This is a genomic window from Actinopolyspora biskrensis (assembly GCF_013408175.1).
GTDB lineage: Bacteria > Actinomycetota > Actinomycetes > Mycobacteriales > Pseudonocardiaceae > Actinopolyspora > Actinopolyspora biskrensis.
Genome location: NZ_JACBYW010000007.1, coordinates 114,051 through 229,393, shown reverse-complemented (window position 1 = coordinate 229,393; position 115,343 = coordinate 114,051). Strand labels below are relative to the sequence as shown.

Genomic DNA, 115,343 nt, shown 5'->3' with positions numbered 1-115,343 from the left:
CGGGCCGGTGAACAACCACGCGTGGGTCATCGCACCGCCCGTGGTGCTCTCCCCTCGAAGACGGGCCCGCGCGGCACGCACGGCGCTCGTCAGCGTGCGTACGGCCTCGGGCTGTCCGACGACCTCGGCCCAGATCCCCTCACCGGAGGAGTCCGGCCCCTCCCGTTCGGGGGAGGAACCCGGCACAGCACCTCCCGCGGCGGGGGACGAGTCGGTCTCCGCAGCCATTCACGACACCTCACCACAGCTCCGACGACGTTCCGGAACGCACGGGCCCGCGGCGGACCCCGGCCCCGGCGTCAACTCTTCGAGCGGCTCGCGGCACGTTGCTTGCCACTGTTCCCGGTGGAACCGCCCGTTCGCGAACTCCCGGAGGAGCCACCGTTCGTGCCGCTCTTCGACGTGCCGCTCTTGGCCGTGGAGCTCTTCGACGTGCCGCTCTTGGCGGTGGAACCCTTGCTCCCGGAGGAAGTCCCCGAACTCTTGCCGGACGACTTCTTGCCGGACGAGCCCGTGGAGGAACCGGTCCCGTTCGTCCCGGAGGACGAGTCCGCGGACCCGCTGTCCTTGGCCTTGGCACCACTCCTGGTCCCGCCGCCCGAACTCGTGCTCTTCGACTTCTTGGTCCCCTTCTTCTTGGCCGGGGCCTTGGCCCGCCGCTCGGCGACCAGCTCGATCGCGCGGTCCTTGCTCAGCTCCTCGACCGTGTCACCCTTGCGCAACGAGGCGTTCGTCTCCCCGTCGGTCACGTAGGGCCCGAACCGACCGTCCTTGACGACCAGGTTCTTGCCGGTGTCGGGCTCTTCGCCCAACTCCCGCAGCGGAGGGGCGGCCGCCCTGCGAGCACGCTGCTTGGGCTGCTCGTAGATCCGGCGGGCCTCCTCAAGGGTGACCGTGAAGATCTGTTCCTCGTTGTCCAGGGAACGCGAGTCACTCCCCCGCTTGAGGTACGGACCGTAACGACCGTTCTGCGCGGTGATCTCCTCACCCGTGTCGGGGTCGGTGCCGACCGTGCGCGGCAGCGAGAGCAGCCGCAGCGCGTCCTCCAGGGTGACGGTGTCCAACGACATGGACTTGAACAGGCTGGCGGTACGCGGCTTGCCCTTGGTCCCCTCCGGCAGGACCTCGGTCACGTAGGGTCCGAACCGACCGTCCTTGGCCACGACCTCGTTGCCGCTGTCCGGGTCCGTTCCGAGCGTGCGGCCCTCCATCGGAGTGGCGAACAGCTTCTCCGCGATCTGGGGCGTCAGCTCGTCGGGCGCGAGCGCGTCCGGAAGGTTGGCGCGCTGCGACTCCCCGCCGCCGTTCTCGGTGGCGTGCGCCGGACGTTCCAGGTACGGGCCGTAGCGACCGACACGCACGTACACCGTGCGACCCTCGTCGTCGCTGAACATCGGGATCGAGTTGACCTGGCGGGCGTCGATGTCCTCCACACCGGAGCCGACGAGCTTCTTCAGGCCGCCCGCCCGGCCGATGGAGTCCTGCGGACCCACCTCACCGCCGAAGTAGAAGCCGTGGAGCCATCTGGTGCGCTGCTGCGCACCCTCGGCTATGCGGTCGAGCTCGTCCTCCAGCGCGGCGGTGAAGTCGTAGTCGACCAGCCTGCCGAAGTGCTGCTCCAGCAGACCGATCACGGCGAAGGCGATCCAGGACGGCACGAGCGCCGACCCCTTCCGCCAGACGTAGCCGCGTTCCTGGATGGTGCTGATGATCGAGGCGTAGGTGGACGGACGGCCGATGCCCAGGTCCTCGAGCGCCTTGACCAGGCTGGCCTCGGTGTAGCGGGCCGGTGGGTTCGTCGAGTGCTCGTCCGGCTCGAGCTCGCCCGCCCTGAGGTGCTGGCCCTCGACCAGCCGCGGCAGCCGCGACTCCGCGTCGTCGGCGACGCCGCCCGCCTCCGAGTCCACCGACTCGACGTAGGCCTTGAGGAACCCGGGGAAGGTGATCGTCCTGCCCGAGGCGGCGAAAACGCACTCCTCCCCGGTCCCGGCGGTTCCGGACACCCGGACCGACATCGTGGTCCCCTTGGCGTCGGCCATCTGGGAGGAGATCGTGCGCTGCCAGATCAGCTCGTAGAGCTTGTACCCGTCGGCGTCCAGCTCCGAGCCCACATCCCTCGGGGTGCGGAAGTTCTCCCCCGCCGGTCGGATGGCCTCGTGGGCCTCCTGGGCGTTCTTGACCTTGCGCGTGTACTGCCGGGCCTGCCCGGAGATGTAGCTGTCGCCGTAGAGCTCCACGGCCTGCTGCCGCGCGGCGTTGATCGCCGTGTCGGACAGCGTCGTGGAGTCCGTGCGCATGTAGGTGATGTAACCGTTCTCGTACAACCGCTGCGCGGTGCGCATCGTGCGGTCCGCCGAGAAGCGCAGCTTGCGTCCGGCCTCCTGCTGCAGCGTGGAGGTCATGAACGGCGCGTAGGGCTTCCGCGTGTAGGGCTTCTCCTCGACGCTGGACACGCTCAGGTCGGCCGTGTCCAACCCCGCGGCGAGCGAGCGGGCGCGCTGCTCGTCCAGCACGAGCGCCTCGCCGGTCAGCTCCCCGTCCGGGCCGAAGTCCCTCCCGGTGGCCAGCTTCGCGCCGTCGACGCTGACCAGGCGTGCGCCGAAGCCGGAACCCTGCTCCTCGGGAACGCGCAGCGTGGCGGCGATGTCCCAGTAGGAGGCCGGGACGAAACGGATGCGCTCCCGCTCGCGCTGCACCACGATCCGGGTGGCCACCGACTGCACCCTGCCCGCCGAGAGCTTCGGCATGACCTTCTTCCACAGCACGGGACTGACCTCGTAGCCGTAGAGCCGGTCCAGGATGCGCCTGGTCTCCTGCGCGTCGACGAGGTTGTGGTCCAGCTCCCTCGGGTTGGCCGCCGCCGCCTGAATGGCCGACTCGGTGATCTCGTGGAAGACCATGCGCCGGACGGGCACCGACGGCTGCAGCGTCTCCAGCAGGTGCCAGGCGATGGCCTCGCCCTCGCGGTCGCCGTCCGTGGCCAGATACAACTCGTCGACCCCGGACAGCGCTTCCCGCAGCTCGTCGACCGTGTCCTGCTTGTCGTCGGTCACCAGATAGAGCGGTTCGAAGTCGTTCTCCACGTCCACACCGAGACGGGCCCACGAATGCCCCTTGTAGGCGGCGGGGATGTCCGCCGCTCCGCGCGGCAGGTCCCTGATGTGTCCGCGGGACGACTCGACCTGGTAGCCCGAGCCGAGAAAGGAAGCGATCTTGCGCGCCTTGGCCGGGGACTCGACGATCACCAACCGCCGACCGCCGGAGCCCCCGGTGGAAGTCTGAGAAGCGCGCCCCTCGGCGCTGTCCTTCTTCGTCCGTGTCGAGCCAGCCACGCCTACCCTGCTCTCGTCTGGAGGTGTCCGATTCGTCAGTGTGCACCGTGCACGGCCCGGTGCGCCGTGCCGGGGAACGCACAGCGTGACACACGTCGACCCCGCTCCGCTCGTTTCACCGGGGCAAACGCCTCCGAACCCGGCGATGTTCCTCCGGGACAACCGGTGTGACCTGTGGCGAATGACTCACGGCTGGAACGGCCACACTCCCCCAGCGGCACCCTCGGGCACCGGCCCGACGAGCTCGGCCAACCGCATCAGACGGCGTCTGCCCACGATCCGCAGAGCGGGGTCGTTCCCCGTTGAGCCAACCATCCTCGCGGGAAGGCCGGCCCGGCCGAGTGATGTAGCCAACGGCCCGTGCGTTTCCGGCACGCCCGGATCCAGCCCGAGAAGATAGCCCCCAGCGGTAGGGGTGCCCGAGGTGAGCGCCCAAACTCTGAGCGCCCAACCGTCCGGGATGAATCCGTTCGGCACCGACTTTACCGCGCCGTGTAACCAGCACGCCGCCAGCTGGGTCAGATCGGCGCGGAAAGCGGTGCGGATCAGGGGCTCCCCGAGCTCGGTGCGCTCCAGCTCGGCTGTCACTCCTCGCTCCGCGCACACCGCGACCAGCGCGTGTGCTCTCCAGGACTCGGCGACCACCGCGGAGAGACGCGCGGCGGTTCCACGGCCGAAGGTGGTCGCCTGGCCCGGCCCGCACAGCAATCCGGCCAGATCGGCGATACGGGCGGGCCGCGCCTCGGCCGAGAAGAACGACAGCTGGCCCACGTCGGTGATCGTAGAACTCCCCGTTCGAACGGCACCAGGGTCCGTGTCGTCCGACCGCGGCGCGGCCGGGGCGTCACCCGACTAACTCGTTGTTCCCCGAGGGGGAGCCGGCTATGGCGGTGCTCCTGCGCTTGGACACGATCACCGCCGAGGCGATCACGATCACGCAGGCCGCCGCTATCGTCACCCGCAGGGCGATCGAAGCGTTGATTCCCGCAGTCACGGTGACCACGGCCGGGGCGACCAGCACCGAAACCAGGTTCATCACCTTGAGCAGCGGGTTGATGGCCGGACCGGCGGTGTCCTTGAACGGGTCCCCGACGGTGTCGCCGATGACGGTGGCCTCGTGGGCCTCGGAGCCCTTGCCGCCGTGGTGGCCGTCCTCGACCAGTTTCTTGGAGTTGTCCCAGGCGCCACCCGAGTTGGCCAGGAATATCGCCATCAGTGCTCCGACCGCGATGGCCCCGGCGAGGTAACCGGCCAACGGCCCGACGCCGAGCCCGAACCCGACGGCTATGGGGGCGAGCACCGCGAGCAGTCCCGGAGTCGCCAGCTCCCGGAGCGAATCCCTGGTGCAGATGTCGACCACCCGCCCGTACTCGGGACGTTCGGATCCGTCCATGATTCCGGGCTTGGCGGAGAACTGCCTGCGCACCTCGTACACGACCGCACCGGCGGCCCTGGAGACGGCGTTGATGGCCAAGCCCGCGAACAGGAACACCACGGACGCCCCGACGATCACCCCGACGAGCACGTTCGGGGCGTAGACCAGGAACTCGCCCACCGTGAGCTCGGTTTCCATCTCGGCCAGGGTGGTGGCGATCGCGTCCCGGTAGGAGCCGAACAGGGCCGTGGCGGCCAGCACGGCGGTGGCGATCGCGATGCCTTTGGTTATGGCCTTGGTCGTGTTGCCCACCGCGTCGAGCTCGGTGAGCACATCGGCGCCCTCTCCTTCGAACTCCCCGGACATCTCTGCTATGCCCTGGGCGTTGTCCGCGACGGGGCCGAAGGTGTCCATCGCCACGATCACGCCGACGGTGGTCAGCAGCCCGCACCCGGCCAGCGCCACCGCGAACAGAGCCACCGAGATGGATCCGGAGAGCAGGAAGGCGCCGAACACGGCGGCCGCGATCACGAGCACGGTGTAAACGGCCGATTCGAACCCGACGGAGAAGCCGGTGAGGATCACCGTCGCGGGTCCGGTGGTGGAGGACTCGCCGACATCGCGTACCGGTTTGCGCTCGGTGGACGTGAAGTAGCCGGTGAGTTTCAGGATCACCACGGCCAGGGCGATGCCGATCAGCACCGACACGAGGGCGACCACGGCCGGGTTACCGGGCAGCCCGCCTATCTCGGGCGCCACCCCGGACAGCTCCGCGTACGAGCCGGGCAGGTAGATCAGCGCGGCCACGGAGCAGGCCAGTCCCGCTATGCCCGCCGAGATGTAGAAGGAGCGGTTGATCGAGGTCAGCGCGCTCTCCCCGCTGCGGGCCCTGGTCATGTAGACGCCTATCACCGCGGTGATCACACCTATGGCGGGCACGATCAGCGGGAAGAGCAGGCCCTTCGTCCCGAAGGCCGCCGTTCCCAGGATCAACGAGGCGACCAGGGTCACCGCGTAGGACTCGAACAGGTCGGCGGCCATCCCCGCGCAGTCACCGACGTTGTCCCCCACGTTGTCCGCGATGGTGGCCGCGTTGCGCGGGTCGTCCTCCGGGATGTTGTGCTCCACCTTGCCCACGAGGTCCGCGCCTACGTCGGCGGCTTTGGTGAAGATTCCGCCGCCCACACGCATGAACATGGCCAGCAGTGCCGCGCCGAAGCCGAAGCCCTCCAGCACCCGCGGGGCCTGTCCCGCGTAGACGAGCACGACCAGCGCGGTCCCGAACAGACCCAGGCCTATCGTGGTCATGCCGACCACACCGCCCGTGCGGAACGCGATCCGCATGGCGGTGCTCCTGCCCGCGGCCGGGTCGTTCGCCGCCGCGGCCACGCGCAGATTGGCCCTCGTGGACAGCCACATGCCGAGGTAGCCGATCGCCGCGGAGAAAGCGGCTCCGAACAGGAAGAACACGGACCTGCCTATCCGCTGCTCGGCGGTTTCCGCGGGCAACGCGAAAAGCACGAGGAACACGATCACGGCGAAAACGGCCAGCGTCCGGAACTGCCTGTTGAGATACGCCGAGGCCCCCTCCTGGACGGCCCTGGCGATCTCGCGCATCCGCGCCGAGCCCTCCCCGGCCGCCATGACCTCCCTGATGAGCACGTAGCCGAACACCAGCGCGGCGAGCGCGATCACCAGCACCACGCCGACGATGGTGTAGTCGGCCGTGTCGAGCCGGAGCTGGTGCAGCTGTGTTTCCTGAGCCAGTGGGCGGCCGATGTGCGTCACGTGCTCGGGGTCCGCGCTCGTTCCGCCGTCTCCCGGCGGCTCCGGTCTCGGTCGGCTGTTCCCGTCCCAACCGGACCGGGCAACGCTGAGCAGGGACATCCGTCCTCCTCGGTTGTGCTGGTCGTGTCCGGAGAGCCCGCTGCCTCCGGTTCCGGGCACCGGTGACGCCGCACGGCCGTCCCACGGCCACCGACGGCGCCGGGCCGCCGCCCCATTCGCGATGACGTGCTTCAGCTCACTTTGTGATCTTTCACTCCTGTCGAGATGCGGATTGTTCCACGGTGGATCGATCAAGGCATCCGCGTGATCACCCGTTCAGGGGGGAATTCATCGATTGAGAGCCGCGGTCGCTTCGAACGCGTGCGGGACCGGTTCGGCAGCGGGCCCGCGCGGACACACGTGCGGTGCCCCGGATCCGCCTGTGCGAGGCTCGCCCCGTGACCCCGATCGAACCCGGAACCGGAGCGGAACGTTCCCGGGAGGAGAGTGGCAGACGACTACTCGAAAGAGTGCTGGCCGGAACACCGCCCGAGGAATCCCCGCTGCGTCATGCCGAACAGCTGGCGGGGCGGGAGGCCCGGTACGACGACTGGCCGGAGTGGGTCCCGGAACGAGTGCTGCACGCACTACACGAACAGGGGACCACTCGCCCGTGGACCCACCAGGCGCAAGCCGCCGAAGCCGCTTACGCGGGCAACCACGTCGTCGTCGCCACCGGAACCGCCTCGGGCAAATCCCTCGCGTACCAGCTGCCCGTGCTGGCCGCTCTGGACTCCGACCCGCGGGCCACCGCGCTGTACCTCTCCCCCACCAAGGCACTGGGCGCCGACCAGCTCCGTTCCGTCCGGGAACTGGACCTCCCCGGGATCCGCCCCGCCGTCCACGACGGCGACACACCGTACGCGGAACGCGACTGGACCAGGGCGCACGCCAGGTGGGTGTTCACCAACCCGGACATGCTGCACCACGGCATCCTGCCGCGGCACTCCCGCTGGGCGAGGTTCTTCCGAAGCCTGAGATACGTCGTGGTCGACGAGTGCCACACCTACCGCGGGGTGTTCGGCTCGCACATCGCCCTGCTGCTGCGCAGACTGCACCGCGTGGCCCGGCACTACGGCGCCGCCCCCGTCTTCGTGCTCGCCTCGGCCACGATCGCCGAGCCGGAGGCGCTCGGTGAGCGGCTCACCGGCCGACGCTGCCTGGCGATCACCGAGGACGGCTCCCCGCGGGGCGGACGCACGGTCGCGCTGTGGGAACCACCGCTGCTGGAGGAGATCTCCGGGGAGAACGGTGCTCCGGTACGGCGCTCCGCGGGCGCGGAAACCGCGCGGATCATCGCCGATCTCGTGGTCGAGTCGGCCCGCTGCCTCGCTTTCGTCCGTTCCAGGAGCGGTACGGAACTGGCCTCGCTCGGAGCCAAACGAGCGCTGCGCGAGGTGGCCCCCGAACTGGTGGACGGGGTCGCCGCCTACCGGGGAGGCTATCTTCCCGAACAACGCAGGGAACTCGAACGCGAACTCGTCTCCGGGGAGCTGCGTGCGCTGGCCACCACCAACGCCCTCGAACTCGGTGTGGACATATCCGGGCTGGACGCCGTGGTGATAGCGGGATACCCGGGCACGCTCGCCTCCTTCTGGCAGCAGGCGGGCCGGGCCGGACGTGCCGGGGAAAGCGCGCTGGTGGTGTTCGTCGCCAGGGACGACCCGCTGGACACCTACCTCGCGCACCACCCACCGGCCGTGTTCGACAGGCCCGTGGAGACCACGGTGCTCGATCCGAACAACCCCCACGTGCTGCGTCCGCACCTGACCTGCGCCGCCGCGGAACTGCCGCTGAGCAGCGGCGCTCTCGAGGAGTTCGGCGGCGCGGTGGCCGAAGAGGCCGTGGAACGTCTCCGGGAAGCCGGAGCCCTCCGCGCCCGCCCGAACGGCTGGTACTGGACCTCCCGACGGCTTCCGCACCGGGAGGTGGAACTGCGTGGCTCCGGGGGGAGCCAGGTGGCCGTCGTGGAAGGGGACTCGGGAAGACTGCTGGGAACCGTGGATCCGGAGTCCGCGCACGGAACCGTTCACCCCGGAGCGGTCTACCTGCACCAGGGGGAGTCCTTCGTCGTCGACGAGCTGGACACGGACTCGGGGATCGCCCTGGTGCACGAGCAGGACCCGGAGTGGCACACCACCCCGCGCGAGGAAACCGACATCACGGTGCTGCGCACCGGACACCACGATCGACCCCACCCCTGGCTGTCGATCAACCTCGGCGAGGTCGAGGTCACTTCGCGGGTGGTCGGATACCTCCGGCGACTGCCGAACGGCGAGATCCTCGACCAGACACCGCTCGACCTGCCCGCGCGGACACTGACCACGGTGGCCGTCTGGTACACCCTCGACGACGAGTCGCTGACCGGTAGCGCACCGGGGAGCGCCGGGCTGGATCCGGCGCGCATCCCCGGTGCGCTACACGCTGCCGAGCACGCGGCGATCGGCCTGCTACCGCTGTTCGCGACCTGCGACCGTTGGGACATCGGCGGGGTGTCCACCGAGCTGCACTCGGACACCGGGGAGGCGACGGTGTTCGTGCACGATGGTCACCCTGGCGGTGCCGGATTCGCCGAGCGCGGGTTCGCCGCGCTGTTCCCGTGGTTGGCCGCCACGCGGGAGGCGATCGTTGCCTGCGACTGCCCGGCCGGATGCCCGTCCTGCGTTCAGTCACCGAAGTGCGGTAACGGCAACGAACCGCTGGACAAGGCTGGTGCTGTGGCCGTGTTGGACCTGGTGCTCGAAGCGTCGGAGGACTCGGCGGGCTCGGAGCGGTAGACCCGGTGGTGCTCTGTCAGGTGCCCGGTGCGCTCGTCTCGCCCACCGGGCAGTGGTCTTCCTTCCGGGGCTACCGGCGCCGAAAACACCACCCGAGCTGACGGCGCCGTCACACGAACCGAGCCGGCGAAGTTCTCCCGTCCTACACCGCGACGAGCGGTCGAGAACCCACACCACTGCGCTCGGCCAGATCGTGCAGCCCCGTGAGCAGCGCCTCCTGCACGTGTTCCGGCTCGGGCAGTCGCCAGCCGCACACCTGCGGTTTGACTCTCCAGTGCAGAACTCCCTGCGGGAAGGTCGACGGCGGGAGCGGAATCCAGCTGCCCTCCGAGTGCAGCACCACCCCCTCGTCCGCGAGCTCACCGTCCAACCGCTGTCCTCCGGTGGTCAGGAAGTACCACCGGCCGTGCGGGGTGGCGGCTATCGGAACCGGGCTCCCCGAAGCCCGCAGTGCGCGGGCGGTGCGCCGGCCGTGGTCGGCGTCGACCTCGATCGCCTCGATGTCCGTCCCGGTGGCCAGCAGAACGCTGTACGGACGCTCCGACCACCACGCGGCGATGTTGTCCGTCCCCACGAGTTCGTTCGACCAGTCCCGTCGAACCGGCAGCGGTCCCTCCGTGACGTCTTCCCGTCCGGAGAGAACGCCCGTGCTCTCGTGACCGTCCCAGCCACCGACGACCGGATACGTTCCGGGGAAAACCGGCCAGCCACGCGAAGCCAGTTCGAGGACCTGCACGCGCAGCTCGATTCGGAAGGCGCTGTGCCAACCTTCCGCCGCCAAATCCATTCCGTTTCGCCTCCTTGGTTCGGGCTCGTACCCCCAAGAAACGTCAAGGGGCGGGGCCGAGTACACCCCCGCGTCGACGACCGGTAGGCGGAAGGCGACGAGCGTGATCGAGGCAACAGCACGACCGAAGAATTCAGCGTGACGAGTGGTCCGAGTGATGCCGCTCACCGTGTGCCGGACCGGCCAGCGCCCGTCCCGTCACACGGCGGGACCCCGGAATACCGCTCTCGCGGACCGCTTCGGTGCGCACCCGAAAGCGCGCCCCGTTCCGCTCGCAGGAAAGCAGTGTCGCGTCCATACCGCGCACCACCCATTCGGCACGATCACAAGCAGCGCGCTCACCCCGGGAAGCGTACGAGGCCGCGGCCAGTGCGGCGAGGTCCGCCGCTGCCCGGACCCGGTGCCCGGCCACCACTGTCGCTCCGAACTGGACCCCTGTCCAGAACAGAGTCAACAGCGCCACGACCAGCACGGCTCCCACGACAGTGCCGGATCCCCGGTCTCCATCGGGGCCCTGCTCTCCATCGGGGCCCCGGTCTTCGGCGGGGAGCTGCCCGGCGCTTCGGCGGCCCCCGCTCGCCCACTTCCCGAACACCGCGCACGGATCCAGGGACGGTTTCCGTCGACCACTCCACCCCCCGTTCATCCGGGGTGCTCCCGACCGGTGTCCCGCCGCACGACGGAACCGCTCACCCCCGGTTCGAGCACCGCGTACGCTTCGGCACTCAGCCTCCCCGGCACCAGCCTCCCGACCGGCGGAGCCGAAACCGAGACCGAGACCCGCCCCTCGCTTTCGGTGACCTCGAAATCGGCTCCTTCCGGAAGGCTCCCCCCGACCCGCTCCGCGATCCCGTCCGTGTCCCCTCGCGCGGTGAGACGGGCGATTTCCGCGGCGGCACCGGTGCACCGCAGTTGAGTGATCACGGTGGCGAGCCCGCCCGCTGCCAGGGCGAACACGATCACCACCGAACAGATCCCCAGCGCCGCTTCCACGGTGACCGTCCCCTCGTCGGAGCCGGTGCCCGCACATCCCGGGTCCGGTTGCCACGCTCCCGCGTACCCGGTGTCCGCGTCCTCGAGTTCCGCACCTACACCGCTCCGGAGGCGCGTTCCCCCTCCCGCGATCACCCGGCCTCCCCGGAGAGGGCGCTGCGCAACAACGAGGTCAACGCCTCGGTGACCGCGTCACTCGTGACGACCGTGTAGAGCAATCCGGCGAAAGCGGCCGCCGCGATCGTTCCGACGGCGTATTCGGCCGTGCTCATCCCCTCGTCACCACCGCGAATCCTGCGGGTCACCGATGTCTTCCGCTCTCCCCCGCCCCAGCTCGCCGGTCGGCGGAGCCCACCGCGGTCTCGTGAGCGGGTCACCCCGACATCGGGTAGCCACGTTCGGGCCACGGCCGTACACCACCACGCCCGGAGAACCCCACTGATCAGCATCATCGTCGTCCCCTCTCACCGATCGATCACGAACGAACCATTCCGAAAAGCTCCCCTCCGACGAGTCGGGCCCGTCCGACTCGGGGAACCGGAGGAGTCGACGCCGACTCCACGAGGGCGTCACCCGAAAACGCCCCCTCCGAGCGCTCGGCTCCGAGAACTCCGCTCACCAGTGCGGACCGAGACGCTGCAGCATCCCCAGCACGACGGGCAGCACTCCCAGGCAGAAAAACGCGGGCAGAAAGCACAGCCCCAGCGGCGCCGAAACCCACACCTCCACACGTCCGGCCCGAGCCGCGGCGTCCTCCCGCACCTCTTCACGGGCTCGTACGATCAACTCGTCGGCCACTCTCGCCAACCCGCTGCCACTGCGCGCGCTGCGCCGTGCCGCCCGCGCCAGCTCAGCCGTCTCGGAGTGTCGCAGCGCGGGTTCCCAAGCGGACACGGAATCGGTCCCCAGTTCGAGGGCACAGGCCACTTCGCGTAGCCCCTCCGCGGCCGCCCCCTCGAACTCCTCGGCCACCTCGCGCAGCAACACCGTCGTCGACAGACCGGCTCGGAGTCCCACTGCCAGCAGGTTCCAACCGGAGGCCACTCCGAGCGGGTGGGTCGTGCTCCGGGCCCCGCTCCGACCGAGCACTCTGGAAACCGACCACCCGACACCGGTACCAGCGAGCACGGCGATCCCCGGACCAACCAGCAGAAAACCCATCAGGGCGGTGAGCACGGCCGCACCACACGAGACGAGCGTTCCGCGCGGAAGCCGCGAAACCACCTTCGGCGGCGCACTCCGCTCGCCGCGCCTCGCGGTGAACGGGCCGGGCAGGAAACCCACCGGCGAAACTCCGAGCGCACCCAGGCGACTCCGCGCGGTCCCGCACCCGGACAGTGCGATCGCGCAAGCCAAAGTCGCCGCTACCAGAGCAGCGGGGAGGTAGATCGTTCGGATCACGGCCGCATCGCCACCTCGGTCAACCGCTGGATCCACAGCACCCCGGCACACAGCAACACCGTTCCGGCCAGCAGCAGAAACTGCCCCGCCGGCCCGGAGACGAGCACACCGAGCGGATCGGCTCCGCCCGCTTCGCCCAGCAGCAGCCCGAGCAGCGGCAGTCCGCTCAACACCGCTGCCGTGGCACGTGGCCCGGCCAGTTTGGAGTCGATGTCCCGGACGACGCGTACCCGGTGCTCGACGTCCTCCCGCACCGTCTCCAGCAGTCGTCCCAGAGCGACACCGTGTTGTTCGGACATTCGCCAGCACCGCGTGAAACGGGCCATCGCCGGGAGCAGCTCCTCCGGCGGGCGTTTCGCCCCCAGGCTCTCGGCCGGAGTACCGCCCAGTCTGGAAGTCACCGCGAGATCGCCGAACAGTTCGGAAACCGCCCCTTCCGTGTCGGCGGAGGCACTCGCGGCCGCGGCGCTCGGATGAGCCCCGGTTCCCAGTTCTCCGATCAGCACCCGTAGTCCCGCGGCCAGTTCGGCCAGCGAACGCAGCCCGCGGGTGGTCCGCACCCTCCGATCGCGATGCCGCACCGCCAGCGCCGCCAGCAGCGCTCCCGAGGCGGAGCCGGCCGGTCCCAGCGCCAGGCCCCCGAGCAGGGTCGTACCGCCGAGGACGGCCGTACGGACGAGCGCGGGACTCGGTCCGGCACGCCGAGTCGCGGGGTCACCTCCGTGGTTCAGCCTGCGGGCGGCACCGGGCAGAGGCCAGACCGCCGAGGCGATCGCGAGCAGCGCGGGCAGCAGAACCTGCCCCGAAAAGACCTGTCGCATCCCGTCGAAGTCCGTCATACGACCTCCGAACCGTGCTCGGGAAGCATGGCCAGCAGTTCGTCCCGGGCCGGTCCCCAGCCGCCGTCGAGTTCCCAGGCCGGAACCACGCCGGTGTGTGCTCCGTCGCGACGGAGCACCCCTATCCCGGAAAGATGCCTGCCCCTGGAGGCATCGCGGTGCATGTGCAGCACCACCCGGACGGCGGCCGAAAGCTGGCTGTGCAGCGCGTCCCGCCCCATCCCGCCGTGCACCCCGAGCGCCTCCATCCGTGCCGGGACCTCCTCCGGGGAATTGGCGTGCACGGTCCCCGCGCCACCCTCGTGTCCGGTGTTCAGCGCGGCCAGCAGGTCGCACACCTCGGCACCCCGTGCCTCACCGACCACCAGTCGGTCCGGTCTCATCCGCAATGCCTGCCGCACCAGATCACGGGTGTGGATCTCTCCGGTGCCCTCGATGTTCGGCGGCCTGGTCACGAGCCGAACCACGTGCGGATGCGCGGGGTGCAGTTCCCCGGCCTCCTCCACGCACACGATCCTTTCGCTCCCGGAAACCTCACCGAGCATCGCCGCCAGCAGGGTGGTTTTCCCCGCTCCGGTACTGCCGGAGACCAGGAAGGCCGAGCGGGCGGACACGAGCGAGCGCAGCAGGCAGGCCGTGGTCGAGTCGAAGGTTCCCAGTCTTCGCAGGCTTTCCAGGTCGTGCGTCGCCGGACGCAGCACGCGCAGTGAGACGCAGGTTCCCTTCGCGGAGACCGGAGCCAGCACGGCGTGCAAGCGCACGGCGGCCCCTTCCGCCGTTTCGGGCAACCACCCGTCCACCCACGGTCGTGCGTCATCGAGTCTGCGTCCGGTGGCCGCGGCCAACCGCTGGGCCAGGCGGCGAACCTCCTGTTCATCGGCGAAGCCGATGTGCGAGCGCTCCAGTCCCCGTCCACGATCGACCCACACCTCGTGCGGCCCGGTCACCAGGACATCGGTCACACCGGGTTCGTTCAGCAACTCCTCCAGCGCACCCGCCCCGAGGAACTCCCTCCGCAACTGCCGAATCGCGGCCAGCACCTCACCGTCCCCGAGCGGAGTCTCCGCTTCCTCCCGTACCGCCGTCGCCATCGCCCGCGCCGTGACATCCCCTCCTGCCGCCACCAGCCGTCCCCGGACCCGGGAGACGAGTTCCTCCGTCACACGGCCCGACGTAGCCTGGGCCGTTTTCCCCGCGCCTCCTTCGGGATCCACGAACATCGGAGCTCCTCGCTTTCTCTCGGAGGTCGGAAGCCGTCCTTTCGGGCTCAGCAACCACACTGATCCGCTTCGACGACGTTTCCAATACGAGATTCCGCGAGCTGTGGAGACCTCCGTTTCCTGTGGACAACTCGCACGACGAGCTCCGCCCAAACGCGAAGAGTAACCAACTCCCTGACACCATCGGGCGAGATGCAGGGGAGTTCAATCACGCACGGAAACGTTTCGATCACTCGATCGATTCAAGTGGGCAACACCACCGCCACTTGAAACCCGAAACACCACAAAAACACCCGACAGTGGGAGTACAAAAACGGGGCGGCGTTGTGATTCAACGGCCGACGGCGTGTTGTCATACCGCCACTCGGGTAAGCAGGGAGCCGGAAAACACGCGGAAGAACGGAGACCGACGTGAACGAGCAGAGGTGGGAACCGCCCTCCGGAGACTTCGCCACGCTGCTGACCCGCTACGGAGAACTGGCCGCCGAGCTGGAGGAGAGCACCGACCTCGAAAGGTCGGAAGAACTGCGAAAACGACTCGCGGAACTGGACTCCCTCATCGACCACGTCAATTCGCCGTTCAGCCTGCCCGGGCCGTGAGACGCGAAACCGGGCCGGGAGCGGCGGTCGTCCACACCCCGCCGTACAGGTCGCGCCCCGTGTTCAGCGGGGCCCGCTCACAGCAGCGCGTCTTCACCGGCTTGGCCGATCCGGGTCCAGCCGAACTAACTCGAATTTTTTTCACAAAAAGTTCAGGGGTGCACACCCAGCATCGTGGCGGCCGTGCGGGACGAGGAGCGGGAACTCGTTTCACAGGTCTCGACGGCCGGCTGCTTCCGCGGACTCGGAGCGACCGGGTGCCGCTCCTCCCGGACAGCGGTGTCCAGAACACGTTGGATCTCCCGCTCGGTCGCGGCGTGAGCACGCGCGCTGACCTCCGTCACCTCCTCCGCCGAAAGCAGTCCCCGCCCCGCGCTGTCGGCCAGTTCGGAGCTGAACGCGGAGTGGCGGTACAGGACCAGGGCGATCTCGTCGACCAAGTCGGAATCGGTGGAACCGGTAGCCGTCCGAACGACACTCTCGGCAATCGTGATATCCATCGGCCGTGGGACGATCTGGGAAGACTCGGACACCGCGAACCTCCTACCAGTACGGTGCGAATTAACCGCGGATCCAAAACGGATCCATTCGGGTGACCTCGAAAGAGGGCCTCATTCGTCAAAACAGCGGCCACCCCGAAGAACGCCGTGGCAAGTTTACCGGCATCCTCCGCGCTTCGCCGGATCGAATTCGGCCCCACCCGCGGAACCCTCCGGATGATCGGAACCGATCGGGTTTCCACGTGGCGCACCTCTCCAAGGCACCGTGCGCACAACCGCTCGGTCGGTTACCCTCCACCCGAAATCTTTCCGCGAACGAGATCAACGACCCGGGATAAACGCCGAACGGTTCCGCCGGAAACGCCGAATTCCTCTCCCGGCGGGGTGCTGCCCGGAACCGTCCACAGCAGGCGAAACGCTCGCCGCGTGACACCCGAGAGCTCTTTCGGCGCGATCACCCCCGAAGGAGCCGCGCCACCCCGCGGATCCGCTCGCACCACTGTGTCACACCACCGCGGCCGACCCGCTCCGGAACGACCCGCACATTCATTACTCATACCACACTCAACAGGTTCCGCCGGATCATTTATCGATCAGGTGCTCGAATCGAAATCATCGTGACATCGAAATTCGATCTCCCCGCTCGAATTGCTCTCCGGACGCGGCACGACTCCCGTGATCGGCGCCGAGTACCGGCACCGCGAGCACGGCGTTCACCGGAAGTCCGAGTCACCCGTTTCCCGCCTTGTCTCGGCCAGGGCCCCGAGCACCTTCCGGGCAGCCCGCACCGAGGGGCCACGCGTTCCCGACCCCAGCGCGTACAGTCCGAATCGGTCCACGAGCCCGGCCATGCGCGGATCCGCGCGCATGGTGGCCAGTATCTCCACATCGACCGAACGCCGGACGTCGGAGACTTCCAGTCCACCGGGCGCCGGACCGCGCACGACGGCTCGCACGGCGTCGGTCCGCTCCCGCAGCGAGGTCAACAGCCTCCCGGCCGCCGCGCAGGCGCGGACTTCGGCCGGGATCACGACAGCGGTCAGATCCGCCCGGCGCAGCACCTCCGCGGACGGTTCGTCGAGCGTCCGCGGCAGGTCGCAAACCACGGTCTCACCCGCTCGCGCCCCGGCCTCGACGACGGCTTCGACCGAGCTCTTCGTGATCCCTTCCCCCCGTCCCGACCGCCCCGGGCACAGCAGGGAAAGCACTCCGGAGCCGAACCGCCTGGTCGGCAGCGCCTCCCGCAGGGCGTCCGCGGTCACCCTGCCCGTGCCGATGGACAGCTCCGACCACCGCACCCCGTCCGCACGCTCCTCCCCGAGCGCGAAGTCCAAACCGCCACCGAGCGGATCGCAGTCGAGCAGCATGCAGCGGCGGCCCTCCCCGGCGGCCAGCACCGCCGTCAACGCGGCGAACACCGAGGCGCCCGCTCCACCGCAGCCACCCAGCACAGCCAACACGCTGCCCGCACCGGAGACCGGCTCCTCGGTGAGACCGGCCAACAGCTCGACCAACCACTGCTCGTCCTCGGGAAGCCCCACCGCGTGTCGTGCTCCGTGCCGGAACGCCTCGCGCCAGAAGTCCGGCTCGGGATCTCTGCTCACCAGGACCGTCCCCGTCCTGCGGGGCAGTCCGGCAGCCGTGCACTCCGCGGCGGCGCAGGGATCGAGCAGTACCGGCCGAGCCGTTCTCCACCCCTCCCCGACGTCCTCCGGTGCGGCCCGGCGCGGTTCACGTCCGGCCGCCGCCGCGATCCGGGAAAGCTCCTCGGCCAGTCCGACGTCCCTGGTGACGATCAACGGATCTCGCGCTGTCACCCGCACCTCCCCGTGTGGTCCCACTACCGTCCCCGCGCACCGCCGTACGACCCGACGCGGCACGAAGAGCCCCGACCGCGACCACCGGTCACGGCTACGGGCACGGGCCCGTCCCGCTCCGGAACGGGCACCACGAGGCCGTCGAGGGCAGACGACGGATGCTGTCGGCTCCACGATCCCGAGCGGCCGTTCCGTCGCAAAGCGGGAGAACCGCGAGTTGTGGACGACTCAGAAGACCGGGGACAACTCGGGGCATCTCGCCGGTACGGCAGCTGACGGGGCTCTGCCGCGTCTTGACTGCCCTTCGACCGGTGACAGCTCGCTGGTCTTCCTCGGCGCGGCGGCGTCACGCGAACCGGGACAGCAAAGTCCTGCCAGTCGTTTGGGGGATGGCCCCCGCCAGGGGGGAGGGACGGGGGCCATCCTGGGTTCAGCCCCGGGGGGTCGGGCTGAACTGTCCGGTGCACCGGACCTCCCCACTGTATCGCTCCCTCTCTAGTGGACGCGTTGCGTCCATTAGGAGGAATAACTCTCGCTCAAACGAAGCCCTCGATCGTCCGAACAGGTGAGGCACGACCACACACCGCACTCACTCCGGAGCGGGGATCACCGCGCAGGAATCCTCCGGGCCCCTTCCGGGCTTCCCCGGATCCGAACAGTGCCCCACCCCGCTGCCGGACGAGCCGCCCCGCGAACGAACGGAGCCGGCGGTCGGAAAGACTCCTATGCTGGGACTCGTGACCGAGTCCGAGACCCCTCCCCGCGAAACGACAGCCGGCACAGCGGCCTACTTCGAGCTGGACAGGACGGTTGCCGCGCGGTCGAGCACGCTCGCCTTCAGCAGACCGTTCTTCCAGGAAGGCCTCATCAACCGCCGAGCCGTGCTCAAAAGCACCTACGCGCAGTTCGTGTTCATGCTGGCCGGCGCGGACACCGACCAGATCGAGCGGATGCGCGCGCATCTGACCTCGCTGTGCGCGGGATGGGACGTGGAGCAGGTCGACGCGATCGTCGAGGAGACCCTGCACGACATCGTCGATCCGCTCGTCTACAAGGAGGCCACCCAGCTCATCTCCGAGCACCAGGAGCGCGGCGACGACGTGGTGCTGGTCTCCTCCTCCGGGGAGGAGTTCGTGGCCCCCATGGCGAGGATGCTGGGGGCCACGGACTGGGTCGGAAGCCGGATGCGCGTCGAGGACGGGCGCTACACGGGTGAGCTGGAGTTCTACTGCTCGGGCGACGCCAAGGCCCGCGCGGTCGAGGAGACGGCCCGGCGCCACGGCCACGAGCTGTCCCGCTGCCACGCTTACTCTGACTCGACAGCCGACCTTCCACTGCTGGAGCTGGTGGGGCATCCGACGGTGATCAACCCCGACCGCGAGCTGCGCAAGGAAGCCGTGCAGCGCGGCTGGCCCTCGCTGGCCTTCGAGCACCCGGTCTCGCTGCGGGCCCGGTTCCCCACCCCCTCGGCCACCACGGTCACGGCCGCCGCGGTGGGCGTCGGCGCCGCGGCGGCCGGAGCGGCCTGGTACGGGTTGTGGCACCGCCAGCGCAAACACCGCTACAGGTGATCGGCCGGAGGCGTTCGGGCACCCGGCGGAGTCGACGCCGACCCGAACGGCTCACACCGCCGCGTGACCACCCGAGCGAACCGATCCGCCGAGCCTCCGAAAACAATCGGGGGAAATCCCCGCCAGGCCTTGCGGTGACGCGCATCACGGCCTACAAAGGAAGTACGGACCCCTGAACAGGGACGTTGTGGAGGAGAAACAACGTCCTCCACAGGGCTCCGTGCGCGATGGCGGGAACCCACGCGCAGCCGCTGAATAAAGGCAAGGTCGTTCTCAGGGTTGCGTACCGGGACGCCGGACGCCGAGCCCGCAGGATACGACGATGAGAACGCGCTTGGTACCCCGCAAGTTCGCGCCAGGGGGCGGCGCTCGTCGGTCGAACCGGCGGGCGCCGTCGTTCGTGCGCGCCCTCCCCGCTGCCCCCGGTTGAGCTCCCACTCCGGTTGAACCCCCGTGTTCTCGTTCCGCCACCGCGCTTCGAAACCCCGGGTAACTGTTCCGGCGCGTAACGTTGACCGCCCGATCGTCCGTGGGTAGCTTACGAGTTCGACCGGGTATCCGGTGGAACAGTTGCGGCCGGGGCCACACGCCGAGATCGGCCACGGTGGTGCGGCGCGAGGCCGCTCGCGGTAACCGGGAGGTCACCGTGCCCTGGATGTTAGGCAGACGCCACCTGATGGCAGCGGCACTCGGAACCGTGACGCTGGGGGCCGTGCGATCGACGAACAGCACCGATCCCTCCTCGCCCCACGCAGACCGGGCCTCCCCCGGGAAGACTTCCGCGCCGACGGATCACTCCGCGGAAGGGCCCGTCCCCGACCGGGTGAGCAGCATCCTCGCGGCCATGTCGTTGCGCCAGAAGGTGGGCCAGCTTTTCGTCACGGTCGCCCACGGCTCCACCGCCGACTCACCTCACCCGGGCAACCGGGAGGACTACGGAGTCGACACCCCGGCCGAGGTGGTGCGCGAGTTCCAGCTCGGTGGAATCATCCACTTCTCCTGGACCGACAGCCTGCGGGAACCGCGACAGATCGCGGAGCTGTCCAACGACCTCCAGCGGACCGCGCTGGATTCGGGTGCGGGGATTCCGCTGACCATCGCGACCGACCAGGAGCAGGGAGCGGTCACACGCATCGGCGAACCGGCGACCGCGCTGCCGGGCAACATGGCTCTCGGCGCCGCGCGCGATCCGCACCGGGCCGCACGGGCCGCGGGCATAACCGGACGGGAACTGCGTGCCATGGGGATCACCCAGAACTTCGCTCCCGTGGGGGACGTCAACGTCAACCCGGAGAACCCGGTGATCGGGGTCCGCTCGTTCGGCTCCGACCCGGAACTCGTCGCCAGGCTGACCCGCGCCCAGGTACACGGTCACCAGGACTTCGGATCCGCGGTGGACACCGTCTCCGCGACCGTCAAGCACTTCCCCGGCCACGGCGACACCTCCGTGGACAGCCACACCTCGCTGCCCGTGATCGACCACACCGCGGAGCAGTGGAGACGGCTGGACGCCCCGCCCTTCCGGACCGCCATCGACGCGGGAACGGACTCGGTGATGACGGCCCACATCAAGTTCCCCCGGCTCGACGACTCGGGAGAACCGGCCACCCTCTCCCGGGAGATCCTCACCGGCATGCTCCGCGAGGAACTCGGCTTCGAGGGCGTGGTGATCACCGATTCGCTGCGCATGGAAGGGGTGCTCGAACTGCACCCGAACGAACCGGTGTCGGTACTGGCGTTCCGCGCCGGGGCGGACCAGCTGTTGATGCCACGTGACCTGTCGGCCGCCATCGAGTCCGTCATCGCGGCGGTGCGCTCGGGCGAGTTGTCCGAGCGGGACATCGACCGCAGCGTGACGCGGATCCTGCGGATGAAGGACCGGCGCGGGCTGTTCGACGACCCGCTGGTGGACCCGGGTGCGGTCGGACGTGCGGTCGGCAGCGAGCGGAACGCGCGCCGGGCGCGGCGGATCACCGACTCCACCGTCACCGTGCTGCGCAACGACTCCGGACTGCTCCCGATGCGGGAACGACCGGGCGACGTGCTGGTCACCGGCTGGGGCGCGGACACGGTGGCGGAACTCGCCCGGCTGGTGCGGGAGCGCGGTCCCCGCGCGGAAGCCCTTCCGACGGGGTCCTCGCCCGACGGCGAAACCGTCGAGAGGGTGACGGCACGGGCTCGGCAGCACGAAGCGGTGATCGTGTTGACCAGCGCGGCCTGGAAGGAGGCCAACTCGGCGCAACGCGACCTCGTGCGTTCGCTGGGCGAGACGAACACCCCGGTGATCGCCGTGGCCGTGCGCGATCCCTACGACGCCGCCCACGCCGAACAGGTACGCACGTGGTTGACCACCTACTCGCACCGCACCGTGTCCGTGGAATCGCTGGCACGAGTCCTGTTCGGCGAGGTCTCGCCCGTCGGCAAACTGCCCGTGCCGGTTCCCGACCCGCGGCATCCCGGCAGGGATCGTTACCCGTTCGGTCACGGAGTGACCTGGTGAGGTGTTCAGCAGCATGAGCGAGTTGAACCGCAGGCGGTTTCTGCTCTCCTCCGCGGTCACCGCACCGATGCTCGGAGTGGGCGGGGCCTCGAGCGCCGCTGCCGAGCGCAGGCGCGCACCGGGCGAGCGGGTGCGCACCGGCGCCGACGTGCTGGCCGCCGAGGGGTGGCGCCGGCTGCGCGGAACCCCGGTCGGGGTGATCGCGAATCCCACCGCCGTGCTCTCGGACCCGGAGGCGGGACTTCCGCACATCGTCGACGACATGCACTCCGCGGACGGGGTCACCACGACCGCGGTGTTCGGCCCCGAACACGGGTTCAGGGGAACCGCGCAGGCCGGGGGGTCGGAGGGCGACCACACCGACCCGCGCACCGGGATCCCGGTCTACGACACCTACGGTGCCGACGTCGGTGAACTGGCCGGCATGCTGCGCGACTCCGGGGTGCGGCACCTGGTCTTCGACATAGCCGACGTGGGAGCGCGCTTCTACACCTACATCTGGACCATGTACACGGCGATGCGGGCCGCCGTACGCACCGACGTGTCCTTCACCGTGCTGGACAGACCGAACCCGCTCGGCGGATCCGCGTCCGGCCCGGTGCTGCGCCCGGAGTTCACCTCCGGGGTCGGCGAGCTTCCCGTGGCCCAGCAGCACGGCATGACCGTCGGGGAACTCGCCCGCATGTTCGACGCGGAGTTCCTGCCGAAGGACGAGAACGCGAGCCTGCCGCGACTGGACGTGGTCGAAGCACGCGGCTGGTCGCGGGGGCTGCGCTTCGCCGACACGGGGCTGCCCTGGATCGCCCCCAGCCCCAACGTGCCCACCCCGGACACGGCGGCGGTGTATCCGGGCGCGGGGATGTTCGAGGGAACGGTGTTCTCGGAGGGCAGGGGGACGACCCGCCCCTTCGAGACGATCGGTGCCCCCGGGGTCGACTGGCGGTGGGCCGAGCGACTCAACGCCGCGGGACTTCCCGGCGTGTTCTTCCGCGAGACCTACTTCGTCCCGACCTTCTCCAAGCACGAGGGCTCCACGTGCGGTGGGGTGCGGATCCACCGCACCGGCGACGGGGACTTCGACGCGATCCGCACGGCGGTGGCCATGATCGTGCACGCCAGGCAGCTCTACCCGGACGCGTTCGGGTGGCGCCCGGACAACTGGATAGATCTGCTCACCGGCTCGGCCCGGCTGCGGAACATGGTCGACAGGGGCGCGGACACCGCCGAGATCGTGGGGGCCTGGCGCGCCGAGCTCGCCGGGTTCCGACGTGCACGCGACCCGTACCTGCTGTACCGCTGATTGGAGTTTTCCGTTCGGGTGACCCGCTTCGGGGCCTGCAGCGCCGGAGAACACGAGAAACCCGGTCATCGATTCGAGCGAGAACCTCGGTGAAACGAGATCCTGCGAGGTGGGGATGCGCAAACCGATGTTGGCAACGGTGCTGGTTTCGATGCTGGCCGTCACCACCTGCGCGGCTTCCTCCACCACGCGCGGAGAAGGCAGGTTCGACCTGCCGAAGGAGGGGTTCGCCCCGGCCGACACCCGGCTGCGCGACTCGTCGCCGCGGGAGGCGGGCCTGGCCCCGTGGCCGCTCGTCACGGCCACCCGGAAGATCGCCGACTGGACCGAGGAGGTCCCCGGACGGCAGCACCCGATGTACGGCGGGGCCGTGAGCCTGGTGGCGCACAACGGCCGGGTGGTCAGCCACGAGGCGGCGGGCTACGAGTTGCGCTACTCCGACGACGCGGGCACCGAACTCCCCCCGGCGGAACGCGAGAAGGCCGAGACCTCGACCATCTTCGACATCGCCTCGATGACGAAGCTGTTCACCTCGGTCGCCGTTCTCCAGCAGGTCGAACGGGGCCGGGTGGAGCTGGAGGAGCCCGCGGCGCGGTATCTGCCCGAGTTCGGCAACCACGGAAAGTCCGGGATAACCGTGCGCCAACTGCTGACCCACACCTCGGGGCTGCAGTCCGTGGTGCGCCTGTGGGAGCTGCCCGCCGAGGAACGCGTCCCCCACGTGATGGGGCTGGAGCCGGTGAACGAACCGGGCAGCAGCTACAACTACTCGGACCCGAACATGATCGTGCTCGGTGAGCTGGTCGAGCGGGTCTCCGGAAAGTCGCTGGACCGGATGGTACGGGAACGGATAACGGAGCCGCTGGGCATGCGGGACACCGGCTATCTCCCTCCCCGGTCCGAAGCGGACCGGATCGCGGCCACGGAGTACCAGCGACAGCCCTCGCGCGGGATGCTGCGCGGCAGGGTGCACGACGAGAACGCGTGGTCGCTCGGGGGTGTGGCCGGGCACGCGGGGATCTTCTCCACCGCACGGGACCTGGCCGTGCTCGGGCAGGCCGTCCTCAACGGGGGCAGCTACGGGGGAGCGCGGATACTGCGGGAGCGCAGCGTCGAACTGATGCTGACCGACTACAACAGCGAGTTCCCCGAGCACTCCCACGGTCTCGGGTTCGAGCTGGGGCAGCGCTGGTACATGGCCGGGTTGACCGGGCCACGTACGGCGGGACACACCGGGTACACGGGGACTTCGATGGTGCTGGACCCCGCCTCGCGTTCGATGGCCGTACTGCTCACCAACCGGGTGCATCCCTCGCGGGAGTGGGGGTCGAACAATCCGGCCCGCGTCGAGCTGGCCGAAGGGCTGGCCCGTTCGATGTCCGTGGAACCACGTCACGGCCCGACCGCCTGGTTCACCGGTGGCGGCAGCACGGAAACCGAGGCCACGCTCACCACCGACCGGGTGCGGGCCGACGGACGGGTGCGGGTCTCCTTCGACGCCTTCGTGGACACCCAGCGCGACCCGGACGGAGCGGATCCGCTCCGGCTCGAGTACAGCCGGGACGGCGGGGACAGCTGGCAGCCCGTTCCCCTGCACGTGCGCGGCCGCGGAGCCCCGCGCGGCCCGGTCACCGAACTGGCAGGCTCCGGGCACCGCTCCTGGTGGAGAGTGCGCGGCACGGTCCCCGGCGGCGAGTCGGACTCGCTGCTGGTGCGTTGGCGCTTCTCCCCGGACGAGCGCTACGTCGGGCGCGGCGTGTACCTGGACGGGATAAAGCTGACCTCCGGAGGGGAGAAGCTGCTCGACGGGGAAGCCGACCCGAGCGGTCTGACCGGTTCCGGATTCCTGGTCGCCCAACGCTGAGCGGGAGAGCTCCCCGTTCCGGTTGACAGGACACTCACCTGGTGGAACCTCCCGCGGTCTCGCGAGCGGGTGTCCCGACATCGGGTGGCGACCCACCGGCGATTTCCTTGCGGGCACAAGCGACTACTTCGGGTAATCTCGGGGTCGATTCCAGGCGTTGGCACAACGGAGGGGAGAACACCGTGCCCGTGGTTCCGCAGGATCTCGAGGACATTCTGAACAAGCGCTCGTTCGCCCACATCGCGACGACCGGTCCGAAGGGGGAACCGCAGTCGAGTCCGGTGTGGATCGACTGGGACGGCCGGTACGTCAAGTTCAGCCAGACCACCACCCGCCAGAAGTACCGCAACCTGCAGCGGGAGCCGCGGCTGGCTCTTTCCGCACTGGACCCCGAACAGCCCTACCGCTACATCGAGATCCGCGGAAAGGTCGCCCGGGTGGAGGACGATCCGGACAACACCTTCATCAACAAGCTGGCGAAGAAGTACATGGACGCGGACGAGTACCCGTACCACCAGCCGGGCGACCACCGGGTGATCGTCTACGTCGAGCCGGAGCACTCCACACGGATGTGAGCCCCCATCGCACAGCGGCGTGGGGACGGCGGCACCGGATACGATCACCGCATGGACCCGGACCTCGACGCGGTCGTCGCGCACGAGCTCGAACTGCTGGATCCGGCCGTGCGCGGCGACCCCGAGGCAGTGCGGAGACTGCTGCACGAGGACTTCTCCGAGATCGGGGCTTCGGGAAAGCGGTGGGACCCGACCACGGTCACCGAAGCCACGTCGGCCACGGCCGAGGGGATCACCGCCGATGACTTCCGTCCGGCGCGGCTGTCCCCGGACGTGGCACTGCTGACCTACACCGCGAGCCGGGGCGGGGTGACCACCCTGCGCAGTTCGGTGTGGGTCCGCACCCGCGCGGGGTGGCGCCTGCGGCACCACCAGGGAACACCCCGCTGAGCGCGAGCCACCGAAAACCGGTTGGCCGCACTGCTACTCTGCACGGTGTGTTCGCACATCACCTGAGCTGCTTCTACATCAGGCCCCGCCGCTGACGGCGGCGGGCTGATCCCTTCTTCTCTCGGCTCCGCCGCTTTTCGGAGCAATCGCCGGTCCGGTCGCTTTTCCCGGCCGACCGGCTCCGAAACGTCTTCAGCGGAGTTTCTCCATGTCCAAGCGACGTTCTCGCTCGTACACTGCTGTCGCCGCACACCCGGGCGGACCACACGAACTGGGTCAGAACCTCCTCGTCGACGGGGCGACGATCGACACCATCACGCGACTGACCGGGCAGGCACCGGATCCGATAGTGGAACTGTGCCCCGGCAGTGGAGCGGTCACCGTTCCACTGGGTGAGGCGGGAAGGCCGATAACCGCCGTGGAGCTGGATTCCCGGCACGCGGACAGGCTCGAACAGCGCACACCGGACAACGTGCGCGTCGTCCGGGATGACGTCCTGCGCTTCCGGTTCCCCCGGCACCCCCACACGCTGGTGGGAAATCTGCCGTTCCACCTGACCACCCCCATACTGCGGCGGGTCCTCGCCGCGGAGCACTGGCGGACGGCCGTGCTGCTGGTCCAGTGGGAGGTCGCTCGCCGGCGCGCCGGTGTAGGCGGTGCCAGCATGCTCACCGCGAGCTGGTGGCCGTGGTACGAGTTCGAACTCCACGCCCGCGTCCCCGCGCGATCCTTCCGCCCGGTCCCCTCCGTGGACGCCGGTCTGATCACGATCCACCGCCGCCCGAGTCCGCTGGTCACCGAACGGGAGGCGTACCAACGCTTCGTCAAGCGGGTGTTCACCGGCCCAGGACGCGGACTACTACGGATCCTGGTGCGCACCGGGCAGCTGAACGGCGCCGGTGCCGCGCACCGGCTGCGTGATCGGGAGCTCCCGACCGACGCGTTGCCGAAGGACCTGACGGCCGAGCAGTGGGCACGGTTGTGGCGACTGTGCTCGGAGCCCGCGCGGAAAAACCGCAGGTCCCGGGACTGACCCCCTGAGCGGGGGACGTGGCTCGCCGGGGCGGGTGGCTCCCGCCCCGGCGGCGCCGGTTCCGAGCGGGGAGGTTGGGCACGGCGTTTGACCGCTCAACAGTGATGTTAGTAACTTTCCCACATGGCCACACTCGATGAAGCGGGTTCCGAGACCGGCGAGCACAGCCCGCTCGTGCGGATCCGATCCCTGCTGCCCGGCCTGGCGCGCGCCGAGCAACGTGTGGCACGGATCGTACTCGCGGACCCGTCCTCGATCGCCCACCGCAGCATCACCGAGGTGGCCGAAGCGGCCGAGACCAGCGAAACGACGGTGACCCGCTTCTGCAAGGCGGTCGGGGTGACCGGTTATCCCGAGCTGCGGATAGCGCTCGCGGCCGACACGGCACGCACCACCAGCCGGGACCGGGACCTGGGCAGCGACATCTCCGAGGAGGACGATCTCACCCAGATAGTCGACAAGATCGGCTACGCGGACGCGCGAGCGGTCGAGGAAACCACCGGACAGCTCGACACGAACGCGCTGGCTCCGCTGATCGACGCCGTCTCGGGGGCCGGACGCATCGATGTCTACGGCGTCGGAGCCAGCGGATTCGTCGCGCTCGACCTGCAGCAGAAACTGCACCGCATAGGTCTGACGTGTTTCGCGTGGCCCGACACGCACAACGCGCTGACCTCGGCGGCGCTGCTGCGCGACGGGGACGTGGCCATCGGCGTCTCGCACACGGGGGCCACCACGGAAACGGTCGAGATCCTGCGGGAGGCCCGCACCCGCGGGGCGACCACGGCCGCCATCACGAACTTCGAGCGCTCCCCCATCACCGAGATAGCCGATCTGGTGCTCACGACGGCGGCCAGGGAGACCACCTACCGTTCGGGGGCGATGGCCAGCAGGATCGCCCAGCTCACCGTGATCGACTGCCTGTTCGTCGGGGTGGCCCAGCGCCACCTGGACGACGCCAAAGAAGCCCTGCAGGCCACCTCCAAAGCGGTCGGCGGACACCGCCTGCAGGTACGTCCCGACAGGCGCAGACAACGGGAGGAGCACCGGTGAACCACCACGAGGCACGACACTCGTCGGCCGGTGGGGAGGGCTCCGTGGACGACGACACGTCGGAACGGCCACCGACCGAGCTCGGCAATCCGCGAACCACCGACATAGACCGGCTGGACACGCTGGACCTGCTGCACCGGCTCAACTCCGAGGACCGTTCCGTGCCGGAGGCCGTGGGAGGGGCTCTTCAGGAGCTCGCGCACGCGGTGGACCTGGCCGTGGACGCGCTGCGTTCCGGTGGCAGGGTGCACTACGTCGGTGCGGGCACTTCGGGGCGGCTCGCCGTGTTGGACGCGGCCGAGCTGGTGCCGACCTACAACGTGCCGCCGGAGTGGTTCGTGGTGCATCTGGCCGGTGGCAGCTCGGCCGTGTGGAACGCCGTGGAGAACGCCGAGGACGACTCCGCGGCCGGAGCGGCCTCCGTGGAGCGAGCGGCGACCGGCGCGGACATCGTGATCGGTCTGGCCGCCTCCGGCAACACCCCCTACGTGCTGGGGGCGCTGGAGGCCGCGCACGGCCTGGGGGCCTCGACGGCCCTGGTCTCGTCAAACCCGAACCGTGCCCGCGGTCCCGCCGTCGACGCGGCCGTCACCGTGGACACCGGACCGGAACCGATCACCGGCTCCACGAGGATGAAGGCGGGCACCGCCCAGAAGCTGGTGCTGACCTCCTTCTCCACCGCCGTGATGGTCCGGCTGGGACGCACCTACTCCAATCTGATGGTCAGCATGGTGGCCACGAACGCGAAGCTGCGCACGCGCACCGTGCGGATCCTGCGGGAGGCGACCGGGGCCACGTGGCAGGAGTGCGAGTCGGCGCTGCACGAGGCGGACGGTGATCTCAAGACGGCTCTGGTGCACATGCTCGGCGGGGTGGACGTGGCCGGAGCGGCCGCGGCCCTGGCCCGGTCCGAGGGGCACGTGCGGGAGGCCCTGCGCACGCTGGGCTCGTGAGGGACTCCCGCGGAAGCATCCGACGCGCTCCTCCGGAGCGGTGCGCTGTCTCCGGGCTCAGTCCGCGGCCGCCCCCGAGCGGACGGGCAGGTCGTAGGTCCTGCGCACGCTGGTTCCCAGCTCGCCGATGTCGGCTCCGTAGACGTGCAGCGAGATCGCGGTGTCCTGCCCGCAGTTGCGCACGAGGTGGATGTCACCGGGCGGGGCGAAACCGCAGGCCTCTCCCTCGTGGTTGGTCACCAGCGCGCCCGGGACCAGGTGGGGGCCGTCCTCCGGCGAGTTCCGCAGCTCGTAGTGCTGTTCGCTTTCCGCGCCCTGGTAGACGCCGGTGACGCACCAGGCGACGTGGTCGTGGATCGGTGTCTGCTGGCCGGGCAGCCAGACCAGCGCGACCACGGAGAAGCTCGCGTCCGGTTCCACGTGCAGCACGTGCTGCAGGTACCGCTCCGGGTCTCCCCTGCGCTGCTCCTCCCGGAGCAGCCCCGGGACTCCGAGGAACGGGCGCAGCGCTTCCCTGACCAGTTCGGCGGTGTGTGCCTGGCCGTGCCCGGGGCGCACGCAGTCACGAATCGCGTCGGCCAGCTCGGTCAGGCGCTGATTCCGGTGTCCGGTCCGCATGGTGGTCATACTCGAACCATGCACAGCGGCTCGTGGTCCCGTCGACCACCGGATTCTTGGGTGGGGGCCAACTCCGGCTTATAGCCGCACGACGCGCGGGGGTCTCACCTCGGTCCCTCCGCTTTCCGATTTTGCCTATAACTGGGAGTCGTCCCCAAGGCTCATCTCCGCTCCCACCTCGCCGAAGGTGTCCAGCATCGAGGCGGTGGCCGGGATCCGGTGCTGCTCCCGCAGCGCGTAGGCGGTCACTCGCCGGTGCTCGAGCCCGGCGACCCTCCTGCCCACCACGTTCGGGTGCCGCAGGAACGACAGCACCAGCGCGGGCATCAGGGCTATTCCCACCCCCGCCGCGACCAGCCCCTGCACCGCGAGGTTGTCATCGGTGGTGAAGGCGATGTCCGGTTCGAACCCGGCAGCGGAACAGGCCCGGGTGAAGTGCTCCCGGCACCGGGGGCAGCCCGCGATCCAGCGTTGCCCCGCCAGCTCGGCCAGTTCGACCGACTCGCTTCCGGCGAGTTCGTGCCCGGTGGGCAGCACCGCGACCAGCGGATCGTCCAGCACGGCCCTGCCCACGATCTCCTCGCCGCACGGTTCCGCGGTGTCCGGATAGCTGAACGCCAGGGCCATGTCGCAGTCGCCCCGGCGGAGGGCCTCCAACGAGTCGGGGGGTTCGGCCTCGCTGAGCCGGATGCGCAGGTCCGGATGCCGCTCGGTGGCCCGGGCCACCGCCCTGGGAACCAGGGTCGCGCTCGCGCTGGGGAAGGCGCAGATCCGGATGCTGCCGCTGCGGAGTTCGCGCACCGCGGCGATCTTGTTGCCCGCGGCGGTCAGGTCGCCGACGACCGACTCGGCGTGCGCCGCGAGGATCCGTCCCGCCTCGGTGAGCTCCAGCCCGCCTCCGGCGCGGAGGAACAACGGAGTGTCCAGACTCCGCTCCAGCGCCCGCATCTGCTGGCTGACGGCGGGCTGGCTGTAACCGAGACTGCGCGCGGCCGCCGTGTAGGAGCCGGTGCGCACGACGGCGTGGAACACGCCGATATAACGGGGATCGACCATCCTCGCAGGATACGAGCCGGTTCACCCGGACGGCACCCACCGGAGGCGGAGCGGGACGCGCGCCCGGGCTCCGGGGACTCCGGTGGACGGTCCTCGCGGGGAGCGCTCAGACCAGCCCCACTGCACGGCGCGCGAAGTGGATCTCGGTGGCGACCTGGCGCAGGGTTTCCGCGATCACGAGGGAACCATGACCGGCGTCGTAGCGGTAGAACTCGAACGACCGATCGCGCTGCTGCAGCCGGTCCAGGTAGTTCAACACCTGCTGTATCGGGCACCGCGGATCGTTGTCCCCGGCCAGCACCAGCACGGGGGCGCGCACCTCGTCCACGTAGGTGATCGGGGAGCAGTCCCGGTATACCTGGGGCACCTCCTCGGGGGAGCCGCCGAACAGCGCCCGGTCGTAGGCCCGGAGGGGTTCCATCTCGTCCGCGAAGGCGGAGACGTAATCGGCCACCGGCACTCCGGCGACACCGCCCGCCCAACGGTCCGGCTGGGTGCCCAGGGCCAGCAGTGCCAGGTACCCGCCCCAGGACGCGCCGGAGACCACGCTGAGCTCCGGAGTGGTCAGCCCGTCCTTGACGGCCCAGTCCTGCACCCGGGCGACGTCCTCCAGCTCGGTGAGGCCGGGCCTGCCCTCGATGGAGTCGCGCCAGGCCGAGCCGTACCCGGTCGAACCGCGGTAGTTGACCTCGACCACGGCGAAACCAGCCTCCAGCCACGCCGCGCGGTAGGACGAGAAGCGGTCCTCGTCGGCGGCGTGCGGACCACCGTGCAGATTGAAAACCGTGGGCATCGGCCCCTCTCCCGCGCCCTCCGGGCGCGCCACCAGGGCGTGCACGGTGTCGTTGGGCCCGTAGGGAACCTCCACGAACACGTCCTCGACGGGCCTCGACTCCGGAGCGCGCTCGCCCCCCGGAGTGAGCAGCACGCTGTCGGTGCCCTCCGAGGAGAGCACACGCACCCGGCCGGGAACGGCGGCCGAGGACCAGGTGTACTCCACCGCGAAGTCCGGCCGGACGGAGGCACCGCCCACGGTCCCCTGCGAGGTGGGCAGCGGGGTGAGCGCGCCGTCGGAGAGCTCGTAGCGGTGGAGCGTCGTGCGTGCCTGGTGGGTGTGCGCGATCAGCAGCGCCGAGCCGTCCGGATACCAGTCGGCGGAAACCTCGCCGGGCAGGCCGAGGTCGAGCTCGGTCTCCGCGTCCGTGGCCACGTCCCAGACGAGCAGCTCCTCGCGTCCGCGCCGCTCGTGCGAGACCAGCAGCCGCGTGTCCCCCGTCACGGGGGCGAAGTCCAGGGCGGCCAGCCCCAGTCCCGAACCGTCCCACTTCTCGGCGAGCTTCGACCCGTCCGAAGTACGCAGCACCCGCAGCGCGGGGTGGCGGCTGTCGCCGTGCTCGGAGTGGGAGAGCACCAGCAGGCTCTCGTCCCAGGACAGCGTCGCCAGACCGCCGTCCTGCTCGTGCTGGTACACCACTCGCGGGGTCTCGTCGTCGCGGGAGACCCACACGGTCACCCCGTCGTCGGTGGACATCCCCAGCGCGATCACCCGCGAGCCGAGCTCCAGACCCGCCGGATAGCCTGCGTGCGTCGTGGGCAGGGGGTTCTCGGCGCCTGCCGCGTCCGACTCGTCGAACGGCTCGCTCTTCCAGGTCCCGAACTCGTCGCCGTCGGTGTCGTCGAACCACCAGACGCGGGTGCCGTCGGCGGAGAGAGTGCCGTGAAAGGTGCCGTTCGGCCGATCGGTGACCTGACGGTGCGTGTCCGCGGAACGGTCCCAGGCGTAGAGCTCCCAGGTGCCGCTCACGTTCGACACGTACAGACTCCGCCGGGGGGCGTCCCTGGCCCAGTCCGGCAGCGACACGCGCGGAGCGCTGAACCGGGCGCGCCAGCGCGCCTCCTTGTCCGGATCGTCGAACAGTTTTTCCGGAATGTTGGCGCCTGGATACGTGCTCACGCCACCGATCCTGCCCGATCGGACCAACGAGGTGGGCACTGGGTACGCGTTGTCGCTCGACCAGGCGAGGGAAAGCAATCCGGTCGGTTGATTGTCCCGGGCATCTCCCTCGGGAGATGATCGAACGGCTGCATGCTCACGCGGGCGTACCGAACGGATGCCGGCCGTCGTACCCGCCCGCCAGGGCAGAGCGACAGCACGAGGGGGCCGCAGCGCTCGCGGATCCGCACCGCGAACACACGTGGAGTGACAATGATCTACGGGATCGACGTTTCGCATCACCAGGGACCGTTCGACATGCACCGCGCTCGGGCCGAGTCGTTCGAGTTCGTGTTCATCAAGGCCACCGAAGGGGACGGCTTCGTCGACCCCCGGTTCCGGGACAACCTGTCCGCGGCACGATCGGCCGGACTGCTGCCCGCCGCCTACCACTACCAGCGCGAAGGAGCCTCCGCGGCGGCACAGGCCGATCACGTCGCCGCGACCGTGCCCACCGACGTCCCCGTCATCCTCGATGTCGAGGAAGGCGGCGGCGGCACCGGGCTCACCGGGGCGCTGACCCAGGAACTGCACGGACGCGGTTTCCGAACCCCCCTGCTCTACCTGCCGGAGTGGTACTGGCAGCGACTCGGCAACCCCGACCTGTCCGGCTTTCCACCCCTGTGGAAGTCCCGGTACCCCGACAACCGCGGCGGCTACGCCAGTGAGATCTACCAGCGCGTACCCGAGCACTTCTGGAACGGATACGGAGGCAACCAGGTCGCAGTTCTGCAGTTCACCAGTTCGGCGACGGTGGCGGGGCAGAGTCCCGTCGACGCCAACGCCTACCTGGGAACCCGCCAGGACATGGAAAACCTGCTCGACCCGGAGGGAGAAGACATGCGCGACGACGAACGGCACGCCCTGTTCGACATACTGCAACAACTCACGGCCAGCCGCACTCCCGGCGAATTCACGGGGTGGCCGTCTTATGTGGATGGATCCAAGCGCTTCACCCTCGTGGACTTCACGCGCTGGATCGACAAGCACACCTTCGAACTCCACCGGCAGTTCGCCCAGGGAAAGAACGCGGCCGAGCTCGCAGCGGGCGGAGACGGTCAGCAGACGGAGAACGAACAGGCTCTCCGCTCCGTGATCGCCGAAGCGGTGAGCTCGGTACTGGACGCGGAGGATCCCCGGCGCGGGGAGGTCGTCGACGCGGTCACGGCACGCCTCACCTCCGCGACCCCACCGCACAAGGCCGAGCAGAGCTCAGAAGGCTCCGGGGAGTAGTCGACGAGGAGTCGTCGTCGCTCGAGCGCCCCGCCGCGGCAAGGTGCCGACTCGCGTGCAGGCACCCGACAGACCAAGCGAACCGTACCGTGAGGAAACCAAAAAAATCCGGTTACCGAATGCCGTGGCACTCGGTAACCGGATCACTCACCGTCGGGGTGGCGGGATTTGAACCCACGACCTCCTCGACCCGAACGAGGCGCGCTCCCAAACTGCGCTACACCCCGGCTCGCCCCATCGGGGCTCACCGTCGGCTCCGACAGATCGCCGCCGACCGACAGCTCAAAGTCTATCTGATCCCGACACGGTCCTCGACGGGGGCCCCTTCCACGCTCGGAACCGTCCCCGGACCGCCGCCTTCCGAGCGCGGAACGAGCGTCAGCAGCGAAGCCTCCGGCGGGCAGGCGAACCGGACGGGAGCGTACGGAGAGGTCCCCAGACCGGCCGAAACGTGCAACCGCATGTGCGCCCCCCAGCCGGAAGGACCCTTGGCCCGCGCACGATCCAGCTCGCAGTTGGTCACTATCGCCCCGAAACCGGGCAGGCAGAGCTGCCCCCCGTGGGTGTGGCCCGCGAGCACCAGGTCGTAGCCGTCGCCGTCGAACGAGTCCAGCACCCGCGGCTCCGGGGAGTGCGTGACGCCCAGCCCCAGCCGCACATCCTCCGGGGTCCTTCCCGCGATCTCCGCGTAGCGGTCCCGCTTGAGATGCGGATCGTCCAGACCCGCCGCGTGCACGCTCACCCCGCCCACGTTCAGGTGCCTGCGCCGGTGCGTCAGGTCCACCCAACCGCGCTCCGTCATGGCCGCGCGCAGATCCCGCCACGGCAGCGGCTCACCCCGGATGCGCTTCTTCTTCCCCGAGGGGACCAGGTAGCGAGCCGGATTCTTGGGTTTCGGCGCGTAGTAGTCGTTGCTGCCGAAAACGAACACGCCGGGACGGTCCAACAACGGCCCCAGAGCGCGCAGCACCCCCGGGACCGCCTGCGGATGGGCCAGGTTGTCACCGGTGTTGACGACCAGGTCCGGTTCGAGCTCGTCCAGCCCGGCCACCCAGCGCTGCTTGGACAGCTGGTTCGGCGTCATGTGCAGGTCGGAGACGTGCAGCACGCGAAGTCTGGGACTTCCCTCGGCCAGCACCGGCAGCGTGGCCTTCCGCAGGGTCCAGTGCCTGCGTTCGATCCCCGCCGCATAACCGAGCGTGGAGGCGCCCAGCGCCCCCGTGGCAAGCAGAATCCGACCGAGCGTGTTCACACCGTCCACCCTACGGCGCTTTTCGCCGCCCTGTGCGACGGCCTGCGAAGGCCTCGGGGCTTGTTCGACGACTCGTCCCGGTGACTCGTCCCGGTGACTCGTCCCGGCTACCGGGAACCTCGGCGACCGCCGAACGAGCCGGCGCCTCGACAGCGCCGCAGGACAGCTCGAGCGGCCCCGGCAGGAGGGGCGCCGGGCGCACTGCTGTGCCGATCCGCGGGGCGGCGCGGGACAATCGCGGGTATGTCCGAGTTGAAGGAACGCCTGCGAACCGATCTGACCGCGGCGATCAAACAGCGGGAAACCACACGTACCGGTGTGCTGCGAATGGCCCTTTCGGCCATCGGAGCCGAGGAGGTGTCGGGCAAGGAGGCCCGTGAACTCTCCGACGAGGAAGTCAGGGCGGTGCTGTCCAAGGAGGTCAAAAAGCGCGACGAGTCCGCCGCGGCGTTCGACTCGGCCGAGCGCCCCGACCAGGCCGCGTCCGAACGCGCCGAGGGCGAGATCCTGCGGGAGTACCTCCCCGCCCAGCTCGACGACGCGGAGCTGACCCGCCTCGCCCGGGAAGCCGTCTCGGAGGTCGCCGAGGAGCTCGGGGAGGCCCCGGGGCCGAAGCAGATGGGTCAGGTCATGAAGGCGGCGAACGCCAAGGTCGAGGGCCGTGCCGAAGGTGGCAGGGTCGCTGCCGCGGTGAAAGCCGAGCTCGGCGTCTGACGAAGGAGTTCCCGGTTCGGTTCGCGCGGAGGTGTGGGTGGCGGAACCTCCCGCGGCGGCGCCGCCTGCCCGGGTGATGTGTTTCGGCGCCGCCCGCGCCGGGGAGGCCCGGGCCAACCGTCAACGGCCGCCGGAAAGCCTCGGTGAACTCCCGGCCACCGCACCGGACGGGCCGGCTCCGCAGGAGAGGCACGCCCGGAGGGCGGACTCACCGTTCGGCCCGGTTCGACCGCCAGTAGGCCAACGCGTACAGCCGGGAACGCCCCAGTGCGAGTTCCGTTTCGCAGAATCGCCGGACGCGGTGCACGACATCGGCCTCGGCACCCACCCACACGTGAGGGTTCGGCCCCAGGTTCGCCCCGCTCATCGCGTCCGGAAGCGAATCGGGGCCGCCTGCGGACGCGGCGTCGCGGAACAACCAGGTCCACTCCCCCCGCGCCGTCGCTGGCACGTACTCGCGCTCGGCGGAGTCGGCCACCTCGACGAACACCCGCACCGGAATCGTGGCGGGCAGCTCCTCCAGAATCGCGGTGATCGCGGGCAGGGCGCTCTCGTCCCCGACGAGCACCAGCGGGTCCGCCTCGGGAGCAGGCCGGTAGGAGGGACTGGGCCCCACCGTGACCACCCTGTCCCCGACCCGGACGTTCGCCGCCCAGGAGGCCCCCGGCGCCTCGTGGTCGTGCAGCACGAAATCGACGGCGAGCTCACGCCGCTGGGGGGCGAACCAGCGAACGGTGTAGGTACGTTGCTTGGGCTGCTGGTCGCGGCGCGCGGCGAACACCTCCTCCCGGCTGTCGCCCAACGGCGTGGGCAGCCCGGGCCGGGGCAGACACAGCTTGATGCGCTGGTCGCTACCGCTGCTGACGAAGTCGACGAGCTCCTCGCCCCCGAGAACCACACGCACCATTCTCGGCGTGAGCCGCTCGACCGCCCTGACCTCGAGCTGCCTGTAGCGGGACCGCACCGGCGTCTTCCCTGGTTGTGTACTCGCCACGGCTGACCAGTGTAGAACCTTCGAGCCCACGGGCGCCCCGACCGGCGACGCGACCAAGAACCTCCGGCAGAAGACTTCTTCCGGAACGAGCGCTCGGTCCGCGCAGCCCGAGCAGCCACGCGAAGTCCCGTTCGACTGCGGCAGCTCTCCGGTGCTCCTCGGCGCGACGGCGCCGAAGAGCTCATCCGAGCAATCGACACCGCCGCGGGTTCCCCCGTGGTGCTCTCACGAGGACGGTCCCGAGGTCGCGTGGATGGTTACCCGATCCCGGGGAACCCGCAGCGAGAGCCCGCGAGAGGTTCCGCTCAGCGAGCACCTACGACGAGCTGCGCAGAAAGCCTCGTGAGAACAGGCCGTCAACCTCCCGACCCCTCTCCGGAACCGTTTCCGCCACCCCCGCCGTCGGCCTCGGGGCGCTGGGTTCCGGTTCGCGGTGGCGGGACGTAGCCGGTACTCACCGACAGGTTGATCGACTTCCCCTCGGAGACCACACCGCGCGGGGACTGGCCGATCACCGTCCCCTGGGGGTCCCTGCTGCTGACCTTACGGCGCTCCACCTCGTAACCGGCATCGCGCAGCTTCTTCGCCGCCTTGTCGAACTTCATCTCCACGACTTCGGGAACCTGCTTGCCCGAGCCGCCGCTGCGGTAGCGATCGGTGGTGCTCGGCAGCTGGGCGACGGGCAGTCCTTCGTGGGCGCTCTTCATCGCTCTCATCCAGGTCTTGGCCGGGATGGTGCCGCCGTAGATGTTCCCGCTGCCGCAGACCGAGGGGGTTCCTCCCAGGCAGATCCCGGCGCCCGACCAGGACGGCGGACGATCGATGAACGTGAGCGCCGCCCCCGCGAACTGCGGGGTCGCCCCGATGAACGCCGCGGAGGCGAACGTCTCGGTGGTTCCCGTCTTGGCCGCCGTGGGGCGGTCCCATCCCGTCGAGCTGGCCGCTCTGGCCGCGGTTCCGGAGATGGTGTCGTCCGACATGCCCTCGGCCATCGCGTCCGCCAGCTCGCGGTCCACGGCCTGCTCACAGGGCGGTTCGGTGATCGAGACGGGGTTACCGTTCCGGTCGGTGATCTGCTTGATCGGTGTCGGCGGGCACCACTTCCCACCGCTCATGATCGTGGCGGAGGCGTTGGACAGCTCGAGCGGGCTGGTCGGGCTGAACCCGAGCGTGAACGCTCCGATCTTGCGCTGCTTGATCTCCTCGGCCTGAGTGCGTTCGCGCGCTCGCTCGGACGCCATCGGCACCCCGGCCAGATCGTGGTGCTTGAGCGTGCGGCGCATCCCCAGTCGCGCGGCCATGTCGACGGTGTCGTCCAGCCCCGCGCGTTCCTCGAGAATCACGAAAGCGGTGTTCGGGGAGGTGGCCAGCGCCTCCTTGATCGAACGCGGTCCCGCTCCGACCCCTTCGGCGTTTCCGACCGTGTAGGGGTTGGTCCCGTTGCTGAACTTGGCCGAGGTGTAGGAGGAGGGTGCCGGGACAACGTCGTTTATCCCCATCCCGTTCTCCAGCGCGGCCGCGGCCGTGAACGTCTTGTACACCGAGCCCGCGCCCTTCTGCACCATCGTGGTGGGCAACGCGTAGGCGCTCTCCCCCTCCGCCTTGTCGAACCCGAAGTCGCGGTTCGCCACCAGCGCCCGGACGCGGTGCTTGTCCTGGCCCGGCTCCACCACGGACAGCGCGTTCGCTATCCGCTCGCTGTCCTTGGGCACCCCCTGCTCCGCCGAGTCCTTCGCCGCCGCCGTTATCCGCTGGTCCAGTGTGGTGCGTATCGTGTAGCCGCCGCGGCGCACCTGCTCGAGGGAGAAACCCGCCCGTTGCAGGTAGTTCTCGACGTACTTGCAGAAGAAGCCGTTCTCGGCTCCCGCGCCCACACAGCCGTTCGGCAACTTGGACAGCGGCTCCTCGACCCCGAGCGGAGCCTGCTTGGCCTCGCGAGCCCTCTCCGGGGAGATCCGGTTCTGCTGGGCCATGGCGTCGATCACCAGATCGCGCCGGTACTTGGCCTCGTCCGGTTGAGTGACGGGGTTCAGGGACCCCGGCCGGTTGACCACTCCGGCGAGCAGCGCGGCCTGGGGAACGGTGAGCTGGTCCGGAGTGGTGCCGAAGTAGGCCTGCGAAGCCGCCGCGACCCCGTAGATCCGGTTGCCGTAGGGGACCACGTTCAGGTAACGCGTGAGGATCTCGTCCTTGCTCAGGCGCTTCTCCAGCTGCAGGGCGATGCGGATCTCCCGCAGCTTGCGCGCCACCGTCTGCTCGCTGGCCTCGGCCTGCTCGACCGGTTCACCGGCCGCGTCGACGTGCACCAGGTAGTTCTTCACGTACTGCTGGGTGATCGTCGAAGCCCCCTGGGTGATCTCCCCCGCCACCTGGTTGCTGACGAAAGCACGCACCGTTCCCGGCCAGTCCACGCCCTCGTGCTCGTAGTAGCGCTGGTCCTCGATCGCGACCATGGCCGCCTTCATCGTGTTCGCGATCTGATCGGAGCCCGCGGGCGTGCGGTACTGCTCGTAGAGGTGGGCGATCGGATTGCCCGCCCGGTCCGTGACGGTGCTCACGAGGGGTGGCTGCTCGGTGAGCAGTTCCGTCGAGATCCTGTTCACCGCGTCGCTGGCGCGGTTCGACACCACTCCCAGTGATCCCACGGCGGGGAACAGCATGCCGGCGACCAGGACACCGGCCAGCACACAGAGACCGAACAGCTTGAGTACGCCGTTGCGAATCCGCACAGCACTCACGGTAGGACGCGTGCGGGGAGGCCACTCGCTGTCGCGGTCAATAACGCCCGATGTGATGAGTGCGAAAGAAAAATCCCACGAAAGTCGGTTGGCCTTGGAACCGAGATCTTCTAATGTGCGTCCACGTCTAGCGACGAGATGTCGTAGCGGGCTGTGAGCGCGCCACGACAGCCGGTGCCGGGGGGCCCGGAGGTTGCACGGTCGCCGACGATCCAGTGAGGAGCTGGGGGCTTTGATGCTCGAACAGGGGGACTGGCGGGTTAACGCGGCATGCCGCGACAAGAACCCGGACCAGCTATTCGTACGGGGAGCGGAGCAGCGCAAAGCGCGCACGATCTGCTTCGGATGCCCCGTCCGCACCGAGTGCCTCGCCGAGGCACTGGACAAGAAAATCGAATTCGGAGTCTGGGGCGGAATGACCGAACGCGAACGCCGGGCACTGCTGCGCAGGCGCCCGGACGTAGGCAACTGGCGTGAGCTGCTCGAAGCCGCGCGCGAGGACTACACCCGGCCCGACGCCTACCAACTCGGCTGACCCGTCACCAGGGTTTTCCGCTCGGTTCGCGCAGGGGGTTCCGCAGCGGAACCTCGGGCGGCGGGCGGCGCGAGTCGCTCGGGTGGATTTCTCGGTGCTGCCGCGCCGAAACAACTCCGCCCGATCGGCTCGGCAGAGCCGAGGAGGTCGGGATTCCGAACACCCACGTGGATCGGGTAAACGCTCGCTCGGCCTGCTCGAACAGCGCACAAGTGGCTGAGCCGCCTTCCGCCACCTGCGCGATCGGCACCGCCGGGGGTTCTCGGTCACGGGTCTCGCGAGGACGGCCCCGACGTCGTGTAGGCCGCTACCCGATGTCGGGGCACCCGCAGCGAGACCCCGACCGGGGTTCCCCCACGGAACCACCCGAGCAAACCGAGCCACCGATTCCCCGAGGAGGGGTTCGCCGGTTCACCCGGCCAGCCTCTCCCCGATCTCGGTGAGTCCGGCCAGGTCGTGCACGTCGTGCGGCATGGCCGGAACGCCGACGAGTTCCACTTCCGGGTGCGCGCGGGTGAACCTGGCCAGCAGCCTTTTCTCGCGCTCGGCCACGGCGACCCGGTCCGCGTGCAGCCGGAGCACCGAGGCGGCCAACGGCGAGTTCCCCTCCGACTCGAGCTCCTCCGCCGCGGAGACCGCACGCGCGGCGGGCAAGTCGGCCAGCACCGGATGCGTGCGGTTGGCGACCAACCCGGCCGGCGGCATCGACTCCGCGGAGAGCCGTTCGACGAAGTAGGAGGCCTCGCGCAACGCGTCCGGCTCGGGGGCCGCCACCACGAGAAACCTGGTCCCCGGGGAACGCAGCAGCCGGTAGGTGTGCGCGGCGCGTTCCCGGAAACCGCCGAAGGTCGAGTCGAAGGCCTGCACGAAAGCGGCCGCGTCGGCCAGCAGCTGGTGGCCGACGACCGTCGAAACGGCCTTGGCGAACACGCCGAACCCCGCACCGACTATCTTGCGGAGTCCCTTTCCGCCAGCTCGCGCCGGACTGGCCAGCATCCTGATCAGCTTTCCGTCCAGGATCGTGGACAGCCGCTGGGGCGCGTCCAGGAAGTCCAGTGCGGACCTGCTCGGCGGAGTGTCCACCACGATCAGGTCCCACTCCTCCTCCGCGGTCAGCTGACCGAGTTTCTCCATGGCCATGTACTCCTGCGTTCCGGAGAACGAGGTGGACACGGTCTGGTAGAAGGGATTGTCCAGGATCTGCCTGGCCCGCTCGCGCCCGGCGTGTGCCAGGACCATGTCGTCGAAGGTCCTGCGCATGTCGAGCATCATGGCGTGCAGCTCCCCGGGCACCTCGGGGCCCAGCTCCACGCGCCGCGGGCGGTTGTCCAACTCGGCCAGCCCCAGCGCCTGAGCCAGCCTGCGGGCCGGGTCTATCGTGAGCACCACGACCTTGCGGCCACGCGCGGCCGCCCGGAGACCGAGAGCCGCGGCCGTCGTGGTCTTTCCGACCCCTCCCGAGCCGCAGCACACGACGATCCCGGTTTCCGGGTCGTCGACGAGCGCGTCGACGTCGAGTCTTTCGGGACCGGGCCGGTCGTTCATCCGTTTCCTCCGACACCGCGGGCGACGAGCTCCTCGGCCAACTCGTACAGCGCGGCCACATCGATCCCGTCCACGTACTCCGCCAGATCGAGCGAGGGAAGACCGGTGCCGTGGAGTTGTTCCCGTGCCGAGAGTTCCGCGCTCGCCCTGGTCGCGTGCTCGACGGTCTCGGCGACCAGCCCGTCGAGCACTTCGTCGTCCCAGTCCAGCCCGGCCGACTCCAGCCCGCCCCGGATCCGGCTCGCGTCCACTCTGCCATCCGCAGCGGCCGACACCGAGCGGGTAGCCAGCCGGGCCGGGCGGGCGCGGTTGAGCAGCACGGCCCCCGGGCGCAGGTCGGCCGCGGCCAGCTCGTCCACCGTCTCCAGGGTCTCTCTGACCGGTAGCTGCTCCGGCAGGGTCACCAGGTGCACCACGGTGTCCGAGGAGTGCAGCAGCGCGACCACGTCCTCGCTCTGCCCGTGGATCGGCCCCATCCGCGCCAGATCCGCCATCGCACGGGTGACGTCCAGGAACTTGACGATCCTGCCGGTCGGGGGCGCGTCGACCACCACGGCGTCGTAGCTGTACCGCCCGTTGGAGTCGGTCCGCCGGACGCACTCCTTGATCTTGCCCGTGAACAGGACGTCTCGCAGCCCCGGGGCCAGCGTCGTCGCGAACTCGATGGCCCCCATCTTGCGCAGGGTGCGACCGGCGAAGCCGAGGCTGTAGTACATGGCGAGGTACTCGAGCAGGGCGGCCTCCGCCTCGATCGCCAGCGCCTTCACCTCACCGCCGCCGGGGGCGGCGGCCAACCGGCGCTCCGAGTACTCCAGCGGAGGAGTGTCGAAGAGCTGCGCCAGCCCCTGTCTGCCCTCCACCTCGACCAGCAGCACCCTGCGGCCTCCGGTGGCGAGCGCCAAGGCGAGTGAGGCCGCCGCGGTCGTCTTGCCCGCGCCGCCCTTGCCGCTGACGAAGTGCAGCCTGGCGTGGTCCAGTTGGCGGTCCCATTCAGAACTCACGCGATCAGCCTAGGCCCGGCGGAGGGTTCGTGTCCGCCCGCGGCGGAAAAACACCGTTCGGCGGGCCCCCGGTCCGACAGCGGCCCGGAGCGGTGCTCTCCCACTCCGCGCGCCGACGCGGCCGCCCACGCGAGTCACCCGGCGCGGACTCCGGTTAGTAGGGTGGCGCCATGACCAAGTGGGAGTACTCGACAGTACCGCTGCTCAGCCACGCGACCAAGCAGATACTCGACCAGTGGGGCGAGGACGGCTGGGAGCTCGTCGCCGTTCTGCCCGGTCCGACCGGTGAACAGATGGTCGCCTACATGAAGCGCGCCAAGGAATGATCACGCACCCGCACGGCGGGTCCGCTCGGCGTGCGGGTTTCCCTCCGTAGTCTTCCGAGGGCTTTGTAGTCTTCCGAGGGCTTTCCGGGATCGCGCCGAGAAGTCCCGTCCCCGGCCCCGGCAGGGCACGTCGAACCGCGGAGCACCGGCCGGGGGCGGCCCGCGGGGCAGGAGATTGGGGTTGCCGAATGCACAAGTGGACACAGCGACTGGCCGAGATCGGAGTGGAGCTGCCCGAGGTGGCACGCCCCGTTGCCTCCTACGCTCCGGCCGTACGCAGCGGAGATCACGTGTATACGGCGGGTCAGCTTCCGATCGTGGGCGGTGAGCTGGTCACGACGGGCAAGCTCGGCGCGGAGGTGGACCAGGACGAGGGACGACGACTCGCGCGTATCTGCACGTTGAACGCCCTCGCGGCCGTGCACGGTCTGGTGGGGTTGGACTCGCTGGCCGGTGTGGTCAAGGTCGTCGGTTTCGTCGCCTCGGCCGAGGGGTTCAGCGCGCAGCCCGCCGTGCTCAACGGCGCCTCGGAACTGCTCGGGGAGGTCTTCGGGGACGCGGGCACCCACGCTCGCTCCGCCGTGGGAGTGGCGGAGCTCCCCCTCGGTGCTCCGGTGGAAGTCGAACTGATCGCGGAGATCGACACCACCGCGTGAACCGCGGGCGGCGCCGGACGCCACGAAGAGGTGGCGAACCGCTTCCCTCCGGCGGACGAGCTCCCGTGCCGCCGGCCCGCTGAACACGCTGCCGGGGGCAGCGGGTGCGGCACTTCGTGTCGCGGGGAGGACTCCTCGTGAGGTGCCTCCCCCGCGAACACTCGGTCAAGCCTGCTTACAGTGAACCGTGCGTGATCCTCCCGCGCGTGTCGCGGGTTGATCGCCGAGATTTCCAGAGGAAAATCACCCATACGGATGCACGGCGAGGGTGATCGTTCAACGCAGCGTGCTGGGGAGAGCCCCAGGAGGGGATGACAAGAGGTGACCGACCGCGAAACCGGCCTGTTGTGTCACGAGCTGCTGCTCCACCTCGCCGACCGGATCCCGAACGATTCGCTGTGGCGTTACCGCGACTGGTTGGCCGGTGGCGCCGAGGAAGTCCTCGCCGTTTCCCTGCCCAAGCACCTGCTGCGCGAGCGCATCGGGCTCACCGACGAGGAGCACCGCCTGCTCTCCGACGCGCTGCTGCCCCTCGGGGCCGATCCGGCGGTGGTGGGCGCGATACTGCCCGCCGAACCGTCGACCGAGGGGCCCCGCACGGGGCGGTACTCGTTCACCGCAACGGGGCCCACCGACGACAAGGGGGACTCGGAAGCCCTCGTGCTCGGCGCCTCCCTGAGAGGACGCCCCGGGGTCCACGAGGTGCGCGGCAGCTGGCGTCGGGACACCGCGAGTGATGACTCACCGGTCCGGGTGGTGCTGATAACCACCTCCGGGGACCCGGTCGAACTCACGGGGGAGATCCAACGGATCCTCCGCGCCCTCGGAAACCACGCCCCGCTGGTCGAGGTGCTTCCCGCCGGCGTCGAGCTCCCCGATTACCACGGTCGAGCGCACACCGCGTCGAACCTGATCTGCACAGGCAGCGGCGAACTCGTCGGCCAGAACTGACCGCGCGGAACAGGACAGGACACGCCCGCAGAAATAAGGAGAACCCCGTGGTGGACGTGGCAGACGGCGCCGGGCCGGCCGAGCGGCTGCACGACCTGCTGCTGGCCCTCACCGGCCGGTTGGACGACGACGCGGTCAACACTGCACGCGAGCTCGCGGGAGCGGGTCAGACCGATGTCGCCGCCGAGCTCGTCACCGGCTCGCTGCTGGCAGGCGGAATCGCGGTGAGCCGCGCGGAACAGCGCGAGCTCTCGACGGTCCTCGGGCAGGCCAACTCGCGCAGCGGGCTGGCCGAGCGGCTCGTACCGGGCGAACCCGGCACCTCGGAACCGCACAGGTTCACCGAGCCGGAACGGGTCGACGACCTCGCCGCGGCACTGCGCGCGGTCGCTCCCCGGCTGCCGAACCTGCGTTCGCTGTGGTGCGCGGCACGGACCACGGCGGCCGGAGTCGCGGCCGAAGCGGTTCCCCGCAGAGTACTGCTGGCCGAAGTGGACGGATCGACCGCCGTCGGACCGACCGGGTACCAGCTCGTGCAGGCACTGCGGCGGTCCGGCATAGGCTGCTCGGTCGAGGCCTTCGAAACCGGCGGCGAACTGCCCGACTACCACCGCGACGCGCTGACCGTCTCCCACGAGGTGGAGCTGGACCGCACCTCCTCGCCCCGGCCCGAGTCCACGAGACAGGAAGTGCGCGGGAACCACTCCTTCGAGGACCTCGCGAAGCAGGCGCACCACCAGGAGACGTTTCCCGAACCACCGCCGACGCGAGCACGGCAGCAGCACGACTCCCTCGCGATGAGGGAGGAGCCCGACCTCGATCCGCCTGCGGTGGGCACGACGGCCGAGTGGCCCGCTGCCGAGTACGGTGAAAGCGACCGGTCCGACTTCCCCCCGCAGGGGCTTCCTCCCATCGAGGACCTGCCCGCTTACGCCCCTTACCGGGGAGAGCGGCACTCGTCGAGCGAACCGGACCCGGAGGAAACCGGCTTCATCGTGGGCGACCGCCCTGCCGCTGACATCTCCGGAGCGGCACCTCGGGAGTTTCCCGACCGTGAGTTTCCCGAACCCGAGGACCACCCGGATCCGATGAGTTTCCCGGCCTCCGCCGGGATCCCCGCCTTCACGGAGGAACCCGCTCCCGCCACGGACGGCGGCTCGGAGCTCTCGCCCTCCGCTCCGTCCGAGCAGGAGGAGCCCGCGTCCAATCCGAACGTTCCCGCGGCCGTGGACGCCAAACTCACCGACCGGGAGCGCAACCTGCTGCGGAAGCTGCACGAGGAGCTGGCGCAGCGGGAGCAGGACAGGGAACCGGACCAGGCGGAGTCCCAGGACGCGTTCTCGGAGCCGGTCACCCGGACGGGCGGCGAGACTCAGCAGGACCCGCGCACCACGACCGTGCCGGGGACCGGGAACTTCCCGCCGATCGGTTCGGTCGGACCGCAGCAGCCGTGAGGCTCGCCGCGGGCGAGCGCCCGCACGCGGCACGGCACCGGAACCGGCCCGCGACCGGCCCTCCGGACGAGTCGCTCCGCGCGAACCCCTGACGGGGCTTTCCGCCCGGGCCGTTGGCCGGGTCGGGGTTCCTCTTCCGGCACGGGCAGCGCCGAAACGACCACGCCTGCAGTCGAGCAGCCCAGTCCGCGCACTCTCCGGGGCCGAACCGGTGGGCCTGGCCCCGGACGGCCACTAGGCTTGCGTTCATGCGCTTGCCTGCAGAACTGACCCTGCCGGACGGGATGGTGCCCGAACGACCACCCGACCCGCCCGCCACTCCGCGCGACGCGGCCACTGTGGTCCTGTTGCGGGACGGTCCGGGAGGTCCCGAGGTGTTCCTGCAACGGCGGGTCAGGGGCATGCCCTTCGCCGGTGGCATGACGGCCTTCCCCGGCGGGGGTGTAGACGAGCGCGACAGCGACACGAGCATCGCGTGGGCGGGCCCCTCCCCCGGCTGGTGGGCCACTCGCTTCGGTTGTGACGAGCAACGAGCCCGCTCGCTGGTTTGCGCGGCCGTGCGCGAGACCTTCGAGGAATCGGGCGTCCTGCTCGCCGGGGAGACCCACGAGAGCGTGGTCAGCGAGGCGACGCGCTACGCGGAGGAGCGAAGGGCCCTGGTGGCCAAGGAACTCTCCCTGGCGGGAATGCTCGCCGAGCACGGGTTGGTGCTGCGGGCCGATCTGCTGCGTCCCTGGTCGAACTGGGTGACCCCGGCCGTGGAACCACGCCGGTACGACACCCGGTTCTTTCTCACCAGCGTTCCCGAGGGGCAGCGCGCGGACGGGTTCACCGGGGAGGCCGCCGAGGCTTACTGGCGCCTCCCCGCGGAGGCGCTGGACGACTGGCGTTCCGGGGAGTGCGGCCTCCTCCCGCCCACCTGGGTGACGTTGACCGAACTGGCGGGCTGCTCCGACGTCGCGGGGGCCTTGACCGCCGACCGGGAGCTCGACAAGATCATTCCGAAGGTCGTCCACCGCGACGGAGCCTGGCGCGTGGTTCTTCCCCGGGAGGACCAGTAGGTTGATCGGCCTGCCCGGGTGGCGTTTCGGCGGTGCCGACTGCTCGGGTGGGGACGAGCGGCCGCGCCCTTCGAAAGACACCGGAACTTTCGACCGTTCCGCGTGAAACGTTCCCGGCCAGAGCACTGCCGGTCGCCGTCGGCTCGCCGTCGTCCCCTCGGCGGCACGCGACGCGACCCCCGGAAAGGAGCGACGAGTGAGTACGCGGTCTCCGGCACACCCCGCCTACGGGGTGCTGCGTCCCGTCCTCGAGTACGCCGCCGTACGGCTGGCGCAGAACCCCGGACCGATGACCCTGGACGGGACCAACACCTGGATCGTGGGCACCCCCGGAGCGGGCGAGTGCGTGGTGGTCGATCCGGGCCCGGCCGACGCTGAGCACCTGCGCTCCGTCGGTGAGCACCTGCCCGTCGCCGGAATACTGCTGACGCACCACCACCCGGACCACGCGGACGGTCTGGAAGAGCTCGCGGAACTGACCGGGGCACCGGTGCGCGCGGTGGACCCCGCGTGGTGCACGAGCGCCTCGAAGAACGTCTCCGGGGACTTCGGTTCCGGACCGCTGGAGGACGGCGAGGTCGTCGAGGCGGCCGGCCTGGAGTTGCGGGTGCTGGTCACTCCCGGGCACACGGCGGACTCGATGTGCCTGCACACCGAGCACGGCGGGGTCCCAGCCCTGTTCGCGGGCGACAGCCTCCTCGGACGTGGAACCACCGTGGTGATGGCCGACGACGGCCATCTCGGTTCGTACCTGAGCTCGCTGCGCAGGCTGAGCGACCTCGCCCCGGGCACCCGGTTGTTGCCGGGGCACGGTCCCGAGTCCCCCGATGCCCGTGAGGTCGCCGAGCACTACCTCGAACACCGCGGGCAACGGCTCGACCAGGTACGCACCGCGATCGCCGGGATGGACGGGGAGGTCAGTGCTCGGCGGGTCGTGGACGTCGTCTACACCGATGTAGCCCCCTCCGTGCGGCCCGCCGCCGAGAGCACGGTGCTGGCCCAGCTGGAGTACCTCCGCGAGCGGGGAGAGCTCTGACCGCTCGGCCCCGCGCACCTCGCGGGCTCCCCGAGCCCGCGAGGGCCCGTCAGATCATCGCCTGCTGCGGGGCCTCGGCTCGCGCGGGCAGCAGCGTGCGGCGACGTGCCCAGAGCAGCCCGCCGAGGACCAGACCGATGGCGCCCGCTGTCGCGAAGGACAACGGCGGGTCCTGCAGCTCCACGAGCTGGCCGCTGAGCGACTGCCCCGCGGCGGCCCCCAGGGTCACGGAGGTGATGACCCATCCGAACGCTTCCGTGGCCGTCCCTTCCGGGGCGACCGCTTCGAGGGCGACCGAGTGCGCCGTGGACTGCGGTGTGATCAGGCTGCCCGCGATCAGCAGCGCCGCCGTGAGCCCCAGCAGGGTTCCGGGCAGGGCCAGCAGCATGACCAGCGCCCCGAAGGCGAACAGCAGCGCGGGCAGCCGGAGGTGCATCGGGCGTGGCCACGGGCGCATCCCGTACAGCACTCCGACGACCACGGAACTCACCGACAGCACGCTGAGCAGCAGTCCGCCCACGGCGGCGTGCCCGGTGCGTTCGGCGGCCGCGGGCACCGCGACCTCGATCATCCCCAGCACCGTCCCGAAACCGAAGGCCGCCAGCGCGACACTGCGCATCCCCGGTGTGGCCAGCGCTCCGAGCACCGACCCGGCGGGTGCGGAGGAGTCCGTTCGGGGGCGTTGAGCGCGGGCCGCCGGGGTCAGCGCGAACCCGACGCTTCCCAGGACCATGCACACCGCTCCGGCTACCAGGCCGGTTCCCGCCCAGGGCATGGTCACGAGCAGCCCGGCGAGCCCGGGCCCCAGGATGAAGAACACCTCCATGCTGATGGCCTCGTAGGAGTAGGCCGCGTCCCGCACGCGCCCCTCGGGCAGCAGCAGCGTCCACAGCGCCCTGGATGCGGGCCCCGTCATGGGCTCACTCGTTCCCACCGCCACGGCCAGCGGCACCATCGCGAGCGCCGGTCCGCCCGACTCGATGACGGCGATCTCGATGGCCACGAGCACGACGAAGATTCCGGACACCACCAGCAGGGGGCGGGTGGGGCCGACCCGGTCCATGATCCGCCCCTGGAACACCGAGCCGAAGGCCACCCCGGCGAGGTTGCCCGCCGAGACCAGGCCGGCCACTCCGAAGGAGTCGGTGGTGCGCTGGATGTAGAGCAGCAGGGCCAGGCCGATCATGGCCACGGGGAGCCGCGCCAGTATCGAGGTCACCACCGGCGCTGCGGCGCCGCGGGTGCGCAATGCCGCTCGGTAGTCGGTGAGGGTTACGGAGTTGGACACGCGTACCAGTATCACGAAAATGGTACGGCAGTACCACTGAATTTCGGGGTTACCCGGATCACCACCCCGGGGCGACGAGCCGCGACCGCGACCGCGGCCCCGGGCACGAAGGAGCCCCGCGGCCCGAAATTCCCCGAAGAAATTTCCACGAACACGCAACCCCAACTCTTCCCGGTACGTCTTCACGGGTGAAAGGGCTTGGCAAGGCCGCTTCAAAGGGCGCAAGCTAAAGGTGAGCAACGTACGGGTGTCGCTGAGTCACTCGGCGTGGCCACCGGTATCCAGTCAGCTGGACCGGCGCCAGGACCTTCCGTCGCCGCACGGGAGTTCGGCGGCGGAACAACCGGGAAAACAAGCCTTCGATGTGCTGGTTCGGGGCCGACACATCGAGGGATCGGGGAAAAGCGTGGTTGGTCGGGGGACGGACCACGCGGTGAGAAGGGACCGGAGCGCCGCGTCGGGGGTGGCGCCCGGCCCCTTCTTTTTTCGGAACCCGGCGTCGCACCGCTCTCCCGGCGGACTCCAGCTCGCCACGGCAGGCTCCGCGAGCCCCGCACCGAACCATCCGATTCGCCAGCGGGGCCCGCCGCACGGCCTCCCGTACTTCACACGGGACGTACCCGCGTCACTTCCGTTCGCCCGCGCCCCGAACCGGCTCCGGAGGAGCCGCACCCGGCGCCGGACGACAACCGCCGTCACCCAAGGCGAACCTAAGCGGAGGAACCTCACGCGGACACGAAAAACCGCACCGCCCGTTCCCGTCGGAGATCTCCGGACGCGGTGAACGGTCGGCGCGCTGCGACCACGCTCGAGGGAGCGTCGGAAGTACGGTCGTGTCTGTTCGCGGAGCGCGGATCAGCGGGCCCGGCGAGCCAGCCGCTCCGGGTCGAGAATCAGCACACTCTTGCCTTCGAGTCGAAGCCAACCGCGGTGTGCGAAATCGGCGAGCGCCTTGTTCACCGTTTCCCGCGAAGCCCCGACGTACTGTGCGATCTCCTCCTGGGTCAGGTCGTGCGTCACCCGCAGCAGACCGGACTCCTGGCTACCGAAGCGTTGCGCGAGCTGCAACAACGCCTTGGCCACCCGACCGGGGACATCCGTGAAGATGAGGTCGGCCAGCATGCCGTTCGTCCTGCGCAGCCTACGGGCGACCACGCGGAGCAACTGCTCGGCGATCTCCGGGCGCGTTCCGATCCACTGGCGTAGCGCGCTCCGATCCATCGTCAGCGCACGCACGTCGGTGACCGTCGTGGCTGTCGACGTCCGCGGCCCCGGATCGAAGATCGACAATTCGCCGAACATGTCCGAAGGGCCCATGATCGCAAGCAGGTTCTCCCTGCCGTCGGGAGATTTCCGACCGAGCTTGACCTTGCCGGACTGGATGATGTACAGGCGATCCCCCGGCTCACCCTCGGCGAAAATCACGTGGCCACGCGGGAACTCCGCCGGTTCCAGCGATTGCGTCAGTGCCTCCGCGGCTGCCGGCTCCACTCCCTGGAAGATGCCGGCCCGCGACAGGGTCTCGTCCACCTCGTCCCTCCATGTTGAGACGCGGCGGCTGCTCTCGACGCCGATACCGCCATAGAGCGGCTACCGGCGTGTGCCGCCTATCACCACAACCAGTCTACGACCGATCGCGTGAACGGCGGGTACGTAGTCTGCCGGCGCGTCCCACCCTGCGAAGCTGGAACAGCTCCAGCGCACGTCCAATTCCCTGCCGGAACAGCGCCCGAACCTCGTCGGGACGGGCGTTCTCCAGCAGCTCCTCCACCTCGTTCTCCTGCACCGCACCATGCCGAAGCCGAGCCTCGACACGCTCCATGAAGAGCGTGAAAAACATGATCACAAGCGGTACGACGATCACGAACCAGGCAGTCATTGTGACCCAATCTTCGCTCATACCTCGGTGGCACTCGCAACCGGGGTACGTCAACAGCGCTCCGACCTCGCTCCGCACGGGGCCGCGAAGCGCACGACCACGGAAGGCGCCGCGAGCGACGCCCCGCTGCCCGGTCCCGGCCCCACCGGACGAGCGTGAAGCGCACCGCATCACTCGCGAATGTGATACGAATCACACAACAGTGCCGGGGCGTCCCCCCGCACATCCCTCGGACGGAGGACCACGCGCCCTCCCGGGCCGTAGGCTAGTGGAGTGCCCGACCCAGCTCCAAGCAACACGCAACGCAAACGCTCGTCCGAGACCAGGCTCGGACTGGTACGACGCGCACGCAGGATAATGCGCACGCTCACCGAGGCGTACCCCGACGCGCACTGCGAGCTGAACTTCGACAACCCGTTGCAGCTGGCGGTGGCCACGATCCTCTCCGCCCAGTGCACGGACAAGCGCGTCAACGAGGTGACGCCGAAGCTGTTCGCCCGCTACCCCACTGCGGCCGACTACGCGGCGGCCGACCGCACCGAACTGGAGGAGCTGATCCGCTCGACCGGCTTCTACCGGAACAAGACGAACTCCCTGATGGGGATGGGGGCCGCTCTCGTCGAACGACACGGCGGGGAGGTGCCGGCGACACTGGAGGAACTGGTCAAACTGCCCGGGATCGGCCGCAAGACGGCCAACGTGATCCTGGGGAACGCCTTCGACGTGCCGGGCCTGACCGTGGACACGCACTTCGGGCGCCTCGTCGGGCGCTGGGGCTGGACCGAGGCCACGGACCCGGTCCGGATCGAGCACGCCGTCGGCGAGCTCATCCCGCGCGCGGAGTGGACGACGCTCTCGCACCGGGTGATCTTTCACGGTCGCCGGGTCTGCCACGCCCGCAAACCGGCGTGCGGGGCCTGCCCGCTGAGCAAGGACTGCCCGTCCTACGGGATCGGCCCGACCGATCCGGGTGAGGCGGCCGAACTGGTACGCGGTCCGGAGTCCGAGAGGTTGCTCGAACTCGCCGGGGTGCGCACCGAGGCCGGTGGAAGCGAGGCACGCACGGCGGAATCCGGGGAGTCGACGACGCGATGAGTTCCGAGCAGCCGGATCGGCGCGGCTTCGGCAGGGAGATCCGCTGGACGCTGATCGTGGTGGTGGTCGCCGTGCTCGGCGCCGTGGCGCTGTGGCCGCGCGGCGAGGACCCCTCTTCCGGGACGGGGGCCCCGCCCGGAGCGGCCGAGCGCTCCCGCCCCGACGTGGAGACCCTGCGGCAGCGCGCCGACCTCGCGGGGTGCGCTCCCGCATCCGGGGCCGACACCTCCGCTGCGGCGCACGAGACCCCGCTCAGCGGGGTCACGGGGACCTGCCTCGGCGACGGCTCCCCGACCGACCTCGCCGAGGCGCTGGCTGGACGGACCACCCTGGTCAACGTGTGGGCCACCTGGTGCCCGCCCTGCCGCAAGGAACTGCCCGCCCTGCAGGAGTACTCCGAACAGCCCGATTCGGCGCGCGTGGTCGGCCTGCAGGTTCAGAGCGACGCGAAGTCGGGCCTCGAACTGCTGGACAGCCTGAACGTGCGGCTGCCGGTGCTGCACGCGGAGCGGGAACGCGTCGCCGAGGCGCTGCCCGCTCCCAGACCGCTGCCCGCGAGCTACCTCGTCACCCCCGAGGGCCGGGTCGAACGGTTGCCTCCCGAGGTGTTCGAGACTCCCGAACAGATCCGCCGGGCGGTGGACGACAAGCTGGAGGCACGGTGAACGAGGAACACGGCCCGTTGGTGGATCCGAAGCTGGTTCCCCGCTGGCTGCGGCCGCTGGTCGAGCGAACGGCCGAGGTCGACACGAAGGAGCTCGGCTGGCCGCACACCCCCTGCGGGGCGGACGTGCGCCCGGCAGCGGTGCTGATCCTGCTCGGCGAGGACGCCGAACGTACCGGTCCGGACGTGCTGCTGCTGCGCCGCGCGGACGGGTTGAACTCGCATCCGGGGCAGGTCGCCTTCCCCGGAGGAGCCGTGGACCGCGGCGACGCGGGGCCCGTCGACGCAGCGCTCCGTGAGGCGATCGAGGAGGTCGGCGTGCTGCCCTCGGGGATCACCCCGGTGGCGACGCTGCCCGAGCTCCACCTCGCCCACAGCGCGTTCCGGGTGACACCGGTGCTCGCCCACTGGCACGAACCCGCCCCGGTGCAACCGGTGGATCCGGACGAGACGGCAGCCGTGGCCAGAGTTCCCATCGCGACGCTGTCCGACCCGGCCAACCGGTTCGAGGTGCGTCTGGGCGGCAGGACCTCACCGGCCTTCCTGGTGCCGGGAATGCTCGTCTGGGGATTCACCGGTGGCCTGCTCTCCGGGTTGCTCGACCTCGCGGGCTGGTCACGTGAGTGGAACCGTGGAGACGTGCGGGAACTGGACGAGGCGTGGAGAGCCGCGGTGGAGGCGGCGGATCCCGGTTGCGAACGTTGACACCGGATCCGTTGGAATGAGAACGAACCGTTCGGGAGGTGGTCGCCTTCGGTCGGCCCACGTGCACGACTCGGCCCGGACCGGACAATCACCGCTCGAAGCCCCCGAACGTCTGCAGCCGAAGCCGAGGTGATCGGTGAACTGGGTCGACTTACTGGTGGTGCTGCTGGCGCTGCTGGCAGCGGTCTCGGGCGCGCACAACGGGCTGGTCACCGCCTCGCTCTCCTTCGTCGGGGTGATCGCGGGGGCGATCATCGGTGTGCGCTCGGCCCCACTGCTGCTGGAACGACTGGACAGTCCGGCCGCCAGAATCGGTTTCGGCGTGGGGATCGTCGTGCTGCTCGTCGCTCTCGGCGAGACCCTCGGCATGTGGGCCGGAAGACAGCTCCGGGACCGCATAACCGGGCACCGCAGGCTCATCGGCGTCGACAACGCGCTGGGGGCGCTGCTGCAGGGAATCGCCGTGTTCGTCGTGGCGTGGCTGGTGGCGCTCCCGTTCACCGCGGCCTCGGCGCTTCCGAGCCTGGCCTCGGCCGTGAGCGACTCCAGAGTGCTGCGCACCGTCGATTCGATGATGCCCGAATCGGCGCGGTCCCTTCCCTCCGACCTGCGGAGCATGCTGGGGATCAGCGGGTTTCCCGAGACCCTGGAGCCGTTCTCGCGGACCCCGGTCGCCAGCATCGACCCTCCGGATCCCGCGCTGGCGCACAGCGAGGTCGTCCGCCAGGTCCGGCCCAGCATCGTCAAGGTGCGCGGCCGTGCGCCCGACTGCGGGCGCTCGCTGGAGGGAACCGGATTCGTCGTCTCCCCGAACAGGGTGTTGACCAACGCGCACGTGGTGGCCGGAACCGACAGCGTCTTCGTCGAGATCGGACGCGGGCAGTTCGCGGCCAAAGTGGTCTCGTTCGATCCGGAGGAGGACGTCGCGGTCCTCTCCGTGCCCTCGCTGGACGCCGAAGCGCTCGACCTGAACGCCGAGCAGGCCGCGTCCGGAACCGACGTGATCGTGCTCGGGTATCCGCTGGACGGGCCGTACACCGCTTCCGCCGGAAGGGTCCGGGAGCGGATCGACCTGCGCGGACCGGACATCTACGGCGACTCGACCGTGGTGCGCGACGTCTACACGGTGCGGGCCCAGGTGCAGAGCGGCAACTCCGGGGGCCCGCTGGTGAACGGCCGCGGCGAGGTCGTGGGGCTCGTCTTCGGCGCCGCCGTGGACGACCGCAACACCGGATTCGCCCTCACTGCCGAGGAGGTCTCCGACGAGGTGGCCTCCGCGCCCTCGCTGACCGCCGAGGTGCCCACCGGCCCGTGCACGGAGTGAGCTCGTGGGGAGTCCCCGGACGCGTCGACGACCGGGCGGGGCTTCCCCTCGGCGCGGGCAGCGCCGGAACCCCCACCTCAGCAGTCGGCACCGCCGCGGGAAGGCCTCACGAGGTCTCCTGGTTCTGCTCCGTACCGCCCGAGTGCCGGTGCCGCAGCTGAGCGGTGTCCCTCAGGGTGTCGATCGTCCGCCGTGGAGCCCGCACCTTGCGCACACGCAGGTAGCCGAGCAGCGCCAGCACGATCGCGACAACCAGCATCAGCAGGAACACGATCCCGAACGCCGCCCACCGCCACAGGCCGACGGCCGCCAGCCCCTCGGCGAGGGTGAAGAACAGGAAGAAGCTGCTGAAGGCGAGCACGGTCAGCGCGAGGATGAAGAAGACACTGCCCTTGAGCGCCTTGCGCACCTCACCGGCCACTTCGGCCTTGGCCAGTTCGAGCTCCCCGCGCACCAGCGCCGAGAGGTGGGTCGCGACGTCCCGCGCGAGAGTTCCGATCGACTGCTCACCCCCGGCCCCGGTGTCCTCTTCGGACAGGGGGATCGACGTGGCCGTCGAAGCCGTGGTGGCGTCGGAGTCTTCGTGTCGTTCGTTCTGGGCACTGTTCACGATCGTCATCGTGCCACGAAGCCGTGATCGCGACTCAGTGACGCGCCCGATCGCGGGGTCGCGGCGCCCGTCCCGCGCCGCGCGGGTCAGCTCGGCCGCCGGAGACCGACCTCAGCCAGGCAGGCGAGCACGCACAGGTGGAGCGCTCCCCGCACCCGGCGTCCCCACGATCCGCGCCCCCTTCCGGCGGCGGGCCCGGCCGCGTCGACGTGCTCACCCGAGCGTTCCGCGTCCGCGGCGGGTGGTGGGGTGGTCTCCGGGAACTGGTCACCCCCGCCCGCTCTGTGCCTGGACCTGCGCCTGGGAACTGTCGTGCTTCCTGCGCAGCACCAGCATCACCGTGGCGACCACGGAGGCGACCGCGGAGGCGATCAGCACGGCCGCCTTGGCGCGGTCCGCGGCGGCCCCGCTCAACGAGAGGTCCGCGATCAGCAGGCTGACCGTGAAGCCGACCCCGCCGAGCATCGCCAGCGCGAACAGGTCACGCCACGCCACGCCCTTGGGGGGCGATCCGAAGCCGAGTTTGACCGCTATGAAGGAAGTGCCGAAGATGCCCAGCATCTTGCCGAACACCAGCCCCACCATGACCGCGATGGCGATCCGGTCGTGGAAGACGGCACCCAGCGCGTCCGCTCCCACCGGCACGCCGGCCGCGAACAGGGCGAAGATCGGCACCACCAGGGCGGCCGACCACGGCTGGAGCCGGTGTTCCAGCCGCATGGAGGGCGAGGCCCGCTCGTACGGGTCGGTGCGCACCCTGGTCAGCAGGCCGAGCGCCACTCCGGCGATGGTGGCGTGGACACCGCTGCTGTGCACAGCCACCCACGTGGCCACTGCCAGCGGCACGTACAGCCACGAGGTCCGGATGCGCTTGCGCTGGGCGTACCAGTAGCCGACGCACAGCACCACGGCGATGAGCAGGGCGAGCAGGTTCAGCCCCGAGGTGAACAGCACCGCGATGACGATGATCGCACCGAGGTCGTCGACCACGGCCAGACTGAGCAGGAACACCCGCGCGGTGGTCGGCATGGCCGAGGAGGTCAGCGAGAGCACGCCCAGGGCGAAGGCGATGTCGGTGGCCACCGGAATGGCCCAGGCCTGCGCCGCCCCCGGCGCTCCGAATCCGATGGCGGCGGCCACCACGGCGGGCACGATCATGCCACCGAGCGCGGCCAGCACCGGAAGCGTCGCCGTCTTGCGGTCGGAGAGGTCCCCGAGGACCAGCTCCCGCTTGAGCTCCAGGCCCGCGACGAAGAAGAAGATCGCCAGCAGGCCGTCCTTGGCCCACTCCCCGATAGTCAGGTCGAGGTGCAGGGCGTGCGGTCCGACGGTGAACTCGCGGGCGGCTTCGTAGAAGCCGGAGGCCGGCGAGTTGGCCGCGATCAACGCGACAACGGTGGCGGCGAGCATGAGCATGCCGCCGACGGTTTCGTTTCGCAGGTAGGAACCGAAGTCAAACCCCCGGGCCTCCTCCGGGGCGGCGGACCGTTTTGATCGGTTGCGCTGCGATTTCGCCACGGAGTTGCTCCCGAGATTGATTACGCCACGTACTCCACAATGACCAGTTTTCCGGCTCGCCCCGCGGATGAGCTTAACACGGCAGAACCCGCCTCATGCCGTTTCGCGGCCAGCACGGCGTGCGTTCGCCCGCGTTGGCCGGACAGGGGTTGTCAACGTTCGACCGAGTTGCTAATGGGCACGCAGGAACCGGCTGCGCTGGTGTTTCGGTGAGGATCGGTCGACCGCTGATCGGACTCGTCCGGTCGGGCGAAGCGGCGTCCGGGGCTGCCGTGTGAGAAAAATCGAGGGGGCGGCACTCCTCGTGCCGCCCCTCGGTCACGCGTTCACGCGAACACGCTCAGTCGTCACCACCTCCGGACTGCATGCCCGCCGTGATCTGGTCCATGACGCTGGAATCGGCGAGTGTGGACACATCGCCGACCTCGCGGTTCTCCGCGACGTCCCGCAGCAACCTGCGCATGATCTTGCCGCTGCGGGTCTTGGGCAGTTCGGAGACGACCATGATCTGACGCGGCTTGGCGATGGGGCCGATCGCCTGGGCGACGTGATCGCGCAGGGAGCTGATCGTCGTGTCCCCGGCGTGGTCCCCACGGGTGATCACGAAGGCGACGATTCCCTGACCGGTGGTCGCGTCGGAGGCCCCGACCACGGCCGCCTCGGCCACGGTCGGGTGCGAGACCAGCGCCGACTCGACCTCGGTGGTGGAGATGCGGTGCCCGGAGACGTTCATGACGTCGTCCACCCGGCCGAGCAGCCAGATGTCGCCGTCGTTGTCGTACTTGGCTCCGTCCCCGGCGAAGTAGTAGCCCTGCTCCGCGAAGCGGGACCAGTAGGTGTCCACGAAACGCTGCTGGTCGCCCCAGATGCCGCGCAGCATGGCCGGCCAGGGCTTGTCCAGCACGAGCAGTCCGCCCTCACCGTTGCCGACCTGGCTCCCGTTCTCGTCGACCACGGTCGCGGACACACCGGGCAGCGGCTGCTGCGCCGAGCCGGGCTTGGCCGCCGTCACCCCGGGAAGCGGGGAGATCATGATGGCACCGGTCTCGGTCTGCCACCAGGTGTCGACGATGGGGGCGGTACCGCCGCCGATCTGATCGCGGTACCACATCCACGCCTCCGGGTTGATGGGCTCGCCCACCGTGCCGAGCACCCGCAGGGTGGACAGATCGTACTGAGCCGGGATGTCGGCTCCCCACTTCATGAAGGTGCGGATCGTGGTCGGGGCCGTGTAGTACAGCGTCACCCCGTACTTCTGCACGATCTCCCAGTGCCTGCCCTCGTGGGGGGTGTTCGGCGTGCCCTCGTAGATGACCTGGCTCGCCCCGTTGGCCAGGGGCCCGTAGACGATGTAGGTGTGGCCGGTCACCCAGCCGATGTCGGCCGTGCACCAGTACACGTCCGAGTCCGGTTTGAGGTCGAACACCGCGTTGTGGGTGTAGGCGGCCTGGGTGAGGTAGCCGCCCGAGGTGTGCAGGATGCCCTTGGGCTTACCCGTGGTGCCCGAGGTGTAGAGGATGTACAGCGGGTGCTCGGAGTCGAAGGACTCGGCCGTGTGCTGCTCGGGCTGGCGGTCGACGACGTCGTGCCACCACTTGTCCCTGTCCGAGTTCCACTCCACATCGGCCTCGGTGCGCTGCACCACCAGCACGTGCTCGACGCTCGGCGTCCCCGTGACCGCCTCGTCCACGTTGGCCTTGAGCGGCATGGCCTGACCGCGCCGGAACTGGCCGTCGCAGGTGATGACCACTGTGGCTTCGGCGTCGTTGATCCTGCTGCGCAGCGCCTCGGAGGAGAAGCCCCCGAAGACCACGCTGTGCAGCGCGCCCAGGCGGGCGCAGGCCAGCATCGAGAAGACGGCTTCGGGCAGCATCGGCAGGTAGATCGCCACCCGGTCGCCCGATCCGACCCCGAGCTCGGTCAGCGCGTTGGCGGTCTTGGAGACCTCGCGCTGCAGCTCGGAGTAGGTGATCCTCCGGGAGTCACCGGGTTCGCCCTCCCAGAAGATGGCGACCCGGTCGCCGTTGCCCGCCTCGACGTGCCGGTCGACGCAGTTGTGCGCGACGTTCAGCCGGCCCCCGACGAACCACTCGGCGAAGGGGGGGTTCGACCAGTCCAGAACCTGATCCCACTCGGTGTCCCACTGTAAGCGCCGTGCCTGCTCGGCCCAGAAGCCCAGGCGGTCCTCGGCGGCTTTTCCGTACAGCTCGGCCGTCGCGTTCGCGTTCGCCGCGAAATCCGCAGTGGGAGGGAACGTTCTGTTCTCCTCGAGCAAATTGTCCAACGTGTTGCTCTGCCCCTCGGGCTGACTCATCGCTGTCGAACCTCCGTCGCTGCTGGCACAGCTCTTTCCGTGACGAACGGTAGTGCGATCCGACTCACTTCGATAGAGGCAAACGGAGTGAAGGTCGAGACCAATTCCCCCGTTCGGTGCTGCACATCACTGACAAGTCACAATGAGTGTAATACTTCTCACTTCGTTACGCCCGTCCGAAGGATCCACTTTGCCCCGTATGGCGGAGGGTGCAGCGTTTTTCCATCACTAACGGGTAGCGTCTCGTGACGTGAACGCGCAGGATTCGCTACGCCCGCTTGTCCGACTTCCGGGCGTCCCCGAAGCGGTCGAAACCGCCAGGGCGGCAATCGACGAGGTGCACGAGCACCCGGCGAACCGACGAGGCTGGCCCACCACCGCGGCCGAGGCGTCGGTGCGCGCCGCGCGGGCCTCCGCGGCGGTCGCGGGCGGAGCCGCGGAAATCCCGGAGGGGGGCGAGGTGAGCGATCCGCTGCTCGCCGGCTCCCTGCGGGTCGCCGAGGCGATCGGTCCCCTGCTGCCGACCTGGCAACGAGCCCCGCTGCAGGCCCTGGCCAGGCTGCACGTGCTGGCCGCGGCCGACCTCGTCGGCGAGCACGAGCAGGAACGCCTCGGGCGCCCCCGTGCGGACGAGGAGGTCTCCTCGCGGCTGGACCTGCTGGCCCGCATGGTCACCGAGGTCAGTGGGAACGCCCAGGGCACGATCCCCGGACCGGTGCAGGCGGCCGTGGTGCACGGGGAGCTGCTCGCGCTGGCCCCGTTCGGCGAGGTCGACGGGATCATCGCCCGCGCGGCCTCCCGGATGACCGTGATCGCCAGCGGCCTGGACCCCAAGGGGCTCGTGGTTCCCGAGGTGGCCCACTTCCGCCGTCAGGAGGAGTACGCCTCGGCGGCCCGGGGGTTCGCCTCCGGCGGCTCCGAAGGTGTCTCCTCCTGGATCGAGTACTGCTGCAAGGCACTGGAAACCGGCTCCCGCGAGGCGAAGTCGATCGCGGACTCCGTGCAGGGGTGACCGTCCGCCGGACGGCGGACCGACCGAGGAAACAGGGGCTCGGAGCACGAACCGGGCGCACGGGGCGACCGGTTCGCGAGCAGCCCCGGAGAAACACAGAAGGCGACACCGTGAAACGAATTCTGCTCGACTGCGACCCCGGAATCGACGACGCGCTGGCGATCGCTCTCGCCCACGGCAGCCCCGAAGTGGAAGTGACGGGCATAACCACCGTGGCGGGAAACGTGGGGCTCGAACACACCACGCCGAACGCCCTGGCGCTCGCCGAGTTCTACGGCATGGACGTTCCGGTCGCGCGCGGAGCGGCACGCCCGCTCGTGCGGCCGGGCAGCGCCGCGTCCGACGTGCACGGCAACACCGGGCTCGGCGACGTGGTCCTCCCGGCGGCCAAGGCCGAGCCGGTGTCCGAACACGCGGTGGACCACATCGTGAACACGATCGCCGCCTCCCCCGGCGAGATCAGCCTCGTCGCGGTCGGGCCACTGACCAACATCGCGCTGGCGCTGCGCAAGGAACCGCGCATCACCGAGTGGGTGCGGGAGTTCGTGATCATGGGCGGCTCCTACACCCGCGGCAACTTCAGCCCGGCGGCCGAGTTCAACATCGCGGCCGACCCGGAAGCGGCAGGCGTGGTGTTCGAGGCCCCGTGGCGCACGGTCATGTTCGGTCTGGACCTGACCCACCAGGCCAGGGCCACGGCCGCGGTGCGGCAGCGCTTCACCGGGCTGGGACGCCTGCAGGACGAGCTGCTGAGCCCCTGCCTGGACTTCTACGGGAACAATCGGCAGTACCGCGAGCACGGGCCCGCGATCCACGACGCCTGCGCGGTGGCCTACGTGATCGCTCCCGAGCTGTTCACCCTCACCGAGGCACGAGTGGACGTGGAGACCTCCGGCCGGTTCAGCTCCGGGATGACCGTGACCGACTTCGCCCCGGAGGCCGAGAGCAACGCGGCCGTGGCGATCACCCTCGACCAGGAGGGTTTCTGGGACCTGGTCACCGACGCGTTCGAGCGGGTGTCGAGCGCGATGGGCTGAACGGGCGTTCGGGAGTGACGTAGGGAACGCAGCGGAATATTCCGCTCCGCAGCGGAGTCCCAGCGGGTGTGAGTCAACTGTTCGAACCCGTCAAGTTCCGCGACGTAGACATCCGCAACCGCGCCTGGGTCTCGCCGATGTGCCAGTACTCGGCCACCGACGGCGTCCCGGACGACTGGCACCTGGTGCACCTGGGGCAGTTCGCCACCGGCGGAGCCGGGCTGGTGATCAGCGAGGCCAGCGCCGTGACCCCGGAAGGCAGGATCAGCCCCGGTGACACGGGGCTGTACAACGACGAGCAGGTGGCCGCCTGGAAGCGGATCACCGCCTTCATCCGCGCCCAGGGCGCCGCGAGCGGCGTGCAGCTCGCCCACGCGGGCCGCAAGGCCTCCACATCGGCCCCGTGGGAAGGCGGGCACAGCCTCTCGGCGGAGGACGGCGGCTGGACCACCGTGAGCTCCACCGGCGAGGCGTTCGGCCAGCTGACAGCGCCCCGCGCGCTGAGCACGGAGGAGGTCGCCGCGCTGCCGGGGCGGTTCGCCGGGGCGGCCCGCCGCGCCGACGAGGCGGGCTTCGACGTGGTGGAACTGCACTTCGCGCACGGCTACCTGGCCCACCAGTTCTACTCCCCGCTGGTCAACGACCGCACCGATGAGTACGGCGGCGACTTCGACGGCCGCGTGCGGCTGCTGCTGGAGATCACCGAAGCGGTGCGCGAGGTGTGGCCGGCGGGCAAACCGCTGTTCGCGCGGATCTCGGCGACCGACTGGACCGAGGACGGCTGGAGCGGTGCGGACTCGGCACGCCTGGCCGGGCTGCTGTCCGCGCGCGGTGTCGACCTGGTCGACGCGTCGACCGGCGGAGCGCTCCCCGGCGTTTCCATCCCGGTCGGGGCCGGCTACCAGGTTCCCTACGCGCGGCGGATCAAGCAGGAGTCGGGGGTGCCCACCGGCGCCGTCGGCATGATCACCTCACCCGAGCAGGCCGAGGAGATCGTGGCCTCCGGGTCGGCCGACTCGGTGCTGCTGGCCAGGGAGCTGCTGCGCGACCCGCACTGGCCGCTGCACGCGGCCGACCGGCTGCGCGCGGACTCGCTGTGGCCCCGTCAGTACGAGCGGGCCGCCCGCTGAGCGTCCGCCTCTTCGGACGACCCGATCCCGGCGGGGGCGGGCGCTGCCCGCCCCCTGTCGAGGAATCGTCCCGGGTCCCCGGCAACCGTTCCACGGAGGCGGGGACCCGGGGCGACCGAATCACCACCGAAAACCGATCGCGTGGTCGGAACGGATCACCCGGTGGTTCTTCGTTCCCGATCCGCGCGGACGCCACCCGGAGGTCCACATGGGACGGTCGTCGTCCCCGGGTGCGACCGCTGCGGGCCGGGAGGTTCGGATCTTTCTTCGGCGCAGGCCGCTCACCACCACCTCAGCGCTCGCACCGCCGAACTCCCACTGGAACCTCCAACAGAAGGGCTCCGTCCAACGCAGGCGCTCTGAGCCTGGGCAGGACGAGAAGCTCCGGCGCGTGAGTCGGATGCATCGCCAGGCCGGGCCGCCCGCCGCGTAGGTGGCTACTCAAGAGCGGCCCAACGCAGCAAGGCGCCGACTCACGGGACGGCTACCCAGCCACCCACGCAAGCGGTGCCGTGAACCCTACGAAGCTTTGGCCTGCCACATCCAGTGAGCTTCCTCCAGCTTGGCCGCCACGGATATGAGCAGGTCCTGGGTCACCCGATCGGTCTTGTCCGTCTCGTCGATCCGGGCCCGCAACCTCTTGATCAGCTTGTCCAGCACCTCCACCATCGCCGCGATCACGTCGCTGTCGCGGCGCCAGCCGGACTCGAACTCGGGCACCCCCGAACTCTCGGAGACCGTGCCCGCCCGCGCGTCCGGGGAGGCGCCGATGGCGGCGGCGCGTTCGGCGACGCTGTCCGCGAACTCGCGCGCGCTGCTGACCAGCTCGTCCAGTTGCAGGTGGACGCTGCGGAAATCACTGCCCACCACGTTCCAGTGGGCCTGTTTGGCAACCAGGTGCAGGTCGACGAGGTCGACCAGAGTGCCCTGCAGAGACTTGGCCGTTATGTCCCGTTCGGCGTCGCCCAGCGGGCTGGTGATCGGACCCTTCTCGGCCATTTCGTCGCACCTCCTCGCAGCCCCCGCTACGACATTGGAATCCGGGGGGCCTACCTGGAATACCCGAGCGATCGAACCGTGAAACCCGGTCCCACCGTCACCGCGGACACCCCGCACCGGTTCCTCCGGCCCCGGGCTCCGGCACCGAGCCACCTCCTCGGAAACGGGCCTTCAGCGTCCGAGCGCGAAATCGGCCACCTGCCCGCCGATGGTGTGCAACGTCGAGGTGACCTTCTCGTCGGCGCACTCCCCACCGGGGCCCAACCGGGTCTCGGCCGAGTTGACCGCCGCCCCCAGGGGGGTGGGCCAGCCGCGCAGCGCGTGGGCAACCGAGCGCAGCGCCTGCATGGTGTTCACGGTCGCCTGCCACCCGTAGGCGATACCCACGCATCCGACCGCTCTGCCGTGCAGGTAGGGACGACGGTCGTCCCGCAGGTCCTCCACGTGGTCCAGGGCGTTCTTCACCAGCCCGGACACCGTCCCGTGGTATCCGGGGGAGGCGAGCACCACCCCGTCCGCCTCCCGGAGGGCGTCCACGAGTTCGCGAGCGTTCGTGACACGTTCGGTGACCGCCGGGTCGTAGAAGGGCATGACCAGCCCGTTCCCGGTTATCGCGTGGACCTTCGCTCCGCTGTCCCGCGCACCGGCCAGCGCCGCGTGCAGGGCACGTTCGGACTGCGAATCGGCTCGAATCGAACCGCCGATCCCCACTACGGTCACCGCCATGGAAAAAATCCTTCCCGAATCCGCGTGTTCACCGGACACCGGCCGGTGAACCGCATTTCACTACAAGGTGTAACCACTCATCGAGGCCACCACCATTCGATCGGTTGGACCGACCGAGCCACGGTATGGGTTCGACCGCGCTCCAAGTCAATCGCCGCCCACGTGTCTCGCACCACGCACTACCGAGCGGTAGCCTCAGCGTAGTGCGCCTCACACGGCGAGAACCAACCGAGATCGTCATCCAGGCGGTTCGAGCCGGGTGATCCGCTCCGGCGTCCTGGTCCGGCTCACCGCGAGACCGCGGGGCACGTGGCACGGGTCGCCACGGGGGACGCCTCGCGACGTGCCCGAGGCGGAACCGGGACGACGCCCCACCGAAGTACGCAGTTCCGAAACAGGCACCGAGCCACCCCGGCGGGGCGGAAGTCACCGCCCACCACCCTCGGTTCCGATCGTGGAAAGGTCCCAGCCGTGTCCAAAGCTCTCGACGTCATCCCGCACTCGCTGCAGAAGCACGCCCAGTCCGCCGTGCTGCACGGGCTGCTGAAACTTCCGCGTCCGCTGCTCCGCCGCATCGCGGGAGCCCCCGTCCGGCTCGACGGCCAGGAGCTCGCCCTGGAGGTGCAGGCGTTGCTGCGTCTCCAGGCACTCACGGGTCAGGAGCGCATGGCCGCCGAGACACCGGAGGGGGCACGGGCCGGGATGCTCCGGGGACTGGAGGTCACACGCGGCGCCGAGATCTCCGGGGTGCACGTCAGCAAGCGCTCGGTCCGGACCCGTTCCGGCGAGCTCGACGCCCGGTTGTACCGCCCCGAGGGGTTGACCGAGCCCGGCAGCCTGCTCGTGTTCTACCACGGCGGGGGCTGGGTGGTCGGTGACCTCGAAACGCACGACGAGCTGTGCCGCTTCCTGGCCAAGTACGCCGACCTCCGGGTGCTGTCGGTGGACTACAGGCTCGCTCCCGAGCACGCCTTCCCCGCCGCCGCCGAAGACGCCGTGGACGCCTACCAGCACGTGCTGGACAACGCCGCCGACCTCGGTTCCAGCCCCGACTCCATCGCGGTCGGCGGCGACAGCGCGGGCGGGAACCTGGCCGCGGTGGTCGCCCAGCACGCCGTCGCGAACGGGCTCAAGAGCCCGGTGCTGCAGTTCCTGCTCTACCCCGCCGTGGACGCCAGCACCCGCAGGCGCTCCCGCGAACTGTTCGGCAACGGTTTCCTGCTCACCGACGGGGACATGGACTGGTTCATGGACATGTACCAGCCGGACGTCTCCGAACGCGCCGATCCGCGGCTCTCGGTGCTGCTGAACGAGGAGTTGGAGGGCCTGGCTCCGACCGTGCTGATCACGGCCGGCTTCGATCCGCTGCGGGACGAGGGCGAGGAGTACGCGCGCCGGTTGTCCGCGGCGGGAGTCCCGGTGATCTCCCGGCGTTTCCCCGACCTCATCCACGGGTTCGCCAACCTGCTCGGCGCGAGCACCAGGCTGCGGGAGGCCATGTTCGAGACCGTGGGTCAGCTGCGCGCCGGTCTCGCGCTGCACTCCGAGTAGAGCCGCCTCGCCCCGCTCGCGGACGCCGCGCCGGGATCCGCGCGGTTTCGCGCGAAACGTCCCACCGCGCGGCGTCCGGCCGCCCGCACGAGCGGGCGGCGCCGGTCACCGCAGGCGTCGCGCCCGCAGCACGACGTCGTGAACGTGGTGCGTGCCCTCGGGGGGCGGGGCGGTCCGCGGGCGGGTTTCGTCGACCAGCACGGTCCAGTCCTCGTCGAGGAGCCCGGCGATGTCGGCGGGCCGGTAGTAGTCGCCGGGATCGAACTCGCGGTCCTGCCCCGGGGGGAGGTCTGCGAGGTCGTGGCTGCCGACGAGCAGGGTGCCTCCGGGGGCGACCGCGGCCAGCAGACCGCGCAGCGCGGCGTGGTCCGGCTGGTGCGGGAGCGGGAAGTACTGCACGGACACCAGGTCGAACGCGCCCTCCGGAGGTGGCGTGCCGGTCGGGTCGCCCCGGGTCCAGGCCACGCGCTCGGCGAGCTCGGTGTCCGTGGCAGCGGCGGCGCGTCGCAGGGCGACCCGGGAGATGTCGACCGCGGTGACCCGCCAGCCGCGTCGAGCCAGCCAGAGCGCGTCGGCGCCTTCGCCGCATCCCACGTCGAGCGCCTGCCCGGGCGGCAGGTCGGCGACCTCGGTGGCGAGCACCCCGTTGACGTCGCCGCTGAAGAGCCGCTCGCTGCCGCCGTACTTGTCGTCCCAGAACTGTGCGTCCACGTCGTCCTCGCCTTCGGTCGCCGGGGCCCCGTGGCCGACGGCCCCTCGGGGCGCCGTGGCCACTTCCGGCACCAAGCTGCCCTCACCGAGCCCCGGATGACAAAATCATTTGCCAAAACAGCAAAATGAGGTCGCGAGCCGCGGCGGAAACGGCGCACCTGCCGCGGTCCTCCCGGACGATCAGCGCCCCAGCAACGAGCGCAGCCGCGTGAGCAGCTCCTCGCGGGTCGAGCAGTCCAACCGCTGCTTGATCCTGCCCACGTGGTGCTCGACGGTCTTGGCCGAGATGAACAGGCGCTGCCCCACCTGCTTGTAGGTCATCCCGCCCAGCACGAGCTCGGCCACCTCGCGCTCCCGGCCGCTCAACAACTCCCCCTCGCCGCCCGAGGGCCCCACACCGCTCGTGCCGTCGGCCGGGTGCCGGTACGGACGGGGACTTTTGCCCTGCAGGGACCGGGCGCACTCGAGCAGGGAGAGCATCGCGCGCCGGTCGGTCGTGCGGAGGGCGGCCTGCCCGGCCAGTCCGGCGCCGTCCCACACCAGCCCCACCCCGCACAGCCCGCGAGCGGTTCGCCGGACCAGCTCGTCGTCCACGTCCCCGTCCAGCAGCCGCAGCCACACCTCGGCCGCCTCGGACAGCGCGGTGACGAACTGGCCGCGCCCGGACACCCGGGCGAGCGCGGCCGCGTGCTCGGCGGCCCGCTCGCGCTCCTCGAGCACGATCGCCGCCTGCAGCTCCCTCCAGTACAGCGGAGCCGCCCACAGCGGGGGCTCGTCGAGCTTGTTCAACAGCTCGTGCGCCTCGCGCAGCTGCGGCAGCAACCAGTCCCGGTCGCGCAGCCGCGCCCCCGCGACGACCAGTTCACTCAGCGGCAGCAGGGCGAACAGGTCGGCCGGGTGCTCGGCGACGGCCTTGCGCGCCCGGAGCACCGCGCGCTCCAGAGCCGACATGTCGTTGTCCCTGCTGGCGATCCCCGCCTCCAGCGCGATCGCCACGAGCCGGTCCCTGGCCGGCAGCGCGGCCGGATCGTCGACCACCCGGTCCAGTTCGCGTCGTGCCGTCGTGGTGTCGCCCTTCAGCAGCGGCAACCACACCGCGAGAAGCCGGTGCCGCTCCCGCGCCAGCGGGCCTCCCGTGTCGGCGGCGAGCGCCCTGCCCAGCACGGAGTCGGCCACGTCGAACTCGCCGCAGTGGGTGGCGACCGTGGCCGCCACGGCGGCGGGCGTGTCCGGCGCCAGCAGTTCCTCACCGACGGGCTCGGCCAGCGAGGCCGAGCGCACCAGCGTCGAGAGCGCCTCGGAGTCCGAGCCGGTGACCGAGTCGTACAACCCGCGAGCGAGCTGCTCCCCCGCCCCGGAGACCGAAGTCGGAGGTCCCGTGTCCGGCCAGTCGCGCAGCAGCTCCCCCGCCTCGGCGATCCGCCCGGTGTCGACCAGCCCCAGCACGGCGAAAGCCGTATCCCCCGCCCAGGGGACGTGACGCGCCGACCAGCGACACAGCTCCGCGGAGCGCTCGGGCAGCCCCCGGTGGGCCAGGACCGTCGCCGAGACCCGGATGGCCAGGTCCCGCTCCGGTGCGGACTCGTCCACGATGACCCGGTCGGCGGTGCGCACCGCCTCGTCGAGCCCTCCCCGCATGGCCACCGCCCTTGCCCTGCGCGCGGCGACCGAGACGGCGGGCGAACCGGTCGCCACGGCCGAGTCGAACATGCGCACGGCCAGCTCGGGCGAGTCGAACAGCACCTCGCGGCCGGCCGCCTCGAACCCGGAGGCGAGGACCGGATCGGTGGGCAGCGCGGAATCGGTGCCGAGCAGCGGGCACATCAACCGCGAAACGGGCCCCGCCCGATCGAGCTGGTTGCGCACGAGCACGCGCAGCACGGCCAGCCGCTTCTCCCAGGAGGTGAGCGCGAGCACGGCGTTTCGCACGAACGGGTGAGGAGCGTCCGACTCGTCCAGCAGACCCGCCGCGCGCAGTTCCTCCATCGCGGGCGCGATCTCGGTGGACTCCACGCCGAGCACGGTGCCGAGCAGCACCGGGTGCGTGGTCCCACCGACGGCGAGGGCGGTCAGGCAGCGGCGCGCGAGCTCGTTCAGCGCGTCCAGCTCCTCCCCGAACCGGTCGAGCACCAGCCGCGGCAGCCGCACCTCCTCCGGATCGGCGAGCTCACGCGGATCGCACGCCTCCAGGGTGTGCCTCACCAGCGCCGGGACTCCTCCGCTGAACGCGCGGATCCGCTCGACGGTTCCGGGGTCGTACGAGACCCCGGACATCCGCCGCAACTGCTCACCGACCTCGCCGGAGTTCAGCTCACCGAGGGAGACCACGGGGCGGTTGCGGCCAAAACCCGAGATCAGCTCGGACAACGGTTCGGGGCACGGCCACGGGCGGCAGGCCAGGACCACCCGAAGCGGCCCACCGGACACCAGCGGAAGCAACTCGCGCAGCGTGCTCTCGCTCAGCAGGTGGGCGTCGTCGAGCAACAGCGCCGTCCCCCCGGGCTCCGGCTCCGCGAGCACTGCCTCCACCGAATCGTGCACCGCAACGCCCGCGTCCCGGTAGAGCCGGGCCAGCCGGGTCAGCAGCGTCGTCTTTCCGCTTCCACCGGCGCCGCGCACGACGGCGGTGACAGGCTTGGACGGATTGGCGGCTATCTCTTCCCGAAGTCCTTCCGCCGCGCGCGGTTGGACGACCTCCCACGGGTGGTGTGCGGACCCCGCGTCCGGCGCGGGCCGTGTGGCGCTGGGGTGGTTCACGAACGGTCCCAATCGGTGAGCGGTGTTCGGTGTTCGGGCTTCGCGTTCCGTCTCCGCGTCGCCCGTACGTCGGGGATCACTTGCCGACCTGTTGCATTACTCCCGGAAGTGCGGGTTGTTGGCTTCCGCCGAAGCCCTGCATGACTGTCATCACCAGCCCGAAAATGATCAGCAGTGCCGCCAGCGACAACTTGACGACCTTGAGAGCTTTCCGCTGCGGAGGGGATTCGATGTGCATCGGCTCGACTTCCACCGGCGGGCGCGGTGGCTCGGCGGTGGGATCCGAGGACACATCGTCGATCACCGCCTCCGCTCCGTCCACATCGTACTCACCGGAGGACGCGGAAGGGGAGTTGTCCTCCCCGGCGCCCACGCGCATCAGCACACTCGTCTCCGCGCCCGCCACGGCACGATCCGTTTCCGCCGACAGCGCCTCCGCCGCCCAGCACGCCGCACCGCGCGCGGCCACGAGTTCGGGCGAACCGTCCACCCGCACCGGTGACTCGATTGTTTCCAGCCCGGGCAGTGTCCCGTAAAGACGCTGCTGGACAAGATTCCGCAACAACGGGGTCCGGGCGGGACCGCCGGCCAGCACGACCGCCTCGAGGTCCTCCGGGCTCAACGAGGCCGACTGGATCGCCTGGACCAGCATCTCGGGGAGCCACTCCAGGTACGGGCGCGCGAGCCGCTCGTAGTGGGCACGGGCCAGCGGCACCTCCCCCGAACTCGCGGGAAGCAGCACGTTCACCCTGCTCGACTCCCGGTGGGAGAGCTCCTCCTTGGCCTTGGAGCACTCCGCCCGCAGCCGGATCGCGGCGCCGCGGTCGCGCGGTTCGGCCGGATCGAGGCGACTCACGGAGTCCCCGAAATCGGCGCGGACGCGCTCGAGCACCAGGTCGTCCAGATCGGACCCGGCGGGTTCACCCGATTCCACGGGAGTTCCGAGGAACTCCAGCCCCGAACCCGGCCCCCGCGCGGCGCCCGGGACGCCGTCCGAGTCGTGCGGCTCGTCCTTGCGCAGCACGGCGGCACTGGAACCACTGCCTCCGAGGTTTCCGACGGCGATCGACCCGCCGTTCGGAACGCGTTGTCTGGTCACGTAGTCCACGGCCACGGCCAACGGCTCCGACAGGAGGGTGACGTCGGTCAGTCCCAGTTCGGCGAGCGCCAGGTACAGCAGGTGCGTCCGGTGGGCTCCCCAGGACGAGCTGTGCGTGACGGCGATGTGCTCGGCCGGATGTCCGTGCCGGTGCGCCACCTGATCGGCCACCCACTCGATCATCGTGGCCGCCAGCCGGTGCGCGTGCACGAATTCGCCACCGAGGAGCAGCGGCGCGTCCTCGCCCAGGGCGGAGACGAAGCCGGAACAGCCCCATTCGTGTGACTCGGCCTGTTTCGCGGCGGCGGCCTCTCCCGCCAAGTACCCACCGTCCGGTGACCGAGCCACGACGCTCGGCACGTCGGGACGCGTGGCCCCGAGCGGAAACGGTGTCGCCGGCGTCCAGCGTCCGCCGTTTCTGCCCATCACAGCGGCCGAGGTCGTGCTCGTACCCAGATGAACCCCGAGAACGTAAGGCATGCCATCCCTTCCGGCCTACCCGGCCACACTTCCTGTCACAGGACGATCACACGGGGTTCGCCCGGAAAGCCCGCCGGTCCAACCTAGCGCGGACTCGATTACGCAAAGATGTGACCCGTCCCATTGATCCCCTAACGAGTGAAACATCAAAGTCCCCTAACAGGTTCACCAATAACTAGGAGTGGCTCCCGATGGGCGACCCCCATCCCCCGCCGTAACTTGTTGGGCAAGGAACAAGGGGATCGGTCAACTCGCCCTACCAGCGGACCACCTACGGCTTGAGTTCAGGAGAACGCCAGCGATGCCGAACGCACAGCCGGAGCAGGCCACTGGGCGAGACGATTCCGAGTTCCCCACCCCAGAACCGGTCGCCTCGCAGGCAGCCGCCCCGGGACAACCGACGCTCCAGGAATTCCTGACCCGCCTCGTCGGCAACCCGGAGACGCGTTCGGCGTTCGACGCCGATCCACGCGGCACGCTGGACAACGCCGGCCTGGGGGACTTGAACGCGGCGCAGGTGCTGCACGCCTCGTCACTCATGCTGGACTACGCGCCGGCCGACGTCGTGACCGAACACGGCCGGACCGCACAGCCCAGCATCGACACGTTCACGGCGAGTACGCAGCACGTCGCGATCAACCAGCTCGAACCCGGACAGAACAACGAGCAACAGGAAGCGACGGAAACCATGAGCGTGGACAACTCCCCCGCACCCGACTTCTCCTCCGACGGCGACGTCGACCAGGAGATGGAGCAGAACCAGCAGCAGGGTCAGGAGACCAACGTCGACGTCGACAGCAGCGTCGAGAACCAGGACTCCCACAACCTGATCAGCGTGCACGACGTCGCCAGCGGTAACGACGTCGCCAACAACGCCGTCGGCGTCGTGGGCAACACGGTCGGCGGCACGGTGGACACGGCCGGTGACACCGTCGGCAACACGGTCGACAGCGCCCTGGGCACGGTCGACGGCACGGTGGACACCGCCGGGGACGTCGCCGTCGGCGCGGGCGGCGCCGCGCTCGGCACCGTGAACAGCACGCTGGACGACGCGACCAGCACCGTGGACACCACCGCGAGCAACGTCACGGACGGCTCCACGCTGGACGGTGCCACCGGCGCGGTCGGCAACACGCTGGACGGTGCCACCGGCACGCTGGACGGCGTCGCCGGCGGCGCGGTCGGCGGCGTGGTCAACGAGGCCGAGGGCGTCGTCGGGGGCGTCACCTCGGACCTGCCGCTGGACGCGCTCTGATCCACCCGGAGACCGAGCGGTCACCGCGAACGGTTTCCGAAATCACGGCACCGCCGTGAGTGTGCTCTGACCTGAGCGGGCAGAACCGCCGGGTTCCGTGTGCCCCCTCTCTCCACGGAACCCGGCGGTCACCGGGCGAAGCCGCGGTGCCCCGCTCGGAACCCCCGGAGAGAGACGAGAACCGCCCCCGGCGGCACCACCGCACCGAGCGCACGAGTCCCGGACAGCGCGGTCCCGGGCACTCGTGCTCCGGTTGCTCGAGTTGAACTTCTCACCCAACACTCCGTAGCTCCGGCTGGCCGATTTTTCCTCCGATCGTGTAGCCGTGCACAATCCCAACGTGATCGAAACGGCACTCGTGGAACTCATCGACCGCGCGGAGGCCGAGTGTGCCGAGGCACAGCGGACGGATCTGGGGAACCGATTACGGCAGATTCGCAGTCGGGTGCTCGATCCCGCCCAGCTCGTGCTCGTCGTCGGCGAACCCGAGCAGGGCAAGAGCGAGCTGATCAACTCGCTGGTCAACGCGCCCGTCTGCGCCACGGGTGAGAACGTGAGCACCACCGTTCCCACCGTCGTGCGACACTCCTCCGAACCTTCGGCACAGCTCGTCGAGCAGGAGACCACGCAGAGCGCCGTCGGAGGCGACAGACTTCCCGTGCCCATCGACCGGTTGCACGACGAACTGGACAGGGCCGTGCACAACGGCCGTTCCGTCAGCCGGAGCGAGGTCGGGCTCCCCCGCGCCCTGCTGGAGAACGGGCTCGCCCTCATGGACACCCCGGCCGTCGGCGGGGCGGTCAGCTCGCTGGGAGCGATCACCGAAGCCGCCGTGGCGGAGGCCGACGCGCTGCTCATGGTCTCGGACGCGACCCAGGAACTGACGACCAACGAGCTGAACTTCCTGCGCAGAGTGACCTCGATGTGCCCGAACATCGCACTCGTGCAACCCAAGACGGACTTCGTGCCCGACTGGCGCCGGATCGTCGAGCTCAACCGCAAGCACCTCACCAACGCGGGCATCGCCTGCAAGATATTCGCGGTCTCCTCCAAGATCCGCTCCCGCGCCATGCGCGACAAGAACCAGGACCTCAACGCGGAGTCCGGTTTCCCGCCGCTGCTGGACTACCTCCGCAAGGAGATGGCCAGCGCCCACGAACAGCTCACCCGCAAGCTCGTGGCGCACAACGTGACCGAGGCGATCGACCAGATCACCAACTCCCTCCGCGAGGAGCTCAACAACCAGAGTCCCCGGACGGCCACCGAGACGCTGCTGGAGCTGGAGGCGGCGCAGCGCCGGGCCGAGGACCTCAAACGGTTGTCCGGACGCTGGCAGAAGACCCTCTCCGACGCGGTGCAGGAGCTGTACTCCGACATCGAGTACGACTTCAGGGAACGCAGCTGGGCCGTGCTGCACCAGGCCAACGAGACACTGGACGAGGCGGACCCCGGAACCACGTGGGACGACTTCGAGGACTGGCTGCAGGAGAGCCTGTCCGATGCGATCGCGGAAACCTTCGGCTGGCTGGACCGGCGCAGGGAGCGGATAACCGAACAGGTCTCCGACGAGCTGCTCCGGGAGCACGTGCGGACCCTGCCCAGCAGCGATCCGATCCCCGTTCCCGACCCGCTGCAACGGGTCCCCGAACCCAAGGCCCCGAAGAACGCGGGCTTCCCGCGCAAGGACCAGATCCTGACCGGGCTGCGCGGGTCCTACGGGGGTGTGCTGATGTTCGGCCTGATGACCAGGATGGCTGGACTGCCGCTGATGAACGTGGTCTCCATATCCGCGGGGCTGCTGCTGGGCAGCAAGAGCCTCAACGAGGAGAAGGACAGCAGGCTGAAGCGCCGCCAGGCCGAAGCCCGCGCGGCGGTGCAGCGCTACGTCGAGCACGTGGTGTTCCAGGTCAACAAGGACGCACGCGACTCCATCCGCCACATGCACCAGACCCTGCACGACCACTGCAACCGGATCACCGAGCAGGCCCAGATCAGAATCAGCCGATCCATTCAGGACACCAAGCGCATGGCAGAGCAGAACGCCGTGGACAGGGACGCGCGAGCCAGGGAGATCAAGAAGAAGCTCGAGGAGCTCAACGTGCTGCGCAAGCGGGCCAGTACGCTGACGTCCAACCGCATCGCAGCAGCATGAGCGCACCGAACGACGGCGAGAACTCCCCGACGGGACTGCTGGGGCAGGCCAGGGCGCTGCTGCTGCGGACGATGACCTTCTACCGCGACGACCCGCGCACCGCGGGCTGGTTGCGCACCCGGTTGGAGAGGCTGTCCGAACCACTGCGCATGGCCGTGACCGGCCGGGTGAAGTCGGGCAAGTCGACTCTGGTCAACGCGCTGGTCGGATCCGAGCTGGCCCCGAGCGACCCCGAGGAGCGCACCCAGGTCAACACCGTGTTCCGCTACGGGACCGAACCCAGGATCACCGTGCACACCCCGCACGGGACCCAGCAGACCATGTCCACGGGCAAGCTGGACCCGGCCACCATCCGCGACCTGCAGCGTTGGCGCCCCGACGAGGTGGCCAGCCTGGTGATCGAGTCCCCCTCGCCGGGGCTGCAGGCGATCACGCTGATCGAAACCCCCGGTGTCGCCTCCACGGCCGTGCAGGAAACCGGCAGGTCCGCGTTGGCGCAGATACTCTCCGAGGCCGACGCGGTCCTGTACCTGACCCGCCATCCACAGCAGACCGACATCCAGTTCCTGCACTCGGTGCACGAGCTGCGGGTCGCGCGCAGGGCCCCGATCAACACCGTTCTCGCGCTGTCCAGGGCCGACGAAGCGGCCACCGGCAGCGACGACTCGGTGGACACCGCGGAGCGAATGGCCGCCCACCACCGGCGGGACCCGAAGGTGCGTTCCTTCGCGCAGTACGTCGTCCCCGTCGCCGGGTTGCTCGCCCAGGCCGGGGCCACGCTGGACCAGCGGCGCTTCGACGCCCTGCTCGGCCTCGCCGCGCTGCCCCGGCAACGGCTCGAGGAACAGCTGCTGTCGGCGGACAGGTTCTCGAAGGCGAGCGAGCCGGAGGACCTCGACGCCGATACCAGGCAGACCCTGCTGCGCGAGTTCGGCCTGTTCGGGTTGCAACGGGCCCTGGCACTGCTCGGGCAGGGCACGAGCGACTTCGCCAGGCTCCGCACGGCGCTGCTGGACGAAAGCCGGATCGGCGCCCTGCAGGAAGCGGTGCACCTGCAGTTCGTGGAACGCCAGGAGGCGCTGCGCGCGCGTTCGGTGCTGATGGCCGTGGACATGGTTCTGCGGGCCAACCCCCGTCCGGGCAGCAGGCAGCTCCAGGGGGAGCTGGACAGGTTGCTGTCCAACGCCCACGAGTGGGACGAACTGCGCACGCTCTCCGGGCTGTGGTCGCGGCAGCTGCGCCTGCCCCCGGGACTGCGCGAGGAGGCCGAAAGACTGCTGGGCGCCCACGGCCCCCAGCCGCAGGCCCGGCTCGGTGTCCCGGCGCAGACCCAGCCGCGGGAGCTGGCCGAACGTGCGGGGGCGGTCACCCGGCGCTGGCGGGCGCTGGCCTCCGATCCGCTCTTCGACCGGGCGCACCGCGAAGCCGTCCGCACCGTCCAGCGCAGCTGCGAACGGATGCTGGCCGCGCTGTGCAACGCTCAGTGACCGATCGAAGTTTTCTGTTCGGACTGGCGTGGGTGGTTCCGTGGCGGAGCCTCCCGCGGCGGCCGTATGGCACCACCGATCCGCGCCGGTCGTGCGAGCCCTCCCGCCGTGGCGGAGGTGTCCGAACGAGTACGGGGTCGCCACGGCACGTTGCCCGCGGACACGTCGCGCCCCAGCAGCGTCACCAGCAGCGCGAGAACCAGTCCCACCCCCAGGAGCACGTAGGAGGCGGCGCTCAACTGGGCCAGCGGCCCGAGCTCGACCATGCTGCTCCGCCCGGCCGGGAGATCGGTGTACGGCGCCGCCCTGGTGACGACGATCGCCGCCGCGGCGGCGAACAGCCACGGGAAACCGCGGTTCAGCACTCCGTGCAGGATCATCAGCAGTATGGCCGGGGCGATCCACACCCAGTGGTTCGACCAGGCGGTCGGTGAGACGAGCAGGGAGAACACGCCGATGGTCGTCACGGCCAGCGGCGCACTGCCGCGGTGCGCGCAGTAGGCGGTCACCGCGGCCAGCAGCAGGCAGAGCGCGATCCAGCCGACGAAACGTGCCGTCGGGGCGAGATCCGTCCGGGACAGCACGGCCAGCACCGACTGGTTGCCGCGCAGCGGTGATCCGAACGCCGCGGCCGCGGGACCCCGGCCGAACCAGTACTCCACCGAGGCCCCGAAGTCCACCAAGAAACCGACCAGAGTGGCGGCGACAAAAGTCGCCACGACCGAAAAGACCGCGCGGAAATCCCTGCGTAGCAGAAAAAGGAGCACGAAAGCGGCCGGGACCAGCTTCACCGCGGCCGCTGTTCCGATCAACATTCCTCGCGGCCAACGCGGCGCGGAAACCAGACAGTCGAAAGCGACGAGCCCCATAAGAACTATATTGATCTGACCCTGCCAGAACGAGTTCGCCACCGGGTCGATCAGCAGGGAGGCCTGCGTCGCCACGACGGCGGTCGCCAACGCCGTCCTGGCTCCCGCCCGGGGAACCACACGCCGCAGCACCAGGTACAACGTCCCCACGAGCGCGGCCACGTTGACCAGGTACAGCAACGCGATGTCCAGTTTGAGCGGCAGCACGGCCAGCGGGGTCAACGGCAGAAGGGCGAACGGCGGATAAACCCAGGGAAGCGGACCGTCATTGCTGACCGGAGAATGCGAGGAAAGTATGTTCCCACCGGAGAGCCAAGTGTGGACCGCTCTGCGGTAAACCTCGTGGTCGGGCCAGTTCTCCTGACTCATCACCCCGGAAAGCAGTGTCCACAAAAGCGCCCCCGCCGACACCGCCGCCACCAGGGGAGCGTATTTCTCGAGGAACCGGTGTAACTTGGCCCGCGAATCGGATCCCTCTTCACCCGGCGGGAGTTCCGAACTCCTGACCAGGACAGCACGACCTTCGAACATCTCCAACAAGCTACATCAGCAACACCCGTTCACACCCCGATCTCGATCCGATAACTAGATTTTTCCCACTTCGCTCGCGCCCCACCACTCGCGATCCCGGTGGGCGGCGGACCACGCGACAGCCCCACGACAGCGATCGGGCCCGGCAGTGCGCGCACTACCGGGCCCGATCACGTGGTGGGAAGCGACAGTCAGCGGGAGCCCGGCCGACCCGGGCTCTCACCCGGTGGCCACGGGGCGGACGACCCCGTGGCCACCGCGACGCCTCACGCGAATCCGCGAAGCGTCAGTTCTGGACCTTCTCGGCGATCTTGTCGCCGGTGTCCTTGTCCACGTTGCGCCAGTACTGCAGCGCACGCTCCAGGATCGGCTGGCTGACGCCCTTGGAGAGGTGGCCCGCGACGTTGTTCACGAAGCGCTGCCGCTCCTCGTCGCTGAAGACCTCACGGACCATGGCCCCCGCCTGGCCGAAGTCGTCGTCCTCGGCGTGCTGCTGGTAGGCGGCGCGGACGACCTCCTGCTCGATACCGTGCGCGGAGTCCTCGCTGCCGTTGCGCGTGTCGGCGTGCGCCCCCCCGTAGGAGTTCGGCGCGTACACCGGGTCCTGCCCGTAGCTGTACCGCATCGGGCCGTCCTTGGAGTAGGAGTTCACCTGGGAGGTGGGCCGGTTGACCGGCAGGTCCATGTAGTTCGGGCCGATGCGGTAGCGGTGGGCGTCCGGGTAGGAGAACAGCCGACCCTGCAGCATCTTGTCCGGCGAGGTTCCGATGCCCGGGACCAGGTTGGACGGCTCGAAGGCGGACTGCTCGATCTGCGCGAAGTAGTTGTCCGGGTTGCGGTCGAGGACGAACCGGCCGACCTTGATCAGCGGGTAGTCGCCGTGCGGCCACACCTTGGTCAGGTCGAACGGGTTGAACCGGTACTCCGCGGCGTCCTCGAGCGGCATGACCTGCACGTACAGCGTCCAGCTCGGGTTGTTGCCGGACTTGATGCTGGACCAGAGGTCGCGGATGTGGGCGTCGCCGTCCTCACCGGCCAGCCGGTCGGCCTCCTCCTGGGTGAGGAAGTCGTGCCCCTGGTCGGTCTTGAAGTGGTACTTGACCCAGAACTTCTCGCCCTTGGCGTTCTCCCACATGTAGGTGTGCGAACCGTAGAGGTTCATGTTCCGCCAGGTCTTCGGGATGCCCCGATCACCCATCAGCCAGGTGACCTGGTGGGCCGACTCGGGGCACTGGGTCCAGAAGTCCCACTGCATGTCGTGGTCGCGCAGGTGGTTGTCCGCGCGGCGCTTCTGGGAGCGGATGAAGTCGGGGAACTTGATCGCGTCCCTGATGAAGAACACCGGGGTGTTGTTACCCACGAGGTCGTAGTTGCCCTCGGAGGTGTAGAACTTGATGGCCGTACCGCGCGGGTCGCGCCAGGTGTCGGGGGACCCCAGCTCACCCGCGACCGAGGAGAACCGGATCAGCGTCTCGGTCTTGACGCCGGGCTGGAACAACGCGGCCTTGGTGTACTGGCTCACGTCCTCGGTGGTCTCGAAGAAGCCGAACGCGCCACCGCCCTTGGCGTGCACCACGCGTTCGGGCACACGCTCACGGTTGAACTGCGCGTTCTTCTCGATCATGTAGTGGTCCTGCAGCAGCACAGGACCGTTGGGGCCTGCCGTCAGCGAGTGGTCGTCGCTGGCTACCGGAATGCCGGCATTGGTCGTCGTGGGCCGTGGCGAACTCACGATCATTCCTCCTCGTGGTGGTTTGGTGTCCGTGGACTACTCCGCTGCGGACTTGCAATCGGGGCATTGGCCCCAGAACACGATCTCCGCTTCGTCGATGGAGTACCCGGATGTCGACGAAGGCGTCAGACACGGCGCCGAACCCTGGACGCAGTCCACGTCCTCGGTCCGGCCGCAGGCGCGACACACCAGGTGGTGGTGGTTGTCGGCGATGCGGGACTCGAAACGTGCCGGATGACCGGCCGGTTCGATCCTGCGCAACAACCCGGCGGAGGTGCATGCGTGCAGCACGTCGTAAACGGCCTGGGTGGACACCGACCCGAGGTCCTGCCGCACGGCACCGGCCACCTGGTCGGCGGTCGAGTGCGGATTGTTCGACAGCCAGTCGAGCACGGCCGTGCGCGGCGCGGTCGCACGCAGCCCGGCAGCACGCAATCTCTCGCGCGTGCTGCCCACTGCGGGATGACCACCGGATGCCGTACTGGATGCCATAGCTCTGCCAGTATGGCACGCATAGATTGGAATAAGTCAAGAAAACACGCGAGGAGTCCACTCGGACGAGATCAAGACTTCGCGCGGGACGCCCCGCGGAGTGGGCCATTTCACCCGAAAGCCGGGAGCGGCCTGAGTGAACTCCGACATTCGACCTCGCCGCTCACGAATGCGGCGACGCGCGTGCCGGGGCACCGCGTCTTCGGATCACGTGATTTCCGACCTCGTGACGCGGTGATCGCGCTAGGCTCCCGCCCGAGTGCGATCACGCTTGCGAGTGAGCGGAAGCAGTGCCGATCATCCAACGTCGAAACGATGGAGCGAGGAGCAGCCGTGGCCGAGGACAGCGACACGCGGCCGGGTGGAGACGAACCTCCCGAGATGGACGCGGCGGACCGGGCCGCGCTGGAGGACACGGTCAACGAGCTGCCCGGTTCGTTCCTGACCGGCAACGCGGCGCAGAAGATGGCCGAGATCGCGCGGATCCAGGAACGGGCCAACACCAAGGCCGAGCTCGCCGAGACCCGCGGCGACGGCACCCGCATGGTCGTCGACCCCGAGGAGGTCGACGGCCTCGCGAGCTTCTTCGAGGACGAAGCGGAAGAGCTACGGGGGCGCGTTTCTGACGTGCAACAACTGGCAAGTGTCCCCCCGCCGGGCACCGATCCGGTGAGCGTGGGGGCCGCCGAGCAGCACGGCCGGGTCGGCGCGGGCGACGATCAAGCCTACCTGGAGAATTACCTCGAACTCATCAAGGTGTTCCAGGACACCGCCGCCAGCCTGCGCTCCAGCGCCGAGCAGACCCGCACCGACGACGCCGACGCCGCCGCCGGCCTCGAACGAGGAGGGAACGACCTTGCGTAACACCGTCGCAGGCGGGATCGCCGCACTGGCGAGCCTGCTGCTGGCCGGATGCGGCGGCCCCGCTGCCGAGGAGAGCCCGGACTCCGGAACTTCCACACAGGACAGGCAAACCACCTCGGACAGCGCCGACAGCCCCCTGCCCGAGCGCACCGCACCGGCCAAGTCCTTCGACCTCGCCGAGGTCTGCGACATCGTCCCCGAAGCACGCTGGCGCGCACTCGGAGCCAACCAGCCGCCCGAACCACGCGACTCCAACGGCAATAGCGTCTGCCAGTACCAGAAGGGCGATGCAGGCGGCGAGTGGGCAGTCGATCTCGGCGCCGAGAGACAGCGCGATCTCGCCGAAATCACCATGACGCATCGGGGAGGTGAAGAGCTCACCATCGCGGGATATCCGGCCTACAAGTCCGAGACCAGTGCAGGATGCCTCTACTACGTCGATGTATCCGACGAAGCTCCTCTGCTGGTGAGCGGCACCTCCAGCATCACCGATGACGGCTCGATCCCCACCAAGTGCGGGCTGTTCAAGAAATTCGCCGCGGCGGCGGTCGAGAACCTGCCCAACGCGTAGAGCCCGCCTCCGACCGCGCCGCGCCCGACGGACCGGCGAGTCCGCGTTCGGCGCGGTCGGAGAAGTCCGGGCGGACGCCTCAGCCCCGTTCGAGCATCGCGAGGGAGTCACTCCACCGCCGAGGGGCGACCGCCAGTGCGCCGCCCTCGCGTTCCTTGGTGTCCCGCACCACCGACCACCTCTGCGGTCACCGCCACCTCGACGCAGGACGAGTTCGTCGTACTGTAGCTCGACTTGCGCCAAGTGTTTCCGACACGTGGCGACACTCCGCTCTTCAGATCATCGCTCTAACGCCCGACGAACCTCGGAAATCAGCTTCAGCGAGTCCTCGTGACCGAACTCCACCGGAAAGTCCGCACCACACCACCGGTCTTCCCGCGGGCCGACCACTCGCCGACCCCGGCCGAGTCCCGCGGCAGCGCCGAGGTCGATGAGAACTTCCCACGGTGGTCGCGGTGATCCGGCGAACGCCGCTACTCGGCAAGCTCGGATCGAACCGCGAAGTCCTCGAGACCGGCCACATCGGACGACATCGGACCGGGAGCACGCTGCCACCCGGCACCGAACACAACGGGCGCGCCGCGGTGAGCACCGCGACGCGCCCGTGAAGTGGTCCGTCCGGCCCGTGCCCCTGATCCCCGGGAAGTGAGGGGCACCGAAACCGGACGAGCCTCACAGCACCAGGGACAACCCCCAGGAGATCAGGAAGCCGACCACACCGATCAACGTCTCCATGACGGTCCAGGTCTTGAGCGTCGTCGGCACGTCCATGCCGAGCAGCCTGCCCACCAACCAGAATCCGGAGTCGTTGACGTGCGACAGCACCGTCGCACCCGAAGCGATCGCGATGACGATCAGGCAGAGGTCCGCGGACGAGAGCCCTGGAGCAGCCGCGACGGCGGGAGCGATGAACCCGGCCGCCGTGGTCAGCGCGACGGTCGCCGAACCCTGCGCCACGCGCATCACCACGGCGATCAGGAAGGCGGCGACGATCAGCGGAATCCCCGCGTTGTTGAGCCCCTCGGCCAGCGCGTTGCCCACGCCGGCCTCCCCCAGCACGGCGCCGAACATGCCACCGGCTCCGGTGATCAGGATGACGGCGGCGATCGTCGAGAGGCTGGACGTGAGCTCGCTTTCGATCTCCTTGCCGCTCATGCCGCGCTTGAGGCCGAGCGCGACCGAGGCGACCAGCACCGCGATGGCCAGGGCCACCGGGCTCTGCCCGAGGAGGATCGCGGCCTGCACCGCCTGGGACCCGGAATCGACCATATCCTCGGAGACCAGCGTGTTGAGGCCGGTGCGCAGGAAGATCAGCACCAGCGGCAGCAGGAGCAGGCCGATGACGGCCCCCATGCTCGGCCTGGGCTTGTCCGATGCGGCGTCCTGCCCCGATGCGGTGGAGTTCTCCGGGATGGACAGGAAGACCCGATTGCCGTTCCAGACACCGAAGAGGTAACCGGAGATGAACCAGGTCGGGATCCCGACGACGAGTCCGACCAGCAGCAGCAGACCGGTGTTGGCCCCGATGAGCCCCGCGGCCGAGACCGGGCCGGGGTGCGGCGGAACGAAGGCGTGCATGACGGCGAAGGCACCGACCACCGGCAGCGCGTAGCGCAGCACCGAACCGCCGAGCCTGCGGGCCACCGTGAACACGATCGGCAGGAAGATGACCACGCCCGCGTCGAGGAAGATCGGGAAGCCGAACAGCAGCGCGGCGATCCCGAGCGCGAGCGGTGCCCGCCGTTCACCGAACCGGCGCACCAGCGAATCGGCCAGCACCGAGGCACCGCCGGATATCTCCAGCATCCGACCGAGCATCGCGCCGAAGCCGACTATCAGGGCGACTTCGGCGAGCGTGCCCCCGAGCCCGTCGTTGAGGGTGCTCATCACCTGGTCGAGCGGTATCCCCAGCACCAGCGCCGTCGTGATGCTGACAGCCAGCAACGCGATCATCGGCTGCATCTTGAGGAAGACGATCATCAGCAACAACACCGCGACGGCCCCGGCCGCCACGGCGAGCGTGACTCCCGCCCCCAACGCGGACTCGGCGGCCGGTTCGGCCGCCGCGATCACTCCTTGCAAGAATCTGCCCCTCTATCACCACCGGGCATCACCCAAATGGATGCCGAACACGGGGGATCCTCACAAGGCACACCCATTGACCGCCAGAGCTCTGTATCGCTTCAGTCATACTTTTTTTCATTGACGTTCACATTGTTGACACAGCACACTGTCGGTTGCTACCCGAGAGTAATCACGTACCCGCCAACCGTGCTCGCCGACGCCGCTCTCGGGGTGACGGGGTGAGCGCCCGGGCGGGGGGTTCGGCGCGAAGACGCCGAACCCCCGCCCCCGGAGCAACTCCTCCGGGAAAACAACTCCTCCGGGAAAACAACTCGTCCGGGAGAACTCAGTCGGCGCGCGGGGCCAACTCGCTCACCGCCCGGTGCAGCCGCTCGAGCCCACCGCGCTGCTTCCGCAGCATCCGCGCCGCCTCGTGATCCGGCGGAACGGTCCGACTGGGGCGCACCAGATCGGCCGCCTCCTCCAACGAGTCCAACTCACCGAGAGCACGCCAGGCGACCAGCACCGCTCCCAACGCGGAGCCCCCGCTGTCGTCCGCCAGCTCGAGCTCGAGCCCCAGTGAGGCGGCTATGGCCTCGGCCCAGACCCGGCTGCGGAAACCACCACCGGTGGCCCGCACCGCGCGAACCTCGGCCCCGGTGTCGACCACCGCGTCCCGCACGAGCGCGAGCTGCTGCGCCACCCCCTCCAGCAGAGCGCGGGTGATCTCGGCACGGCCGTGTACACGGCGCAGCCCGATCAACGAACCGGTCAACCCCGGCTCCCACCACGGAGCCCGCTCCCCCATCAGATAGGGCAACGCCACCAGGCCGCGCGCCCCGGCCGGCACTTCGAGGGCCTCGTCCAGCAGGTCGGGCACGTCCACGCCGAACACCTCGGAGGCCCACTGGCCGACGACGGCACCATTGCTCACGGCACCTCCCGAGACCCACAAACCGTCCGCCAGGTAGTAGCAGAACGTGCGGCAGCGCTCGTCCACCCCGGGGGAGTCCCGCACCACGCGCAACGCCCCGCTGGTCCCGAGGGACAAACCGGCGACCCCGGTGTTGACCGCGCCGACCCCGAGGTTGCCCAGCGGGCCGTCCCCCGCGCCGAGCACCACCGGCAGTCCCTCCGGCAGGCCCGTGGCGCGGGCTGCCTCGTCCGCCAGGGGCAGGACATCGGTCGGAGCCTTGATCTCCGGGAGCTGCTGCCTGCTCACCCCCGCCGTGGACAACGCCTCGTCGTGCCAGTCCAGCGTGGCCATCTCCTGCAACCCGCTGCCCGAGGCCAGGGACTGGTCCGTGACGAACTCACCGGTGAACGCCGTGAACACGAAGTCCTTCAGCGCACACCAGCGCTCCACCGAATCGACGAGGTCACGACGCTGCTGCGTCAACCACGCCAGTTTGACCATGACCGACTGGGTATGAACCGGAGTGCCGGTGGCGTGATGCAGCCGGGCGGCACGTTCCCAGTCCCCGCGCAGCTTCTCGGCGACGTCCGCGCACCGACTGTCGGACAGGTGAAAAGCCGGAGTCACCGGCCCACCTTCCGCGTCGAGCCCGACGAGCGAGTGCATGGCGGTGCTGAACGACAACGCCCGCACTCGACAACCGGCCCGCCGTGTCCAGCTCACACACTCGGTCAACGCGGCGAACGCGGAATCCCGCACCGCCGCGGCGTCCTGGACGGCCTCCCCCGGCTCCTCGGTGCGCATTCCGTTCTCGCGTTCGGTCAGATGCAGCACCGTTCCGGCCCGATCGGCGGCGACGGCCTTGGTGGCCGTCGAACCGAGATCCAGACCGAGGACGACCTCCTGAGTTCCGGATGCGCTCATGCCCCTAACCTATCCGTCAGCGCGCGCTGGTCCCGACGGACGAGACACATGCCATCCGCACGGCGGACGCGCACCGGACGAACCGCGCCCTCGGCCGCCGCCGTCCCGGACCGCGCGGCGCGCCCCCACAGCAGACGGGAGCGCACCGCGGAGCCGATCACCGCGATGCGCCCGACGAGCACCCGAGCGAGCCGCTCGGCCCCACGACGGGGAGAACGGGAAACATCCAGTCAGGAGGAAGCGCCGACCAGGGTCTCCGCGATCTCGTAGGTGTTCAGCGCGGCGCCCTTGCGCAGGTTGTCCCCGCAGACGAAGAAGTCGAGGGTCTCCGGGAAGTCCAGCGCCTGCCGGAGCCTGCCGACGTAGGTCGGCTCCGCGCCGACCACCCCGGCCGGTGTCGGAAAGTCCGGCCCGTCCGGATCGTCCTGCAGCACGATCGACGGGGCCTCCTCGAAGGAACGCCGGGCCTGCTCCACGCTGACCGCGCGCTCGAACTTCGCGTGCACCGCGAGCGAGTGGGTGGTCATCACCGGGACCCGCACGCAGGTGGCCGAGACCCTCAGGTCCGGCAGCCCCAGGATCTTGCGCGACTCGTTGCGGACCTTCAGCTCCTCGGAGGTCCAGCCGTCCTCCTTGCGGGAGCCGCACCACGGCACGGCGTTCAGCGCCAGCGGCGCCTTGAACAGGGACTGCTCCGAGAGCCCGGCGGCCGTGATCGCCTCGGCCACGTCACCGGCACGCTCCCCCACCTGCTTGCCCGCGACCGCGTCGATCTCGGCACGCAGCCGGTCGACGCCTTCCTGGCCGGAGCCGGACGCGGCCTGGTAGGAGGAAACCACCAGCTCGCGGAGCCCGAACTCCTCGTTCAGCCTCCCCAGCGCGGCCATCATGGAAAGGGTGGTGCAGTTGGGGTTGGCGACGATGCCCTTGGGGCGCCGGGTCACCTCGGATCCGTTCACCTCGGGAACGACCAGCGGCACCTCGGGATCCATCCGGAAGGCTCCGGAGTTGTCCACCGCGATCGCCCCGCGCTCGACGGCGACCGGCGCCCACTCCGCGGACAGCTCGTCGGGCACGTCGAACATGGCGATGTCGACGCCGTCGAAGGCCTCCGGCGAAAGGGCGACCACGGTGTGCTCGACCCCGCGGACCGTGATGGTGCTCCCCGCGGACCGCGGCGAGGCGATGAGCCTGATCTCACCCCACGGGACGGACTCCCTGGCGTTCATGATCTCGATCATGACCGACCCCACCGCACCGGTGGCTCCGACGATGGCGACCGTGGGACCGTTTTCCGGTTCTCCCGAAGACATTCAGCGACCACTCCCCGCGTAAACCACGGCGTCTTCCTCCCCGCCGAGTTCGAACGCGGAGTGCAGCGTGCTGACCGCGTCCTCGAGCTGGGACTCCCGTACCAGTACCGAGATCCGGATCTCGGAAGTATTGATGATCTCGATGTTCACCCCGGCCTCGGAGAGCGCCTCGCAGAAGGCCGCCGTCACACCCGGGTGGGAACGCATACCCGCGCCGACCAGCGAGACCTTGCCGACGTCGTCGTCGTAGACGACCTCCTGGAAACCGACCTCGGCCTTGATCTTCTCCAGCTCGGCCACCGCCTCGGCGCCGTTGCTCTTCGCCACGGTGAACGTCACGTCGGTACGCCCGGAGGCCACTCCGGAGACGTTCTGCAGCACCATGTCGATGTCGATCTCTGCATCGGCGACGGCGCGGAAGATCCTGCCCGCGACCCCCCTGCTGTCCGGGACGCCGCGCACGGTCACCTTGGCTTCCGACCGGTCGTGCGCCACGCCGGTAATCATGGCCTGTTCCACGGAAAGGTCCTCCACTGATCCGGACACGATCGTTCCGGGCTTGGACGAGTACGACGAGCGGACGTGCAGCGGAACCGCGTACCGGCGGGCGTACTCCACGGCGCGCAGGTGCAGCACCTTGGCCCCCGTGGCCGCGAGTTCGAGCATCTCCTCGTAGGTGACGCGGTCCAGGTGCCTCGCGTCCTTCGCGATGCGCGGATCGGCCGTGTAGACACCGTCGACGTCGGTGTAGATCTCGCACACGTCCGCGTTCATCGCGGCCGCGACCGCCACGGCCGTGGTGTCCGAGCCACCGCGCCCCAGAGTCGTGATGTCCTTGCTCTCCTGGCTGACGCCCTGGAACCCGGCGACCATCACGACCTGGCCCTCGTCCAGAGCCTCACGGACCCTGTCCGGGGTGACGTCCATGATCCGCGCGTTCTGGTGCGCCGACGTGGTGATCACACCGGCCTGGGATCCCGAGAGCGAACGCGCCTGCTCCCCGAGGGACTCGATGGCCATGGCCACGAGCGCGTTCGAGATCCGCTCACCCGCGGTCAGCAGCATGTCGAGCTCGCGCTCGGGGGGGTCCGGGTTCACCTGCTGAGCCATGTCGAGCAGCTCGTCGGTGGTGTCCCCCATGGCCGAGCAGACCACCACGACATCGTTCCCGGCCCTGCGGGTCTCGACGATCCGCTCGGCGACCCGCTTGATCCGATCGGCACTCTCGAGCGAGGAACCGCCGTACTTCTGGACGACGAGCGCCACCTGAAACAAACCTCCTCGCGCCGCGCGGACGCCCCGCGTGCGAGACGCCTCGCACTGACACCGGGTTGACGAAGCCGCCGGCCGGAGGCCTCTCCGCCGGGAACGGGGCACGCACCGACGACCGAGGACCGCACCGACGGACTCCGCGGCCGGGTGACCGAGCAGCGTCGCCCCGGACCGCTCCGCTGTCAGCCCAGCCTACCGAACGAGCACCGTTTTCGAGGACACCCGTTTGTCGTGGCTAGCCTGGTCGCGCGTGCCGAGCACGCTCAACCGCCACCGAGGAGGGAAGGCTCTCAAGGTTGTCCGCGACCGGCGAAACGCTCGGCCCCGCCTCGCCCCCCTCCGGGGAAACCGCCGGTGCCCAGCGGAGAAACCCGTCCCCGGCGCGGCGCTCCCCCGGGACGCGGCTTCCGGACGGACCGCCGGAACGACTCCGGGCAGCCGCACCGGCGGTGCTGTACATCACCGTCCGCATCCTGGGATTGCTGGTGCTCGCCATCATCTCGGCGGGCCAGAAAGAGCACTTCACGAACCAGCTGTTCTCTTGGGACTCCGACTGGTACCTGGAGATCGCGGCGAACGGGTACGCCGGTGTCGATCCCACGATGTTGGACGGCAACGGGAACCGGTCCGCGGAGACCCCGCTGGCGTTCTTCCCCGGTTTCCCCCTGGTGATCCGCCTGTTCGCGACGCTGCCCGGGCTCGGTGCGCCCCTGGCGGCGATCGTCGCGAACCTGGCTGCCGGAATCGTGTGCGCCTACGGTCTGGCCAGGCTGGGGCGCCTGGTCGGCGGTTCGGAACGCGTCGGGCTGCTGCTGGTCGCCCTGTTCGCCGCCGCGCCGATGTCGATCGTGCTGTCCATGCCCTACACCGAGGCCCTGTTCTGCTGCGCGGCGGTGTGGTCCCTGCTCGGCGTGCTGGAGCGTCGTTGGCCGCTGGCGGGGCTGTGCTGCTTGGCGGCCGGACTGATCCGCCCCACCGGGGCGGTCCTGATCGGCGTCGTCGTGCTCGCCGCGCTGGTGGCGCTCGCGCGGGGACGGGACGGCCGGAGACCGTGGGCGGCCTTGCTGCTGGCTCCTCCCGGGATGCTCGGATACCTCGCCTGGGTGGGGGTGCGGACCGGTGAGCCGGGCGGCTACTTCGAGGTGCAGCGAGACGGCTGGTCCTCCTCCTTCGACGGGGGTGTGGCGACCTCGCGGTTCATCGTCGAAACGCTGACCACGAACGAGAGCGCCTTCATCACGTTCACTGCTTGGCTCGTGCTCTGCGCGGTGCTGCTGCTGATCCTGTGCCTGCGCATCCGGATGGCCTGGCCGCTCGTGCTGTTCGCCGCCCTCGTGCTGGTGCTCGACCTCGGCTCGGACGGGCTGATGTTCTCCAAGGTCAGGTTGATGCTGCCCGCCTTCCCGCTGCTGCTGCCCATCGCGACCGGGCTGGCCGGGCGGCGCACTTCCACGGCGGCGGTCTCGCTGGCGCTGTTCCTCGGCTTCGGCTCGTGGTTCAGCGCCTACGCGCTGGCCGTCTGGCCCTACGCGATCTGATAGAGCTCCGGCAGGACCCGCGCCGAAACCGCCACCCGCTCACCGGTACCGCCGCGGGTTCTCAGCCGAGTGCCCGGCGAGCACGGCCCCGACGTCGTGTAGGCCGCTACCCGACGTCGGGGCACCCGCAGCCGGGCGCAGGCTGAGGTTCCGCCAAGCGAGCACCCACGACAAAGGAGAACGGAAAATTTCCATGAAGCCCGCTGATTCGTCCGTCCCGCTGCACCCGCTGCTCGCCGAGCGGTGGAGCCCGCGTGCGCTGGACCCCGGCACGGAACTGACCGACAAGCAGTTCCTCGCGCTGTTCGAGGCCGCGCGGTGGGCCCCCTCCTGGGGAAACACGCAACCCGCGCGTTTCGTGGCGGGCCGCCGGGGCGACGAGACCTTCGAAAAGCTGCGCGGCACCCTCTCCCGGGGCAACCACGGTTGGGCCGGCAACGCGGGCGCCCTGGTCCTCGGAGTCGCCAGGCGCACCAACGACGAGGGCGAGGAGCTGCCCTACGGTGAGTACGGACTGGGGCTCGCCGTCGAGAACCTGGTGCTGCAGGCCGGGGCCGAAGGACTCGTGGCCCACCAGATGGCCGGGTTCGACGGCCGGTCCGCCCGGGAAGCGTTCGACATCCCGGGCGACTACGAACCACTGGTCGTGATCGCGGTGGGGGCGCAGGGCGACGCCGCGGAACTCCCCGACCGGCTGGTCGAGAAGGAGAACGCTCCGCGCTCCCGGATGGAACTCGACCGGATCGTGTTCAGCGGATCCTGGAACGACCCCACGTTCTGAGGGCGGGCCCGCGCCCCGTTCACCTCGCGAGGCGTCCACCGGCTCACCGGAGTCCGGTGGACGCGCGAGAGCCCGGTCACGGGGAAGCACCGACCGTCCGGCCGGGTCAGCCGGATCGGCCTCCCAGCGCGTGGAGGATCCGTACCGATGCTCCGGAGACGAACAGCCAGAAAAGCGCCGCCGCGCCGTAGTTCAACAGCACTTCGAGCTCGGGCTCGGCCGGTTTGAGGAAAAGGTCCTGAAAGCCGAAGGCGACCGCTCGCGCCCACTCGGCCACGAAGCGGGTGAGCGCGTTGTCCGGGTTCGCCCCGCCCAGGGTGAACACCACGTGCGCGGCCGAGAGCGCGGCGGCCAGGGTGCACACCCAGCGCACGACGGTGGCGAGCACCCCGAAGAAGCGCGCGCGAGCCGCCCCGAAGTCGAACCCCCCGCGACGGCGGTGCCCACCGGGGGAACTCCCCGCACCCCCACCACGTGTCGAACTCGCCACCTCTTCGGACATACCGGCAGTGTGACACGAAACACGATCATCTTACCAGTGGGTAGCCCCGTGCTCTTCCTCTCACCGGGACACCGCCGCAGGCGGACCAATGCTCCAGCCCCCGCCCAGGAACCCCCGATCAAAGGGCTGCCCCACGCAAGCGCTCTGAGCCCGAGCAATCGGCACCGCCGAACTCCATCACCCGAAGACGCGTCCGAGCAGTCCTCCGAGCAACATCCAGAACAGCGCGGCGAGGCCGTAGTCCAGCAGCACCTGCGCTTCGGGGCCCGGCGCGTCGATCAGCCCGGGGAAGAACAACGCGAGCGGCTCCGCCGCACGAGCCACCGACTGCGCCAGCTGCCCCTCCGGCTGGAACTCGAACAGCACGAACACCGTGTGCGCCACCAGTATCACGGCCAGCAGGAACCCCAGCCCCTGAAAAAGAGTGCCCAGAGCCGATCCGGAGTTGGTCTTGTTCGACGCCATACGTCAAGCCTGCCGCACGACCCGGTGAGATGACGATCAGGTCGGACCATTCACACACCGGCAGCCCCGGGGACGCCCACCGGGTCCAGCATCCGGAACAGGCGGTTGCGTTTTGGACACGGGATGCGGTTAGGCTGTCTTCGTGGCTTTCAACCTCCTGCTTCGACGCCGCGACGGGGTCAGTTAGACCGGCCCCTCGTCGCGGAGTTCAAGCGTGCCGGTCGCCAAGAGCAACCAAACCGAGCACGAACAGCAGGAGTCCCGCGGAATGAACGAGCAGTTCGCCCCCACGAACCAGTCGGACGACATCACCTCTTCCGAGAACGTGCTGCGCACTCCGTCCCGCCCCGCTCCGGCCGATCAGGCGCCCTGGAACCCGCAGCGCGGCAGCTCGATGCCGTTCCACCGCTACCGCCCCTTCCACGAGCTGGTCGAGGACGTGGCGCTGGCGGACCGGACGTGGCCCGACCAGCGGATCACGCGCGCACCGCTGTGGTCCGCCGTGGACCTGCGCGACGGCAACCAGGCGCTGATCGACCCGATGTCCCCCGCCCGCAAGCGGCGGATGTTCGAGCTGCTGGTCGGAATGGGCTTCAAGGAGCTCGAGGTCGGTTTCCCGGCGGCCAGCCAGACCGACTTCGACTTCGTCCGCGAGATCATCGAGGACGGCGCCATCCCGAGCGACGTGCGCATCCAGGTGCTGACCCAGGCGCGTCCCGATCTGATCGAACGCACCTTCACCGCGCTGGAGGGCGCGCACTCGGCGATCATCCACCTCTACAACTCGACTTCGGTCCTGCAGCGCAGGGTCGTTTTCGGGGAGGAGCGGGAAGGCATAAAGAAGATCGCCACCCAGGGCGCCGAAGTCGTGAAGGAGTGCGCGGCCAAGTACCCCGACACCGACTTCCGGTTCCAGTACTCGCCCGAGTCGTTCACCGGAACCGAGCTGTCCTACGCGGTCGAGGTTTGCGACGCGGTCACCGAGATCTGGCAGCCCACGCCGGAACGTCCGGTGATCCTCAACCTCCCCGCCACCGTCGAGATGGCCACCCCGAACGTCTACGCGGACTCGATCGAGTGGATGAGCCGCACGCTGGCCAGGCGTGATTCGGTGATCCTCTCGCTGCATCCGCACAACGACAGGGGCAGCGCCGTCGCCGCGGCCGAGCTCGGCTACCAGGCCGGGGCCGACCGGATCGAGGGCTGCCTGTTCGGCAACGGCGAGCGGACCGGCAACGTGGACCTGGTCGCGCTGGGGATGAACCTGTTCAGCCAGGGCGTGGACCCGCAGCTGGACATGTCCGACATCGACTACATCAAGCGCACCGTGGAGCACTGCAACCAGCTGCCCGTGCCGGAACGGCAGCCCTGGGGCGGCGAGCTGGTCTACACGGCTTTCTCCGGGAGCCACCAGGACGCGATCAACAAGGGGCTGCGCGCCCACCGCGAGGCGGCCGAGCGCGCGGGGGTCCCCGAGGACGAGCACCCCTGGGAGGTTCCCTACCTGCCGATCGATCCGAAGGACGTCGGCCGCAGCTACGAGGCCGTGATCCGGGTCAATTCGCAGTCCGGCAAGGGCGGCGTCGCCTACGTGATGAAGACGGAGCACCAGCTCGACCTGCCGCGCAAGATGCAGATCGAGCTGTCCAAGCTGATTCAGCAGCGCACCGACTCGGACGGCGGCGAGGTCGATCCCCAGGAGATGTGGGACGTCTTCGCCAACGAGTACCTGGGGGCGACGGCTCCGCTGGAGCTGGTTCGCCAGCGGATCGGCGGTGAGTCCGGGAACGAGACCGTCGAGGCGACGGTGCGCGTGGAGGGCACCGAGCACTCGATCACCGGGAACGGCAACGGCCCCATCGCCGCGTTCGTGGACGCCTTGAGCACCGTCGGCTACGACGTCCGGGTGCTGGACTACCACGAACACGCCATGACCGCCGGGGACGACGCCAAGGCCGCCGCTTACCTGGAGTGCTCCCTGGACAGTCACTCCGGTGATCCCAGGGTGCTCTGGGGTGCCTCCATCGACACCTCGACCGTCACGGCCTCGCTGAACGCGGTCGTCTCGGCGGTGAACCGCGCCAACCGCTGAACGTGAACCCCACTTCTTCGCGCGAGACGTCCTCCCCGGAGCCGTTCCGGGGAGGACGTCTCGCGCGGAACGTTTCCCAGCCGTCCACGGCAGGACCGGCGAGAGGACGCACGATCCGGTGAAAGCTGTCGCCGTGGGAACGAGGCGGTTTGCCACGATGCCGGACACCGGTTTGACTGGGCCGACATCGACCGAACCGAACGGAGGTACCCACGGTGGACAGCCGCGCCCATGGCGAGCAGCTCGATCCGAACGGTCTGAGCTGGAGCGTTCCGTGCTGCGACTCGGTGGACGGCGAGCACGAGGCCGAATCCGTGAAGGTCCTCGTGCTGGGCGACCGGATCGCGCTCGTGCTGCCCCCCGGGGAAACCCTGGTGTTCACTCCCGAGGAGGCCGGTGAGTTCGCCGAGCTGCTCGGCACGGCCGCGACCGGCACCACCCACGCCTGACCCCGACGAGCACCCACCACCCGCTCACTCCACGGTTCCCGCGGAACCGCCGGGGAGCGCACCGTCCCTGATCGACTCGGCGTAGTGGCACGCCACCCGGTGCCCCTCCCCCAACTCGCGCGGTTCGGGACGTTCGACGTCGCACACTCCCGGCTGCCGCCACGGGCACCTGGTTTGGAAGGGGCAGCCGGCAGGCGGGTCCGCGGGCGAGGGAAGATCCCCCGAGAGCAGGATCCGCTCCCTGCTGTCCTCCACCTCCGGATCCGGGACCGGGACGGCGGACAACAGCGCCCTGGTGTAGGGGTGCAGCGGCCGCTCGTACAACTCGTCCGAGTCGGCCTCCTCCACCAACCCGCCCAGGTACATCACACCGACGCGGTCGGCCACGTGCCGCACTACCGCGAGGTCGTGGGCGATCACCAGGTACGTCAGCCCGTACTCGTCCTGCAGGTCCCGCAGGACGTTGAGCACCTGCGCCTGCACCGACACGTCCAGCGCGGAAACCGGCTCGTCCGCGACGACGAGCTCGGGCTCGACCGCCAACGCGCGGGCTATGCCGACGCGTTGGCGCTGTCCCCCGGAGAACTCGTGCGGATACCGCCGCAGGGCGGACGCCGGAAGCCCGACGGCCGACAACAGCTCGCGCAGTCTCCGCTCGGTCCTGCCCCGCCCCTCGTCCATGCCGTGAGCACGCAGCCCCTCGACCAGCAGGGACTCCACGGACTGCCGGGGGTCCAGGGAGGAGAGGGTGTCCTGGAAGACCATCTGCATCCGGCGGCGCATCCTCCGCAACGGCTCCCCGGACACCCGGGACATGTCGGTCCCGTCGAGGACGATCGACCCGCTGCTCGGTTTCTCCAGGCGCAGCACGGTCTTGCCCAGCGTCGATTTCCCACAGCCCGACTCACCGACCAGCCCGTAGGTACTCCCCCTGTCGATCCGCAGCGAGACCCCGTCCACCGCGTAGACCCACCCCACCGTCCGATCCAGCAGGACGCCGCGTTTGATCGGGAAGTGCACGCGCAGGTCCCGCAGCTCCACCAGGGGGCGGTCGGCGGGTTCCTGCGCTCCGGCGCCGTCGGGCACCGCGGAGCCGGAGTTCGGCTCTCCGGTCGTTTCAGTCATGGGGACGCTCCGTGTTCCGGGCATGTTCCTCGATCGGGTTGTGGCAGCGCAGCCACCGCCCCGCTTCGATGGGCTCGATCTCCGGCGTGCGCTCGGAGCACCTCGGCAGTGCTCGCGAACAACGCGGGCTGAAAGCGCAACCGTCCTCCCACGGGATGTTGTCCTCCACCGAGCCGCTGATCGGGGCCAGCCGGTTCCCGCGCGGGGTGTCCAACCGGGGCACCGAGGCCATCAGGCCCGCCGTGTACGGGTGGCGCGGCCCGGCGAACAGCTCGTGCCGCTCGGCGCTCTCCACGATCCGGCCCGCGTAGAGCACGTTCACCTCGTCGCACGTACCCGCGACCACCCCGAGATCGTGGGTGATCATGATCAGGGCGGTTCCGGTCTCCGCCACGAGTTCCCGGAGCAGGTTCAGGATCTGGGCCTGGATGGTCACGTCGAGCGCCGTGGTGGGTTCGTCGGCGACGAGCACGCGGGGTTCGCAGGCCAGCGCCATCGCGATCAGCGCGCGTTGACGCATCCCCCCGGAGAGCTGGTGGGAGTACTCCTTCAACCGGCGTCCCGGGTCGGGTATCCCGACGCGCTCCAGCAGTTTCGCGGCCTCCCCACGCGCGACGCGGCGGGACATTCCGCGGTGCCGCTCCATGACCTCGGAGATCTGCACCCCGATGGGCACGACCGGGTTCAGCGAGGTCAGCGGGTCCTGGAAGACCATGCTCATGTCCCTGCCGCGTCTGCGGTCGAGTTCCCGGCGCGGCAGCCGCAGCAGCTCGTCACCGTCCAGCCGCACCGAACCGGACACCTCGGTTCCCCGGCCGGGCAGCAGTCCCATGATCGCCAGCGAGGTCACCGACTTGCCGCACCCGGACTCACCGACCAGCCCCACCGTCCGTCCGGCTTGGACGTCGAAGGACACTCCGTCCACCGCCGAAACGGTCGGTTCCTGCTTGCGCACGAATCGCACGGAAAGGTCGCGCACCTGCAGCAGTGCCATGGCGCTCACCGCCGTTTCTTCGGGTCGAGGGCGTCCCGCAGCGACTCGCCGACGAGCGTGAAGCCGAGCGCGACGACGATGATGCAGCCCGCGGGCCAGAAGGCCAGGTGCGGATGCGTGTCGAAGAAGTTCTGCGCCGAACCGAGCATCTGTCCCCACTCGGGAGTCGAGGTGTCGGCCGCTCCCAGCCCGAGGAAGGACAGCGCGGCGGCGTCGATGATGGCCACGGCGAGCATCAGAGTGGCCTGGACCACCACCGGCCCCAGGGCGTTGGGCAGCATGTGCCGGAAGACCACCGAGCGCTGCTTGACCCCGAGCGCCCGCGCCGCGAGCACGTGATCGCTGGCTCGCTGCGCGAGCATGGTCCCGCGCAGCAGCCGCCCGAATATCGGGATCTGCACGGTCGCGACCGCTATGATCACCGTGAACCGGGACTGCTGCTGGAAAAGCGCCCCGATGGAGACGGCCAGCAGCAGCGAGGGAACCGAGAGCAGCACGTCGACCACGCGCATGACCACCGTGTCCACCCAGCCACCGAAGGCCCCGGCCAGGATTCCCAGGGTCAGTCCCCCTCCGAGCCCGAGCACCGTGGCGGTCAGCGCCACGAGCAGGGTCTGCTGGGAGCCCAGCAGCAGCCTGGACAACAACGGCCTCCCGTACTGGTCCCCTCCCAGCGGAAAGTCCCCCTGCGGTTCGGGAATGCTGTTGTCCGCGCGGGAGACCTGGTCCTCGAGCAGCCGCAGCGCCGGATCGTGCTGGGCGAGCAGCGGGGAGACCAGCGCCAGCAGCACGAAGGCGGCTATGATGCCCGCTCCGAGCAGGAAGGTCGGGCTGCGCCGCAGCCGACGCCATGCCGAGGCGGCGAGGCTGATTCCCGCGGAACCGTCCGAACCGGACTCGGCCAGCTCGTCGATGCGCTTCCCGCGTTGTGTCCCCGGAACCATCAGCGACCTCTCATTGAAGTGTTCCGCTCTCCCCCGTCGTGGTCGGTCACTCGGCGGAGCCTCTCGCGGGCTCGTGAGCGGGTGCCCGACCTCGGGGATCCACGTTCAGCGCTCCCGCAGTCTCGGGTCGATCGCCGCGTAGGTGAGGTCGACGACGAGGTTGACCAGCACGTAGACCATCGCCGTCGCCAGGATCACCACCTGCAGCACCGCGTAGTCCTGCCGTTGGAAACCGAGCGAGAGCGCCTGGCCGATACCGGTTATGTTGAAGACCTGCTCGGTCAGCACCGCTCCGGACAGCAGCGCGCCGGTCTGCAACCCGATGGTGGTCACCACGGGCAGCATCGCGTTGCGCAGGACGTGCCTGCCACGTATCACCCTCGCGCCGAGCCCCTTGGACCGGGCCGTTCGCACGAAGTCCTCCTCGAGGACGTCGAGCACCGAGGCCCTGGTGATCCGGAAGATCACCGCGAAGGGAATCGTGGAAAGCGCCGCGGCGGGGAGCAGCAGGTGCAGGAAGGCGTTCCAGGCCGCGTCCCACTCCCCGGTCAACATCCCGTCGAGCACGTAGAACCCGGTCGCGTGCGTGGCGTCGATGCTCACCTCCTGCCTGCCCGAGGCGGGCAGCGCGCCGAGCTCGATCGCGAAGACGTACTTCAGCAGGAAAGCCAGGAAGAAGACCGGAACCGCCACCCCGATCAGTGACCAGGTGATGCTCAGGTTGTCCAGCCAGCCGCCCTGGCGGCGCCCCGCGAAGTAGCCGAGCGGCACGCCCACCACGACCGCGAGCAGCAGCGCCAGCACCGACAGTTCGAGCGTGGCGGGCATCCGCTGCAGGAACACCTCCATCGCCGGGGTGCCCGGCTGCACCCCGGTGGACACCCCGAAGTCCCCCGTCACCGCGCGCTGCACGAACTTCCAGTACTGCACGTGCAGCGGCTGGTTCAGCCCGAGCTGCTCGACGAGCTGCGCACGGGACTCCTCCGTGGCACGTTCGCCGAGCAGCGCGGAGACCGGCCCTCCCGGAAGCGCACGCAGCCATCCGAACAGCAGGATCGACAGCACGACCGCGACGATCACGAGTTGTCCGAGCCGTCGGACGGTGTAGCGAAGCAAATCCGGCTCCTTGCGTGTCGAGCGGCACGGCGGGCACCGATGACTCGCGGGTCACTGCCGCAGGCTCACCGGGGCGAAGCGCTCGGCGGTCAACGGCGAGGTGACCAGTCCCTCGACCTCGGAGGAGGTGACGATGGCCGGTGGCGAGTGCGCCAACGGGATCGCGGGCAGGTACTCGGACTTCAGGCTCCGGTTGATCTCGGTGTACATCTCCTCGCGCGCGGCCGGGTCGGCCTCCCCGTCGGCCGCCTCGAGACGCTCGGCCAGCTCACCGCCCCAGGGGGCCGGTTCGGTGTAGAACTGGTTCTGCGTGCTTCCGAAGAAGGTGCCGATGAAGTTGTCCGGCGAGTTGTAGTCCCCGGTCCAGCCGAGCAGGAAGACCTCGGCCTTGCCCTGGTTCACGTCCGAGATGTAGCCGCCGTTCCACGGCTTGCTGACCGGTTCGACGTTGATGCCCGCTTCCTCCAGGTCGCCCGACAGGGCGTTGAAGATCCCGCGCGGATCGGGCATGTACGGGCGCGTCACCTGGGTCGGCCACCAGAACTCGATCGTGAGGTCCTGGTGCCCCGCCTCCCGGAGCAGCTGTTTCGCCCGCTGCGGGTCGTGCGGGTACTTCGTCACGTCCTCGGGGTATCCGTCCACCGAGTCCGGGTAGAACAGCTCGGCCGGTTCGGCTCCGTCCGGCATGTTGGCCTCGACCAGGTTCTCCTTGTCGACGGCGCGGGCCAGCGCCTCGCGCACGCGCAGGTCCCGCAGCGCCGGGTTGCTCCGCTGCGAGATCCCCAGGTAGAGGATGTTGAACGGGTCGCGCACCTGGACGTCGAAGCCCTGGTCCCTCAACCCGGAGATGTCGGCGGGGTTGGGGAAGTCGTAGCCGTCGATGCCCCCGGACAGCAGTTCCTGCTTGCGCACGGACTCGTCCGGGATGATCTTGAAGACGAGCCGGTCCAGCTCGGCCTTCTCGCCCCAGTAGTCCTCGTTGCGGCGGAGCACGATGGACTGGTTGCTCTCGTCGTAGGAGTCGAACTCGAAGGGGCCTGTTCCGGTGGGGTGCTGCTTGGCGTATTCGGAGTACTCGAAGCTCGACCCCCGGGCGGTCACCTCGTCGGCCCCGTACTCCTCCATCGCCGTGGGCGACTGGATGCTGAACGAGTCCAGCCCCAGCGCGTCGGGGAACTTGGAGCTGGGGCGGGTGAGTTCCAGTACCGCCGTGCTCTGGTCGGGTGTCTCGCACGAGGAGTACAGGGAGGGATCGTCGTCGGAGGCGAAGCCTCCGAAGGTCTCGATCCAGTAGTAGGACAGCGCCGCGTTCTGCCCCGGCCCCGTCTGGTTGTACCAGCGCTCGAAGTTGGCGCAGACCGCATCGGCGTCGAACTCGGTGCCGTCGTGGAACTCGACCCCCTCGCGGAGTTGGAAGGTCCACTCGGTCCCGTCCTCGGAGGACTCCCAGCTCTCGGCCAGCGCCGGTTCGACTTCGGCGGTGCCCGGTTCGAAACCGACCAGCCCTTCCATCATCTGCCGTGTGACCCGGAACGTCTCTCCGTCGGAGGCGTAGAAGGGGTCGAACAGCGCCGGAGCCCCGGCTGCTCCGAACACCATGGTCCGCCCGCCGTCGCCTTCCCGTTGGGACTGCACGCAGGCGGCCAGCGAGGTGGCGAGGAGGGCGGCCAATCCCGCGGTCGCGATCCTGCGTCCAGTTCTCGACGCCCGTAATCCTGGTGGTCTGCCTACACCCATCACTCACCTCGGTGTGTGCCGCATCTCTCAGAGTGAGGGAGACAGTAACCCGGTGAGCGTGTCCCGATCAGGACCGCGAAATTACGATTCGGCTACGACATGCGACCGAGAACTCGGGCAAAAACGGGAAAATCCGGCACGCATCGCCCAGTGCGGGAGTCGCGGCGCTTTTTTGCCCACAGTGGATTTATCGGGTCCGCGCGGTCCGGGAGGAGCGCTCGTCCGGTCGGGACGGTCGGCCCGAGCGTCAGCCAAGCGGCGCAGCCGCTTTCACCCGCCCACGCAACTCACCCCACCGAAATCCCACCGGAGATTTCCGACCGAGGACTCCGCTCCAACGCAGGTGCTCCGATCCCGGGCAGGACGAGAAGATCCGGTGCGTGAGTCGGACGCATCGCAAGGCGGCAGGGCACGTGGCGCAGGCCGCTGCTCGATGTGCCCTACAACAGGGCAAGGCGCCGACTCACGTGACGGCTACCCGACCACACGAGCGAACCGAGCCGTGCACTCTACTACCCGGAGTGCACCACGAGGTCGGCGCGCTCCCTGGTCCGGTCCGAGGCGAACCAACGACGCTCGAACTCCTGCCAACGAACGAGCTCGGCCCGCGCGGACTCCCCGTCCCGAGCCACGGCACGTTCCAACCGCGCCGCGGGGTCGGCTGCCTCCACCCAGACCGAAACGCCGATCCGGTCGGCGATCGAGCGCCTCCCGGACGAGACGCCCTCCAGCAACAGCACCTCGGGCACGGCGACCTCGACCACCGCCCCGTCCACCGGAACACCCCCCGGCCACTCGACACGTCGATAACGCCCCGGCGCTCCCCGGCTCAACGGCTCGAGCACCCCGGCTCGGAACCGGGGCCACCACTGCACCGGCTGTTCCCAGGTGGCGAAGTCGTCGGTACGCACCAGCCGCGCCTCCACCCCGGCGGCACGCGTCCGCGCGAACACGAGATCGGCGAAGGTGGACTTGCCCGCCCCGGAGGGACCGTCCACGGTGATCAACCGGACCGGCCCCAGAGCGGGGGGTTGCCGCAGCGCTTCACGCACCGCCAGATCAGCCGCGGCCGCGTCCGCGCGAGATCGCCACATGAACTTCCCCCGGAACGGGTGACCGGCGCTTTCCTGTCGTGCCGCGAACCGGCGCGGTGGTCTCGCGGTTCGGGTGAGCGCTCGCCCGGCCGGGCCGATCACCGGACAAGCGGCGCCGGACGTTTGCAACCACCTACGCGGTCGGCGCCGCCGACCCTCCTTCACACCGAACGCCTGCCGGAGAGCGCCCTGCCGAGAGTGAGCTCGTCCGCGAACTCCAGGTCGCCGCCCATCGGAAGCCCGGAGGCCAGCCGCGTGACGCTGAGCCCGGGAAAGTCCTGCAGCAACCGGACCAGGTAGGTCGCGGTGGCCTCGCCCTCGGTGTTCGGATCGGTGGCGATGATGATCTCGCTCACCTCGTCCGTGCCGATCCTGTTGACGAGATCCCGAATGCGCAGCTGGTCGGGCCCCACCCCGGAAAGCGGATCGAGCGCACCGCCGAGCACGTGATAGCGCCCGCGGAACTCCCGGGTGCGTTCGACCGCCAGCACGTCCTTGGGTTCCTCGACCACGCACACCAGACGGGGATCACGCCGCGCGTCCTGGCAGATCCGGCACCTGGTCTGCTCCGAGACGTTCCCGCAGACCTCGCAGAAGATCACGCCCTCCTTCACACGCTGCAGGGCGTCCTGCAGCCGTGTGACATCGGCGGGCTCCGCGGACAACAGGTGAAAGGCGATGCGCTGCGCGCCCTTCGGGCCGATTCCCGGCAACCTGCCGAGCTCGTCGATCAGATCCTGAACTGGCCCTTCGTACACGCCACTACCGTCACATCCCGGGCAGACCGAGTCCGCCCATGTCCATTCCGCCCTGGCCGCCGAGCGCGTTGGTCAACGGTCCCATCTTCTCGCTCTGCAGTTCCTGGGCCGCACGGTTCGCGTCCCGGACCGCCGCCACCACCATGTCGGAAAGCGTCTCGGTGTCGGAGGGGTCGACCACCTTCGGGTCGATGCTCATGGACTGCAGCTCGCCACCACCGGTGACCGTGGCGGTGACCATGCCGCCACCTGCCGTGCCGGTCACCTCCGTCTCGGCGAGCTCCTGCTGCGCAGTCATCAGCTGCTGCTGCATCTCCTGCGCCTGCTTCATGATCTCTTGCATGTTCGGCTGCTGGCCACCAGGTTGCACCGTGGCTCCTCCCGGTCCGGCTGGACTGACCTGTTCGAACGAGGTATCTCGCTTCCTCCAGCGTAGTCGTCGGCTCCTCGCCGCGCGGCGCTGCCCGCTACCCGGAGTTCCCACCGACCGGGACGTCCCCGCGGAACGTCCCGGGGCGGGCAGCTACTGGTCGAGCCTGCGCGCTCCGAGTTCGCTGACGAACAGCTCCACGGCCAGTTCATCGGGATCGTGCTGCTCGACGGACGGCTCGGCCTCGGGCACAGGCTCGGGAGCCGATTTGGGGACCGACGCCGACGCCGATGCCGACACCGGCGTCGGCGTCGGTGCGAAGGCCGCTCCGGAGTCGGCGACCGGTTCGCCCCGAGGCGTCTCCCCGTGAGCCGGATCCACGTCCGCGTCCTCGTCCGGCGGAGGAGCTTCCGGCGGGGGAGGCTCCTCCGGGAGCGGTGGTTCCGGAGGAGAGTCCGCGGGAGCACCGGCGACGGGCGCGGTCGGTTCCGCGGCCCGCGGAACCTCCCGTTCGACGGGCTCCGGCGCTGGGGCCGGGGACTCCGGAGGCCGCTCGCGCGGTTTCTCCTCCCGCGTCACCTCCCCGTTCGGCTCCGCGGGGCGTTCCCGCGCGGCGGGCGCGCTCCCGGCCGGAGGCCCCCCGGACGCCCCGGGGTGCTGCTCCCGCTGTTGAGCGGCGGAGCCGGAGGCGGGTTGCTCCCCCTCGACGACGCACTCGATCGCCCACTCGCCGCCGAGCACCTCGCGCATGGCCTCCCGCACGTGCTCGACCCGGTTCGCCCGGTCGAACTGCTTGCGCAGCCCCTCCGTCGGCATCGAGATGACCAGCGTGTCCGCGCGCAGTTCCCGCACGCTCGCGTTGAGCAGCAGAGCCTGGGTGGGCCGGTTGCGCTCGGAGACCGCGCGCAGCAACTCGCTCCACGTCTGGCGCAGCTCCGCCGTCGCCGTTCCGCTCGGGGGTTCCTCCCGCGGGGCGGAACCGCCTGCGCCGAGGTCGCTCGTCTCCCGTGCCGGGCCGGCGGAACCACCGACCGGGGCGGCCTGCCCCCCGTCGGCCTCCGCGCGGACCTCATCACCCGACGGGCCCGCCGACTCGGCGGCACGCTCCCGCGCGGGTTCCCGAGGGTCCGCGGCCGGTTCCGCGCTCCCGCCGGTGGCCGGTGCCCGCTCCCCGGCGGGAGCGGCGGAGGCCCGCCCTCCGTCCACCCCGGACGGAACGGCCTGCTCGGCGGGCGGTGCGACCGTCATCCGCCGCTCCACCCGCTCCAGCCGTTGAAGCAGCGCGGCCTCGGAGGAGGACGCGCTGGGAAGCATCATCCGCGAGCACAGCAGTTCCAGCAGCAGTCGGGGCGCGGTGGCGCCCCGCATCTCGGAGAGCCCAGCGTGCACTGTCTCGGCGAACCGGGTGAGGGTCGCGACGCCGAGCTGCTCCGCCTGGCGGGACATCTTCTCCGCCTCGTCGCCGACGTTCTCGATCAGACCCCGCTCGGCGGCGTCGGGCACCGAATGCAGCAGCACGAGGTCACGCAACCGGTCCAGCAGGTCGGAGGCGAAACGACGTGGGTCGTGCCCGGCCTCGACCACCCGGTTGACCGTGTCGTAGACGGCTGCCGAGTCCCCGGCGGCCAACCCGTCCACCATGGAGTCGATCAGCGCCACATCGGTCACCCCGAGCAGCGCGACGGCCCGTTCGTAGGTGATCCCCTCGTCACCCGCACCGGCCAGCAGCTGGTCGAGCACGCTCAACGCGTCCCGCGCCGAACCACCGCCCGCACGGATGGCCAGCGGGTACACGGCGGGCTCGACCCGGACGCCCTCCTCGGCGCAGATCCGCTCCAGCAGCTCGCGCAGCTCCCCCGGCGGGATCAGCCGGAAGGGGTAGTGGTGCGTGCGGGACCGGATCGTGGTCAGCACCTTGTCCGGTTCGGTGGTCGCGAACACGAAGACCAGGTGGTCGGGAGGCTCCTCGACGATCTTCAACAGGGCGTTGAACCCCTGCTGGGTGACCATGTGGGCCTCGTCGATGACGAAGATCCGGTAACGCGACTGGGCCGGGGCGAAGACCGCGCGATCGCGGAGCTCGCGGGCGTCGTCCACACCGCCGTGACTGGCGGCGTCCATCTCCACCACGTCCACGCTGCCCGAACCGTCCGGCCCCAGGGAGACGCAGGAGTCACAGCGGCCACACGGCTCGTCCGTGGGGCCTTCGACGCAGTTCAGCGACCGGGCCAGGATTCGCGCGCTGGATGTCTTGCCGCAACCACGCGGCCCGGAGAACAGGTAGGCGTGGTTGATCCGCCGCGCGGCCAGCGCGGTGCGCAGTGGTTCGGTGACGTGTGACTGTCCCACGACCTCGCCGAAGGTCGCCGGTCGATACTTGCGATAGAGCGCGAGCGCCACACCGGCAACGATACGTGCCAAGACCGACGAAGCGGCAACGGGAGACGCCGGCGGCGGCGAACGGGCGGAAAGCGCCACTCGCCGGTGCGAAGGGACGTCCACTCCGCCCACGACCGGGGGACCCCCTCGACAAAAAAAGGGGACCCCGCGCACCCGTCAGAGCCCGCTTACCCTTGCTGCCTTCCGGCCCTGGGGGAGTTCACAGGATGGACGCCGCGCGGAGTCCTCATACAGTGTATCCCCCTCGGAAAGCGGGGCTCCACACCCCCCTTCGGAACTTCCGGCGAGGGGGAGTCCGGCTGCAACGGCTCCTGGTCTTCTTCGGCACGGCGACTCCGAGGCCCCACCCGAGCAACCACCCACGTCAACCGAGCCGGCAGTTTCGTCCCGCCCACGTGCGGTGCGGGCCCCACCGCGCGCGGCGGCCACCGATCGGGGTGCCCTGCAACGATCCCGAGGCGCCGACTCACGTTGCGGCTATCCGGCCACCCGGGCAAGCCACCCCGCGAGGGACGAACCGAGGGGGGTCGCGGAGCGGACGATCCCGTCGCGTACACTTCTTTGCGGAGGATTGGCCGAGCGGCCTAAGGCGCACGACTGGAATTCGTGTTGGGTTAACAGCCCTCGCGGGTTCGAATCCCGCATCCTCCGCTTCGGGGCCGGGCACGGTGAACACCGCGCCCGGCCTTTTTCGTGTTCCCGGCCCCGCCCCTGGCGTGCGAGCTCCACGGCGCGGACCGCACGACCGCCACGCGAGCCCGGAAGGCGCGGCAACCGCCGAACGGCCCCGTCGCCCCCAGGAGCGCGCTGCTGCTTCTCGCGTAATTCGCCGAACCGCTCTGGACCCGAGAGCGCGCCTGGCCGATAGTGCTCGTTGCACGCCACTAAACCGATTCCGAGAGGTGCCACCACGCCTCCGGGAGAGGAGCGGAAATTGGTCGGAGCCGGCAGCGGAACGAGGACCCGTTCCCCCGCCCGAAGACGTTTCGCGGTACTCGCGAGCCTGTCCGTGGTCGCCGTGTTCACGGCGGCGTCGGCGCAGGCGGCCCAGGCTACGGACGAGGACGTCCGGCAGCACTGCGTGCTCGACACCGCTTCCCAGCAGCGAACCTGCTACGACAGCTTCTCCGCGGCCACGGGCGCGGGGCAGCGGATCGCGGACACCAGCGGTTCCGTCATCGGCGCCACGGTGTTCGAGGACGCCGAGTACGGCGGCGCGTCACTGACGATCACGGTTCCGGAACCGTGTCCGAAGAACGACGAGGTCGACTTCTGGCTCGACCTCGACGACTCCTGGAAGAACCGGATCTCCTCGGTCCAGGCGTGGTCGACCTGCTGGGTCTGGCTCTACCCGGACTCGGGCGACCGCGCGGGCCCGTACAAGGAAAAGGCACCGCGCCTGAACAGCGGCATCAACGATCGAACAGTGACCGTCGGACTGAGCTGAGCGAGGCGAACGGGATGAAGTTGCGTAACAGGGCGGCGACGGTGCTCGGTGCCTCCGCCGTGGTGCTGGCCGGGCTCGTCACGCCCGGCACGGCCGCGGCGGCGGACGAACCGAGCGTGCGACAACTGCTCGAACAGTGCGAACAGGGCAACACCGACCTCTGCGAGTTCCACCCCTCGGGCTCACCCGAGAGCTACCGGGGCGCCGACGAACTCGTGGGTGGTGCGGCGAACTGCTCGGAGGGAACCTCGACGAGGATCATCAGCTGGGAGTCGACGCAGACGACGACCAACAGCGTCGGGGTCACCATCAGCGCCGGCTCGACGCTCGGCGAGGTGTTCGAGGTCGGATTCGAAACCAGCTACCAGCGCGAATGGAGCTGGAGCACGAGCAAGTCCGACGAGATCCGGCACGAGCTCGGCCCCGGTCAGGCCGTCGAGATCTACGCCGCCCCGATGCGGGAGAAGGTGACCGGCACGTACGAGATGCACTTCGGTGACCCCTACTACGGGCACTACTACTGGTACGTCAACAACGTCACCATCGACGGGCCCGAGCAGGACCAGGCCTGGTTCACCAGGGTGGAGGAAGTCGACGCGAACTGCTGAGCGGCGCGCCCCGGTGAGAGAACGGCGCCGGTCTCCGGGAAGGCGGACCGGCGCCGCCGGGGAGCACGGGTGGTGGCGCACGGGTGGGCGACCAGCCGGAGCCGCCCCTCCCCGAGAGCGCGGCGGAGGGCCGACGGCACGGTGCGGGAACCGGCACGCTCCGGCCGAACCGAGCCGCGAGGTGCCCGCGCCGGGGGCACGACCACCTCGTCCGTCGGTGTGTTCGGCCCCCGGTGAGACGTCTCCGCACCAGTTGCCGGGGCCTCCACCGGGGAAGCGGTGTTGTGGCGTGTGAGCGGCGCTACCACGGCGGGAAGGGTTAACCTGCCGTTGTGGTCCACCGCCTCAACGGGGAACGCCGTGGAGTCATATGAGTGAGCAACATCCCCCCTGGACCGGGTCCGTGCCCGACGAGAGGCATCCCGGGACCACACGGCTGCATTCGGAGGCGGAGGCACGGCTGGGCCTGTTGGCAGCGGGGATACGGGAGTGCGCGATCGTCGTGCTGGACGCGACCGGCCGGGTGGAGAGCTGGGGCAGCGGGGCCGAGCACATCCTGGGGTACAGCGCCGAGGAGGTGATCGGCCACCACGTCCCGGTACTCACCCGGACGGAGGAGACCGCTGCCGACCACGCGGAGCGGCGGCTGGCCCGGGCCGCCGAGAGCGGCGAACACGTCGAAGAGGGCTGGTGCCCGCGCCGGGACGGAACCCGGTTCTGGGCCCACGTCATGGTCTTCCCGCGGTGGTCGGCCGACGGCAACGTGTGCGGATTTCTGCAGGTAATCCGGGACGACACCGAGGCCGGTGCTCGGCAGCAACGGTCCAGCCGACGGTTCAGCGACCTGTTCGACCTGACCCCGGTCGGGATCGGGCTGTTCGACGTGACCGGACACGTGCTGGATGCCAACGAGGCGCTGTGCGAGCTGCTGGGCTACCGGATGCACGAGCTGAAGGCGATGCCCGCCGTCGGACTGCTGCATCCCGGTGACCGGGGGACGGGCCTCCTCGCCGAGGAAACGGCGAGCGCGGGACTGAACCAGCCGCGCACGCAACAGCGGGTGCTGCTGCGTGCGGACGGCCGGACGGCTACCTGCGAAGTGCACAGCACCTGCTCGGTAGCCGATGACGGAAGCCGATTCTGGCTGGTGGTGTTCCAGGACATCACCGAGCAGGAGCGCAGGACCGAGGCGCTGCGGCACCAGGCCACCCACGACGAGCTGACCGGACTGCTCAACCGCACCGGTCTCGACGAACTCCTCGAGACCATGCTGCACGGTGGGGCCGAACGAGTCGCCGTGCTGTTCTGCGACCTGGACAACTTCAAGCGTGTCAACGACGCGCTCGGCCACGAGGGCGGGGACGAACTGCTCACCGCCGTCGCGCGCCGCCTGACGGAGGGGCTGCCGCCGGGGTGCACCCCGGCGCGCCTCTCCGCCGACGAGTACCTGATCATCTGTCCGGACATCGACAGCGTCGGCGGTCTGGAGTCCTTCGCCACGTGGGTGGCCGAGCTGCTGCGCACCGTCGTACCGCTGCGCGGGCAGCTGATCTCCGTCTCGGCCTCGGTCGGGGCGGCGACGCTCGATCGGGACACCATCGGGGCGAACCTGCTGCGCTACGCCGACACGGCCATGTTCCACGCCAAGAGCAAGGGCCCCGGAAGCGTCTCGCTGGCCAGTCCCAACCTGATCGGTGCGCGAGCAGGACAGCTGGGCCTGGAAGAGCAGTTGCGCGACGCCCTCGAGAACGACTCACTGACCCTGTACTACCAGCCGATCCTGGCCCAGGACGGTTCCGTGGTCATGGCCGAGGCACTGATGCGCTGGTCACATCCCGACCGTGGCCTGCTCTCCCCCGCTGTCATCCTGCCCGTGGCCGAGCAGGGCAACCTGCTGCGCACGCTCGACCGGTGGGTCCTGCACGCCGCCCTGGCCGAAGCCGCCACCTGGCCGGAGCAGCACGGAACCCCGGTGTCCGTCGCGGTCAACCTGGTCGATCTGCTTCCCCACGACCCGGAGTTCGTCGAGGAGGTCGCCGCGGCCATCACCGCATCCGGGATCCAGCCACATCGCGTGGTGCTGGAAATGGTGGAAACCTCCCTGGTGGAACTGCCCACCCGGCCCCATCAGGCCATGGTCGAACTGGCCGAGCGCGGAGTGCGTTTCGCCCTGGACGACTTCGGCACCGGCTACTCCTCGCTGGCTCGTCTCAAGGACCTGCCCGCCCAGATCCTCAAGCTGGACCGCCAGTTCGTCTCCAACGTGGAAACCGACCCGGCCGATGTGGCCATCGCCCAAGCGATGATCGGCATGGGGCACGCCATGGAGCGCAGCTGCGTCGCGGAAGGCGTGGAAACCACCGGACAGTTCCACATCCTCGACGAACTCGGCATCGACTTCTACCAGGGTTGGCTGTTCTCCTACCCGCTTCCGCCCCGGCGGATCCGCGCCTACCTCGAGTCCACCGCCGGTTCCCCGGACCGGACGTAACAGCTCGTCCCGGGACGACCGGCGCACCCGGCAGCGATGCTCGACCGGACACGGATGACTCGTCCGGGTGAGCGGGACCTCGGTACCCGAACAGCCGTGCGGGCGGGAAACCACGGGAGGCCCCGCGGCCGCGGAAGCGAAACGCCGGGCCCCGATGGATCGGGACCCGGCGTCGGCACACTCACAGTGCGGTAGCGGTGGGATTCGAACCCACGGAGGCTCTCACCTCACGCGATTTCGAGTCGCGCTCCTTAGGCCGCTCGGACACGCTACCGCAAACAAGCGTAACGAACGGTCCGCGCGCATGAACAACGGGGGGTCCGCAAACGGAAGGGGCCGCTCACGAACCCTTCCGCCCCGGAGGCCGGGGCGAACCCGACCGGACGGGGAAGGCTCAGCGCTGTTCGCCCTCGCCGCCCTTGTCCTCCCCGTCCTTGTCCTCCCCGCGCAGCTTGTCCTTGGCGTCCTGGACGGTGCCCTCGGCGCGGTCCTTGAGATCCTGGCCGCGCTCCTTGGCCTCACCCTCCAGGCGGTCCCGCTTGCCGGCGTTCTCCGTCTCCTGGTTACCGGTCACACGGCCGGTCGCTTCCTTGGCCTTGCCCGCCAGCTGCTGGGCCTGCTGCTTGACCTTGTCGAAAGTACTCATCACGACCTCCTGTTACCGAGCACCCGGAGAGATACCCGGCAACAGGCACGAATCACTCAACTGTGACTCAAGTCACATCACGTTGGTCGTCGAAGAACCCCTCCAGCAGCCTGGCGCACTCCGCCGCGAAAACCCCACCGACCACTTCGGGACGGTGATTGACCCTGCGGTCCCGCACCACGTCCCACAGGGAACCGACCGCCCCGGTGCGGGGCTCCCACGCCCCGAAAACGACCCGCGAGACCCTCGACAGCACCAGGGCTCCAGCGCACATCGTGCACGGCTCGACCGTCACGGCCAGCGTGCACCCCGAGAGCCGCCACCCGTCCCCGTGCTCGGCGGCGGCCGCCCGCAGCACCTGGACCTCGGCGTGGGCGGTGGGATCGGACAGTTCCTCCCGCCGGTTGTGCCCGCTGGCCAGTATCCGCCCGTCAGGTGCGGCGACCACCGCACCTATCGGGACATCACCGGTGGGCAGCGCGGCGGGGGCCGCTTCGAGCGCGGAGCGCATCAGCTCCCGGTCGGCGGAGGAGACGACCACTCCCCCCGCGCCGCTCCGGGACGTGTCCCCTCCGATATCCCTTCCTTCCTCGGCTGTCACAGCCGTTCGAGCAGTCCGGAGAAATGCTCCCCGAAGCCACAGCGCTGCGCGATCATCTCGAGCTGTTCGTCCGGATAGAGATCCACTTCCTCGTTGATCAGGAGCAGTTCGTCCTCGGGAAGCCCGAGATCGGACAGCAGGGCGAGATTGCCCTCCGGCCAGATCTCGTCGTCGTCCTCGTCGGGAGGATCGACCCGCAGCAGATCCAGCACGTCGGCGGCGATGTCGTAGTCCAGTGCGGCCGCCGCGTCGGACAGCGCGAGTTCCACACCCCCGGGGACGGGGCGGACCAGCACGAAGAACTCGTCGTCCACATTGCACATGCCGACCACGGCGCCGGTGGACCGCAGTTCCCTCAGAGCCGTTATTACCGCGTCGAGCCCGGTCAGCACCGAGCTGTCGAGCACGCTGCAACGCCACCGCCCGTCCTCTCGAACCGCGGCGACGGCAAAACCCGCGATCGGTGTCTGGACCGTCATGACGCCACGGTAAAGCGTGCGGACTCCACCCGAAAGCACTATTGCGTGGACGTCACCCTCCGGGTCAATGATCCGACTCGGTCGGCGACCGCGCGAACACCGAGCGTCCCCGTCGGGCAGTATTGAGCCATGCGAGCCGTGTGTGTGATCGGACTGGGACTGATCGGCGGGTCGGTGCTGCGGGCAGCGGTGCGTTCCGGCCGTACCGGGTGGGGCGCCACGACCTCGGAGGAGGACGCCGCGGCGGCCCGCGCCGCCGGGTACGACGTGGCTCCGAGCACCGAGGAGGCGCTGCGCCGAGCCGCGGAGCAGGAGGCGCTCGTCGTGATCGCCACTCCGCTGCCCGCCGTCGGTGGGGTGCTGCGCCGGGTCGCGCGGCACGCCCCGGAGACGTATCTGACCGATGTGGTCGGTGTGCAGGAGCCGGTGCGCGAGCTGGTGCGCGAGCTGGCTCCCACCACCCGCTACGCGGGGGGACACCCGATGTCCGGAACGGCCGATTCCGGGTGGTCCGCGGGGCAGGCCGAGCTGTTCGACCGGGCTCTCTGGGCCGTCACCGCGGACGAGGGCACCCGGCTCGACTCCTGGCTGGAAGCGGCCGCGCTGGCCGTCGACTGCGGATCACGAGTGGTTCCGGCCGGGCCGGGAGAGCACGACGCCGCGGTGGCGCGGATATCCCACCTGCCGCACGTGCTCTCCGCGGTGCTCGCCTCGGTCGGAGCGGACGGAGGACCGCTCGCCCTGTCCCTGGCCGCGGGTTCCTTCCGCGACGCCACACGGGTCGCGGGCACCGACCCCGAACTGGTGCGCGCCATGACGGAGGGCAACCGGGCGGCGTTGTTGGACGCGCTGGACGACGCGCTGGGCCGGCTCGGGGCGGCCCGGGGCTCGCTCGCCTCGACCGGATCACTGAATTCCACGGTGCGCTCCGGGCACGAGGCCAACGGAAACCTGAGGGAGCAGCACACGGCGGAGCGGGTGAGCCGCACCGTGCCACTGAACGCGGGGCACGCGCTCCGCAGGCTGCGCGAGATCGGTGAGCAGGGCGGGTGCGTCGTCTCCCTCGACTCGGAGTCGGCCACGGTCGAGCTACCCGCTCCCGAGTGAGCGCGGCCGGCTTCCGGCATGCCGACGTCCCCGGCACGAACGACCCCGGCGCTGTGCAGGTGCCTACCCGATGCCGGAGCACCCGCGGCGGGAGCCCGCGAGAGGCTCCCCCACGCAACCACCCACGCAGAGCGAGCCGCTGCAGGCCGCTCCGCGCACTCGCTGGTCGAGGACCTCTAGCAAAAGGGGTTCGTCCGGCTCAGGTGCTTCAGCCCGAGCAGAGCGCGGGCCCCGGTGCGTGAGTCGGATGCATTGCGAGGCGGGGAGGGCACGTGGCGTGGGCCGCTACTCGAGGTGCCCTCCAACGCAGCAAGGCGCCGACTCACGTGACGGCTACCCGACCACTCACGCAAAGCTCTGCTGTGGATTCTAAAAATCAACGCTTTCGTGGGGCACTATGGAGTCATGGCACGCGCACTGTTGATCGATGCCGCACGAACCCCTTTCGGGGGCTACCGGGGTGAGCTGTCCGGGGTTCGAGTCGACGACCTGGCGGCCATGCCGATCACCGAGCTGCTCCGGCGCGACCGGGCGCGCGCGGAATCCGCTCTCGACCCGAACCTGATCGACGAGGTCGTCTACGGCAACACCAACGGCGCGGGCGAGGAGAACCGCAACGTGGCGCGGATGGCCGGGTTGCTCGCGGGCCTTCCGACCACCGTTCCCGGCATGACGGTCAACAGGCTGTGCGGTTCGAGCGGTGAGGCGCTGGTCCAGGCCTCCAGGGCGATCCGCTCCGGGGAGGCGGAACTGGTGATCGCGGGCGGCGTCGAGGGGATGAGCCGGGCACCGTTCGTGCTGCCGCGTTCCGAGCGCGTACTGCCGGACCGGCTCGACGTGGTTTCCACGGCGGCGGGCTGGCGCCTGGTCAACCCGCGTATGAATCCGGAGTGGACCGTGCCGCTCGGCTTGGCGGCCGAGCGGACCGCGGAGGAGCTGGGCATCGGCCGAACCGAGATGGACGAGTACGCGCTGCGCTCCCACCGGCGCGCGGCGGCCGCCTGGGACGCCGGGGTGCACGACGGTTTCGTGTTCCCGCTGCGCGACCCGAGAGGGATCACGGTGCGCGGTGACGAGTCGGTGCGCACCGACACCGGGATGACCAAGTTGGGGGGACTGTCCCCGGCCTTCTCCTCCAACGGCCCGGTCACCGTGGGCAACTCGGCCCCGCTCGGGGACGGGGCCGTCGCCGCGCTGATCGGTTCGCGGGAGCAGGCCGAGCGCATGGGGTCCACCCCGCTGGGGGAGCTGCTCACCGGGGTGAGCGTGGCCTGTGAACCGCACCGCTTCGCACTGGCTCCCGTGACGGCGATCCGCAAACTGCTCGACAGGCTGGACGTCGGCCTCGCCCAGGTGGACCTCTGGGAGATCAACGAGGCCTTCGCGGCACTGGTGCTCACCGTGCTGCGTCACTTACCGGACATCCCGCTCGACCGGGTGAACGTTCACGGCGGAGCTCTGGCCTACGGCCATCCACTCGGCGCGTCCTTCGCACGGGTCGTGGTCGACCTCTGCAGGCACCTGGGCCAGCGCGGCGGTGGTCTGGGCGTGGCCACCGCCGGTATCGGGGTGGGACAGGCCACGGCCGTGGCGGTGCGGGTCTGAACCGGAGGGGACCTCCGAACGCGATTCGCACGAGCCCCCGCCGAACGAGTCGAACCGAGTCGAAACACTGTACTACGCCAAGAATCATCGCGAACCTTCCAGCCACGAAAGAGTGAGCATTTTCGCGCGAAAACGCCGCGACCGAATCACGGCGCCCCACACCACACAATTAGGTGAATCAATCACGAGCCGCGCGGCGAACTCCACCGAACTCCGGTAGACATGAAGCGTCGGCTGCCGACACGGATCGGCCGACGTCCGAAACACACATCAAAGCGAAAGGCGCTAACATGCGTTCGTTCAAGCGTGCAGCCGTTGTCACTGCCATGGCCCTGCCGCTCGCCCTGGGCAGCGCCGGGATCGCGTCTGCCGACTCCCCGAAGGGCCACAAGGACCACGAGGGCGAGAAGTGCGTCCACAAGTCCTGCCAAATCGATGTGGAAAAGCACAAGAAGAGCGAGAAGAACAACAACTGGGTCTGGAACTGGATGCACTACTCCGCCGAGTATGACACCAGCATCATCAACGCCGGCATCATCGGCTGAGAATTCTTTTCAGAACGGCCGGTCGTCGCCGGAGCCTCCCGCTGATGTTTTCCCGTCGTGTTGACGATTGGTGTGGCACCTCGGCGCAGGCAGCGCCGAAACGACCACGCTGCCGGGGCGATTAGCCGCGGATCCTCCCACTGCGTGTTCTCGGGAGGACGGCCCCGACGTTGTGCGGGTCGCCACCGATACCGGGGGACCCGCTCACGTGCAGGCGCGGGCAACCACCTGCTCAACCCGAACGGAGAACTTCAACGAGGCAATGGCGCGCTGACGCACCCGGGCCCCGTTCCACTACGGACGGGGCCCGGGAATCAGCTCACCGTGAGTCATTGCGTCACCACTCGTACGCGGCAGCAGAGTCCGCAGCATAATTGAAAACAGTTTCCATTATCGATAGTGTGCGTACGGCTCGCGCACCGCGAGCCGCGAAGCACACGATCGATCTGGTGGGAGACATGACGCTGACGGCGACGAGGGAGCGCCCCCGGAATGGCGAGCGCGCGGTGGCGGTCGGAGTGCTCAGCGTGTTCGTGGGGGTGTGTGTCGCTGCCGAGACGGCCGGTCTCGGAAAGCTGCTGATCATCGCCGTGGTGTCCTGCCTGGCCATGGTCGCCGGGGCCGCGCTCGCGCTGCGGAGGATCGTGAACAGCAGCACGCTGACCTGGGCGTACGGTCTCGCCGCCGGAGCTATGGTGGCCAGCGCGTGCGCTTTCCTGCTGCCCACGGCGATCGAGCGGGACGCGACGCTGGGCGGCTTCGGCATCGCGGCCGGTGTGCTCGCGGGATTCACGGTCCACCTCGCCGGGGCCGGATTCGGTCCCCGCACCGCACTGCTGGACGACTACGTGGTCCGGCTGACCGTGCACTCCGTGGCCGCGGGCTTCGTCATCGGAGCGATCTACGCCAGCATGCCGAACATCGGGCTGCTGCTGGGACTTTCGATCATCTCGCACAAGGGCCCCGCCGGATACGCGGCGGCGCTCTCGCTGCACAGGTCCGGACGATCGATTGTCCCGGTGATACTGCCCGCCTGTGGAATCGGCATCGCGGCGATCGCGGTCGGCCTGCTGGGCTGGCCGCTCTCCCCGACCGTGACGGCCCCGGTGTTCGGCGTGGCAGCCGGGCTCTTCCTGCACGTGGCACTGGACTTCCTGGCGCATCTGGAAAAGAGCCGTGCGGCGGGGAGTCCGCTACTGGCGGCGCACGCCACCACGAGCGCGCTCGCCGGGGCCGCCACCGTCGTGTGCGCCTGGGCGATCACCGGAGCCTGACCGGGCCGGTGCGGCCTCGGCACGGGCATCGAGGAACTCGCCCCGCGAGCGACGACAGCTACCCGCCCCGACGCGGCGATGGCACATTGTGGGGGCCGATGGGGCTACTAGGATCCACACCACCAAAACCGAAAATCACAACCGCATAACGCAACCGCGAAACCGCAGGACAAAAAGGGTAGACCCCGCACCCGCGGGGATAGACCGGCGGAGCTGGTCGAGCTGTACGGGGGTGAGTGGTAGGCCCCGCACCCGCGGGGCTTCCCGTCGATCTGTCACGGGGCTGTGGACCTGCGGGGCTGTGCGCCACGAACACCCTGCCCTGGCGGCCGTTGGCGATATAGCTCCCGAAGCCTCGTCACCTGATCGTGTTCCGGCTACCCTCGGTTAGCATCTCTTCATGCAGAGTCTCCATCCGACACCCCGGGAGCTCGCGAAGAGGCGGTTCAGCGTGAGTACTGATGTGGGCTACCGGATCAAGACGGCTCGTCGAGCAGCGGCTGCTGGTCGAAACACTCCTCGGCCGTTGACGGCGTCTCGGCGGTGTCGATCACCAGGGCCAGGTCGGCGGGGCCTCGTGAAAGCTGGCGGCAAGTCGACAACCTGCCGATCAAGGTCGGCTGCCTCATGGTGCGCGAAGCACCCCGAACAGCAAAAACCCCCAGCGCACTGGGGGTATTGCTGTCTCGACCAGACGTGCGCCCGTAGGGATTCGAACCCCAAACCTTCTGATCCGTAGTCAGACGCTCTATCCGTTGAGCTACGGGCGCATGTTCAGTTGTGAACTCCACTCGCGTGGGAGTTCCAGCGGAGGCTCCGGGATTCGAACCCGGGAAGGGGGGTTGCCCCTTACCGCATTAGCAGTGCGGCGCCATAGACCAGACTAGGCGAAGCCTCCGGGTGTTTCCTCTTTGCCACTGACGAAGACTATACACACCGCCGTCGAGCCGTTTTCAACGGGGGG

At 69.6% G+C, this 115,343-nt stretch carries 98 protein-coding genes, 5 tRNA genes, 1 other RNA gene and 1 pseudogene (1 of these 105 only partly in view); 45 read left to right on the top strand and 60 right to left on the bottom strand.

Annotated features, from left to right (window positions below):
• The 4 genes from FHR84_RS18795 to FHR84_RS18780 form a co-directional block, all read right to left on the bottom strand.
• Positions 1-228, bottom strand: partial view of a DNA polymerase III subunit delta' gene (locus FHR84_RS18795; RefSeq protein WP_218863253.1) — the 5' end (the start) only. It extends 1,050 nt beyond the left edge of the window; only the first 228 of its 1,278 coding nucleotides appear in the window; its start codon is at positions 226-228; its stop codon lies off the left edge, out of view.
• Between the two features lie 71 nt (positions 229-299).
• Positions 300-3,332, bottom strand: a complete 3,033-nt coding sequence (gene topA, locus FHR84_RS18790) for a type I DNA topoisomerase (protein ID WP_179536838.1) — start codon at positions 3,330-3,332, stop codon at positions 300-302.
• A gap of 186 nt (positions 3,333-3,518) precedes the next feature.
• Positions 3,519-4,103, bottom strand: a complete 585-nt coding sequence (locus FHR84_RS18785; protein WP_179536837.1) for a hypothetical protein — start codon at positions 4,101-4,103, stop codon at positions 3,519-3,521.
• Positions 4,104-4,176: 73 nt separating this feature from the next.
• Positions 4,177-6,594 carry a sodium-translocating pyrophosphatase gene (locus FHR84_RS18780; RefSeq protein ID WP_179536836.1) on the bottom strand — a complete coding sequence of 806 codons (2,418 nt, stop codon included), beginning with the start codon at positions 6,592-6,594 and terminating at the stop codon, positions 4,177-4,179.
• Positions 6,595-6,932: 338 nt separating this feature from the next.
• On the opposite strand from FHR84_RS18780, the gene FHR84_RS18775 reads away from it, so the two are divergent.
• The gene (locus FHR84_RS18775; RefSeq protein ID WP_179536835.1) at positions 6,933-9,311 is read left to right on the top strand and encodes a DEAD/DEAH box helicase; all 2,379 of its coding nucleotides are present in this window, start codon (positions 6,933-6,935) and stop codon (positions 9,309-9,311) included.
• A gap of 142 nt (positions 9,312-9,453) precedes the next feature.
• Here FHR84_RS18775 and FHR84_RS18770 read toward each other — a convergent pair whose 3' ends face one another.
• From FHR84_RS18770 to FHR84_RS18740, 7 genes are all read right to left on the bottom strand, one after another.
• Complete coding sequence (locus FHR84_RS18770) at positions 9,454-10,098, bottom strand: bifunctional DNA primase/polymerase (protein WP_179536834.1); 645 nt, start codon at positions 10,096-10,098, stop codon at positions 9,454-9,456.
• Between the two features lie 133 nt (positions 10,099-10,231).
• Positions 10,232-10,744, bottom strand: a complete 513-nt coding sequence (locus FHR84_RS18765) for an Rv3654c family TadE-like protein (protein ID WP_179536833.1) — start codon at positions 10,742-10,744, stop codon at positions 10,232-10,234.
• Positions 10,741-11,226 carry a TadE family type IV pilus minor pilin gene (locus FHR84_RS18760; protein WP_218863248.1) on the bottom strand — a complete coding sequence of 162 codons (486 nt, stop codon included), beginning with the start codon at positions 11,224-11,226 and terminating at the stop codon, positions 10,741-10,743. The genes FHR84_RS18765 and FHR84_RS18760 overlap by 4 nt, the downstream gene beginning before the upstream one ends.
• Positions 11,223-11,396: a DUF4244 domain-containing protein gene (locus FHR84_RS23365; RefSeq protein WP_179536832.1), complete on the bottom strand. Its 174-nt coding sequence runs from the start codon at positions 11,394-11,396 to the stop codon at positions 11,223-11,225. The genes FHR84_RS18760 and FHR84_RS23365 overlap by 4 nt, the downstream gene beginning before the upstream one ends.
• A gap of 310 nt (positions 11,397-11,706) precedes the next feature.
• Positions 11,707-12,267 (bottom strand): type II secretion system F family protein, encoded by a 561-nt coding sequence (locus FHR84_RS18750; protein WP_343075329.1) that lies wholly within the window; start codon positions 12,265-12,267, stop codon positions 11,707-11,709.
• Positions 12,268-12,488: 221 nt separating this feature from the next.
• Entirely contained in the window at positions 12,489-13,331 is an 843-nt protein-coding gene (locus FHR84_RS18745) for a type II secretion system F family protein (RefSeq protein WP_179536830.1), read from the bottom strand.
• Positions 13,328-14,551 (bottom strand): TadA family conjugal transfer-associated ATPase, encoded by a 1,224-nt coding sequence (locus FHR84_RS18740; protein WP_179536829.1) that lies wholly within the window; start codon positions 14,549-14,551, stop codon positions 13,328-13,330. Before FHR84_RS18740 ends, FHR84_RS18745 begins: the two co-directional genes overlap by 4 nt.
• 411 nt (positions 14,552-14,962) lie before the next feature.
• On the opposite strand from FHR84_RS18740, the gene FHR84_RS18735 reads away from it, so the two are divergent.
• Positions 14,963-15,151 carry a hypothetical protein gene (locus FHR84_RS18735; protein WP_179536828.1) on the top strand — a complete coding sequence of 63 codons (189 nt, stop codon included), beginning with the start codon at positions 14,963-14,965 and terminating at the stop codon, positions 15,149-15,151.
• Between the two features lie 152 nt (positions 15,152-15,303).
• Here the strand turns inward: FHR84_RS18735 and FHR84_RS18730 are convergent, their stop codons facing one another.
• Positions 15,304-15,651 carry a hypothetical protein gene (locus tag FHR84_RS18730; protein ID WP_218863246.1) on the bottom strand — a complete coding sequence of 116 codons (348 nt, stop codon included), beginning with the start codon at positions 15,649-15,651 and terminating at the stop codon, positions 15,304-15,306.
• Between the two features lie 713 nt (positions 15,652-16,364).
• Positions 16,365-17,468, bottom strand: coding sequence for a septum site-determining protein Ssd (ssd, locus tag FHR84_RS18725; protein ID WP_343075328.1), 1,104 nt, complete (start codon positions 17,466-17,468; stop codon positions 16,365-16,367).
• A 725-nt stretch (positions 17,469-18,193) separates the two neighbouring features.
• Here ssd and FHR84_RS18720 point away from each other — a divergent pair.
• The 9 genes from FHR84_RS18720 (at position 18,194) to FHR84_RS18680 (ending at position 28,707) form a co-directional block, all read left to right on the top strand.
• The gene (locus FHR84_RS18720) at positions 18,194-19,039 is read left to right on the top strand and encodes an HAD family hydrolase (RefSeq protein WP_179536826.1); all 846 of its coding nucleotides are present in this window, start codon (positions 18,194-18,196) and stop codon (positions 19,037-19,039) included.
• 655 nt (positions 19,040-19,694) lie between these two features.
• Positions 19,695-21,539 (top strand): glycoside hydrolase family 3 protein, encoded by a 1,845-nt coding sequence (locus FHR84_RS18715; RefSeq protein ID WP_246300769.1) that lies wholly within the window; start codon positions 19,695-19,697, stop codon positions 21,537-21,539.
• A 13-nt stretch (positions 21,540-21,552) separates the two neighbouring features.
• The gene (locus FHR84_RS18710) at positions 21,553-22,839 is read left to right on the top strand and encodes an exo-beta-N-acetylmuramidase NamZ family protein (protein ID WP_179536825.1); all 1,287 of its coding nucleotides are present in this window, start codon (positions 21,553-21,555) and stop codon (positions 22,837-22,839) included.
• Positions 22,840-22,954: 115 nt separating this feature from the next.
• Positions 22,955-24,703, top strand: a complete 1,749-nt coding sequence (locus FHR84_RS18705) for a serine hydrolase (RefSeq protein ID WP_179536824.1) — start codon at positions 22,955-22,957, stop codon at positions 24,701-24,703.
• Positions 24,704-24,885: 182 nt separating this feature from the next.
• Positions 24,886-25,278, top strand: a complete 393-nt coding sequence (locus FHR84_RS18700) for a TIGR03618 family F420-dependent PPOX class oxidoreductase (protein ID WP_179536823.1) — start codon at positions 24,886-24,888, stop codon at positions 25,276-25,278.
• A gap of 51 nt (positions 25,279-25,329) precedes the next feature.
• Complete coding sequence (locus FHR84_RS18695; RefSeq protein WP_179536822.1) at positions 25,330-25,668, top strand: nuclear transport factor 2 family protein; 339 nt, start codon at positions 25,330-25,332, stop codon at positions 25,666-25,668.
• Positions 25,669-25,876: 208 nt separating this feature from the next.
• Entirely contained in the window at positions 25,877-26,701 is an 825-nt protein-coding gene (gene erm, locus FHR84_RS18690) for a 23S ribosomal RNA methyltransferase Erm (RefSeq protein WP_179536821.1), read from the top strand.
• Between the two features lie 123 nt (positions 26,702-26,824).
• A complete protein-coding gene (locus FHR84_RS18685; RefSeq protein ID WP_179536820.1) occupies positions 26,825-27,754 on the top strand; it encodes a MurR/RpiR family transcriptional regulator in 930 nt (309 codons plus the stop codon).
• A 44-nt stretch (positions 27,755-27,798) separates the two neighbouring features.
• Positions 27,799-28,707 (top strand): N-acetylmuramic acid 6-phosphate etherase, encoded by a 909-nt coding sequence (locus FHR84_RS18680; protein ID WP_179536819.1) that lies wholly within the window; start codon positions 27,799-27,801, stop codon positions 28,705-28,707.
• Positions 28,708-28,764: 57 nt separating this feature from the next.
• Here the strand turns inward: FHR84_RS18680 and FHR84_RS18675 are convergent, their stop codons facing one another.
• From FHR84_RS18675 to FHR84_RS18665, 3 genes are all read right to left on the bottom strand, one after another.
• Positions 28,765-29,325 carry a cysteine dioxygenase family protein gene (locus FHR84_RS18675; protein ID WP_179536885.1) on the bottom strand — a complete coding sequence of 187 codons (561 nt, stop codon included), beginning with the start codon at positions 29,323-29,325 and terminating at the stop codon, positions 28,765-28,767.
• A 135-nt stretch (positions 29,326-29,460) separates the two neighbouring features.
• Entirely contained in the window at positions 29,461-30,381 is a 921-nt protein-coding gene (locus FHR84_RS18670; RefSeq protein WP_179536818.1) for a LysR family transcriptional regulator, read from the bottom strand.
• Positions 30,382-30,487: 106 nt separating this feature from the next.
• On the bottom strand, positions 30,488-32,335 hold the full coding sequence (locus tag FHR84_RS18665) for a prolyl oligopeptidase family serine peptidase (RefSeq protein WP_179536817.1): 1,848 nt from the start codon (positions 32,333-32,335) through the stop codon (positions 30,488-30,490).
• 252 nt (positions 32,336-32,587) lie between these two features.
• Between FHR84_RS18665 and FHR84_RS18660 the strand changes: the two genes are divergently transcribed.
• A complete protein-coding gene (locus FHR84_RS18660) occupies positions 32,588-33,607 on the top strand; it encodes a glycoside hydrolase family 25 protein (RefSeq protein ID WP_179536816.1) in 1,020 nt (339 codons plus the stop codon).
• 153 nt (positions 33,608-33,760) lie between these two features.
• Here the strand turns inward: FHR84_RS18660 and FHR84_RS18655 are convergent.
• Positions 33,761-33,834 (bottom strand) — tRNA-Pro (locus FHR84_RS18655).
• A 62-nt stretch (positions 33,835-33,896) separates the two neighbouring features.
• Positions 33,897-34,859 (bottom strand): metallophosphoesterase, encoded by a 963-nt coding sequence (locus FHR84_RS18650; protein ID WP_179536815.1) that lies wholly within the window; start codon positions 34,857-34,859, stop codon positions 33,897-33,899.
• Between the two features lie 243 nt (positions 34,860-35,102).
• Between FHR84_RS18650 and FHR84_RS18645 the strand changes: the two genes are divergently transcribed.
• A complete protein-coding gene (locus FHR84_RS18645; protein ID WP_179536814.1) occupies positions 35,103-35,573 on the top strand; it encodes a GatB/YqeY domain-containing protein in 471 nt (156 codons plus the stop codon).
• A 208-nt stretch (positions 35,574-35,781) separates the two neighbouring features.
• Here the strand turns inward: FHR84_RS18645 and FHR84_RS18640 are convergent, their stop codons facing one another.
• Together FHR84_RS18640 and FHR84_RS18635 are read right to left on the bottom strand one after the other, a co-directional pair.
• Positions 35,782-36,567: a siderophore-interacting protein gene (locus FHR84_RS18640; RefSeq protein WP_343075327.1), complete on the bottom strand. Its 786-nt coding sequence runs from the start codon at positions 36,565-36,567 to the stop codon at positions 35,782-35,784.
• A 356-nt stretch (positions 36,568-36,923) separates the two neighbouring features.
• Positions 36,924-39,296, bottom strand: coding sequence for a transglycosylase domain-containing protein (locus tag FHR84_RS18635; RefSeq protein ID WP_179536813.1), 2,373 nt, complete (start codon positions 39,294-39,296; stop codon positions 36,924-36,926).
• Between the two features lie 244 nt (positions 39,297-39,540).
• Here FHR84_RS18635 and FHR84_RS18630 point away from each other — a divergent pair, with 244 nt between their 5' ends.
• Positions 39,541-39,840 (top strand): WhiB family transcriptional regulator, encoded by a 300-nt coding sequence (locus FHR84_RS18630; RefSeq protein WP_017972878.1) that lies wholly within the window; start codon positions 39,541-39,543, stop codon positions 39,838-39,840.
• A gap of 411 nt (positions 39,841-40,251) precedes the next feature.
• On the opposite strand, the gene bagB is transcribed toward FHR84_RS18630, so the two are convergent.
• Positions 40,252-41,385: an ATPase BagB gene (bagB, locus tag FHR84_RS18625; protein ID WP_179536812.1), complete on the bottom strand. Its 1,134-nt coding sequence runs from the start codon at positions 41,383-41,385 to the stop codon at positions 40,252-40,254.
• On the bottom strand, positions 41,382-42,386 hold the full coding sequence (gene bagA / locus FHR84_RS18620) for an ATPase BagA (RefSeq protein WP_179536811.1): 1,005 nt from the start codon (positions 42,384-42,386) through the stop codon (positions 41,382-41,384). Before bagA ends, bagB begins: the two co-directional genes overlap by 4 nt.
• A gap of 170 nt (positions 42,387-42,556) precedes the next feature.
• Here bagA and sp36 point away from each other — a divergent pair, with 170 nt between their 5' ends.
• The 6 genes from sp36 (at position 42,557) to FHR84_RS18590 (ending at position 47,870) form a co-directional block, all read left to right on the top strand.
• Positions 42,557-42,712 carry a Sp36 family protein gene (sp36, locus tag FHR84_RS18615; RefSeq protein WP_092524685.1) on the top strand — a complete coding sequence of 52 codons (156 nt, stop codon included), beginning with the start codon at positions 42,557-42,559 and terminating at the stop codon, positions 42,710-42,712.
• 188 nt (positions 42,713-42,900) lie between these two features.
• Positions 42,901-43,368, top strand: coding sequence for a RidA family protein (locus tag FHR84_RS18610; protein WP_179536810.1), 468 nt, complete (start codon positions 42,901-42,903; stop codon positions 43,366-43,368).
• Between the two features lie 321 nt (positions 43,369-43,689).
• Positions 43,690-44,319 (top strand): hypothetical protein, encoded by a 630-nt coding sequence (locus FHR84_RS18605; RefSeq protein ID WP_179536809.1) that lies wholly within the window; start codon positions 43,690-43,692, stop codon positions 44,317-44,319.
• 47 nt (positions 44,320-44,366) lie between these two features.
• Positions 44,367-45,773: a hypothetical protein gene (locus FHR84_RS18600; RefSeq protein ID WP_179536808.1), complete on the top strand. Its 1,407-nt coding sequence runs from the start codon at positions 44,367-44,369 to the stop codon at positions 45,771-45,773.
• Positions 45,774-46,021: 248 nt separating this feature from the next.
• The gene (locus FHR84_RS18595; RefSeq protein ID WP_179536807.1) at positions 46,022-46,834 is read left to right on the top strand and encodes an NUDIX hydrolase; all 813 of its coding nucleotides are present in this window, start codon (positions 46,022-46,024) and stop codon (positions 46,832-46,834) included.
• 196 nt (positions 46,835-47,030) lie between these two features.
• Positions 47,031-47,870 carry an MBL fold metallo-hydrolase gene (locus FHR84_RS18590; protein WP_179536806.1) on the top strand — a complete coding sequence of 280 codons (840 nt, stop codon included), beginning with the start codon at positions 47,031-47,033 and terminating at the stop codon, positions 47,868-47,870.
• A gap of 49 nt (positions 47,871-47,919) precedes the next feature.
• Here FHR84_RS18590 and FHR84_RS18585 read toward each other — a convergent pair whose 3' ends face one another.
• From FHR84_RS18585 to FHR84_RS18575, 3 genes are all read right to left on the bottom strand, one after another.
• On the bottom strand, positions 47,920-49,167 hold the full coding sequence (locus FHR84_RS18585) for an MFS transporter (protein WP_218863347.1): 1,248 nt from the start codon (positions 49,165-49,167) through the stop codon (positions 47,920-47,922).
• A gap of 846 nt (positions 49,168-50,013) precedes the next feature.
• Positions 50,014-50,688 carry a Crp/Fnr family transcriptional regulator gene (locus tag FHR84_RS18580; protein ID WP_017972868.1) on the bottom strand — a complete coding sequence of 225 codons (675 nt, stop codon included), beginning with the start codon at positions 50,686-50,688 and terminating at the stop codon, positions 50,014-50,016.
• A gap of 94 nt (positions 50,689-50,782) precedes the next feature.
• Positions 50,783-51,037: a hypothetical protein gene (locus tag FHR84_RS18575; protein ID WP_017972867.1), complete on the bottom strand. Its 255-nt coding sequence runs from the start codon at positions 51,035-51,037 to the stop codon at positions 50,783-50,785.
• Between the two features lie 273 nt (positions 51,038-51,310).
• Here FHR84_RS18575 and nth point away from each other — a divergent pair, with 273 nt between their 5' ends.
• From nth to FHR84_RS18555, 4 genes are all read left to right on the top strand, one after another.
• Complete coding sequence (nth, locus tag FHR84_RS18570; RefSeq protein WP_343075326.1) at positions 51,311-52,132, top strand: endonuclease III; 822 nt, start codon at positions 51,311-51,313, stop codon at positions 52,130-52,132.
• Entirely contained in the window at positions 52,129-52,797 is a 669-nt protein-coding gene (locus FHR84_RS18565; protein WP_179536804.1) for a TlpA family protein disulfide reductase, read from the top strand. Before nth ends, FHR84_RS18565 begins: the two co-directional genes overlap by 4 nt.
• The gene (locus tag FHR84_RS18560) at positions 52,794-53,501 is read left to right on the top strand and encodes an NUDIX domain-containing protein (RefSeq protein WP_179536803.1); all 708 of its coding nucleotides are present in this window, start codon (positions 52,794-52,796) and stop codon (positions 53,499-53,501) included. The genes FHR84_RS18565 and FHR84_RS18560 overlap by 4 nt, the downstream gene beginning before the upstream one ends.
• Before the next feature lie 136 nt (positions 53,502-53,637).
• Positions 53,638-54,825: a MarP family serine protease gene (locus FHR84_RS18555; protein ID WP_179536802.1), complete on the top strand. Its 1,188-nt coding sequence runs from the start codon at positions 53,638-53,640 to the stop codon at positions 54,823-54,825.
• Between the two features lie 106 nt (positions 54,826-54,931).
• Here FHR84_RS18555 and FHR84_RS18550 read toward each other — a convergent pair whose 3' ends face one another.
• The 3 genes from FHR84_RS18550 to acs form a co-directional block, all read right to left on the bottom strand.
• A complete protein-coding gene (locus FHR84_RS18550; protein WP_179536801.1) occupies positions 54,932-55,444 on the bottom strand; it encodes a phage holin family protein in 513 nt (170 codons plus the stop codon).
• 258 nt (positions 55,445-55,702) lie between these two features.
• The gene (nhaA, locus tag FHR84_RS18545; protein WP_179536800.1) at positions 55,703-56,953 is read right to left on the bottom strand and encodes a Na+/H+ antiporter NhaA; all 1,251 of its coding nucleotides are present in this window, start codon (positions 56,951-56,953) and stop codon (positions 55,703-55,705) included.
• 340 nt (positions 56,954-57,293) lie between these two features.
• Positions 57,294-59,267 (bottom strand): acetate--CoA ligase, encoded by a 1,974-nt coding sequence (gene acs, locus FHR84_RS18540; protein ID WP_179536799.1) that lies wholly within the window; start codon positions 59,265-59,267, stop codon positions 57,294-57,296.
• A 250-nt stretch (positions 59,268-59,517) separates the two neighbouring features.
• On the opposite strand from acs, the gene FHR84_RS18535 reads away from it, so the two are divergent.
• The 3 genes from FHR84_RS18535 to FHR84_RS18525 all read left to right on the top strand — a co-directional run bounded on the left by FHR84_RS18535 (position 59,518) and on the right by FHR84_RS18525 (position 62,446).
• Complete coding sequence (locus tag FHR84_RS18535; RefSeq protein WP_179536798.1) at positions 59,518-60,279, top strand: Fic family protein; 762 nt, start codon at positions 59,518-59,520, stop codon at positions 60,277-60,279.
• A 110-nt stretch (positions 60,280-60,389) separates the two neighbouring features.
• Complete coding sequence (locus tag FHR84_RS18530; protein WP_179536797.1) at positions 60,390-61,316, top strand: nucleoside hydrolase; 927 nt, start codon at positions 60,390-60,392, stop codon at positions 61,314-61,316.
• Positions 61,317-61,384: 68 nt separating this feature from the next.
• A complete protein-coding gene (locus FHR84_RS18525) occupies positions 61,385-62,446 on the top strand; it encodes an oxidoreductase (RefSeq protein ID WP_179536796.1) in 1,062 nt (353 codons plus the stop codon).
• Between the two features lie 519 nt (positions 62,447-62,965).
• On the opposite strand, the gene FHR84_RS18520 is transcribed toward FHR84_RS18525, so the two are convergent.
• Positions 62,966-63,445 carry a Dps family protein gene (locus FHR84_RS18520; RefSeq protein ID WP_179536795.1) on the bottom strand — a complete coding sequence of 160 codons (480 nt, stop codon included), beginning with the start codon at positions 63,443-63,445 and terminating at the stop codon, positions 62,966-62,968.
• Between the two features lie 171 nt (positions 63,446-63,616).
• Positions 63,617-64,171 (bottom strand): NADPH-dependent FMN reductase, encoded by a 555-nt coding sequence (locus tag FHR84_RS18515; protein WP_179536794.1) that lies wholly within the window; start codon positions 64,169-64,171, stop codon positions 63,617-63,619.
• A 471-nt stretch (positions 64,172-64,642) separates the two neighbouring features.
• Here FHR84_RS18515 and FHR84_RS18510 point away from each other — a divergent pair, with 471 nt between their 5' ends.
• A complete protein-coding gene (locus FHR84_RS18510; RefSeq protein WP_179536793.1) occupies positions 64,643-65,722 on the top strand; it encodes an alpha/beta hydrolase fold domain-containing protein in 1,080 nt (359 codons plus the stop codon).
• Between the two features lie 105 nt (positions 65,723-65,827).
• Here FHR84_RS18510 and FHR84_RS18505 read toward each other — a convergent pair whose 3' ends face one another.
• From FHR84_RS18505 to FHR84_RS18495, 3 genes are all read right to left on the bottom strand, one after another.
• The gene (locus tag FHR84_RS18505) at positions 65,828-66,433 is read right to left on the bottom strand and encodes a methyltransferase domain-containing protein (RefSeq protein ID WP_179536882.1); all 606 of its coding nucleotides are present in this window, start codon (positions 66,431-66,433) and stop codon (positions 65,828-65,830) included.
• A 180-nt stretch (positions 66,434-66,613) separates the two neighbouring features.
• Positions 66,614-69,190 (bottom strand): LuxR C-terminal-related transcriptional regulator, encoded by a 2,577-nt coding sequence (locus tag FHR84_RS18500; protein ID WP_343075325.1) that lies wholly within the window; start codon positions 69,188-69,190, stop codon positions 66,614-66,616.
• A 76-nt stretch (positions 69,191-69,266) separates the two neighbouring features.
• Positions 69,267-70,610 carry an Hsp70 family protein gene (locus FHR84_RS18495; protein ID WP_218863240.1) on the bottom strand — a complete coding sequence of 448 codons (1,344 nt, stop codon included), beginning with the start codon at positions 70,608-70,610 and terminating at the stop codon, positions 69,267-69,269.
• 460 nt (positions 70,611-71,070) lie between these two features.
• Here FHR84_RS18495 and FHR84_RS18490 point away from each other — a divergent pair, with 460 nt between their 5' ends.
• From FHR84_RS18490 to FHR84_RS18480, 3 genes are all read left to right on the top strand, one after another.
• Positions 71,071-72,024: an IniB N-terminal domain-containing protein gene (locus FHR84_RS18490; protein ID WP_179536791.1), complete on the top strand. Its 954-nt coding sequence runs from the start codon at positions 71,071-71,073 to the stop codon at positions 72,022-72,024.
• 340 nt (positions 72,025-72,364) lie between these two features.
• The gene (locus FHR84_RS18485) at positions 72,365-74,176 is read left to right on the top strand and encodes a dynamin family protein (RefSeq protein WP_343075324.1); all 1,812 of its coding nucleotides are present in this window, start codon (positions 72,365-72,367) and stop codon (positions 74,174-74,176) included.
• Positions 74,173-75,663 carry a dynamin family protein gene (locus FHR84_RS18480; protein ID WP_179536789.1) on the top strand — a complete coding sequence of 497 codons (1,491 nt, stop codon included), beginning with the start codon at positions 74,173-74,175 and terminating at the stop codon, positions 75,661-75,663. The genes FHR84_RS18485 and FHR84_RS18480 overlap by 4 nt, the downstream gene beginning before the upstream one ends.
• Here FHR84_RS18480 and FHR84_RS18475 read toward each other — a convergent pair.
• From FHR84_RS18475 to FHR84_RS18465, 3 genes are all read right to left on the bottom strand, one after another.
• The gene (locus FHR84_RS18475; protein ID WP_343075323.1) at positions 75,657-76,952 is read right to left on the bottom strand and encodes a glycosyltransferase family 87 protein; all 1,296 of its coding nucleotides are present in this window, start codon (positions 76,950-76,952) and stop codon (positions 75,657-75,659) included. The two genes, FHR84_RS18480 and FHR84_RS18475, sit on opposite strands and share 7 nt — an antisense overlap.
• Positions 76,953-77,349: 397 nt before the next feature.
• The gene (locus tag FHR84_RS18470; protein WP_179536787.1) at positions 77,350-78,801 is read right to left on the bottom strand and encodes a catalase; all 1,452 of its coding nucleotides are present in this window, start codon (positions 78,799-78,801) and stop codon (positions 77,350-77,352) included.
• 30 nt (positions 78,802-78,831) lie between these two features.
• Entirely contained in the window at positions 78,832-79,287 is a 456-nt protein-coding gene (locus FHR84_RS18465; RefSeq protein WP_179536786.1) for a Fur family transcriptional regulator, read from the bottom strand.
• 315 nt (positions 79,288-79,602) lie between these two features.
• Between FHR84_RS18465 and FHR84_RS18460 the strand changes: the two genes are divergently transcribed.
• Both FHR84_RS18460 and FHR84_RS18455 read left to right on the top strand, forming a co-directional pair.
• Positions 79,603-80,151, top strand: a complete 549-nt coding sequence (locus tag FHR84_RS18460; RefSeq protein WP_218863238.1) for a hypothetical protein — start codon at positions 79,603-79,605, stop codon at positions 80,149-80,151.
• Positions 80,144-80,722 (top strand): DUF3558 family protein, encoded by a 579-nt coding sequence (locus tag FHR84_RS18455; RefSeq protein WP_179536784.1) that lies wholly within the window; start codon positions 80,144-80,146, stop codon positions 80,720-80,722. Before FHR84_RS18460 ends, FHR84_RS18455 begins: the two co-directional genes overlap by 8 nt.
• A 209-nt stretch (positions 80,723-80,931) precedes the next feature.
• On the opposite strand, the pseudogene FHR84_RS23535 reads toward FHR84_RS18455, so the two are convergent.
• The 5 genes and pseudogenes from FHR84_RS23535 to FHR84_RS18430 form a co-directional block, all read right to left on the bottom strand.
• Positions 80,932-80,988: pseudogene (locus tag FHR84_RS23535) on the bottom strand (DUF397 domain-containing protein); the annotation flags it as partial.
• Between the two features lie 406 nt (positions 80,989-81,394).
• The gene (locus FHR84_RS18445; protein ID WP_179536880.1) at positions 81,395-82,795 is read right to left on the bottom strand and encodes a GntT/GntP/DsdX family permease; all 1,401 of its coding nucleotides are present in this window, start codon (positions 82,793-82,795) and stop codon (positions 81,395-81,397) included.
• Positions 82,796-83,132: 337 nt separating this feature from the next.
• Complete coding sequence (locus FHR84_RS18440; RefSeq protein ID WP_179536783.1) at positions 83,133-84,626, bottom strand: gluconokinase; 1,494 nt, start codon at positions 84,624-84,626, stop codon at positions 83,133-83,135.
• A gap of 230 nt (positions 84,627-84,856) precedes the next feature.
• Complete coding sequence (locus FHR84_RS18435) at positions 84,857-85,939, bottom strand: aspartate-semialdehyde dehydrogenase (RefSeq protein ID WP_179536782.1); 1,083 nt, start codon at positions 85,937-85,939, stop codon at positions 84,857-84,859.
• Entirely contained in the window at positions 85,940-87,205 is a 1,266-nt protein-coding gene (locus tag FHR84_RS18430; RefSeq protein ID WP_179536879.1) for an aspartate kinase, read from the bottom strand.
• Positions 87,206-87,507: 302 nt separating this feature from the next.
• Between FHR84_RS18430 and FHR84_RS18425 the strand changes: the two genes are divergently transcribed.
• Both FHR84_RS18425 and FHR84_RS18420 read left to right on the top strand, forming a co-directional pair.
• Positions 87,508-88,749 (top strand): glycosyltransferase family protein, encoded by a 1,242-nt coding sequence (locus FHR84_RS18425; protein ID WP_246300766.1) that lies wholly within the window; start codon positions 87,508-87,510, stop codon positions 88,747-88,749.
• A gap of 193 nt (positions 88,750-88,942) precedes the next feature.
• Positions 88,943-89,530 carry a nitroreductase family protein gene (locus tag FHR84_RS18420; protein ID WP_179536781.1) on the top strand — a complete coding sequence of 196 codons (588 nt, stop codon included), beginning with the start codon at positions 88,943-88,945 and terminating at the stop codon, positions 89,528-89,530.
• Positions 89,531-89,636: 106 nt separating this feature from the next.
• Here the strand turns inward: FHR84_RS18420 and FHR84_RS18415 are convergent, their stop codons facing one another.
• Both FHR84_RS18415 and FHR84_RS18410 read right to left on the bottom strand, forming a co-directional pair.
• Positions 89,637-90,032 (bottom strand): hypothetical protein, encoded by a 396-nt coding sequence (locus FHR84_RS18415; protein WP_179536780.1) that lies wholly within the window; start codon positions 90,030-90,032, stop codon positions 89,637-89,639.
• A 177-nt stretch (positions 90,033-90,209) separates the two neighbouring features.
• Positions 90,210-90,497 carry a hypothetical protein gene (locus FHR84_RS18410; protein ID WP_179536779.1) on the bottom strand — a complete coding sequence of 96 codons (288 nt, stop codon included), beginning with the start codon at positions 90,495-90,497 and terminating at the stop codon, positions 90,210-90,212.
• A 268-nt stretch (positions 90,498-90,765) separates the two neighbouring features.
• Between FHR84_RS18410 and leuA the strand changes: the two genes are divergently transcribed.
• Together leuA and FHR84_RS18400 are read left to right on the top strand one after the other, a co-directional pair.
• Positions 90,766-92,589 carry a 2-isopropylmalate synthase gene (leuA, locus tag FHR84_RS18405; RefSeq protein WP_179536877.1) on the top strand — a complete coding sequence of 608 codons (1,824 nt, stop codon included), beginning with the start codon at positions 90,766-90,768 and terminating at the stop codon, positions 92,587-92,589.
• A gap of 215 nt (positions 92,590-92,804) precedes the next feature.
• Positions 92,805-93,038: a hypothetical protein gene (locus FHR84_RS18400; RefSeq protein ID WP_179536778.1), complete on the top strand. Its 234-nt coding sequence runs from the start codon at positions 92,805-92,807 to the stop codon at positions 93,036-93,038.
• 24 nt (positions 93,039-93,062) lie between these two features.
• Here FHR84_RS18400 and FHR84_RS18395 read toward each other — a convergent pair whose 3' ends face one another.
• From FHR84_RS18395 to ffs, 10 genes are all read right to left on the bottom strand, one after another.
• Positions 93,063-94,163, bottom strand: coding sequence for an ABC transporter ATP-binding protein (locus FHR84_RS18395; protein WP_246300765.1), 1,101 nt, complete (start codon positions 94,161-94,163; stop codon positions 93,063-93,065).
• Entirely contained in the window at positions 94,156-95,157 is a 1,002-nt protein-coding gene (locus FHR84_RS18390) for an ABC transporter ATP-binding protein (RefSeq protein ID WP_179536876.1), read from the bottom strand. Before FHR84_RS18390 ends, FHR84_RS18395 begins: the two co-directional genes overlap by 8 nt.
• A gap of 5 nt (positions 95,158-95,162) precedes the next feature.
• A complete protein-coding gene (locus tag FHR84_RS18385; RefSeq protein WP_179536777.1) occupies positions 95,163-96,101 on the bottom strand; it encodes an ABC transporter permease in 939 nt (312 codons plus the stop codon).
• A 105-nt stretch (positions 96,102-96,206) separates the two neighbouring features.
• The gene (locus tag FHR84_RS18380; RefSeq protein WP_179536776.1) at positions 96,207-97,217 is read right to left on the bottom strand and encodes an ABC transporter permease; all 1,011 of its coding nucleotides are present in this window, start codon (positions 97,215-97,217) and stop codon (positions 96,207-96,209) included.
• A 51-nt stretch (positions 97,218-97,268) separates the two neighbouring features.
• Positions 97,269-98,954 carry an ABC transporter substrate-binding protein gene (locus FHR84_RS18375; RefSeq protein ID WP_179536775.1) on the bottom strand — a complete coding sequence of 562 codons (1,686 nt, stop codon included), beginning with the start codon at positions 98,952-98,954 and terminating at the stop codon, positions 97,269-97,271.
• 512 nt (positions 98,955-99,466) lie between these two features.
• A complete protein-coding gene (locus FHR84_RS18370; protein WP_179536774.1) occupies positions 99,467-100,048 on the bottom strand; it encodes a uridine kinase family protein in 582 nt (193 codons plus the stop codon).
• Between the two features lie 161 nt (positions 100,049-100,209).
• Positions 100,210-100,806, bottom strand: a complete 597-nt coding sequence (gene recR, locus FHR84_RS18365; RefSeq protein WP_179536773.1) for a recombination mediator RecR — start codon at positions 100,804-100,806, stop codon at positions 100,210-100,212.
• A gap of 10 nt (positions 100,807-100,816) precedes the next feature.
• Positions 100,817-101,176 carry a YbaB/EbfC family nucleoid-associated protein gene (locus FHR84_RS18360; RefSeq protein ID WP_026151973.1) on the bottom strand — a complete coding sequence of 120 codons (360 nt, stop codon included), beginning with the start codon at positions 101,174-101,176 and terminating at the stop codon, positions 100,817-100,819.
• 153 nt (positions 101,177-101,329) lie between these two features.
• Positions 101,330-103,576 (bottom strand): DNA polymerase III subunit gamma and tau, encoded by a 2,247-nt coding sequence (locus FHR84_RS18355; RefSeq protein WP_179536772.1) that lies wholly within the window; start codon positions 103,574-103,576, stop codon positions 101,330-101,332.
• 133 nt (positions 103,577-103,709) lie between these two features.
• An RNA gene (gene ffs / locus FHR84_RS18350) (signal recognition particle sRNA small type) lies at positions 103,710-103,806 on the bottom strand.
• Between the two features lie 335 nt (positions 103,807-104,141).
• On the opposite strand from ffs, the gene FHR84_RS18345 reads away from it, so the two are divergent.
• The 4 genes from FHR84_RS18345 to FHR84_RS18330 all read left to right on the top strand — a co-directional run bounded on the left by FHR84_RS18345 (position 104,142) and on the right by FHR84_RS18330 (position 108,122).
• Positions 104,142-104,227, top strand: a tRNA-Ser gene (locus tag FHR84_RS18345).
• Between the two features lie 283 nt (positions 104,228-104,510).
• Complete coding sequence (locus FHR84_RS18340; protein WP_218863230.1) at positions 104,511-105,023, top strand: hypothetical protein; 513 nt, start codon at positions 104,511-104,513, stop codon at positions 105,021-105,023.
• Between the two features lie 14 nt (positions 105,024-105,037).
• The gene (locus FHR84_RS18335) at positions 105,038-105,631 is read left to right on the top strand and encodes a hypothetical protein (RefSeq protein WP_179536771.1); all 594 of its coding nucleotides are present in this window, start codon (positions 105,038-105,040) and stop codon (positions 105,629-105,631) included.
• A 370-nt stretch (positions 105,632-106,001) separates the two neighbouring features.
• Positions 106,002-108,122, top strand: coding sequence for a putative bifunctional diguanylate cyclase/phosphodiesterase (locus FHR84_RS18330; RefSeq protein WP_179536770.1), 2,121 nt, complete (start codon positions 106,002-106,004; stop codon positions 108,120-108,122).
• Positions 108,123-108,311: 189 nt separating this feature from the next.
• On the opposite strand, the gene FHR84_RS18325 is transcribed toward FHR84_RS18330, so the two are convergent.
• The 4 genes from FHR84_RS18325 to FHR84_RS18310 all read right to left on the bottom strand — a co-directional run bounded on the left by FHR84_RS18325 (position 108,312) and on the right by FHR84_RS18310 (position 109,848).
• Positions 108,312-108,396, bottom strand: a tRNA-Ser gene (locus tag FHR84_RS18325).
• 120 nt (positions 108,397-108,516) lie between these two features.
• On the bottom strand, positions 108,517-108,768 hold the full coding sequence (locus FHR84_RS18320) for a CsbD family protein (RefSeq protein WP_179536769.1): 252 nt from the start codon (positions 108,766-108,768) through the stop codon (positions 108,517-108,519).
• 67 nt (positions 108,769-108,835) lie between these two features.
• Positions 108,836-109,309: a nucleoside deaminase gene (locus FHR84_RS18315; RefSeq protein WP_343075333.1), complete on the bottom strand. Its 474-nt coding sequence runs from the start codon at positions 109,307-109,309 to the stop codon at positions 108,836-108,838.
• Between the two features lie 56 nt (positions 109,310-109,365).
• Positions 109,366-109,848: a tRNA adenosine deaminase-associated protein gene (locus FHR84_RS18310; RefSeq protein ID WP_179536768.1), complete on the bottom strand. Its 483-nt coding sequence runs from the start codon at positions 109,846-109,848 to the stop codon at positions 109,366-109,368.
• Between the two features lie 129 nt (positions 109,849-109,977).
• Here FHR84_RS18310 and FHR84_RS18305 point away from each other — a divergent pair, with 129 nt between their 5' ends.
• The 4 genes from FHR84_RS18305 to FHR84_RS18290 all read left to right on the top strand — a co-directional run bounded on the left by FHR84_RS18305 (position 109,978) and on the right by FHR84_RS18290 (position 114,379).
• Positions 109,978-110,955: a prephenate dehydrogenase gene (locus tag FHR84_RS18305; protein WP_179536767.1), complete on the top strand. Its 978-nt coding sequence runs from the start codon at positions 109,978-109,980 to the stop codon at positions 110,953-110,955.
• Positions 110,956-111,360: 405 nt separating this feature from the next.
• Positions 111,361-112,560, top strand: coding sequence for a thiolase family protein (locus tag FHR84_RS18300; protein ID WP_179536766.1), 1,200 nt, complete (start codon positions 111,361-111,363; stop codon positions 112,558-112,560).
• A 290-nt stretch (positions 112,561-112,850) separates the two neighbouring features.
• The gene (locus tag FHR84_RS18295; RefSeq protein WP_179536765.1) at positions 112,851-113,105 is read left to right on the top strand and encodes a hypothetical protein; all 255 of its coding nucleotides are present in this window, start codon (positions 112,851-112,853) and stop codon (positions 113,103-113,105) included.
• Positions 113,106-113,563: 458 nt separating this feature from the next.
• Positions 113,564-114,379: a ZIP family metal transporter gene (locus tag FHR84_RS18290; RefSeq protein WP_425489964.1), complete on the top strand. Its 816-nt coding sequence runs from the start codon at positions 113,564-113,566 to the stop codon at positions 114,377-114,379.
• 476 nt (positions 114,380-114,855) lie between these two features.
• Here the strand turns inward: FHR84_RS18290 and FHR84_RS22075 are convergent, their stop codons facing one another.
• From FHR84_RS22075 to FHR84_RS18275, 3 genes are all read right to left on the bottom strand, one after another.
• The gene (locus FHR84_RS22075) at positions 114,856-115,008 is read right to left on the bottom strand and encodes a hypothetical protein (protein WP_218863228.1); all 153 of its coding nucleotides are present in this window, start codon (positions 115,006-115,008) and stop codon (positions 114,856-114,858) included.
• Between the two features lie 68 nt (positions 115,009-115,076).
• Positions 115,077-115,149 (bottom strand) — tRNA-Arg (locus FHR84_RS18280).
• Positions 115,150-115,187: 38 nt separating this feature from the next.
• A tRNA-Ser gene (locus FHR84_RS18275) sits at positions 115,188-115,277 on the bottom strand.
• Positions 115,278-115,343: the final 66 nt, after the last annotated feature.

What these genes read in the sequence shown, in the direction of transcription:
- FHR84_RS18435 (WP_179536782.1), bottom strand. Translation starts at nt 85,939, where the DNA reads ATGTCTTCGGGAGAACCGGAAAACGGTCCCACGGTCGCCATCGTCGGA.
- FHR84_RS18740 (WP_179536829.1), bottom strand. Translation starts at nt 14,551, where the DNA reads ATGTTCGTGGATCCCGAAGGAGGCGCGGGGAAAACGGCCCAGGCTACG.
- FHR84_RS18335 (WP_179536771.1), top strand. Translation starts at nt 105,038, where the DNA reads ATGAAGTTGCGTAACAGGGCGGCGACGGTGCTCGGTGCCTCCGCCGTG.
- FHR84_RS18705 (WP_179536824.1), top strand. Translation starts at nt 22,955, where the DNA reads ATGCGCAAACCGATGTTGGCAACGGTGCTGGTTTCGATGCTGGCCGTC.
- FHR84_RS18295 (WP_179536765.1), top strand. Translation starts at nt 112,851, where the DNA reads ATGCGTTCGTTCAAGCGTGCAGCCGTTGTCACTGCCATGGCCCTGCCG.
- FHR84_RS18415 (WP_179536780.1), bottom strand. Translation starts at nt 90,032, where the DNA reads ATGTCCGAAGAGGTGGCGAGTTCGACACGTGGTGGGGGTGCGGGGAGT.
- FHR84_RS18330 (WP_179536770.1), top strand. Translation starts at nt 106,002, where the DNA reads ATGAGTGAGCAACATCCCCCCTGGACCGGGTCCGTGCCCGACGAGAGG.
- FHR84_RS18470 (WP_179536787.1), bottom strand. Translation starts at nt 78,801, where the DNA reads ATGATCGTGAGTTCGCCACGGCCCACGACGACCAATGCCGGCATTCCG.
- erm (WP_179536821.1), top strand. Translation starts at nt 25,877, where the DNA reads ATGTCCAAGCGACGTTCTCGCTCGTACACTGCTGTCGCCGCACACCCG.
- FHR84_RS18695 (WP_179536822.1), top strand. Translation starts at nt 25,330, where the DNA reads ATGGACCCGGACCTCGACGCGGTCGTCGCGCACGAGCTCGAACTGCTG.
- FHR84_RS18765 (WP_179536833.1), bottom strand. Translation starts at nt 10,744, where the DNA reads ATGAACGGGGGGTGGAGTGGTCGACGGAAACCGTCCCTGGATCCGTGC.
- FHR84_RS18480 (WP_179536789.1), top strand. Translation starts at nt 74,173, where the DNA reads ATGAGCGCACCGAACGACGGCGAGAACTCCCCGACGGGACTGCTGGGG.
- FHR84_RS18370 (WP_179536774.1), bottom strand. Translation starts at nt 100,048, where the DNA reads ATGTGGCGATCTCGCGCGGACGCGGCCGCGGCTGATCTGGCGGTGCGT.
- FHR84_RS18675 (WP_179536885.1), bottom strand. Translation starts at nt 29,325, where the DNA reads ATGCGGACCGGACACCGGAATCAGCGCCTGACCGAGCTGGCCGACGCG.
- FHR84_RS18310 (WP_179536768.1), bottom strand. Translation starts at nt 109,848, where the DNA reads ATGACGGTCCAGACACCGATCGCGGGTTTTGCCGTCGCCGCGGTTCGA.
- FHR84_RS18670 (WP_179536818.1), bottom strand. Translation starts at nt 30,381, where the DNA reads ATGGTCGATCCCCGTTATATCGGCGTGTTCCACGCCGTCGTGCGCACC.
- acs (WP_179536799.1), bottom strand. Translation starts at nt 59,267, where the DNA reads ATGAGTCAGCCCGAGGGGCAGAGCAACACGTTGGACAATTTGCTCGAG.
- FHR84_RS18520 (WP_179536795.1), bottom strand. Translation starts at nt 63,445, where the DNA reads ATGGCCGAGAAGGGTCCGATCACCAGCCCGCTGGGCGACGCCGAACGG.
- FHR84_RS18460 (WP_218863238.1), top strand. Translation starts at nt 79,603, where the DNA reads ATGGAGCGAGGAGCAGCCGTGGCCGAGGACAGCGACACGCGGCCGGGT.
- FHR84_RS18610 (WP_179536810.1), top strand. Translation starts at nt 42,901, where the DNA reads ATGCACAAGTGGACACAGCGACTGGCCGAGATCGGAGTGGAGCTGCCC.
- FHR84_RS18720 (WP_179536826.1), top strand. Translation starts at nt 18,194, where the DNA reads ATGCTGGGACTCGTGACCGAGTCCGAGACCCCTCCCCGCGAAACGACA.
- FHR84_RS18595 (WP_179536807.1), top strand. Translation starts at nt 46,022, where the DNA reads ATGCGCTTGCCTGCAGAACTGACCCTGCCGGACGGGATGGTGCCCGAA.
- FHR84_RS18390 (WP_179536876.1), bottom strand. Translation starts at nt 95,157, where the DNA reads ATGGCACTGCTGCAGGTGCGCGACCTTTCCGTGCGATTCGTGCGCAAG.
- FHR84_RS18645 (WP_179536814.1), top strand. Translation starts at nt 35,103, where the DNA reads ATGTCCGAGTTGAAGGAACGCCTGCGAACCGATCTGACCGCGGCGATC.
- FHR84_RS18410 (WP_179536779.1), bottom strand. Translation starts at nt 90,497, where the DNA reads ATGGCGTCGAACAAGACCAACTCCGGATCGGCTCTGGGCACTCTTTTT.
- FHR84_RS18715 (WP_246300769.1), top strand. Translation starts at nt 19,695, where the DNA reads ATGTTAGGCAGACGCCACCTGATGGCAGCGGCACTCGGAACCGTGACG.
- leuA (WP_179536877.1), top strand. Translation starts at nt 90,766, where the DNA reads ATGAACGAGCAGTTCGCCCCCACGAACCAGTCGGACGACATCACCTCT.
- FHR84_RS18305 (WP_179536767.1), top strand. Translation starts at nt 109,978, where the DNA reads ATGCGAGCCGTGTGTGTGATCGGACTGGGACTGATCGGCGGGTCGGTG.
- FHR84_RS18575 (WP_017972867.1), bottom strand. Translation starts at nt 51,037, where the DNA reads ATGACTGCCTGGTTCGTGATCGTCGTACCGCTTGTGATCATGTTTTTC.
- FHR84_RS18420 (WP_179536781.1), top strand. Translation starts at nt 88,943, where the DNA reads ATGAAGCCCGCTGATTCGTCCGTCCCGCTGCACCCGCTGCTCGCCGAG.
- FHR84_RS18385 (WP_179536777.1), bottom strand. Translation starts at nt 96,101, where the DNA reads ATGGTTCCGGGGACACAACGCGGGAAGCGCATCGACGAGCTGGCCGAG.
- FHR84_RS18710 (WP_179536825.1), top strand. Translation starts at nt 21,553, where the DNA reads ATGAGCGAGTTGAACCGCAGGCGGTTTCTGCTCTCCTCCGCGGTCACC.
- FHR84_RS18465 (WP_179536786.1), bottom strand. Translation starts at nt 79,287, where the DNA reads ATGGCATCCAGTACGGCATCCGGTGGTCATCCCGCAGTGGGCAGCACG.
- FHR84_RS18730 (WP_218863246.1), bottom strand. Translation starts at nt 15,651, where the DNA reads ATGGATATCACGATTGCCGAGAGTGTCGTTCGGACGGCTACCGGTTCC.
- FHR84_RS18320 (WP_179536769.1), bottom strand. Translation starts at nt 108,768, where the DNA reads ATGAGTACTTTCGACAAGGTCAAGCAGCAGGCCCAGCAGCTGGCGGGC.
- FHR84_RS18565 (WP_179536804.1), top strand. Translation starts at nt 52,129, where the DNA reads ATGAGTTCCGAGCAGCCGGATCGGCGCGGCTTCGGCAGGGAGATCCGC.
- bagB (WP_179536812.1), bottom strand. Translation starts at nt 41,385, where the DNA reads ATGAACGACCGGCCCGGTCCCGAAAGACTCGACGTCGACGCGCTCGTC.
- FHR84_RS22075 (WP_218863228.1), bottom strand. Translation starts at nt 115,008, where the DNA reads ATGAGGCAGCCGACCTTGATCGGCAGGTTGTCGACTTGCCGCCAGCTT.
- FHR84_RS18290 (WP_425489964.1), top strand. Translation starts at nt 113,564, where the DNA reads ATGACGCTGACGGCGACGAGGGAGCGCCCCCGGAATGGCGAGCGCGCG.
- sp36 (WP_092524685.1), top strand. Translation starts at nt 42,557, where the DNA reads ATGACCAAGTGGGAGTACTCGACAGTACCGCTGCTCAGCCACGCGACC.
- FHR84_RS18630 (WP_017972878.1), top strand. Translation starts at nt 39,541, where the DNA reads ATGCTCGAACAGGGGGACTGGCGGGTTAACGCGGCATGCCGCGACAAG.
- FHR84_RS18395 (WP_246300765.1), bottom strand. Translation starts at nt 94,163, where the DNA reads ATGACTGAAACGACCGGAGAGCCGAACTCCGGCTCCGCGGTGCCCGAC.
- FHR84_RS18440 (WP_179536783.1), bottom strand. Translation starts at nt 84,626, where the DNA reads ATGAGCGCATCCGGAACTCAGGAGGTCGTCCTCGGTCTGGATCTCGGT.
- FHR84_RS18375 (WP_179536775.1), bottom strand. Translation starts at nt 98,954, where the DNA reads ATGGGTGTAGGCAGACCACCAGGATTACGGGCGTCGAGAACTGGACGC.
- FHR84_RS18745 (WP_179536830.1), bottom strand. Translation starts at nt 13,331, where the DNA reads ATGACGGACTTCGACGGGATGCGACAGGTCTTTTCGGGGCAGGTTCTG.
- FHR84_RS18515 (WP_179536794.1), bottom strand. Translation starts at nt 64,171, where the DNA reads ATGGCGGTGACCGTAGTGGGGATCGGCGGTTCGATTCGAGCCGATTCG.
- FHR84_RS18780 (WP_179536836.1), bottom strand. Translation starts at nt 6,594, where the DNA reads ATGTCCCTGCTCAGCGTTGCCCGGTCCGGTTGGGACGGGAACAGCCGA.
- FHR84_RS18685 (WP_179536820.1), top strand. Translation starts at nt 26,825, where the DNA reads ATGGCCACACTCGATGAAGCGGGTTCCGAGACCGGCGAGCACAGCCCG.
- FHR84_RS18550 (WP_179536801.1), bottom strand. Translation starts at nt 55,444, where the DNA reads ATGACGATCGTGAACAGTGCCCAGAACGAACGACACGAAGACTCCGAC.
- FHR84_RS18490 (WP_179536791.1), top strand. Translation starts at nt 71,071, where the DNA reads ATGCCGAACGCACAGCCGGAGCAGGCCACTGGGCGAGACGATTCCGAG.
- FHR84_RS18300 (WP_179536766.1), top strand. Translation starts at nt 111,361, where the DNA reads ATGGCACGCGCACTGTTGATCGATGCCGCACGAACCCCTTTCGGGGGC.
- FHR84_RS18660 (WP_179536816.1), top strand. Translation starts at nt 32,588, where the DNA reads ATGATCTACGGGATCGACGTTTCGCATCACCAGGGACCGTTCGACATG.
- FHR84_RS18770 (WP_179536834.1), bottom strand. Translation starts at nt 10,098, where the DNA reads ATGGATTTGGCGGCGGAAGGTTGGCACAGCGCCTTCCGAATCGAGCTG.